Raw genomic sequence first — 115343 nt, forward strand, 5'->3', positions numbered from 1 at the left:
GCGCAACGCGATGGCGCGCTCCAACTACCGCACGGATATCAACGAGAACCGGTTGATCATCAGTTACACCTGGACGCTGTTCTAAGCGTTTGTCACGAACTGTGGGGGCGAATCGCTTCGCCCCCACACGTCACCTTTCACCGTTATCGATCTTCAACGGACTTCAACGGTTATCTCTATTTCGACACAAGCCCCCAATGGAATCTGAGCCACACCGAATGCCGAGCGTGCGTGTTTTCCCTGATCGCCGAACACCTCGGCAAACAGCTCCGAGGCGCCGTTCGTGACCAGGTGCTGCTCGGTGAAACGGGACGTTGAATTCACCAGGCTCAGCACTTTGACAATCCGCGTGACCCGATTCAGATCACCAAGATGAGCCTGCAGCGTCGCCAGCAAGTCGATGGCCGTCGAACGCGCGGCCGCATAGCCCTCCTCTGTCGTCAGCGATTCGCCCAGTTTGCCTGCCCAGACTTTGCCGTCCTTTTTCGCAATATGGCCGGACAGGTAAACGACGTTGCCAGTCTGCGCACTCATCACATAGGCAGCGGCGGGAGCGCCGGTGGCGGGTAACTCGATACCGAGGTCTTTCAGACGGGTATAAACGTCACGTTCATTCATGGGATTTCCTCGAACAGGATGTGCCAACGCCCGGAACTTCCGGGCGTTGGTCAAGTTGAAAAGTCTGAATCCGATGGTTTAGCCGGGCATCGATTCACGGCTGAAGGCGTCGAGTTCCTGCACCAGGCTCTGTGCTGCCATCATCACCAGGTCGCGGCCTTTATCCGGGCTGGCCAAGGACGGATCCGACCCCATGCGGCCATCCGGATGACGTGCGCGGAAATCGAGCGCTTCGCGGATAGGCCCCCACGGCGCGATCTGCGGCGAATACTGGGCGGACTTGATCGCGTCCGGGTAAGCCCATTGGGTGACGGCAATCTCGGACGGCGTGGCATGAATGCCGTGCCCCGTTGGGAACTGCTCTCGCGCCAGCTCACCTACCCCTTCCAGGTCCCACCAGTTGCACAACTTCAGCGCGAACCCCGCGGGGCGTCGAGCGAAGCTTGCTTCGGCATAGAGCTCCGAGAACGCCGCTTCAATGGAGGCGACGTTGCCGCCGTGGCCGTTGAGGAAGAGGATTTTCTCGAACCCGTGAGCGGCCAACGAACGTACCCAGTCGCCAATCGCGGCTATGAACGTCGACGGGCGAAGTGAGATGGTCCCGGGGAATCCAAGGTGGTGTTGGGCCATGCCGATGTTGAAGGTCGGAGCGATCAGGATGTCTGCCGATTTCTGCGCTTCGCGTGCAATGATTTCGGGACACATCCAGTCGGTCCCCAAAAGACCGGTCGGGCCGTGTTGTTCGTTGGAGCCGATCGGGATCACGATGGTGCGGCTGCGTTCAAGGAATTGCCCGATCTCGGCCCAGGTCGATAGGTGTAAAAGCATTTGGGTTCTCTCTTTAAAAGGGTTCCTTTCGGAACTCGATTGATCAAGTGGGAGGCGGTTGATCAACCCGCACTGAATTCAGAAACCGGGCTGTCACCGGTGCGCGGTTTGGTGGAAAGGATCACGAAGGCTGCGCACAGGAACACGCAGCCCACAATGACGATGCCGAGATTGACGCTGCCGGTTGCCGTTTTTGCCCAGCCAATAACAGCGGGCCCCCAGAAGCCGCCGGAAAGACCGATGGTGTTGATCAAGGCGATCCCGCCCGCCGCCGCGTCACCCTTGATGTGTTCGGAGGGCATCGCCCAGAGCACGGTGTAGGCCATGAACATCATGGCGGTTGCCACGGTCAGCAGAACCAGCGACGCCATCAGGTGACCGTCGGCAAAGGGGTACATGAGCAGCAATGTTGCGCCAATGCCCGCAGGGACTGCGCAGTGATAGCGCCTTTCACCGACCCGGTCGGACCGGCGCCCTATCCAGTACATGCCGCATGCCGCTGCGACGTAGGGAATCGCGGCATACCAACCCAGTTGCATGGTGTCGTTGACGCCCTGGGCCTTGAGGATGGCCGGCAGCCAGAAACTCATGGCGTAGATCGAGAAGATGATGCAGAAATAGGCTGAGGCCAGGACGTAGATTTTCGGGTCGCGCAACACCGCCCGGAACGAATGGACGCGCCCCGTCGATGCACCGAGTTCACTCTCCAGCAGTTTCCTTTCCTCACCATTCAGCCAGCAGGCCTCAGAGGGCCGATTGGAAAGAACGAAATAGGTCAGAATGCCAAGGAACACGCAAGGCAGGCCTTCAATCAAGAACATCCATTGCCACCCCGCCAGACCACCAACGCCTTCAAACGTGGTGATCAGCCAGGCCGACAGTGGGCCGCCAACAATGCCACCGATGGGGCCGGCGATAAACACGATCGCAATGGCCCGCGCCATACGTTTCGGGCCATACCAGCAGGACAGGTAATAGATCATGCCCGGCGCAAAACCGGCTTCGAATACACCCAGCAGAAAACGCATCGCGTAAAACATCGGCACGTTACGCACGAACAGCATGCAGGCCGAGGTGATGCCCCAACACACCAGAATGCGGCTGAAGGTTTTCCGCGCCCCCACCTTCGGCAACATCAGGTTGCTCGGCAACTCGAACAACACATACCCCAGAAAGAAAATCCCCGCGCCCGCGCCGTAGGCCGCATCGGAAAGTCCGAGATCATTTTGCATCTGCAGCTTGGCAAAGCCGACGTTGATCCGGTCCAGATACGCAAACACGTAGCAAATGAACAGGAGCGGCAGCAGCCGCCAATTGAGCTTGCGGTAAAGGGCGGAAATGGCATCACTTCCTGCCGACGCTGAAAAGGTTGACATGCGACTCTCCAATTATTCTTGTTGGGCTGCGTTCGTGCCCAGGAATGTTGCACCGGCACCTCAGGCCCAGCAAGAGCAACTAAGTTCGTGTATCGTTGCTCTGCAGGCAACACAGACTTTTTGAGGGAGACCCGGCATGCGCGAGATCAACCAACAACGGCTGCGATATTTTCATGAAGTGCTGGTCCACGGGTCGATTCGCGGTGCGGCGGACAGCATCAATACGTCGCCCTCGGTGATCACGCGCCAGATCAAGCTGCTGGAAGAGGAATTGGGAGCGAAGCTGTTCGAGCGTCAGGCCCGTGGCGTCCAACCCACCGAAGCCGCAGCGCACTTGCTGGAGTTCTGGCGAGGTTATCGCTCACATCAGGAGAAACTCGAAGACCAGCTCCAGGCGATCAAGGGCCTGCAGCAAGGCCATGTTCGAGTGGTGATCAGCGAGGGCTATGTCGATGCATTGGTCGACAACGTGCTCGCACCGTTTTGCAAACAGTACCCCAAGCTCGACGTCAGGCTGGACATCCTGCCCGTGGACGACGTGCTGAATGAAGTCGCCGAAAACCGTGCGCATATCGGCCTTGCCTATAACCCCCCTCCCCATTCGCACATCGATTATCGCGCGACGTCATCGCAGCCTGTGATGCTGCTGGTTCGACCCGATCATCCGTTGGCATTGAGAGGGGGAACCGCAACTGTCGCAGACATACTCGCTTGCCAACTGGTGTTGACGCCCACCACATTCGGCATCGGTCATGCGATAAAAATGCTGGAGTACGCCGAGAAGATCGAAATTCGCCCGGCGCTGGTCAGCAACTCCCTCGCAGCGCTCAAGCGCCTGGTGGCCTCCGGGGATTTCGCCTCGTTGCTCGGCGAATTCGCGGCCTATCGGGAAATCGCCAAGGGCAGCCTGGCAGCGGTATCGATCGACCATCCGTTGTTCCTGGGGGTCGAGGCCAAACTGCTGGTGAAGTCCGGCCGACCACTGGCCGCCCCGGCTCAGGAGTTGCTGAACTGGATGTTGCAGCGCTTGCCAATGTTTGCGTCAGGCGACGAAATGGCATTGGCTTCACGGTGACCTCAGCGTTGCTTGCTGATCGGCTCAATGAACAAAGCCCGGGTCATTCAACAGTGTGCCCAGCCCGGCGCTTCGACTACCAGCATCGCGCTCAGCCATAGCCTCAACGCAAACCTGGTGTCACTCGTATGAACGTTCGAAACGCCGGTCAGCGCTGGATGGACTGACTCGGCTGCCGACGCAGCGGACGATTGAGATTGGCCAATTGCTTCCGCATCGGTGGGTCACTGCATAACTTAGACAGGGAGACTTCGGCAGACGCTGACCCTGATTCTACTCACGCGCCATTTCAAAAAAATCAGGCCATGAGCCAAACGAAGATCGATTAGCTTCATGGCATTACGTAAATACGACGAATCCGTCATGCAGGGCGATCGGGATATTTCGTCTGATTATCGGGTAGAGCATCGTGCTCCGCTTGGCTATTGCGAGCGCTGGTGTGCTGATGGCCACAGCAATTGCCATGTTCACCACTTTTACCGTGTTCATGTCCGCCATGCCCACGGTGCATGAAAAAGTGCATCAGTGGACAGGCCAATAGCAGCAGGAATGGCAGATAGGGAAGGACGTGAGCCCTGTGCTCGGTGAACAGGAAGTAACCGGCGATGGCCAGGAAGCCTAAAAAATACCAGTTGGTGCCCCTTGCGCGGTGTTGGGGCAAGTTATGTTGATTCATGATGGCACTCCTTGGAGGGAACGGGAGGGAGGGTCATGACGCAAGGCCACTTCCCATTTTGCTGAAGCGCTATCGCAGGTGTGAGCATAGCGAGCCAGAGCATCGGTTTACGTGTCCAATGCGTCGAAAATCCAGGGTGGTGAGTCACATAAAGTATCAAGGCAGATTCTTCCTTTTCAGTTGCCGATTAGCCTCGGCCACGTCCTTGTCAAATTGGCGGACGCTGCGAAAAAGTTGCACGCCGACCAAGACCGGGCACAGCAGGAAAATCGCGGCTATGGCAAACGATTTCCCGGTCAGCCCCAACAGGTAGAGCACAGTGGCGATGCCCACAACACTCACCAGTAGACAGATAATTAAAACTTCGCGGTTCATGATTGAGGCCCCTGATTCAAGCCGATACGGGCACCTTTCAGCATCGCGGAATTGGCGATTACCGACAGGGAGCTGAGTGCCATCGCAGCGGCAGCGATGATGGGATTAAGCAGTCCGAAGGCCGCGATTGGAATGCCGATACTGTTGTAGATGAATGCCCAGAACAGGTTTTGTTTGATCTTGACCATCGTTGCGCGCGACAGCCTGATCGCGGTAACCACGTCGCGGACATCGTTCTTGAGCAAGATAATGCCGCCGGTTTCCTTGGCTACATCGGAGCCCGAGCCAATGGCGATGCCGATGTCAGCGGTGGCCAGGGCAGGCGCATCGTTGACGCCATCGCCAACCATCGCCACGACCTGCCCTTCGCTTTGCAATTGACGGATCATTGCGGCCTTGTCGTCCGGCAAGACCTCGGCAATCACTCGCTCGATGCCGCACTGCCGCGCGACCGCTTCGGCAGTGCGGTGGTTATCACCGCTCAGCAGCACGACCTTGATGCCGCTTGCCTGCAATGCAGCAACGGCTTCAGCCGCTTCAGGTTTTATGGTGTCGGCCACAGCAATGACCCCGAGCAAGCGGTCGTCGACCCCGACCAGCATCGCGGTTTTGCCATCGGCTTCCAGACCAATGAGGTACTCCTCGGCAGCCTCGGTCGAAATGCCTTGGCGGGCGAATAAACGCCGGTTGCCCAGCCAGATTTTGCGACTGTCTACACTGCCTTCGATGCCGTGACCGGCGATCCCATTGATACCGGTCGCTTTCGGCAGGCCGAGGCCGCGATGCCGGGCGGCGCGCACTATCGCTGCGCCGAGCGGATGTTCTGAACCGGACTCCACGGCGGCGGCGAGCGTCAAGACCTCGTTTTCCAATGCTGTGCCAATCGGGATCACATCGGTTACGTTGGGTTCGCCCCGGGTAATCGTGCCGGTTTTGTCGAACACCACCGTGCTCAGTTTTTCTGCCCGCTCCAGCACTTCGCCGCCCCGGATAAGGATGCCGTTATCGGCCCCCTTGCCAACACCGACCATTAACGCGGCGGGTGTCGCCACGCCCAGGGCGCAGGGGCAGGAAATAATCAAAACCGCGATAAAGGCCAATAGCCCCTGCGGGAAATTCCCCACAAGAGACCAGCCGACCAGGGCCAACAGCGCGACCGCCACCACCACCGGCACAAAGTAGCCGGTAACCTGATCGGCCAACCGCTGGATCTGTGCCGTGCTGTTCTGCGCTTCTTCGACCATCTTTATGATCTGCGCCAGTGCGGTATCGGCACCGATCCTGCTCGCCTTGAAAGTGAGCATTCCACTGCCATTGAGCGTACCTCCGATCACCGGACTGCCCGGGTGTTTGTCGACCGGCATCGACTCGCCCGTCAGCATCGACTCATCTACCGTTGACTGACCTTCACTGACTTCACCATCGGTGGGGATTTTTTCACCAGGTTTGACTATCAGGAACTCGCCGGCCATGACGTTTTCAGCAGGCAGGTCGACTTCTTGCCCATCACGAATCACATGCGCGATCGCCGGTTTGAGATCAAGCAAGCGCCGTACTGCCGCTGAAGATTTCTTCTTGATGATCTCCTCCATGTACCTGCCCAGCAGTACGAAGGCAATGATGACCGCCGACACCTCGAAATAGACGTCGCGCTCGGCCACCTTGACCGGCAGGACGTCTGGAAAAAACAACACCGCGACACTGTAGAAATAGGCGACCGACGTGCCGAGGGCGATCAGAAAATCCATGTTGATGTTACGGGTACGAACGGCGTTCCACGCCCCCTTATAGAAACTCCAGCCACCGATGAACTGCACCGGTGTTACCAGCAGGAATAGCCAGATACCCCACGTGAACCAAGGGAGTGCCGGAATCGGCACCCAAGTCAGCAATGTGGCACCAGCGGCCAGCGCGATGAAGGCGCCCGCACGCAGCAGCGCCAGGGCCAGTACACCGGTCAGGGCGATAGCCACTCGGGTTTTCATCGCCTTCAGTTCAACTTCTGGCGACTCGAAGGTGCGCAAGCAGGTATCGCTGCAAAAGTAATAGCTGCGCCCGCCACGTTCTCGTGACAACGCTGTGGTCTTATCCACCATCATCCCGCAGATCGGATCTTTCGCCATTTTTCCTGATGCAACTGCCTGCTGATGTTGGCTGTGCTGCATGTGTGATTCGTTCATCGCTGCCTCCTACTCGAAGCGGCTATCAAGACCTGCCATGGAGCTTCGCGGACAACCACGCAAACAAGGTGCCGACCATCGCCCCCAGACACTCAAGACCAGCAGCGGTCCGACGAAAGTCGCCACGCTGTAGTCTTGCGGAGCTTGCAGACGACCGAAGTCGAGCCCATGGAACAAGGCGCTGAGAAAGGCGATTCCCTGCGTCGGCCATAGCGCATAGAGCAGCGCACAGATGGTGTAGGAAACGGCCATGGTCAGGGCCAGAGAAATGCCAGTTTTCCAGGGAGCGTTCATGGCTGTTTTCCTGAGCCTGGAGGAGCGCCAGTAGGGGTATTGGGACTGCGGGAGGTTGACCAGGGCAGGAATGCAGGAGTCTGTTCACAGTAAGTGCGGTAGGCATCGCCGAATCGCGCGAGCATCTCCTGTTCTTCCCGCTTCGCCAGCTTGGCGTAGACCACCAGGAGGATTGGAAACATCACCAGGGTGATCAATGTCGGCCACTGCAACAGAAAGCCGAACATGATCAGCACGAAGCCAACATACTGCGGGTGACGGATCCGCGCATAGGGCCCGTCGAGCGCTAGTTGCCCAGTATTTTGGGCCTTGTAGAGCACACGCCAGGCGGCCGCTAACAACCAGAAGCCGCCAGCGATCAGCAGGTTGCTGAGAATGTGGAATGGCCCCCAGTGCGGATTGACCTTCCAGCCCATCACTGTTTCGAGCAAATGCCCAGCGTCGTGCGAGAGGAAGTCGATGCCAGGGAAGTTACGAGTGAGCCAAGGCGTCAACAGGTAGATGGTCAACGGAAAACCGTACATTTCGGTAAACAGAGCGACCAGGAACGCCGAGAACATGCCAAAGGAGCGCCAGTCTCGGCTCGTCTTTGGCCGGGTGAAGCTGAAGGCGAACAAGATAAACACTATTGAGTTGATAATGACCAGCGACCAGAGGCCGTAGGCCGTAGGCCGATTCTGTATGGCTCATGGTTGGTGCTCCTCAACAAAACACATCAGACGGGTGCTGGCTGCATTGCCCATCCAGAGCCATGTCATTTGCAGCCGCTCTACCGCACATTTACTGTTTCATTGGCATGTCCATCATGGATGACTGCTGCCCCATCATCTGCATCATCATGTCCATCATCCCTTTGCCTGCGCCGTCCTTGGCACCAGACTTGCCCATGCAACCCATCGCACTCTGCTCCTTGCTCATCATGGCCATGCTCTCCTTCATCACTTTCATGCCCTCTTGCAAGGCGGACTGGCGCTCAGCCAGCGTTTCTGCCGCTGCCGCTTTGTCATGCGCAGCCTGCATTTTCTGCATTTGCTCGGTCATGGCTTTGGTCATGGCCGTCGATGCCGGCGCAGCGCTCACCGTTGAGTCGGCCGGCGCGTCGGCCGGGTGATGCGCATCCTCGGCAGAGACCGTGAATGCACTGCTAGCCAAGACGGCAGCCAGAACCCATTTAGAATGCATTTGCATGATGAACTCCTGAGATTGTGAGGGGATAAGCAGGAATGACCTCATCGCGAAAACGCGACGCAGCAGGACAGAGCAGCCAATGCTCTGCCGCTCTGAGGCAGGGGGGTTAATCGTTGAAACGGACGAAAGTCAGCCGTACCGGGCATTCCGGTGGCGCGGGACGTTTCAATACAAGAGTGGCGAGAGAGGATTTGTGCTGAGGATCAAGCACCATGATCAGGACTGCCGCCGTTAGCAGTAACAGGACGGCCCAATGGACAGGATCCGCTGCTGGCGTCTGCAATGCAGGTTTTATCGCCGTGGCGGCGTCTTCACAGCTCTGAAGGCAACCATTGGCGTGGAGCGCATGACCATCCACCACATACTGCTCGACATTGTGTGGTGCGGCCAAATTGTGAATCGGCTGTACCAGACACCCCTGGATTGCCGTCACGGCCACGGCTAACACCCATACCATGAGGGTAAGGTGCAATAGACTTCGGCGGTGACGGTGGAACCAGTACATGAAGTACAACCTCGACTTTTTACGTCGTGTTAATTTTCAGTCTAGCCAGCAAAGCAATGCAGAGTTTGATCAAAATCAAACAAATTGATGACTTGAGGAGCGCAAGGCTCGCCTTGAATCGTCCCTGGCTATGGGCTGAGTTCGGCATGGGCATCGAGTCGTCTGACTCGTCAGCCGATTGGATCGAGTTGAGTTTTTGCGACAGGCAGCAATCGGCGAGAAACAGACCTCCATCACCCCACTGTCTCTTGGGAGTCTTCAAAATGATGCTGTAACAGTGGCACGCCTCGCTTACAGCCAACATAGACAAGTACTCCCCCCTAAAATCTCACTTGAAACGCGCAATAGATAGCCAGCTATTTGTTGATGAAAGTCTGAAGTATTCATTTGAAGTTTCAGATTCTTTCGCCGCCCGGCCTGTGCCTAACATCGGCTCCACAGCGAACCCGCCTCGGTATCGTTCAGTGGGTCAGATGACGCAGAGATCCGGATCCAAAGTCCTCTGCCGCACCCGACCATTGATCGCTTAGTGGCTTGGCGCCGTCGACGTGCTTTTGCAGTAGACCTTGGGTTTTTTGAGGATCACCGATGAAGCTGGAAATCTTTCGCACGCTGTGGGGTTACACCGCCAGCAAGGCTCAAGCGCTCGAGGAGTTGCTGCAAGCGGGCTTCGATGGCATGGAAGCACGCCTGCCACTGGACGCCCGTGAACGGGCTGAATTTGGCGCGTTTCTCCAGGCCAATCGCCTGGGCTATATCAGCACCGTCTTCACCGCGTACGACGTGCTGCCCGACCAGTCGGCAACGCCTGCCGTTCACCTCAATGACCTCGATCAGAAACTCGCCTGGGCCGCCGAGCTCGGCCCACGCTTCGTCAACGTGCTGGCGGGCAATGATCGTTGGTCCTTGCCACAGCAAGTGGAGTTCTTCGGTCAGGCACTGGAACTGGCGCGCAAGCATGGTCAGGTCTGCAGTTTCGAAACTCACCGCTCGCGTTCGCTGTTCAATCCCTGGGTGACCCTGGAATTGATCCGGCAACTGCCCGATCTGCTGTTCACCAGTGACATCAGCCATTGGGTCGTGACTTGCGAACGTCTGTTGAATGACCCGGCCGATGACCTGAGCGCTTTCATTGAGCGGGTTCACCATATTCAGGCACGTGTCGGTTACGACCAGGGCCCGCAGGTTCCGCACCCGGCAGCTCCCGAATATGCAAAAGAACTGGCTTTCCATCAGCAGCACTGGGAAAGCATCTGGCGATCGCAGCAAGCCCGCGGTTACCAGGTCAGCACCCTGACCCCGGAATTCGGCGCCGACGGCTACCTGCATCATTTGCCCTTCACCAATGTCCCCGTCGCCGACCTGTGGTCGTTGAACGTGTGGATGGGCCAGACCGAGCGCAAACACTTCGAGCGTTTTCACCACTAAAGCCATCCTTAGGGAGCCTTTGCGTCATGCCTGACAATAAAGACAACAGCGCCAGCAATGACCCACAGAAAGCCAATTTCAATAGCATCCCGGTGGTGAACATCGCCGGGCTGTTCAGCTTTGAACTGGAACACCGCCTGGCCGTGGCCGAACAATTGGGGCGCGCCGCCAGCGAAGTCGGGTTCCTCTATATCACCGACCACGGTATCGACCCGCAACTGATCGCCAACCTGCGCCAGGCGGCCAAGGACTATTTCGACCAGCCCCTGGACACCAAGATGCAGCACTACATCGGCGCCTCGCAAACCCACAAGGGCTTTGTACCCGAAGGCGAAGAGGTCTATTCCAAAGGCAAGCCAGACCACAAGGAAGCCTTCGACGTCGGCTTCGAAGTCCCGGCCGATGACCCGCTGGTGCTGGCCAACACCCCGTTGCTGGGGCCCAACGACTGGCCGCAGTTGCCGGGTTTCAAGGCGGCGGTGCAGGCCTACTATGAAGCGATCTTCGCCTTGGGCCGGCGCCTGTTCAACGGCTTTGCCCTGACCCTGGGCCTGGAAGAAAACTACTTCGACAGCCTGGTTAGCCGACCGCCGTCCAAGCTGCGCCTGATCCACTACCCCTTCGACGGTGCAGCCCATGACGCACCAGGACTTGGCGCCCATACTGATTACGAGTGCTTCACCATTCTCATGGCCGACAAACCCGGCCTGGAGGTGATGAACAACCTTGGACAATGGATCGATGCCCCACCGATTGCCGATGCCTTTGTGGTCAACATCGGCGACATGCTGGAAGTGATGACGGCAGGCGCATTCGTTGCCACCGCGCACCGGGTACGCAGCGTGAAGGAGGAGCGCTACTCCTTCCCGCTGTTTTATGCCTGCGACTATCACACCCAGATCAAACCACTGCCCGGGTTCGCCCAGGCAGGCAACGACTATGAAGAAATCACGATCGGCGAACACATGTATGGCCAGGCGCTGCAGACCTATCAGTATCTGCGCCAAAGGGTGGCCAACGGGGAAGTTCAACTACCAGGCAAGGCACGCAAGCCCGCCAGTTTCGGACATTTGAAAAATCAGGCTCAACCGTCCTGATTGAAGTTTTCAGCTACATCCCTTACCTACGCCGGAGTCAGTGAAAGATGAAAAACAACAAAAAAACCCTGTTGAGCTTGGCTGTATTGGCAGCCGGTATGCTCGGTGCCTCCGTGAGCATGGCGGCGGCAGACACATTCAAGGTCGGCATGGAAATCACTTACCCGCCTTTCGAATCCTATGACAAGGACAAGAACGTGGTGGGTTCGGACCCTGAGCTGGCAGCGGCATTGGCCAAGCACATGAATGCCAAGGTGGAGTTCGTCGATACCAAGTTCCCGAGCCTGATCCTGGGCTTGAACTCCGGCAAGTACGACGCGGTCATTTCCGGCATGTACATCACCCCAGAGCGCCAGACGCAGGCCCAGACCATCGCCTATGCCAATACCGGCGCATCCGTCATGGTGCCCAAGGGCAGCGAGATCAATGCGAAAAAACCTGAAGACCTGTGCGGCTTGAAACTGGGCCTGGAACAAGGCACTACCTGGGTCAAGCAATTCAGGAAGCTGTCCGATGAATACTGCGTGCCAAACAACAAAGGCGCCATCACCGTCAGCGAATACCCCTCGGCGCCCGAAGTGACCCAGGCCCTGTTGTCCAAGAACATTCAGGCCCAGGTTGAAATCGCCGGTGCGGCAAAAATGATCGCGGAAAAGACCAATGGCCGCGTGGTGATTACCACCGAGCACCCGATTTATCAGCAAACCCTGGGCATCTTCGTCAAGAAAGGTAACGACGAAGCTTTCAAGGCCATGCAAAAGGCCTTCGAGGAGACCAAAAAGAGCGGTGAATACGCCGCCATTCTTAAAAAATATGGCTTGGAAGAACCGACTGCCAACTAAGTATCTGTCCTTTTAGATTGGTCATCTGCCGCCCCGGCACCGGGGCGGCAGATCGAGGTGCCCCATGCAATTCGATTGGTCGTATTTTCTCTCCCTGTTCTCCCTGCCGGACTTCTGGAATGCCTGCATTACGGTAATCCAACTCAGTGCCTTGGCATGGTTCATCGGCATGCTGCTGGGTTTTGTCCTGGCCACGGCCAAGCTGTCCCAATCGCCGTTGCTGCGCATTCCCGCAGCGGTCTACATCTGGTTCTTTCGCAGCATCCCGTTGCTGGTGCTAGTGGTGTTCGTCTACAACTTGCCGCAATTGTTACCCGGCAGCGGACCGATTCTGTCCAACCCCTTCTACTCCGGCTTGCTGGCCCTGGTGGTCACGGAAGCGGCGTACATGGCGGAAATCCATCGTGGCGGTCTGATTTCCGTGGCCAGGGGCCAGAAAGAAGCCGGGCGCGCACTGGGTGTCGGCCTGCTCGGCATGCAACGCTTGATCGTGATTCCACAGGCATTCCGTATTTCGCTGCCCACCTTGATCAATGAATACATCACGGTGGTCAAGCTGACATCGCTGGTCTCGGTCATTTCCCTGACCGAAATCCTCACCGTCGGGCAACGCCTCTATGCCACTAACTTCCTGGTCATGGAAACCCTGGCGGCGGTCGGCGTCTACTACGTGTTGATCGTCACTGTGTTCGGCTTCTTCCTGCAGCGTCTGGAGCGCTACCTGGACCTGAATTTCCGCAAGCCGCACACACTCGACGCGGCCGCCATCGCCAGGTTCAAGGCCTGCGCCGAAGCATTGCCCGACAATGCGCGCAAAGCCGCCGGCAAAAACACGACGCCTATCCTGCAACTCAAGAACATCCAGAAGAGCTATGGCACGCACAAAGTGCTGCTGGGTATCGACCTCAATGTCCAATACGGCGAGGTGGTCTCGATCATCGGGCCATCCGGCTCAGGCAAAACGTCGCTGATCCGTACGGTCAACGGTCTGGAGAGCATCGATACGGGCGACATTTTGTTGTTTGGCGAAAAATTCATCGAGGCCTCGGACAAACCCAACAGCTCTCGCCTGCGCAAAGGCGTGCGACAGATCGGCATGGTGTTCCAGAACTTCAACCTGTTCCCGCACCGTACCATTCTCGACAACGTCACGCTGGCCCCGCGTTACCACGGCCAGCCGGGCGAGCTGAGTGAACATCGTGCTTATGCGCTACTGGACAAGGTCGGCCTGCTGGCCCATGCCCACAAATACCCGCATCAACTCTCCGGTGGGCAGCAACAGCGCGTGGCGATCGCTCGGGCCCTGGCCATGGAGCCACAGATCATGCTGTTCGACGAGCCGACCTCGGCCCTCGATCCGGAACTGGTCAATGACGTGCTCAACGTGATCCGCGATCTGGCCAAAGAAGGCATGACCATGCTGATCGTGACCCACGAAATGGACTTTGCCATGTCGATTTCCGATCGGGTGATTTTCATGGAGAACGGCAATATTCAACTCGATGCTGCACCTGAAACCATACGACGCGATGCCGAAGGAGAAAGAGTGCGGCGCTTTATGGGCATCGGTGTTCGAGCGCCAAACACGCCTGTAACTGCGGATCATGCGTGAACAGGAACCCCCTTTCTTTGAGCTTTGTTCTTTCAGGTAAACACGCATGAATCTTGGCATCGCAGGACGCTGGGCGCTGGTGTGCGCCGCCAGCAAAGGTCTGGGTAAAGCTTGCGCACAGGCACTCGTCCACGAAGGTGTGAACGTGGTGATCACGGCACGGGGCGAACAGACGCTGAATGAAACAGCCCGTCAGCTCAGAGCGATGAATCCTGAGGTGACCGTCATCGCCGTCGCCGGAGACATTTCGACGCCTGAAGGTCGGGCGGCAGCGCTCAACGCCCATGCGCATTTCGATATCTTGATCAACAACGCCGGAGGCCCTCCTCCCGGGGATTTTCGCGAATGGAACCGCGATGCCTGGCTCAAGGCGCTGGATGCCAACATGCTCACCCCGATCGAGTTGATCAAGGCAACCGTCGACGCAATGGCAACTCGCGGATTTGGCCGAATCATCAACATCACGTCGAGTGCCGTGAAGTCCCCTATCGAAAGCCTGGGCCTGTCCAATGGCGCGCGCAGTGGTTTAACAGGGTTTATCGCAGGGCTGGCCCGGCAAGACAACATTGCCAGTCGCAATGTAACGATCAACAACCTGCAACCGGGTTCCTTCGACACCGATCGACTGCGTGACAACCTGGTCGCCGCGGCTCATGAGATGGGGCTGGACAGTGAGGCATTCCTTGACGAATGCCGTAGCGAAATTCCTGCCAGACGCTTCGGCTCACCCGAGGAATTCGGAGCGCTTTGCGCCTTCGTTTGCAGCAGTCATGCGAGCTACCTGACCGGGCAGAACCTGCTGATTGATGGAGGGGCCATTCGCTCCAGCCAATAATGAAGGCGCACGAAATTTCACTCAGGGGAACATTGCCGTAGCTGGGCCTCGCGCCAGTCCCTGGGGGCATGACCGTAGCACTCTCGGAAAACCCGGCTGAAATGTGAGAGATCGTTGAAGCCCCAACGAAAAGCGATTTCGGATATCCGCAACGTGGCGTTGGCCGGGTTCAACAGATCGGCACTGCAACGTTCCAGGCGACGACGCAAGATGTACCGCATCAGCGAAGAACCCTCATGCTCAAACAGCTTGTTGATGTAACGCGCTGAGAGCCCTGTCCGCTGGGAGACGTGTTGTGCGTTGAGGGTTGGATCGCGGAGGTTGTCGTTCACAAAGACTTTCACCCGCATCAAGGTCAGCGCCTGGCTGCGAGAATGCTCGAGGTCGAGGGTTTGCTGATTGCCGAGCGTCAGCGCAATCAGATTGGTGGCCGACTCGGACAACCTGAGCATTTCGGCCGCAGAAAACTGACTGATTTGTGACGTCACGCTTTCCAGAAACATACGCATGACGCGTCCGACCGGATTGTCCATGGAGATTCGCGTCGCCATACGGCTTTCCATACCCACGACCAGTTGATTCAAGCAAGGCCTTGGCAGGCTGACGATGATCTGTCGCCAATCATTGGCAAAGTTCAGTTGGTGCGGCCGTGTCGCATCATAAATGGCGAAATCCCCCGGCCCGATAACAGCTCGGTTGCCGTCCTGTTCCAACTGCTCGGTGCCCTCGAGCATCAACACCGCAAAGTATTTGTCTTCGTCCCGGGATCTGGGTTGCAGGTGACGACGATTGACTGCCTGAGCCGCTGCGCTGACGTCACTGATTCGCAGCAGTTCGCACTTCTGCGATCTGACTTTTCCGAAGAACTCCGGGTTTGGCACAGCGCCGATTTCAACATCGGCAAACATCCGCAGAATCATTTCTCGCCAATAATCCACCCGCTCGGAAGTGGAACTGCCTTCAGTGGCAACGTCGATGTTTTCGCAGGACCAATTGGTCACCGGCATTCGCCTGCTGCCACCGAGGTCTGCGGCAGCGGCCCTCCATTCGCGCAAACCTCCATCTAATCGATTGCCCATGTGCGAAGCCCCCTTCCTGCGGAAGTGATTTTTATAATGACCTAGCAAGCCCCATACCAGGCACATCCGTGGGCCTAACGAAGCAACCTCTGCATGCAACGCCTGCCAAACATCGCATGGCAGTTCCAGAAGAAACACCCGCAGGCACAGCAACGTCGCCCGCCCGGTTTTCTCCAACCGTAGACCCCTTCTTACATCACTCCCCGATAGCTTTGCCACCGCCAGCGACCAAAGGGCCGCCTGAGAAAACTTTTTGTTCCGTGACAGCCAAGAACCCAATTGAGGACCGCCGCATCCTTGAGCCAGCGCCGAACGGCAGTGGGCTCCAGACACGGTCATCAGTCGTCGCGACCTCACCGGCTTCGGCTGGCGAAAAACACGAAGGGCAGGTTCCGTAAATGTCCCCCCTACGAAGGGGCAATTCACAATAGGCGACAGACAATGAGCAAAGTTAAAGCGTGGCTAGTGCAACAGAGAAAGTCCGTTTTGCTTGGACTGATCCTGATAGGTACGTCGTTTGCCACCATGGCGGTAGAAGTGGCACCGGGTGACTACGAGCAATACCCGATAGGGGCAACTATCGGAGCCGTCTATTATCAGCATGCGACCACTGACTCGTTGCGATCCAATGGCCGCCAGGCCAGTGCGGATTTCAACCTGACATCCGACATCGGCATTCTGCGGTTGCTGCACGTCTATCAACTGAGCGATTCAGTCACCATCGACCCGCAATTCCTGCTGCCGTTCGGCCAGGTTTCCGGCCATGGCAGCGCCTCGGTGCTCGGTGACGCCAGCGGCACTGGCGACCTCATCCTGACGGCACCGATCAAGGTGCTTCTCAACAGTGCGCGAGACACCCTCAGCGCCAACGCCTACCTCTACGTGCCGAGCGGGACCTACGACAAAAACGATCCGATCAACCTGGGGGAAAACCGCTGGAAGGTCGACTTTCAGGCTGCCTACATCAAGCACTTTCTCGACAAGTGGGCGGTAGACCTGGTGGGCGACGCCATCTGGTACGGCGACAACGATGCATTTGGTCCCGGCTCGGCGGTGCTCAAGCAGAAAACCTCCTACAGCGCGCAGATCATGACGCGCTACATGCCGGACCCCGCCACGTCTTTCGCCGTGGGCCTGGGCCATATCCGGGGTGGGGAAACAGAGGTCGATCAGCTCGACCGCGATGACGCCATGCGCACCACCAACATTCGCCTGACCGCCACCCGGTTCGTCACCGCCAAGGATCAGTTCCAGCTCCAGCTGGGCCGTGATCTTTCAGTCGAAAACGGTCCCAAAGAGGACTTTCGCATGAACCTGCGCTATGCGCGGGTGTTTTGATCCCTGCCCTCCTCCAAACACGCACCCACTTGCACCTGTTGCGTGCAGTCGGGATGCCAATGGTCTGTATAAAAAAGAGAGAAACGTATGGAATCCGCGATTGATAAACACCTGATGTGCCCTCGCTCTCGTGACCGCAGAATTGAAAATGACTACACCCCGCCTTACCCGGGTTGGGTCGGTCGCGCAGATGCCTCGGTCGAGCAAGTGGTCATGGCCTATTTCGGCGTTCAGTCCAAGGGCGAGATTTACCTGGGTGCCGCCTGCGCGGCACTGCGCAAAATCGTGCAGCGTTTCGAACTGGCCGACGGACCGGGCCATCACGATATCACTCACTACGTCGATGCCGCCGGCTACGACAACATGATCGCCATCGCCTATTGGGATAGCCCTCAATCCTTCCTGCGCTGGCAATCCAGTGACCCCGTGGCCCAGTGGTGGAACGCCGACGATCTGGGCAACGACGGCCTGGGCTACTTCCGGGAAATCCTGACCCCGGGTGTCGAACGCTTTGAAACCTTCTACGCCATGCCCAATGACCTGGAAGGGATCGGGGTGGTGATGGGGTCACGCAGTGACGACATCCAGGAACACGGCTACTGGGGCTCGATGCGCGACCGAATCCCGTTGTCCCAGACCGACCCCATGTCCCCTGCCGGGCAGCTTGAGGTGACACCGGACTCACGCCGAATAGTGATCAAGGGCCATGAGAATCTGGTGGTCATCCGTTCGGGCCAGGACTGGAGCGAAACCGAAGGCACGGAGCGTGACCTGTACCTGAACCAGATGGAACCGGCGCTGCGAGCCGGCATGGAGTTCCTGCGCGACGACGGTTTGCCGGTGGGTTGTTACAGCAACCGTTACATGCAGCATCTGAACACCAACGGACAAAGGCTGGAGAAGACTTTTTCAGTCAGTCACTGGCGCTCACTCGCGCACCTGGAGCGCTGGTCCGAATCCCATCCGACTCACATCGAGATTTTTGGCACTTTCATGAAGATCGTTCAGAAACTGGGGGGCGAGCTCAAGTGGAAGGGCTATCACGAAGTCAGCGTGCTACGTGCCGAGGATCAACTGTACGAGTACATCAATTGCCATGCTGCGACCGGCTTGATGCATCGCAGCTGACATTCCGTATCGTCTGGAGGATAGCGATCATGAACGACCATTCCAATACTGCGCGTGCGACGGCGTCCAACCGCGCCGTTGCGCTGAAAAACGCCCTGAAGGAACGCGAGTTGGTTCCAGAGGGGTACATCGAGAAATTTACCGAGATCATGGAAAACGATTTCGACCCGGCCAATGGCGCACGCGTCGTCGCCAGGGCCTGGGTCGATCCGCAATATCGGCAGCTGCTACTGAGCGATGGCACCGCCGCCTGCGCGCAGTTCGGTTACACCGGCGTACAAGGCGAATACATCATTGCATTGGAAAATACGCCGACCCTGCAAAACGTCATCGTCTGCACGTTGTGCTCCTGCACTGCCTGGCCGGTCCTCGGCCTGCCACCTGACTGGTACAAAAGCTTCGAGTACCGCGCTCGCGTCGTGAGGGAATCCCGCACGGTACTGCGCGAGATGGGCCTTGACCTGCCGGACGAAGTCGAAATACGCGTGTGGGATACCAGTGCGGAAACCCGCTACATGGTTCTGCCCATGCGCCCCTCCGGCACCGAGGACTGGACCGAAGCACAACTCGCCACACTCGTCACCAAGGATGTGCTGATCGGCATCGCGCGCCCGCAATCTCCCACCCTTTCGCCGCGAGGGAATCAATGATGGATGGCATACATGATTTGGGAGGTGTTCAGGGGTTTGGACGCGTGCAGCACAGCGCCAATTCACAATCTTACAAACCGGTGTTCCATGAAGACTGGGAACACCTTGGCTACAGCCTCCTGTTCCTCGGTGCGGGGGAGCTGGGACTGTTCAATGTGGATGAGCTGCGGCACGCGATCGAGCGGATGGAACCCAGGCAATACCTTACGTCCAGCTACTACGATCGAATCATCGTGGGGGTCGCGTCACTGTTCGTGGAAAAAGGTGCAATCACCCGCCAGCGTCTTGAGGAACTTGCCGCGGGAGCGTATCCGTTGGCACTGCCTCTGGGGACCGGGCGCGCCGCCCGTCCACCAGCAACGCCGTTCCAGATCGGCGAACGGGTACGTGTGTGCGACGAACACGTCGACGGTCATGTCCGTATGCCCGGTTATGTAAGGGGCAAGTACGGGACTGTCGTGCATCGCACGACTCATGAATGGCCGTTTCCCGACACGGTCGGTCATGGCCTGCCGAGCGGCAGCGAGCCGACGTATCACGTTCTCTTCACCACCCAGGAACTCTGGGGCGATGCCGCAGACGCAGGCACGGTGGTTGTGGACCTGTTCGGCAGTTACCTGCTCAAGGCCTGAGGCCTCCCCCTTTCAGAGGATTGCTGCACGCAATGAATGGGGGAAGCCCCATTCATTTGCTTCCAGCAGCTCGCCTCCCTTTTTTCCAGCGAGGATACAAAATGTCCATTATTCGACCCGACACCGACGAACTCGAGGCAGTCGCCAACAGCCTGGGCATCCACCTGACGGCCAGACAACTCGAAGATTATCAGTCCGTGCTGCAAGCCAATTTTGACGCCTATGACGTGCTTGATCAGCAGGCCGACTTCCTCCCGCAAGTCTCTTACCCACGATCGGTCGGTCACGTCCCGAGCGCCGCGCAGAACCTTCTCGGCGCGTGGCAATGCCAGGCGCATATCCAGGGCAATAGCGAGGGCCCACTGTCCGGAAGAACGGTGGTCATCAAAGACAACATCGCCGTCGCCGGCCTGCCAATGCTCAACGGGTCGTTTACCCTGGATGGCTATCGGCCCGAAGTCGATGCAACTGTTGTGACACGCTTGCTGGATGCCGGTGCAAGCGTCGCGGGCAAGGCTGTCTGTGAGGCCCTCTGTTTTTCCGGAGGGTCGCACACTTCAGCCAGCGGTCCGGTGCACAATCCGCTGCGCCCGGGCTACTCCGCCGGCGGCTCCTCCTCAGGCTGCGCTGCGTTGGTCGCCGCAGGTGAGGTCGACCTGGCAGTGGGAAGCGATCAGGGCGGATCAGTACGCATCCCCGCCTCTTTCTGCGGCGTGTACGGGATGAAGCCGACCCACGGCCTGGTGCCTTACACGGGCGCCATGCCGATCGAAAGTACCCTCGATCATCTGGGGCCTATCACCCGCTCGGTGCAAGACAATGCGCTGATGCTCGAAGTCTTGGCCGGCGTCGACGGGCTGGATCCGCGTCAATTGGCCGGGACCACGACTGCGCGCTACACCGAGGGCCTGTCCCGGGGCATTGCAGGGCTCAAGATAGCCGTGCTCAGGGAAGGATTCGGCCATGCCAACTCCGAGACCGACGTCGACCAGGCGGTACGTCAGGCAGGCGAGGTGTTCCGCGCTCAGGGGGCGGTGGTCGAAGAAGTGTCCATCCCCATGCACCTGCTGGGTCCAGCCATCTGGCTGGCGATCGCAGCCGAAGGCGCCACACAGCAACTGATGCACGGCAACAGTCATGGCTTCAACTGGCGGGGGCTCTACCTGACTGACATGATGGAGCACCATGCCAGCTGGCGAAATCGCGCGGATGATTTACCCGATACGGTCAAGACCACGATGATCCTTGGCGAGTATTTAACTCGCAAATACCATGGAAGCTATTACGGCAAAGCCCAGAACCTGGGGCGCAAGTTGCGCCTGGCCTATGACGAGATATTGACCCGCCACGATCTGCTGCTCATGCCTACACTCCCTCTCAAAGCCACCCCGCTACCGCCAGCCGATGCATCGTTGGCGGATTACCTGGGACGCAGTTTCGAAATGCTGGCAAACACCTGCGGTTTCGATGTCACCGGGCACCCGGCCATGTCACTCCCCTGTGCCATGAGCGATGGCTTACCCATCGGCTTGCAACTGGTGGGCAAACATTTTGCCGAAGCCGACCTTTATCGTGCGGCCTATGCCTTCGAGCAGAACTCTGACTGGAAGGTTTGCTAAACCGATGACACCCCCGACGTGAGGCACCTCACGCCGGGCTTGCCCAGACGATGCAGTGATGTGCGGAACGGAATTGCCCGCGCAGGTGTCGTTAGTAGTAGACACCGGTGTGTCGAAATCCCGTTCAGATGAAGAGGTAGTTTTCATGAACAACATCATTTACATCGTTGGGGCAGTGGTCATCGTCCTGGTTATCCTGTCGTTTGTCGGCCTCGTATAGCCTGCAAGCGCAAACCCGATCCGGGGCGACGGTAGCGGTTCAGTACGAGCCAAGCCTCGGTATTCGGAGGCCTGTCAGACATGTATCCGACGACTTCTGACGGTCGTTACTTTTTGGCCTGTTGGTACAGTGATCGCACACCAGAACATGGACGTCTGCCACGGCTATCGCCGTTTACCTGCGCATTTATCCTTCGAGTTTTATGGTTGTGCGGCTACTCACGCAAAATCGAATCCGCCCGCACTGCCAGGGTGCCAACCATAAAAAACGCGCAAAAAAAACGCCACTCATTGAGTGGCGCTTTTCCGTATTTGGAGTGGGAAACGAGACTGGAATCCGCGCTCTTTCTCCTTGAAAGTATTGATTTTTTTCCGTGATCAATGCTTTCGATGTACGGGATGATGTACGCATTGTGCGAGCTTGCAAGGTGGTCAATTTTTACAAACAGCTTCTACACCTGATTCACGAGTCACGTAGCTCGCAGTTGAGCGGCTACGGCTTTGGTGGCGCCTAACTCACCGCCCGATTGGATCGGTTGGTCTTCTTTCGACAGGCAGCAATCGGCCCAGAGTATGTAAAAAACGCTCTTCTTCATCTATTTCGTTTGGGGCGATAGAGACCTGAACGCCATCGATGACGCTCGAAAACCCGCACCGTTTCTGGCCGTTGGAAAACTGGGTCGATGCCGCAAGTGCCGTGGTGATCAATACAACCTACAAGCATCGGTGGCGAATGCACGGCGATCAATTCGATCATCCAGGAATTCACCCCGACACGCTATCGCAGCTGGGTCGACCTGATCATCAACGGCACATCCTGATATCTTTCAACCCGCTTTTGATGATTATCTTGCGGCAGCCCGTTTCGCTTGAGTTGAGGGGGCGATGTGTGAAGCACTGATACGGTCCACCAGGTATCGCGCATCTTTTGCCACACCGGAAAAACGCCCCGACCCCCATGTGTACAACCATGGTAATCCGAGGAAATACAGACCTGGCTGCGCCGTGACTCCACGTTGGTGGCCCGGGTGGCCACGGCCATTGAAGACGGGAGCCTCTACCCAGGTAAAATCCGGGCTGAAACCGATGCACCAGATTATGCTGGTGATGCCCGCCGCCTCAAGGTCCAGTTCGCCGCGCTCTTGTTCGGGTAACCAGCTCGGCTGATAGCGTTCGCCGGTGGGCGCATCGATCGAGTTCTCCTCGATGTACTTGTCGATTGAGCCGTTGATGCGGTTGTACACCGCATCAGCGTTGTCCAGGCTCTCTCCCAGGTTCTCGGCAAATTGCATGCGCGTGCCCTGCAACCCTTCGAGACGACCGAACAATTCCATGCCTTCCAGGGCGAATTTACGCAGGTCGATATCGCGCCCGCCATCGCGTCCCGTGACGTAATGGTTGGTGTTGTCGCGCACACCTTCACGCAGCGGATGGGTGTCGACGCCGATCTCGTAGTAGCCCATTTCCGCCAGCCAGTCGACCACGTCCTTGCCCCGATAGAAGCGCGCACAACGCGGTGCATCGCCGACCGCAAGATAGACTTTGCGCCCGGCCAGATGCAGGTCCTCCGCAATCTGTGCCCCCGATTGCCCGGAGCCAACCACCAGTACGTTGCCAAGAGGCAATGCATCGGGGTTACGGTATTGCTCCGAATGCAGTTGATGAATACCCGCTGGCAAACGTTCCGCCAGGCGCGGAATGATCGGCGTGTGATATCCGCCCGAAGCGACAATCACCTGGTCAGCGGTGAATTCGCCTTGGGACGTATGCACCTCGAAACCTCCAAGTGCGCGAGGGACCACGCGCTGCACGGTAACGCCCTCGCGAACCGGCGCGTTCACCGATCTGACGAAGCCGGCCAGGTATTCGATAATCTCGTCCTTTTTCATGAAGCCGTGAGGATCGGTCCCCTTGAAATCATCGACGTAGGTATAACCCGGCAAGGCGCATTGCCAGTTAGGCGTAACGAGACTGAAGGCGTCCCAACGCTGATTGCGCCAGGTATGGGTCAAGCTGTGCTTTTCCAGCACCAGATGGTCAATCCTTTCCTGTTGCAGGTAATAACTGGCAGACAACCCGGCTTGGCCGCCGCCAACGACGATCACACCGTAGTGCGGGATTTTGATTGAAGTAAGATGGCTGGTCATAACGTTGCTCCTGTCATTGGTGACGATAAGAATCCAGGGGGGAATCAATGAATCAGAATGAGCTCCAGCCCGCACCGATCACTTGTCCTGCGCCTTCGGTACGCATGCTCAGAATATCCACCTGGCCATCGGCGAGGGCTGGATCGACCAGGTAACTGGCCTGGCCCTTGAGGGAACTCAAGGTGTCCATGGCCGAACTGCAATAGAACCCTTTGACCTGCTTGACCCGCTCCGAGGCGTTGTTCAAGGCGTTTTCGATGCGCTGTAGAAAATCCGGCAACGAGTAGCTGGCGCCTTCTTCCAGGTATTGGAAAATCACGGTCGAGGGTGAATAACCGTTAGTTTCGCGGCCATTGGGCCAGCGGATTTTGAAATTGACGGCGGGCATGTCAGCGCTCCTGTTGCTTGAGATTCAAAGGGGTCAGGTCCAGATGGGAATAACTGAAGCCGGTAAATGCCTGTTCACGCAGGTTCCAGAATTCGCCGTGCCGATCGTCGAGCCGGACAGTCAACGCGCCACTGGCATTGACCTGGCCGATGCGTTCACAGCGCACGCCTTCGACGGCAAACTCGGCTTGCACCTGCGGCCAGTCACGTTCATCGAGGGTCATCAAGAAGCCGTAGCTGGGGAACACCTGCAGCCAACGCGAGAGGTCGGCATCCGGCGGACATGGCAGTGCCATCAGGTCGATCGTCGCTCCGCAACCGGTGGTTTCCAGCAGCATCAACAGACTGCCGAGCACCCCGGCATTGCTGATGTCTTTGGCCGCATTCAGCAGTTTGGCGTCCGCCAGGCGCGGCAGCACATCAAGCTTGCTGCGCAGGCGTTCGGCCGGCACGCCTTCGAAAGCTTTCCAGTAGGCGCTGTCGGCGTGCCAGGCGCCGTCAAGGTCCACCGCCATGGCGATGACTTGACCGGGCGCGACGTGCAAGGTCGACAACAAGGTTTTCGCGACTCCGGTAATCGCCACGGCCAACGCGGTCGGATTACCGGCGGTGAGGCTGGTGTGCCCGCCGGCCAGCAGCACACCGTAGGCCTCGCAGGCGCCGCAAATGCCCGCAAGCATTTGCTGTGAGGCGTCGTTGTCGTGATGCCAAAACGCATTGACCACCGCGGTCGCGCGACCGCCCATGGCGGTGATGTCGCTGACATTGGCCATGACTGCCGACCACCCGGCAAACCACGGTGCCGACTCGACGAACACCGGCAACATGCCTTCGATGGCCAGCAATTGAAAGTGATCGCCACAGGCAATCGCCGCCGTGTCATCGCCGGGCAAGGCGTAAAGCTGTTCGCGAGTCAGTGATTGTTGGCTGCTGCCGATCACGGCGGCGGGTTGCTGGATCGCCTGTTTCGAGCGCATCGCCGGGGTATTGCGCAAGTTGTCGAGCAGCGCGGGTAAATCGATGATGTCAGCCATGGCGAACCACCTTCAGTGCACGCAACGACACCTGACGCGGCATCAACGGGTAGCTCGGCAAGTCTGCCTGCATCAGGCAATGCGGCTGGCCGAGTAATTCCAGCTGTTCAAGGGTGTGCCAGCCAAGGCCATGAAAGTAGTTTTCGTTTTGCGTCTGCACCGTGGCGCGAAACACCTCGCAGCCCAGTTCCTTGGCTCGGGACACGGCTTCGTTGACCAACGCCTTACCAATCATGCTGTGACGCCGATATGCCGGCGCAACGCACAAGCGCCCGCCGAACCACAGGCCTGGCTCGGGCTGATAGATACGCACCGCGCCGACAACCTGATCGGAGATCCCGCAATTGCCGGCCAGGGCAACGATGGCAATTGCCTGAAAATCATGGCGGTCCTTGTCCTGCACCAGCAGTTGTTGCTCATCGGAAAACACCGAGCGCCGCAGGGCGAAATAGGCCTGTTTCTCCCACTGTTCGCTGGCGGGTTTGACCAACAACTCACCGGCACGGAACGGTTCAAACGTGCTGTCGACCAAAGCAAAGGCGAGATTCGGCATGGGAGTTCTCCGGCTTATTCATAGCTTTTGAGGGCCGAGCACGCGCCACATTTGGCGCAACCGGCGTTGATCTGATCGGAGTGAAGACCGTGGCGACGCAGGCTCGCACCGATCTGCGGATACAAACGGGCCATCATCGCGCTGTCGGGTTTCGGGTGATGGGCCAACGGCGTGCCGTCGATGGGCACGAACGGCACCACGAACGGGTAAACCCCCAGCGCGCATAAACGCTCGCTCATTTCACTGATCGCGGCTTCGCTGTCGCCCAGCCCGGCGAGAATGTAAGTGCTGACTTGGCCGCGACCGAACACTTCGACTGCGGCGCTAAAAGCGTCGAAATACCGGCTCAGCGGCACTTCGGCCTTGCCCGGCATGATCCGTTGGCGCACTTCATCGGTGACCGCTTCCAGGTGCATGCCCAGCGACACCACGCCGCTATTGGCCAGACGCTGGAACCAGCGATCATCGTCCGGCGGCTCGCATTGCGCCTGAATCGGCAGCTCCACCGCTGCAGTCACCGCCGCGGCGGATTCACATAAGATGGCCGCGCCTCGGTCCAGGGTTTGCGGCGTGCCGGTGGTCATCACCATGTGCTTAACGCCATCGAGTTCCACCGCCGCTTTTGCCACTTCAGCCAGTTGCTGCGGACGTTTGCGGGCGATGGTTTTACCCGCTGCCAGCGACTGGCCGATCGCACAGAACTGGCATGAACTGCCGCGATCGTTGAAACGAATGCAGTGCTGCAACACCGTGGTCGCGAGGACATCGCTGCTGTGCAGTGTGGCGATTTTCCAATAGGGAATGCCGTCGGCAGTGCTCAAACCATAGAACTTCGGCACACCCGGCATCTGCACCTGTCCGACCTGCAGGCCTTCGCGAAAGATCAGCGCCTGGCTGCCATCGGCGCTGGGTTGCGCTTGATAGGGTGAATCCTGCGAGGCCTGATTGAGGATCGGCACCATCATGGTCCGGCTGCCAAAACTCAGCGCCTTGTGATCCGACGGTCCTGCGCCACCTTGCCGGGACAGGCCGTTCTGCGCAGCCGGCCAACGCACGCCATGGCATTGCAGTTCAGCGAGCAATTCATTGGTTTGCATGATCGGACTCCTCGTCGGCAACCGATGCAAAGTGGCCGCTGCGCTCATGGACATGCGCCGTGGGCGTGCGGTCGATCAACAGGCTGAGCAACTCCGGACGGCTGTAGTGCCCGACCGAATCCATCATGCGTTTGCGCTTGTCGATCAGTGCCAGATCGAGGTCGGCAATCACCACGCCTTCGCCGGAACGCAGCGGTTCTCCGAGCAATTTGCCTTCGGGAGAGACGATGGCGGTGAAGCAGCCACCCGAGATCGGGCCGGGGCCGCAACCGGTGTCCTGCATGATCTGGCCCTGCTGATCGGCATCCAGCCATGCGGTGGCGTTGACCACGAAACAACCGGATTCCAGGGCGTGATGGCGGATGGTGACTTCGATTTGCTCGGCAAAAATATCGCCCACCAAGGAGCCGGGAAACATCGCAGCGTGGATCTGCTCGCCGTCCGCCATCAAGGCGTAACGGGCCAGCGGGTTGTAATGCTCCCAGCAGGCCAGCGAGCCGATGCGCCCCACGGCACTGTCGATCGCGCGCAGTCCCGAACCATCGCCCTGACCCCAGACCATGCGTTCATGGTAGGTCGGGGTGATCTTGCGTCGATGCTGAATCAGGCTGCCATCGGCATCGAAGAGTAATTGCGAGTTGTAGATCGTTCCGCCATCGCGTTCATTGACCCCGATGGACACGACCATTCCCGCTTGTTTACACGCCTCGCCAACTGCGAGTGTCGCGGCGGACGGCACGGTCACCGATTGATCGAGCAATTTGAGGTGTTGTGCACCCATGGCAAAGGCCGGCTGCACAAAGGAAAAATAAGGGTAGTAAGGCACCACCGTTTCCGGAAACACGGCGAACTGCACGCCTTGTCGGCCGAGGGCGATGATCTGTTGGCAGATCTTGTCCACGGTGCCTTCGCGGCTGTAAAGCACCGGGCTGATCTGTACGGCAGCTGCGCGAATGATGGCCATGAGGGGTCCTGGTCTTGAGGTGATTGAAGATGCAAGCCTGTAGGCGCCGGCTTGCGGGCGATAGCGGCAGATCATCAACACGGATCTCACCTGACAAATCGCCATCGCCAGCAAGCCGGCTCCTACACGGTGTAATCAGGCCGTCCAGGTATCGATGATCATCGCGCCTTCACGACGCATCAGCAGGCGCAGGTCCATCACGTCCAGCGGGTTGATCGGGCGGATGCCTTCGATCAGGGCCTTTTCGGTCTGGCCGTACAGCGCTTGCAGGGCGAAGCGGCAGGCGTAGACCTCACCGCCCTCCTCCATGAACTGCATCAGCTGCTTGTTTACCGCCAAATGACCGGGAAACGCCTCAGCCCCCAGGGTCGGGAAACCACGCTGTACACCCAGTTGCACACCTGGCCCGTACAGCAGAATTTTGGTTTCGAAACCTTTCCGCAACAGGCGCTTGGCCTGAAGCATGTTGACCAGGCCAATGGAGCCTTCGAAGGCGATGGTGTGGAAGGTGATCAGGACTTTCTCGCCAGGCTCGGCTTTGACGTCCTCGAAAACTTTCTCTTCGTAATTGACCAGGAAGTCGCCGTCTTTGTAATGGGGGATGTCCACGGTTGGCATAGTGTCGCTCTCCAGTTTCTTCGTGCTTGAACGACAGCCTGTGGTTGGCTGCCGGGTTGCAGGAGATAGAGCGAACGCCGTGCCAGGAAATAAAATTAATTTTCCGGGCAAGGTAAGTGGCTGATTCGCTTAGAGATGCTTATCTGATACGGTTTTTATGGGCCAATCTGATGCTATCGATGAATCACGGATTCCCGTAGAAATACGAATATTCGTAGCGGCCTATCACGAGATTTCGTAGTCATGACTGAAACAGACGCTCTCAGCGGTTGGGCCGACCTGGCCTATTCGTCGCGGCACATGGTGTTCGAGCACTGCGCCGAAGCCATTGCGCTGCTCAACCCGTTCAGCGATCGGTTGGGTGATCTGAACATCGCCGCCTGCGAACTCCTCGGCTATCCGCGCCAGGAGTTGCTGGAGCTGCCGGTGAGCAAGCTGTTCGGCCACCAACTGGCCGACCTGATCGTGTTCACCCAGGCCGTGATGGACAAGGGCCGCGGCTGGACCGACGAGTTGAGTTGCAACTGCAAGAGCGGCGAACGCATCGAGCTGGAAATCTCCGCCACCATTCTGCAGATCAAGGGTGAGCAACAACTGATCCTGGTATTGCGTGAGCTAAGCCATGAGAAGTACCAGCGCGACCAAGCCCACACCGAACGCACCATGCGCGGCGGGCTGATTGAGTGGCGGAACATCCTTAATCTTTTCCAGGAAAGCGAACGCGATAACCAGCTGCTGCTCAGTTCGGTGGGCGACGGTATCTACAGCATCAACAGCGAAGGCCTGGCGACCTTCGTCAACCCGGCAGGCGCGCGCATGCTGGGCTGGGAACCGCAGGACATGATCGGCAAGAACATCCATCGCATCCATCACCATACCCACGCCGATGGCAGCCACTACCCGGTCGATGAATGCCCGATCTATAAAGCCGTGCGCGACGGCGTGGTCCATGAGGGACGTCAGGAGGTGTTCTGGCGTCGTGACGGCAGTTCGTTTCCGGTGGAATTCACTAGTACTCCGGTGATTTCCGAGGGACGCATCGTAGGCGCGGTAGTGGTGTTCCGCGACATCACCGAGCGACGCAGCACGGAGAACCAGCTGCAAAATGCCCTGGATGAACTCAAGGTACTGAAGGAGCGCCTCGAGGAACAAAATGCTTACTTGCAGGAAGAAATCCACATCGAGCACAACTTCCGGGAAATCGTCGGCCAGAGCGAGCCGATCAAGAAAATCATCCGGCAGATCGACGTTGTTGCCCCTACCGATGCCAGTGTGTTGATCAACGGTGAGTCGGGAACGGGCAAGGAGCTGATTGCCCGCGCCATCCACCAGGCCAGTCGCCGCAATGCCCATCCGCTAATTCGGGTCAATTGCGCGGCGATCCCTGCGGAGTTGTTCGAGAGCGAGTTTTTCGGGCACATCCGGGGCGCCTTTACCGGGGCGGTGCGTGATCGCGTCGGGCGCTTTGAGCTGGCTGACGGTGGCACGTTGTTTCTCGATGAAATCGGCGAAATCCCCTTGGAGCTGCAAAGCAAATTGCTGCGGGTGTTGCAGGAAGGTCAGTTCGAGCGGGTCGGCGAAGAACGCACGCGCAAGGTCGATGTGCGGATCATTGCCGCGACCAACCGCGACCTGCGCCAGGAAGTCGCGGCTAAACACTTTCGTGAAGACCTGTATTTTCGTCTGAACGTATTCCCGATCCAGTCCCCGCCATTGCGCGATCGATTGATGGACATCGGGGCCCTGGCCGCACACTTCCTAAAGCAGACCGGTAAGCGCCTGAACATGCCCGGGAGGCGATTGCGCAACAGCGACATCGAACGCCTGCAACGCTACTCGTGGCCGGGTAATATTCGCGAATTGCAAAACGTCATTGAGCGAGCGTTGATCACCTCGATTGGCGCGGATCTGAACCTGGATTTGCCCGACGAACCAAAACCGAATCTTCCCCCCTCTCAGCAGCCTTCTCTTGCCACCACGATTATGACTGACGCGCAGATTCGCGAACTCGAGCGCATCAACATGGAAGCCGCGCTGAAGGCCGCAGATGGAAAGCTGTTCGGTAAAGGCGGTGCAGCCGAATTACTTGGGCTCAAACCCACGACACTGGCTTCCAGGTTCAAACGGTTGGAAATCAAGCTGGAGGACTGATCAGACCTGGCTGATCACGCAATCTCGTGATAGCCACTACGAAGATTCGTATTTCTACGTAAATGCGTAGCTTGCGAGGATCAACAATTCCTGCACGAAAGCCCACAACCCACAAAGATAACTTTTAAAATCAAACAGTTAGGACCGCATAAAAAACCGCGACAACTTGGTATGTCATTCGCTAACAGGGATGGATAAGCCCCGTCATGTCCCGTGACGGCATCGACGCCCTGCCAGGCAAAATGATGGATATCTACCATGCCGACAACCACTGCATTCATCGCCTCCCGCTCAGAAACCTACCTGGCCTCGATGCCCAACTTGGCATACACAGGATTGTCGGAAAACTGGTTGTTGAAAGAGTGCGGTCATCAACATTGGCTCGCATTGGCCCAATTACATAATCGACCTCTGCCTGATTTCGTCGATGAGCAAGGGCGCATCGCTTATGCTGCGTTCACGGCAGTAAAGCTGTGGAATTTGAAGCTGGAAACCATCATCGAAAATCGCTCGTTCCAGATCAACACCCGGATCGGACGCGGTGGACATGCTCGGCACTACAGCGAGCATGAAGTCAGACTTGGCGATCGCATCGTCGGGCACGTGGGGCTACTGTCCACCTTCGTGAGCCGACATGTACCGGGTGACAATCGTAGTGTTAGCAAAGCATGCCTCAGTGGCACACCAGCCCCCGTGTCCGAGCCGCCGACGGTTCTCAATGAGCTGCACGCCGACAACCGAAGAATACGGAGCGGCGACTGGCACAGCCATCACGGGATTGACCGTCATTCAATTGAAGGGGCGCGTGTATTTGATTTCACGCCCTGCCCCGACATCGACTTCAACGGTGCTGACCTTCTTTACTTCGCCAACTTCCAGGCCGTGGTCGAGCGCGCGGAATGGGCCCTGCTGGGATTGCGCCGCCCCGGTCACATTCGCCAGCGCGAGCTGCACTTCTACGGCAATCTCAATATCAGTGACAGCTTGCAAATCAAACTGCACACGGGGCAGCCAGGTTATAGAGATCTGCACTGGTGTGAAGTGTATCGACGCAGCGACCTTTTCAAGCTCGCGGACATCTTTACCCGAAAAATCCATCTTTCGGACTGCAGCCGACCATGAGCCATTCTCCTCTCTGGCGGCCCGAAGGCCTGCGACTCAAGCCGGTGTACCACTGCAGCGACCTCCAAGGTCTTGAGCATCTGCATAGCCTGCCTGGCAAGCCCCCCTTTGTGCGTGGCCCTTACTCGAGCATGTACCCGGAAAAGCCCTGGACAGTGCGTCAGTACACCGGATTTGCAGGTGCCGACGCCAGCAACCAGCGCCTGCGACACCGATTAGCTGAAGGTGCGACAGGTTTATCACTGGCCTTTGATTTGCCGACACATCGTGGCTACGACTCCAGCGACCCATTGTGGCAGGCCGATGTCGGCAAGGCAGGAGTCGCCATCGACAGCGTCGAGGACATGTTGGAATTGCTCGACGGCATTGCCCTGGACCAGGTGTCGGTGTCACTGACCATGAACGGCGCAGTACTGCCCGTGCTGGCTGCGTTCATCGTTGCTGCGCAAGAATCAGGTTTCACTCCAGAGCAGCTCAGCGGCACGATTCAGAACGACATTCTCAAAGAGTTCACGGTACGCAATACGTACATTTTTGCGCCAGAACCCTCAATGCGCGTAACCATGGACGTGATCGGTTATTTGAACGAAAACGTACCGAGGTTCAACCCAATTTCGGTATCCGGTTATCATTTCCAGGAGGCCGGTGCCGATGCGGTACTGGAGCTGGCGCTGACCTTGGTCAACGCCAGGACCTATGCCGAACAGGTGCAAAAAAGCGGCCTGGATTTACACAGATTCTGTGAACGAATCAGTTTCTTTTTCGGTATCGGTAGCGACTTTTTCAGCGAAGTTGCCAAATGCCGTGCGGCTCGCATGCTTTGGTCTGAGATCACTCGAGACCTGGGCGTGAAGAGTGAAAAAGGTCAGGCCTTGCGCATGCACTGCCAGACATCAGGCTGGTCGCTCTGTGCGCAGGATCCGCTGAACAATGTCACGCGTACCACCGTCCAGGCCATGGCCGCTGTTTTTGGCGGTACCCAGTCTCTGCACACCAATGCCTGGGACGAGGCCTTGGCGCTGCCCAGTGAGGCCTCGTCAAGGCTGGCCAGCAATACCCAGCATATCCTGCAACAGGAAACCGGACTTTGCGATGTGGTCGATCCCTGGGCGGGTTCCTATATGATGGAATCCCTGACGGCACAAATGGCTGCGCAGGTTCGCCAACGGATGGCGCAGATTGATGCTCAGGGCGGGGTGTTCCAGTCAATCGAGTCCGGCTGGATAAGCCAGACCATTCACCTCCAGGCCATGGAAACTCAAGCCCGTCTCGATTGCGGGATGCAGCGTCAAATAATCTCCAGCGCCTACGAGAACACCGAGAAGCAGCCGGCCCTACCCGAGAACAGTCAGGCTCTGCTCGCACGACAGTGCCGGCGTCTGATTCGTCTGCGCTTGATGCGCGATAACGCTCACGTTCAAACCCTGCTGGATTCGATCACGCAATGCGCACGCTCGGGCCGAGGCAACCTGCTGGAGAAGACCGTAGCCGCGATTAGAGCGCGAGCTACGGTCGGCGAATGCACCAAGGCACTGGAAATAGTATGGCCCCGCTTCAGACCAGATCTGAAGTTCAGCACAGGGCACTATGGCCCCTCTGTGAGTACTCACCCGAATTGGGCTACAGCGGCAGCGCGGGTCTCGACCTTTATCAAGAATCACGGCCGTCGGCCGTCGATTATGCTGGCCAAGCTGGGTCAGGACGGGCACGACCGTGGAATTCGTTTATTGGCAGCGGCGCTGTCCGATGCCGGCTTCAGGGTGCGGCTTCTTCAGATGTTTCAAACACCCCTTCAGTTACTGCAATCGCTAGAAGTAGATCAGGTAGATTTGATTGGGGTTTCAAGTTTGGCGGGAGCGCACAACGAATTAATCACTGAACTATTGAGTCTGCTGAACGAGCGTGAACTTGAACTATCGGTTGTTGTGGGCGGCATCATTCCAGAAGTCGATGCACGACAATTGCAGAAACTTGGAGCCAAGGCATGCTTCGGCCCGGGGCAGGAAGTGCCTGACATTATCGGGCATCTGATTGATCTGCTCATCTGCAAATAAAACCGCCCCCATCAGGAGGCGGTTTGAACAAACGGGGCCCCAACCTCTGCTGGAGGCCGCTCAGACTGTTACGCGTTTTGCCGCCACTTTCGCCACCTGCACACCCTGATGGCGCGCAATGCCCAACTCGCGGGCATCGGGCTGACGTGAACCCATCGACAACACCGACCTCTTTTACCCCGCGTCACCTTCCCTCGAACAAACCAAACAGACCAGGGGGATCTTTGAGTACCAGTGCCTCTCACTTCATTTGGTGTTATGTTATTACGTCACTAATGGAGAGATCGTTTTGAAACACTATGCGCCGCTGCTGGCAGGACTCACGCTCGGACTATTTGAACAACCGTTATCAGCGAGAGAAAGCTTGGTACTGGACGAACTCTCGATCACCGACGTCTTCGTCGAGGAGCGTGCCGATGGCGCCGTGCGCGGCTATCGCGCCACTCGCTCGAGTACAGCCACCCGCACCGACACAGACATCCGTGACACGCCGCAGAGCATCGAAGTCGTACCCGCCCAGGTGATCCAGGACCTCAACACCTCCCGTATCGACCGCGCTCTGGATTTCGCCGGTGGTGTATCACGACAGAACAACTTCGGCGGGCTGACTTTTCTTAACTACAGTGTGCGCGGCTTCACCACGGGAGAGCTCTACAAGAACGGCTTCGCCATCAACCGTGGCAGCTACAGTTCGCCGGATACCTCGAACATCGAACGCATCGAAGTACTGAAAGGGCCCGCTGCCAGCCTATACGGTCGCGGCGACCCTGGCGGCCTGGTCAACATCGTCACCAAGCGCCCCCAACGAGAAGCCTCCAGTACTCTGGGTTTCAGCGCGGGCACCTGGGATCGCTATCGAAGCAACCTAGACGTCAATACTCCACTCGACAGCGAAGGCAACTTGTTGGCCCGGGTCAACCTCGCAATCGAGGACAACGGCAGCTTCCGCGACTACGTCGGCAACGAACGAAGCATCGTGAGCCCGTCGCTGATCTGGCAGATTTCGCCAGATACCCGGCTAATGCTGGACACCGAGTTTTCCCGTACCGAAACGGTGTTCGATCGAGGCATTCCTGCCGTCAAGGGCGAGTTGGGATCGGTCAAGCGCTCGACCTTTATGGGCGAGCCCAACGATGGCGAAATCCGCAACGATAACCAGACTATCGACTTGGCTCTGGAGCACTATCTGAGTGACGATTGGAAACTGCGCCTGGCCAATCACTACACCCAGGGCACACTCAAAGGCGCGAGCTCGGAACCCCAAGCGCTGGTCGGTACAACCCTGACCCGATTCTACCGAGAACGGAATTTCGAGTGGAACGACAACATCACCCAGGCCGAACTCCACGGAGACTTGGAGCTTGCCGGTTGGCGGCACCAGACATTGATAGGACTGGAGTACGAGAACTACCGCAACAGTCAGAAGTATCCCCAGAGCGCTACTCTGCGCAGCTATGGCTTGGATATCTATAACCCGGTTTACGGCCAGTCCAAACCGGCTCTCACCCGCGCCAACGATTTCTACGAGCATACCGAGAGCTACGCCCTCAACCTCCAGGACCAGATCGCCTTTACCGACCGCTTGCGTGGTTTGATCGGCGTACGTCTGGAACATATCGAACAGACTTCGCTGAACCGAACCACAAGCGTTAATAGCAGCCAGGAAAAGGACGTCGCCACCCCGCGCATCGGCCTGCTCTATCAACTGACGCCGCAGGTCGGCGTGTTCGCCAATGCATCCACCTCGTTCAAGCCCAACACCATTGGTACTAAGGGACAGGTATACAAGCCTGAAAAAGGCCTGGGGTATGAAAGCGGACTGAAACTTGATCTCTTTGACAGCCGCATTGGCGCGACTATCGCCCTGTTCCAAATCGACAAAGAAAACGTCATCACCACCGACGCCCTTGGAGACAGTGTTGCGGCAGGAAAAGCCCGCAGCAAGGGCCTGGATCTGCAGTTCAGTGGCCAAGTCACCGATGCCCTGCGCGTCATTGGTGCTTATGCCTACATTGACGCAGAGGTCACCAAAGGCGACGCGGCCATCCCCAAAGGCAGTGATCTGCTCGGTATCGCCCGAAACAGCGGCAGCCTGATGGCCGTCCACGAGTTCCAAAACGGGGCTCTTCGGGGCTCAGACGTCGGCGCTGCCGTGAGCTACGTCGGCGAGCGCTCGGGCCAGGCTGGCAGCACTTTCACCCTCCCCTCATACAGCACCCTCGACCTTCTCGCCCATTACAAAGCCAGCGAAGAAGTCACTGTCGGGCTGAACCTCAACAACCTGTTCAACCGCAAGTACTACGAACGCTCCTATAACAGCGTCTGGGTCATGCCAGGCGAACCACGCAACCTAAGCGTCAGCCTGACGCTCAACCTCTGATCGAAAGGAATCACCATGCAATCTTCACTAAAAATCGCCGCCGTACTGGCGCTCGTTGCGTCCACACAGGCTAACGCCCACGGCCTGTGGACCGAGGAACGCCGTGGCAATATCGAGGTGGTGTACGGCCATGGCGCCGAAGACGATGCTTTCAAAGCCGAGAAGATAAAAGGCGGATGGGCCTATGATGTGACCGGCAAAATGATCCCCGTGACCGTCCAGCGCCTGGCAGACCACGCCCGCCTGCAGCCGCTTAGGCCACCAGCGGTCATGGCTGTGGAGCTGGACAACGGTCCCTGGTCGCAGACTCCGGACAAGCGATGGGTCAATCAAAACCGTAATCAGGTGAAAGACGCCATCGCCTCGACCCATAGTTTCAAATACAGTCTGGCGATCTATCAGGAAGGCGCGCACCTACCAAGGCTAGGCATGCTGCGTTTGGCGATTATCCCTCAAAGCGATCCTGTGAAGATCGGCGTTGGCAAGGAACTGGAAGTGCAGGTGTTGGTTGACGGCAAGCCAACTGCCGATATCGAACTTGTCGGCGACTACCGCAGTGCACCCTCTGAAATCAGTGGCAAGACTGACAAGGAAGGACGTGCACGCATAAAGGTGCGCAACGAAGGCCTGAACATCATCGCCGCGCAATTCACACTCCCGCTGCCCAAAGGCGCGCCGGTAGACAAGCAGAGTTTGTTCAGCTCGCTGACTTTCCTTGGGGAGCCACACCACGAATAAACTTCTGTATTGCATCTACAATTGAGATCGAAAATCCGATATGGGCCGATTGCTGCTCGTCACGACAAGCAGCAATCTGCCAAAAGCGACCCATCGCATAACGCAGAGAACGAACTCAACCGCGCACCAGGTAGGCCCCTGAGGGAACCCGATATCGCAGCTTCTTGCATTTGCCAGGTGCTGGCTGATGCCCCGGCGGACGATCAGGAAACCAAATTCGGCATTTGCCCGGAGGTGGCATATGGCCACGGGGAATCTCAACCTCAGCGTACGCCAGCTCAGGCTCGACATTAGCCATTTGCAATTGTCCTTCGGCCCCGGCTCTGCCCGCCGTCGGTACATCCGAAACCCGATCTGCCTTTGCGCTAGCGAAGTGGTCAGCGTCACGTCCAGTGTCCGGAGTGGATTGCTCAACAACCGCCATTTCCGCTTCGCGGCGCCTTTGGGTCTCCTCTTCCAGCCCCTTCTGTACTGCGACCAGGTTCTCGTTGGCATTGGACGGGGAACCCGAAGATTGGGCCTGCTGCGCCGCCTGGATCAATTGGAAGTTGCGGTTACGCAACTCGACGTTGCGACCAACCCGCATGTTCGAGCGCGCCGCCAAGGTTTCAGCCTGCTGGAACTGCCCTTGCTGAAGACGCAATACACCGAGGTAATGCAGCGTCGCGGGATTGTTCGGCTGGATATGCAGGGCTCGCTCCAGCGTAGCGGCGGCCTGATCCAGTTGGCCATTTTCATACTGTCGCGAGGCTGTTTCGATCAGGGTGGTCGATGCACTGTTGCTTTGCGCGGGCGCTCTCCGCTCGGCAGCGACAGAACAAAACGACGCAACAGCGCAGAACACAAAGATGAGGCCCGGCAGAAAACTCTTGGTTGGCATCAGGGGGCGGACTCGACTGAACTCGGACGGCACTGCCGTAAAGCAGCGCCACAGCGCTGCCCGGCATTTCCAATACAGGGCCGCTATTGACCTGGCCAACACCCTGAAGTTCCGGCTGTAACGTCCGCCGCAACCCGTATCATTTTTTACCCCCCCAACAACTAATCACGACCTATTGCTGCACTTCACGCAGAGCAGAAAATGGTCAGAAGCGGGCATCGAGAAAGCAAACTTCAAAATTGGTCGAACACTGAGACTGTTGTGGATTTAAGCAACGGCCCCCTCGAACTTTTCCCTATTTATCGGTCTATGTGGATAGGCACATCCGTTCGGTAAGCACGCCCTTCGCAGGCTTGCGCCGCCAGATGGCCACAAGCCTAATAGTCAATCAGAGGTTGTCTTCGCTCATGAAACTCCATGTTCCACGGATGGTGTTCTTCGGCCTGTTCGCGTTCGCGGTAGTGGGCTCGGCATCAGCCACACAGATGAAGACCTCAACCCCTGCTTCCCCAACTGAAGTCCCAGCCGTTCAGACTCCTGCCCAAGCCGCCGGCAACCCTTGGCCGACCTTGGCCAGTATGGCCGGCAAGCAGCAAGGGCCGTTGCTTGCCCATGACGACCGATACTGGCATGACGACCGTTGGCACGATCGTAGAGACGATTGGCGCCGAGACGACTGGCGCAGAGATCAGTGGCGTAGAGAGCAAGCTCGCCGAGAAGCTGAGCGCCATCGTGATTGGGAGCGCCACCAGAATCGGGCCATGCGGCACCGTTACGAGAACGATCACCGTTACTATCGTCGCTAGCGCGAAGCCCCGGAACAATCCGCCTGCAACACGGGCAATACTGCGCCAACCTGCAAACCACGACTCAAACCGGTCCGAAATACAAAACGCCCGATGCGATGCATCGGGCGTTGGGATGAAACAGGTGTAAACCCTCAGAACTAGACAATGCCAACCATAAAAAACGCGCAAAAAAAAGCGCCACTCAATGAGTGGCGCTTTTTCGTATTTGGAGCGGGAAACGAGACTCGCATCTGGCGTCCGACCCATTGAAATCTAAAGGTTTTTAAACATCCCTCAGTGGGAATGGACTTATTTTTGGACTTGTTCGGAGGGGATGTCAAGAACGGGAAGAACATAACTCCAAACCGTGCTACCGAGTGCTTTCTACATCCAGCCGCAGAAGCAACCATCAGGCTGCCGGCATCAACTCCCGCGTAAGTCACATCGCCAGCCGCGAAATCATCAGCGTCCCGTGAGGTCGGCAAGCTGGTCAAGCATTGTGTCGGTCAGGGCTTGATGTTCTTCAGCTTACTGAGCAGCTCCAGCAACTGTTGAAGCTGCTCCTCACCGAACTGCTCCTGAATCTTCAGGTAATTGCTTTCCATCCCCGCACTCATGTCGACAAAACACTGCTGCCCCTGCTCGGTGAGAGCGACGAACACCCGGCGCTGATCTTCCGACGACTTCCTGCGACGGACGATACCGTCGCGCTCCAGTCGGGACAGAACACCGGTCATGCTCGGCTTGAGGATGCATGCCAGATGAGCCAGCTGATGGCTTTCCAGTTCGCCGTGCTGACGCAGGATACGAATCACCCGCCACTGCTGCTCAGTCAGACCATGTTCATTGAGCAACGGCCGGAAAAATGCCATGGCCGCTTCGCGGGCCTGCAACAAGGTGAGCGTAAGGGACGGTCTGGGGGTCGGCATGGTTCACGCGGAATAAAGAGGTCGAAGCGTCAAAGCTTAGAGTCGGCACAGAGTGCATGCAACATCCCCTCTACACCAGGTCATTAATTTATAAAAAAATTACCGATCTCAGATAAAAAAATAATCGTTTTTACCCCAGTGCGTTACTGAAAAAACTGGAAAACACGCTACACAAATAATCGATAAGATGTTAACAATATATCACCCCTTACCGAATAGGGGGTGATACCTACAAAAACAACAAAAGGAAACCCCCTCATGCATTCGTGCCTCCTTCACACGGCGGCAAGCGCTGCCCTGTGCGCTTCGTTTAGCCCGTTTAGCGCTCACGCCGACTTTGTCCAGGACAGTAAAGCCAGCCTGGACCTGCGCAATTTCTACATGAACCGGGACTTTCGTCAGAGCAACGCACCACAGAACAAAGCCGAAGAGTGGGCCCAGGGTTTTGTATTACGCATGGAGTCGGGCTACACCGAAGGCATGGTCGGTTTCGGTGTCGATGCCTTGGGCGAACTCGGAGTGAAACTTGACTCCAGTCGCGATCGTCGCGGCACCGGGTTGCTGCCCTTTGGCGTCAGTCAGCAACCAGAGGACAGCTACAGCGAACTGGGCTTGACCGCGAAACTGCGAACATCGAAGACTGTGCTCAAGCTCGGCACCCTGCAGCCGCAACTGCCCGTGGCCGCCTATAACGACACCCGACTGCTGCCCTCAACCTACAGCGGTGAGCTGGTCACCTCCCAGGAAGTCGACGGCCTGAGCCTGAATCTGGGCCGTCTGGAAAAGCAGAACCTGCGAGACTCCTCCAGCAATGACGAGATGAGTTACGCCGGTGTTGAAAGCAGCCATCTCGATCTGGCCGGTGGCACCTACGCGATCAATCCACACCTGGCAGCGAGCTATTATTACGCCCAGATGCAGAACATCTACAGCCAGCACTTCATCGGTCTGGTGCATGAACTGCCCTTGGCAGAAGGTGTGAACCTGCGCAGCGATCTGCGCTATTTCGATACTCGTGAACAAGGCAGCCATGAATTGCGCAGTCCATCCAGGGTCGATGGCGGCAAGATCGACAACCGTTTTTTCAACGGCATGGTGAGCCTGTCGATGGGTGCCCATAAATTTGGTCTGGGGTACCAGAACCTCTCCGGTGACGGCGACTTCGCCTTTCCGGGCCTGGACCCTTATTCAGTCAACCTGGTGACCATCAACGTCTTCACCAAGGCCGAGACCGACGCCTGGCAGGCGCGTTACGACTACAACTTCGCGGCCCTGGGCCTGCCTGGGCTGACCTTCATGACTCGCTATGTCGACGGCTCCCATGTGCAGACCTCCACCGTGCGTAACGGTCGGGAATGGGAGCGTGACACCGACCTGGTTTACACGGTGCAGAGTGGTCCGCTGAAGAACGTCAATGTGCGGCTACGCAACGCCACTCTGCGTTCAAGCAACGGCCTGATCAGCGATATAGACGAAAACCGGATCATCATCGGCTACAGCCTGGCCTTGTGGTGAGCCGCTCATGAAAAGTGCAAGCGGTTCCCTGTAAAAGCCATTTTTCAGGGCACTGGCTGCGACCATGATTGCTCAACAGACACTCGACGCCCATCGAGAAGCAAACATGGCTACCTCACCGCAAACCCGATTGTCGCTGGCGATACTCGCCTGGTGTCATCTGCGCATAACGCTGGAAGAATCGACTGAAATAGGCCGGGTCCTTGAAGCCCAGCTGGTAGCAAATCTCATTGGCAGAACCGCCGGTGAACAGCAACAGGCGCTTGGCTTCCTGCATCAGTCGTTCGAGGATCAGCCGTTTCGACGGCAAGTCGGCAATGCGTCGGCAGACGTCATTGAGCCGTGCCTCGGTAACACCAATGCCGTCGGCATAGCGCGACAGTGGCCAGTGCTGCAGGTAATGGTCTTCGATCAACTCGTTGAAGCGATGGAAAATCCGCAAGTCTTCCTGGCGTGCCGGGCGGGCTTCCAGGGAGTTGGCGCAGAGTCTGAGCAGGCTGATCATGATCAGGCGCGTCAGGCTGTCCAGCGCCGAACTCCGTCCCGCCCCAGTGGCATTGATCTCGCTGCACAGTTCCTCGAACAGAAACTCCAGTCTTCTGACCTCGGGCTGGAATTGTGGCTCCAGCCGCGCCAGCGCGACGCAAGCTGCCGGCAACTGCGAGCCGGGCACCAGACTCGGGTCGGCATCGATCAACTGCCAGACCAGTTGCTGGCGCACCGTCAGCACGTGCCCGTCGGCGTCCGCTTCGGTGACGAAGGAATGGGCCACCGTCGGTGGCGTGAGGAAAAACATCGGTCCCGACTCGAGGTATTGCTGGTCATCCAGATAGACCCGCACCGCGCCGCTCTTCACGTAATGCACCTGGAAGAACCGGTCGTGTCGATGCACCGGCATGTTGCGACCGAAAAACTCCGCCAGGTTGCCGAGTTTGTCGTAGTGCACTTCGGCATCGCTGTAGCGCTGGTCGTAGACCTGACCGATGTTGATATTGGGGATCGGCTGACGATCGATCATCGCTGGATACTCTTTCTTATTGGGGTGTTGGCCGAGCAAGTGTTTTCATCCTGCGCCGGTTTTCGGCGGCTAACCACTGCTGGAGGATTTTGCCACGCTTGACGATAGTTAACATATTAATTATAACGTTAACAGGTTAACGAATACTTCACGGAGCAGTCACTGCCCCGCCACTGCCAGGAGAAAAGCATGAGCCGTGCCCTGCATGATGTTGCGAACGGCACCCTGTTCGGCGTTGCGCTGAACTATCAGGGGTTGCTGAACCAACGTATCGCTGAATTCGAACAAGCGCCTTACCAGAAACCACCGGTCAAACCGGTGCTGTTCATCAAGACGCCCAATACCCGCAATGGCCATGACCGCGCCGTGGTTCATCCGCAAGGTGAACGCCTGCAACCGGGTCCTGCACTCGGCGTGGTAATTGGTAAAAACGCCAGCCGGGTCAGCGTTGAAAATGCGCTGGAGCATGTGGCCGGCTACACCATCGTCAATGAGTTCAGCCTGCCGGAGGACAGTTATTACCGTCCAGCGGTTAAAGCCAAGTGCCGCGACGGCTTCTGCTCGCTGGGCCCGGAACTGGTGGCCCGTGATCAGGTCGCTAACCCGCATCAGCTCAGCCTGAAACTGTTCGTCAACGGCGAATTGCGCCAGCAAAACTCCACCGCCAACTTCGTGCGCAATATCCCTCGGCTGATTGCCGAGATCAGCGAATTCATGACCCTCCACGAAGGCGATGTGTTGATTACTGGCACACCTGAAGGCCGTATCGATGTCCTGCCCGGCGACACCGTCGAAGTCGAAATAAGCGGCCTTGGCCGCCTCGTCAACCACATCGTGGCCGAGTAACAGGAGCTTCCATGAAACACGCCCGTATCCGCTTTGAAGGCGAAGTCCACCTCGTCCATGTCGAAGAGCAAAATGCCGTGCGCCTGGCCGACGGCCGCTTGCTGGCCGAAGACCAGGTGCAATGGTTGCCACCGGCCACCGGCAGCATGTTCGCCCTGGGCCTGAACTATGCCGACCATGCCGCCGAACTGGCTTTCAAGCCACCGACCGAACCGCTGGCATTCATCAAATCCCCCGGCACCTACACCGGCCACAAACAAACCACCTGGCGTCCGGATAACGTCGCCTATATGCACTATGAGTGTGAACTGGTGGCCGTCATCGGCAAGCCGGCACGCAACGTCAAACGTGAAAATGCCCTGGAATACCTGGCCGGCTACACGGTGTGCAACGACTACGCGATCCGTGACTACCTGGAAAATTATTACCGGCCCAACCTGCGGGTGAAGAACCGTGATGCCACGACGCCCGTCGGCCCGTGGGTCGTCGACGTCGCCGACGTTCCTGACCCGAGCAACCTGAAGCTGCGCACTTGGATCAATGGTGAACTGCGCCAGGAAGGCAGCACCAAGGACATGATTTTCGACATCCCTTACCTGATCGAATACCTGTCCAGCTTCATGACCTTGCAACCCGGCGACATGATCGCAACGGGCACGCCGGAAGGTCTGGCCGATGTGGTGCCAGGTGATGAAGTGATTGTGGAAGTGGAAGGCGTGGGTCGCCTGGTCAATCGAATTGTCAGCGAAGCGGAATTCTTCTCCGCCCGTAACGAGGCTTGAGCAACATGATCAAACACTGGATCAACGGCCGCGAGGTCGAAAGCAAAGACACCTTCGTCAATTACAACCCGGCTATCGGCGAACCCATTGGTGAAGTCGCCAGCGGCGGCGCCGAGGAAGTGTCTCAGGCAGTGGCCGCCGCCAAGGAAGCCTTCCCGAAATGGGCAGCGACCCCGGCCAAGGAGCGCGCAAAGCTGATGCGCAAGCTCGGCGAACTGATCGAGCAGAACGTACCGCATCTGGCCGAACTGGAAACCCTCGACACTGGCCTGCCGATCCATCAGACCAAGAACGTTTTGATTCCACGCGCTTCGCACAACTTCGATTTTTTCGCCGAAGTCTGCACTCGCATGGACGGTCACAGTTACCCGGTGGACGACCAGATGCTCAACTACACCCTGTACCAGCCGGTGGGTGTCTGCGCTCTGGTATCACCGTGGAACGTGCCGTTCATGACGGCGACCTGGAAGACCGCTCCGTGCCTGGCATTGGGTAACACCGCAGTATTGAAGATGTCCGAGCTGTCACCGCTGACGGCCAATGAACTCGGTCGTCTGGCCGTCGAAGCCGGCATTCCCAAGGGCGTGCTCAACGTCATCCAGGGCTACGGCGCCACCGCCGGTGACGCGCTGGTTCGCCACCCGGATGTACGTGCGATTTCCTTCACTGGCGGTACCGCCACCGGCAAGAAAATCATGCAGACCGCCGGCCTGAAAAAGTACTCCATGGAACTGGGCGGCAAGTCGCCGGTGCTGATCTTCGAAGACGCGGATCTTGAGCGCGCCCTCGATGCTGCGTTGTTCACCATCTTCTCGCTTAACGGTGAACGCTGCACCGCCGGCAGCCGGATTTTCATCCAGGAAAGCGTCTATCCGCAGTTTGTCGCCGAGTTTGCCGCTCGCGCCAAACGTCTGATCGTCGGTGACCCGCAGGACCCGAAAACCCAGGTCGGCTCGATGATCACCCAGGCCCATTACGACAAGGTCACCGGCTACATCAAGATCGGGATCGAAGAAGGCGCCACCCTCCTCGCCGGTGGTCTGGAGCGTCCGGCCAACCTGCCGGAACACTTGAGTCGCGGGCAGTTCATTCAGCCGACGGTGTTCGCTGATGTGAACAACAAAATGCGCATCGCCCAGGAAGAAATCTTCGGCCCGGTGGTATGCCTGATCCCGTTCAAGGACGAAGCCGAAGCCCTGCAACTGGCCAACGATACCGAGTACGGCCTGGCGTCTTACATCTGGACCCAGGACATCGGCAAAGCGCATCGTCTGGCCTATGGTATCGAAGCCGGCATGGTCTTCATCAACAGCCAGAACGTGCGCGATTTGCGTCAGCCGTTCGGCGGTGTGAAAGGCTCCGGCACCGGTCGTGAAGGCGGCCAGTACAGCTTCGAAGTGTTCGCCGAAATCAAGAACGTTTGTATCTCTATGGGCAGTCATCACATTCCGCGTTGGGGCATCTAGACCGCCGGTAAGGGTTGTCGAAGGCTGTGATGGGTCGCGCATCGGCCCATCGCAGAAGTCGACCTCCACCTGACTGAGTCAAACAACAACAACTTCAGGAGAATTATCATGGGCGAAGTCGTCCTGGCCGCGAAGATCTGCCACGTACCTTCAATGTACCTGTCGGAACTGCCCGGCAAGCATCACGGGTGTCGCGAAGCGGCGATTGCCGGGCACAAGGAAATCGGACGTCGAGCCCGCGAGCTGGGTGCCGATACCGCCGTGGTGTTTGACGTGCACTGGCTGGTCAACAGCGGCTATCACGTCAACTCCGGCGAGCATTTCAAGGGCATCTACACCAGCAACGAACTGCCGCACTTCATCAAGAACATGGAATACGAGTACCCAGGCTGCCCGGAACTGGGCGAGCTGATCGCGGCCGAAGCCAATCTGGCCGGCGTGCGCACTATGGCTCACAACATCCCGAGCCTGGAACTGGAATACGGCACGCTGGTGCCGATGCGCTACATGCACATGGGCGTCCCCGACGAGCAGAAGTTCAACGTGATTTCCATAGCAGCCTGGTGTGCCTGGCACCGTCTGGAAGACAGCTTTGCCTTTGGCGCAGCAGTGCGTCGAGCCATCGAAAAGAGCGACCGCAAGGTGCTGGTACTGGCCTCGGGTTCGCTGTCCCACCGTTTCTCCGACGACCGCGAAGCCGAAGCCAACATCCATAACTGGACCCGCGAATTCGACAAGCAGATGGACCTGCACGTGGTCGAGATGTGGAAGCAAGGCCGCTTCAAGGAGTTTTGCGCGATGCTCCCGGACTACGCCGAGCATTGCTTCGGCGAAGGCAAGATGCACGACACCGCGATGCTCCTCGGACTGCTGGGCGGGCCTGAATACAACAAACCTGCCGAGATCATCACTTCGCCGTTCGGCAGTTCCGGCACCGGCCAGATCAACGCCATTTTCCCCCTCTGACACTCGCTCGCGGGCAGCCTGCAGGTTGCTCGCGGCCAGGGAGACGCACATGCCGCATTTCATCGCCGAATACACCGACAACATCGAGCAGCAGGCGGACTTGCCCGCGCTGTTCGAAAAGGTTCACGCCATCCTGGGAGACAGCGGCGTATTTCCCCTGGGCGGCATCCGCAGTCGTGGTGTACGCCTGGACACCTGGCGCATGGCCGACGGCAAGCACGATTACGCCTTCGTCCATATGACCCTCAAGGTCGGTCACGGACGGGATCTGCCGACCCGGCAGACAGTCGCCGAAACGCTGTTCAAGGTGATCACCGAGCACTTCGCAGAGCTGCAGTCGCAACGCTTGCTGGCGCTGTCGTTCGAAATGATCGAACTGCACCCCGAACTCAATTTCAAGCAGAACAACGTACATGCCTTCTTGAAGAACCAGGCGGGCTGATTCACGCCCTCCTTCCGCCAACGGCCACTCAAACAAAAAGTACAACATCATGAGCACAGCCAATACCGCTGACAGCATCACCCTTGCCGAGCACGATCGAACCCACAGCACCGTTACCTGGCGCCTGATGCCATTGCTGTTGATCTGTTACCTGTTCGCCCATCTGGACCGGATCAACATCGGCTTCGCCAAGATGCAGATGAGTACCGATCTGCACTTCAGCGATACGGTCTACGGTTTCGGAGCCGGACTGTTCTTCATTGCCTACGCGCTGTTCGGCGTACCAAGCAACATGGCCCTGGACCAGGTCGGGCCACGGCGCTGGATCGCCAGTCTGATGGTGGTCTGGGGCATGCTTTCCACCAGCATGTTGTGGGTCGAAAGCTCCAGCGGTTTCTATGTCCTGCGCTTTCTGCTGGGGGTGGCCGAAGCCGGTTTCTTTCCCGGGATCCTGGTGTTTCTCAACCGCTGGTACCCGGCCCGGCGCCGGGCTCAAGTCACCGCGCTGTTCGCCATCGCCGTGCCGATGGCCGGGGTGATCGGCGGACCGCTGTCCGGTGCGATTCTCGAAAACCTCCATGACTTCGGTGGGCTGCGCGGCTGGCAGTGGATGTTCCTGATCGAAGGTGCGCCAGTGGTCCTGCTGGGTCTGGTGGTTCTCAAGTGCCTTCCGGATAACTTCGAAGTCGTGAAGTGGCTCAACCCCGCGCAGAGACAACAACTGCGCGCGCAATTGAACAGCGAAGAACAACGTAAATCCATCACCTCCTTCGGCGGCATTGTGCGCGACCCGCAGGTCTGGCTGCTGGTGGCGATTTATTTCGCAGTGATGCTAGCGGTCAATACCCTGGCGTTCTGGATGCCGACCCTGATTCACGGCGCCGGCATCGGCCGCGACAGCCAGGTCGGCCTGCTCAGTGCTGTGCCCTATCTGGCCGGCTGCTTCTTCATGATCGGTTGTGGACGCTCATCGGACCGTAACCGTGAACGCCGTTGGCACTTGTGTGTGCCGCTGCTGATGGCCGCCGCCGGTATTGCCTTGGCGGGACTAGCACCGGGTAACCCGTTGTTGGTGATGGGCGGCTTGACCATTGCAGGCATGGGCGCCAGCGCCGCGTTGCCGATGTTCTGGCAACTGCCGCCAGCCTTTCTCTCCAACGGCACCCAGGCCGCTGGCATCGCGATGATCAGTTCATTTGGCAGCATCGCATCGTTTCTCGCCCCTTACCTGATCGGCTGGATGCGCGACACAACTCAGAGTGCCAGCCTGGCCCTGTATGTCCTTGCACTGTTTATCGCCCTTGGCGGCTTTCTGGTCCTTCGTACCCACGCGGCCATCGTCAACCCACAGTAAGAGATCTTTGTCATGCTCGATCAACAGCAAATCCTGCAAGCCGCCGCACAACTGGACCGGGCCGAACGCTCCAGGGAGCAGATCCGGCAATTTTCCCTCGACCACCCGGCTATCACGATCGAGGACGCCTATGCCATCCAGCGCGCCTGGGTTGCACAAAAAATCAAGGACGGGCGCAAGCTGGTCGGGCACAAGATCGGTCTGACCTCACGGGCCATGCAAGTGTCCTCGAACATCACCGAGCCGGATTTTGGTGCCCTGCTCGATGACATGCTCTTCGAGGAAGGCACGGACATTCCTTTCGAACGCTTTATCGTGCCGCGCGTAGAAGTGGAGCTGGCGTTCATTCTTGGCAAGCCGCTCAAAGGTCCGAACTGCACGATCTTCGACGTGCTCGACGCCACTGAGTGGGTGATCCCGGCACTTGAGATCATCGACGCCCGCATTCAGCAAATCGACCCGCAGACCAAAGCGACGCGCAAGGTCTTCGACACCATTTCCGACAACGCTGCCAACGCTGGTGTGGTCATGGGAGGTCGTGCGGTGCGGCCAACCGAGATCGACCTGCGCAAGGTGCCGGCGGTGTTGTACCGCAACGGCGTGATCGAGGAGTCTGGGGTTTCCGCAGCGGTGCTTAACCACCCTGCGAAGGGCGTGGCCTGGCTTGCGAACAAGCTGGCCGCATACGACGTCACCCTGGAAGCGGGGCAGATCATTCTCGGAGGCTCCTTCACCCGTCCTGTGACGGCCAACCCCGGCGATACCTTCCATGTCGATTACGACATGCTGGGTTCCATCTCCTGCCGCTTCGTCTGATCCCTGGAGAACCGTTCTATGGAAATGCCCATCAACCGCTTCAAGCAACGCCTGAAAAGCGGCGAAGCACAGATCGGTCTCTGGCTCGGTCTGGCCGATGCCTATTGCGCCGAGCTGGCGGCGAATGCCGGTTTCGATTGGCTACTGATCGACGGCGAACATGCGCCCAATGACCTGCGCGGCATGCTCAGCCAGTTGCAAGCCGTCGCGCCCTACCCAAGCCAGGCGATCATCCGCCCGGTGATCGGCGATACCACGCTGATCAAACAGGTGCTGGATATCGGCGCCCAGACCCTGCTGGTCCCGATGGTCGAAAGTGCTGAGCAGGCACGAGAACTGGTGCGCGCGATTCACTACCCGCCCCAGGGTATACGCGGTGTTGGCAGTGCGCTGGCCCGTGCTTCGCGCTGGAACAGCATTCCCGGCTACCTCGATCAGGCCGATGCGCAGATGTGCCTGCTGGTGCAGATCGAGAACCGCGAAGGCCTGGCCAACCTGGATGCCATCGCATCTACAGAAGGTGTCGACGGGGTCTTTATCGGGCCGGCAGATTTGAGCGCATCCATGGGCCATCGCGGCAATCCGGGCCATCCTGAGGTGCAGGCGGCCATCGAGGACGCCATTGTGCGAATTCAGAAAGCTGGCAAGGCCGCAGGCATTCTCAGTGCTGACGAGACACTTGCCCGGCGCTATATCGAGCTGGGCGCAGCGTTTGTTGCAGTCGGTGTCGACACCACGGTGCTGATGCGCGGCCTGCAATCCCTCGCTGGCAAATTCAAAGATGCCCCGGTGCCCACCAGCTCCGGCGGCGTGTACTGATTTTTTCGAGAAGTCCGATGAAACTTGATGATTTGCAACTGCTGCGCGAACAGGCTTATGTCAATGGCCAATGGATCGAAGCCGATGACGGCACACGTTTCGCGGTGACCAACCCGGCGGATGGCGAAACCATCGCCCAAGTCAGCTCCCTCGGCCAGGCCGAAACCACCCGCGCCATCGCTGCGGCCCAGGCGGCCCTGCCCACCTGGCGTGGTAAGACCGCCAAGGAGCGCAGCAACGTATTGCGCACATGGTTCGAGCTGATCATGGCCAATCAGGAAGACCTGGCCCGCCTGCTCAGTTGGGAACAAGGCAAGCCACTGGCCGAGAGTCGCGGCGAAGTGGCTTATGGCGCGAGCTTTATCGAGTGGTTCGCCGAAGAGGCCAAACGGGTCTACGGCGATGTAATTCCTCACGACAAACAAGGCCGGCGGCTGGTGGTGATCAAACAGGCCATCGGGGTGGTGGCGGCCATCACGCCATGGAATTTCCCCAATGCAATGATCACCCGCAAGGTCGGTCCGGCGCTGGCCGCTGGCTGTACCGTGGTGCTCAAACCAGCGTCGGAAACCCCACTGTCGGCCCTGGCCCTGGCTGAACTCGGCGAACGCGCCGGCATTCCGGCCGGGGTGCTGAATGTGGTCACCGGCACCCGCTCACGGGAAATCGGTGGCGAGCTGACGGGGAACCCGGCGGTGCAGAAACTCTCGTTCACAGGCTCCACCGGTATCGGCAAATTGCTGATGGCCCAATGTGCGCAAACCATCAAGAAAGTCAGCCTGGAACTGGGCGGCAACGCGCCCTTTATCGTCTTCGAAGACGCCGACCTGGATGCCGCGGTGGAAGGTGCTATCGGCTCGAAATTCCGCAACAGCGGCCAGACCTGTGTCTGCACCAACCGCTTGCTGGTGCAGAACAGTGTCTATGACGAGTTTGCCCGCCGCCTGGTACTGGCGGTCAACGCCCTCAAGGTCGCCCGGACCGAGACCGAAGGCGCGCAACAAGGGCCGCTGATCAACGCCAAGGCCGTGGCCAAGGTCGAGGAACATATCAGCGACGCGCTGGCCAAGGGCGCCACGCTGCTGGCCGGCGGCAAACCCCATGCGCTGGGCGGCAACTTCTTCGAACCCACGGTGCTCGGCGACGTCACCCCGGCCATGCTGGTGGCCCGGGATGAGACCTTCGGCCCGCTGGCACCGCTGTTCCGTTTCGACACCGAATCCGAGGCAATCGCCATGGCCAACGACACCGAGTTCGGTCTGGCGTCCTATGTCTACACTCGCGACCTGGGCCGCGCCTGGCGCGTCAGCGAAGCGCTGGAGTACGGAATGGTCGGAGTCAACGAAGGGCTGATCTCCACCGAAGTGGCGCCGTTTGGCGGGATCAAGCAGTCAGGATTGGGCCGTGAAGGTTCGAAATACGGGATCGATGATTACATCGAGCAGAAGTACATGTGCCTGAGTATCAAATAAGTCGGTTGGCCTGCGTCAGGTATGTAAAACACAGCGGATCTCGTGTGTGGGCTTGTTCGCGATAGCGGTGGATCCGTCGACAGTGATGTTGAATGTACCGACGTCATCGCGAGCAAGCTCCCACATTAGATCCCGGCTATTTCTGACACCGTGTTTTGTCTCTAGCGCTTGATGGTCTTCAGCTCATTGAGCAGCCCGAGCAACGTCTGCAACTTCTCCTCTCCCAACTGAGCCTGCAACCGCTGGTAGTTCTCTTCCATGCACTGGCTCATGGACGCAAAGCACGCCTCGCCCTTTTCGGCCAGAGTCACCAGCACCCGCCGCTGATCTTGCTCGGCCTTGCGCCGATGGACCATCCCGGCCGCCTCCATTCGCACCAGCACACCGGTCATGCTTGGTTTGAGGATGCAAGCCAGTTCCGCCAGTTGGTAGATTTCCAGTTCGTCGTGCTGACTGAGGATGCGGATAACCCGCCACTGTTGTTCAGTCAAACCGTGCTGGTTGAGCGAGGGACGAAAAAAGCTCATGGCCGCTTCACGGGCCTGCAATAGGGTCAAGGTCAGGGATTGCCGGGGTTTATGCATGGAAGTCAGAATCACGGTTGATTTAGTTAATAGTTTAACGAAACTCTACCACTGTCCAACTCACAAAACGCTATAACTTGTTTGGCTCCCGAAGGCTCTGGCGCGCTGAATCAAAAATCCCGGCACAGAGAATCAAGACATCCGCCCCGCCAGAGCTCTTAATAGAAGTCGTCCGGTACAGAGCTTCCTAAAGGCCCTGCGTTGAGTTTTTCTTCACTTTTTCAGGCTGCGCCATGATCAATATCGAAACGCCCACCTATTACACGGCCACCAAAAAATACAACCTCAGCTTCCCGACGCTGGAACAGGATGTGGAAGCTGACGTTGTGATCATTGGCGGTGGTTTCTCCGGCATCAATACCGCACTGGAGCTCGCCGAAAAAGGCATCACCAATATCGTCGTGCTGGAGGCGCGTTACCTGGGTTTTGGCGGCACCGGGCGTAATGGTGGACAGATCATGGCCGGCATCGGTCACGACCTGGAGAAGATCAAGAAAGACGTGGGTGAGGACGGTCTGCGTCAGGTCTTTGAGATCAGCGACCTGGGTGCGGACATCATCAAAGATCGCATCGCCAAGTACGACATCGATGCCGACTTCTGTCACGGCTACGGCTACATGGGTTTCACCGCTCGCCAGGAAAAGACCCTGCGCGCTTGGGAAAAAGACTTCAAATCGATCAACACCAAACACGAGATCCGCTTTCTCGGCGGTTCGGACGTCAAGCAAATCATTGGCTCCGACGCCTACAGCAGTGCTCTGTTGCACATGGGCGGCGGTCACGTCCATTCGCTGAACCTGCTGCTCGGTGAAGCCAAGGCAGTGGTCAGTCACGGCGTGCGAATTTTCGAGAACAGCCCGGCCCTGGAAGTCAGCTATGGCGAGCGCATTACCGTGCGCACGGGGCGCGGCTCGGTCAAGGCCAGCAAACTGCTGTGGGCCTGCGACAGCTTCCTCAACAAACTGGAACCCGAACTGCACCGCTCGACCATCAACACGTACGCCTTCCAGATGATGACCGAGCCACTGTCGGACGAGCTGATCAACCGCATCAGCCCGATTCGCGGCGCCTACAGCGACATTCGCCCGGTGATCGACTACTACCGTGTCACCAACGAAAACCGCCTGCTGTTCGGTGCCGCCACCCCTTTGGTCGAACATATTCCCCTGGACCTGAAGGCCTGGAATCGCCGCCTGATGCTGAAGATTTTCCCCTATCTCAAGGACGTGAAAATCGACCTGGCCTGGGGTGGTCCGATGGCCTGCAGCCCGAACCTGTTCCCGCAGATCGGCACCCTGCCCGGTCGCAGTAACGCCTTCTTCGTTCAAGGCTATTCGGGCTTCGGCGTCACACCCAGCCACATCATCTGCAAGGTGCTGGCTGAGGGCATGAGTGAAGGTTCGGCGCGCTATGACCTGGTCAGCTCGATCCACCGCCCGACCATCCTTGGCAAAGATGCGTTCCGCCCCTTGTTGCTGACCGCCGGCAAATCCTGGCACCAGCTTTCGGGTTACTGGAACGGGCGCCGCTGACGGCCGAGGCGTTCTTCCCTTTCATTTTTTTTACTCATCAGGAGCAACTGCCATGAGCCTTACTACCCTCAAGCAAGACATCCAGCTATCCGAACTGGATGCCTGGGGCACCGTCGCCGACCTTGGCTCGGAAATCCTCGAAGGCGAAGTCCGGGCCTTCGGCAAAATGACCTTCGGAGCGCCGACCGACCCGGTCAGCAGTGCTTACTTCGGCACCACCCAGGGCAAGTTCCGGATGGTCTATCCGTTCGCCGAACAAGCCACCGTAGTCACCGGTGAAGTGGTCCTGACCGACGAATCCACCGGCCAGAGTTCTCGCTACAAGGCCGGTGACAGCTGGTTCGTGACCAAGGGCACGCCTGTGCTCTGGGAAGTTGTCAGTGAAAGCTTTGTGAAGCATTATTTCGCTGTTGCCTGATCGATCCCGGCTGCCGACTCCCACCGGCAGCCTTTTTGGCGAAGGTTACTTACCATGAACGCCATCCCTACTCAGGAAGTCGCTGGCCATTGCCTGCAGGCTTTCACTCAACTCGTTCCTGCCAGTCAGGCGGCGTTCTACTGTGTCGACCGGCACCTGCAAGCCCGTGATTTCCAGCTGCATTGCATGAGCGGCGAGATGCATCGCGACTATCTCGACAACTACCGTCAATTCGACCCGCTGCAACCGCGCAATTGCCTGTCCAGCGGGCTGGTCGTAGTGCCGCTAGGACTGGCCATGGCCCGACAGCCGACGCGGGACAGCCGGCGCTATCGGGATTTCCTGCAACGCTATGGCGTCGTCGATGTGGTGGAAATCCTTGCCCATAGCGCCGGCCAGCCTCAGGCCGCCATCTCATTGTTACGCACCGCCGAACAAGGCGCCTTCACCACCGACCAGTTGGTCCAGCTCAATGCCTTGCAGTCTCTGCTGCAACTGGCCGTGGCGAACATGCAGCTCTGCGAAGATCCGCTGATCGGCCTGACGCCCAAGGAGCGGCAGATCGCGTTGCTGTTGCGCCAAGGCGCCAGCAACAAGCAATTGGCCCGGGAACTGAACGTCGGTCTGCCGACCATCAAGACTCACCTGATCAACCTGTTTCGCAAAACTGGCGTGGCCAGTCGTACCGAGTTGGTGGGGACGCTGTTTCTCTAAACCGGTTCAACCATCCGGTTGATAGGCGAGCCAGAATCCGAGCGGCATGATTCAGGTCGCTACTTCACTTAACCGGAGCATTGCAATGACCAAACCCTCTGACTGGATCACCGTTGGCGCCCTGGCCGACGGCTTCGCCCCAGAAGCTTTTATCCTGCCGAACCTGGCCGACCTGAATGGCAAGACCTTCATGCTGAACTTCGCCAATGGCTGGCAGATCGAACATCGTTTCGACACCGAAACGGTGTCCTGGACCGCTGCAAACGGTCACTCCAACGGCACCGCAGCGTATCGGGCAACTTCGGTGCGCCCCGGTCTGTATCTGGTGGATTTCATCAAGCGAGAAGGCGCTCAAGCCTGGTCGGTGAGCCTGGTGCTCGACACCGCCAGCGCTGCGTTCACCGCCGTGATCGGCCGCATGCCGAGCCAGGAGCAAACCCGCGAAGGCCTCTACAGCCGCGCACTGGCCGGCAAGAACCTGACCTCGGTCGAGGTGGATTTCCTGCATGGCAGCCTCGATCGTCCATGGCAGGAAGGCCAGTGCCCACACGCACCGACCAGCGAACTGACCGGCCTGCGCAATATGTATCGCTACAGCCCGAGCGAAGTCTACGAGCACATCTACCTCAACGATCAATTCTATTCCTGGCAGTGCCTCAAGGGCGTCGAGCAAGGCCTGTGCGACACCGACCGCTGCCACTACTACAAGATCGCTGATCAGCTGTACCTGTTCGTCTGGCGCGAGAAGATCATCCCGACCCTCGGTGTGGTGCTGATCGACATGCAACAGCACCGCAGCGACGGCAAGATCTTCGGTTATGCCGGGTCGTCCTTCGATGAACTGTCGAACTTTCCGGTCGCCTCTTACTGCCAGGTTCTCAACCAGACGGAGTATCCCGATGCCTGAGCCACGTATCGTTGCAATCACCGGCGCCGGGACTGGCATCGGTGCCGCCTGCGCTCGGCTGTACGCAGCCGAAGGCGCCAATCTGGTGCTGATCGGCCGCCGTCGCGAGCCTCTGGAGCAGATTGCCGGGGAAACTGGCGGCCAGGTTTTGGTCGGTGATGCAGCCTGCCCGGACACCTGGGAAGGTTTCGTCGCGCAGATTCGCCAGCGTTATGGTCGGCTTGATGTGCTGCTGGCCTGTGCCGGTGGTCATGGTCTGGGCAGCGCCACTCAGACCAGTCCGCAAACCTGGGAAGCGGCGTTGCGCAGCAATCTCGACAGCGCCTTCTACAGTGCTCGGGCCTGCCTGCCGCTGCTGCTGGAAAGTGCCGGTAACATCGTGCTGATCGGTTCCATTGCCTCATTGGCGGCAGGCCCCGAAGTCTGCGGCTACACCACGGCCAAGCACGCCCTGCTCGGCCTCAACCGCTCGCTGGCCAGGGATTACGGTCCACGCGGCGTGCGGGTGAATGCCGTCTGCCCGGGCTGGGTCCGCACGCCCATGGCCGATCAAGAGATGCAGCCGCTGATGGATTTTTACGGTGAGACGCTGCAGCAAGCCTATGGCCGGGTCTGCGCTGACGTGCCGTTGCGCCGGCCGGCCAGTGCCGAGGAAATCGCCAGGGTCTGTCGCTTCCTGGCGTCCAGCGAGGCCTCGATCATCACCGGCGCGACCCTTGTGGCCGACGGCGGTTCGAGCATCGTCGATGTGCCGACCCTGGCCTATACCCATATGGAGCAACCTCATGTCTGAAGGCTGCACTTTCAAAGATCTGGACTTCAGCGGTAAAACCGTACTGGTGACCGGCGGTGCCCAGGGTATTGGCCGTGCGATTGTCGAAGCCTTCGCCTTGCGCGGTGCACGCGTGGTGATCGCCGACTTGCAACTGCCCCAGGCTCAGGCGCTGGCCATCGAGTTGTCTGGGCGGGCGTGTCAGGTCGAAGCCGTGTTCGTCGACCTGGCCGAGTCCACAGCGGTGTTCGAACTGGTTCAGGGCCTGGAGCAGCGTTTGGGTCGGCTGGATATCCTGGTGCACAACGCTGGGTATTTTCCACTGACTCCCTTCGCCGAGATCACTCCGTCCATTCTCGACCGCACCTTGGCCGTCAATCTCTCGGCACTATTCTGGCTGACTCAGGCGGCCTTGCCGATGTTCCGTCGTCAGGGTCAGGGCTGCGTGCTGGTGACTTCATCGGTCACCGGTCCGCGGGTGGCCTATCCAGGACTGAGCCACTATGCGGCATCCAAGGCCGGGGTTAACGGTTTCATTCGCAATGCCGCACTGGAGCTGGCCGGATACAACGTGCGGGTCAATGGCGCTGAGCCCGGCATGATCGCGACGCCTGCCATGGGTAATCTGGGGGGCGACCAGGTCAACGACGATATCGCCAGCCGTGTGCCTTTGGGACGATTGGGCACTGCGGCCGATATCGCCGGAGCCATGCTGTTTTTGGCGTCGGATCTGGCGAGCTACATTACCGGGCAGACGCTGGTGGTCGATGGGGGATCGACCTTGCCAGAGGTTTGATACAGCTTTTTTCAATACTAAAAAGGGGGCTTTGGAAAGCCCCCTTTTTACATCCAGTCAAAGACTCACGCCGCCCCCGCCGCCTGCTGCAAATGGCTGGAACGAAAATCCTTGGGCGATAGCTCGAACTGCTTCTTGAACGAGCGGCTGAAATGCGCCGAATCGGTGAAGCCCCACTTGTAGGCAATCGAGGTAATCGATTCAGTCCTCAGGAAAGGGTTGGTCAGGTCATCGGCGCTGCGTTTGAGCCGAGCCCGTTGAATGTAGCGACAAACGCTATCGTCCTGTTCCTCAAACAACCGGTACAAATGCCGCACTGAAATGTTCAGTCGATTGGCCAGGCCCACCGGGCTCAGACCGGGCTGGGTCAGGGATTCATCAATGACTTTCTGCACATAGCTGCGCAGGTTATTGCCCTGCAACGAGGCGCTGTCGCCCCGTGAATCATGATCCTGCTCGAATGCCGAGCCGAGTAGCGAAGCAAAAGCACACTGCAAGGCCTCACCCTCGCCCACGGCACACTCGCCCTCCAGGTTGTCCTTGCATAGCTGATCCATCAACACGTGCAGCATCCGCCCGCAGGCCTTGCTCGAGGAAATCTTGCCGAAGGTCCCGAGCTGGCTGCCGAGTTGCTTGCACACTTCATTGCGAGACAAGGACAGGGAGGCATGCTCGATCAGGCCAAAGGGGGTGATTTCGATGGACCCTGTCGAATCCATCAATAGCATATCCCCGGGGGCCAGCTGGATGCTCCGGCCATTCTGGGTGATCTGGGCGTAGCCGCTGCGCTGGCTGACCAGGAAACAATGCTGGTCGTTATCGTGGTCGGGGTTGGTCTTGGGGCGCTTGATGAGGCCCGCATTGGTGCGCAGGTTGGCCAGCGGCAGACCGCCTCGGGAGAACTTGGAAACCTCACCGATGAACAGCGCGCGGTTGAAGGCCAGTTCTGTGTCGAAGTGACCGCAAACAGCTCGCAGATCCCGGGTCCAGTTTTCCAGCCCGTCTTGCACAACCTGTTGGATGCTCATGGGTATCTCCACAATGGCTTTTTGTTTTTGTAGCGCAATAGTTAACATGTTATCTATATGTGCGCAACAAGTACTGATAGCCGTATGTGAAAGCATTTATGATGCCAAACTCAAAGCGTGCGCAGCACTCGCTGCAAACCACTCAAGGACTCGAGCAGCCAGTCGCGCTGCTCACGGCTCAAGGCGATGTAGCGACGAAAGGCCGGCATCCGGTTGACCACTTCGCTACCGCCCATATGCTCCAGCCGCACGCACCATTGACGCGCTTGTAGATCGATGCGCAAGCGTTTGAAATCCAGCGGCATCAGCGCTTGCTGCAGCATACTGTCCGCCAGTAATCCGGCTTCCAAACCGACCAACAGTGCCGCGTCTCCAGCACGTTGCCGACAGCGGATTCCGGTCCGTCGAACCGACCCGGTATGGTGCAGTTCAAAGCTCGCCATGCCCTCTCTTGTAGCAGGCACCCGCAGCACGAATTCGGTCATAACCAGGTGCATCAACAGCTGCGACTCGGTGCGCTCGACGATCTCCAATTGCAAGCTGCCATCGTCCAGCGAAGCCCGGGCCACTGTCAGCTCTGTCTGCTCGAAACTGGCCAGGCCGAGGTTGCGCCGCAGGTGCTCAAGCGTCACACCCGGCCGATAACCGGCCGGGGCGCGACTGGCACTGAACAGCTCAGACAGTTTTTGCAGCATGGTCGAGATAATCGTTGTGATGCTTGCCAGGCTCATAGGAAAACTCCTTGGCCAGCACGTCTTCCACCAACGCCGGCTTGAATGGATTGACCTTCTGCACGACTAACGTCCAAAACAGCGCATACACCGCCGTGCAACCGAGCATCACGCCAAAAGGGATATAGATGTCCGCCGGATTCATACCGGGCGGCGTAATAAACCACATGCCCAGCAGAATACCGATGCTGGAGACAATCTGCGGCAGTGGAAAGAACGGCGAGCGATAAGCCCGTGGCAGATCGGGGCGACGAATCCGCAGGATCACCACTGACAGCGTCACCAGCAGATAAGCAAAACTCCAGGCGCATACGGCAGCCAGCACCAGGGGCATGATGTTGTCGGCGTTGCCGCCCAGATACAGCGCATGCAGGCAAGGAATCAGCATCACCACCACAATGCACAGTAGGGGCGTCTTGAAGCGTGGGTGCAGGTAAGTGAAGACCTTGGGCAATGCCCCATCGACCGCCATACCGTAAAGAATCCGCGGCACTCCCGCCATCAACGTATTGATGGTCGCCGCGCCGGCAAACAGGAAGCCAATACCCAGCCATATCGGACCGATATCACCCATTACCTGCTCGGCGAACTTTGGAATCGCCATGGGCGTGTCAAGCAGATGCACACCGCTGGCCGCATCCAATAACACGTTTTCCACCTGACGTTTCATCGCTGCACCGTAGATGAACATGCATGTCGCCACGCTGAGCAAACCCAGAATCATCGCCTTGGGCATGACCCTGGCCGATTGGCGCAGATCCGGCGCCAAGGGTGTGACGAACTCGCAACCAACGAACATGAACATGGCCATGCCCACAAGCGACAAAATGGTGATCAAGTCTGTGCCCACCAGCGACTCACCGAACCAGCCATCCAGTTGCACAGCCGGTGCCGCGATCAGCCCCAACACGCCGAACACCATCAGGGTCGTCCACATGCCGAAGGTCAGGATGATTTCGGCCCGACCGAACGCGCTGACGCCGAAGATATTGAGGATCCCGAACACAACGACGAACCCCACCCCAAGCAACCACGAACCACCGACCGATTCGGCCAGCGTGTTGAGATGCTCGAAGTTCACCAGTGCCATGACGCCCGAAAGTATGGTTTCCGCAGTTCCGGCAAACACATGGACAATCAGGTAGGCCGACAATGTACCGGTGATTGCAAAGAAACGGCCCATGCCGCAGTTGATGTAATCGTAGACCGAACCGGTGGTCGGCAGAATCGACGCAGCTTCAGCGAAGGTCGTCGCCTGGGCCAGCATCATTACCACGGCGATCAACATGGCCACCGCAAAAGCGCTGCCGCCAATGCCAAACCCCATGGTCGCGGTGAGTATCACCGGACTGGCCATGATCAGGCCGATGGTGCTGGCAAGTGCGGTGGGAAAACCGACCGTACCCCGGTTCAAATGCTCTGTGAGCCTGTCATTGATCGACATAGTGCAGATCCTCGAAAGCGGATTTTTCTATTGTATGAATCGAGCCGTTCAAGGAGCCGGCGATAACGCCTTCCCCAGCCAGTCCCTGATCGAAACGGCGCCCTGTGCAGAACCACTTTGCGCCCCTCCCGCCCTGATCGTCTTGCCCATGCCTGCCGCCGGTTTTGTTGCTCCCTGCCAAGGTCCGGTGCTTGGCTGACAGGATCAATTATCTGGCACGCAGGTGAAAGACTTCCCCCGCCTCCAGTCGCCCTAATGCGCACTCGACCTATCGAGCTGTCCAACAAAAGCTGGGGAAAACAACAATGGAGCAAACACTGAAAGCACGATCGCTGTCCAAGGCCGTTGGTCTGGGTATCGCGCTCTTGATCGCCGACTCGTCGGCCCAGGCCTACGAGCTGTATGCCGATAACGACACCAAGGTCACCGGCAACTTCCTCGCCGTCTATGGGATGTTCAACAGTCGCAAGAACTATGACGGCACCACAGGCGGGTCTAGCTGGCGCGAAGGATTTATCAAGTATGGCTTGAGTGTCGAGCAAACGCTCGGCGACCTGGGCAGCGCCTATGGCACGGCCAATCTGGTCAGTTCCGGCACCTGGGGCGATGGCGATGCGGCGGGCATCACCGACGGCACCGAACGAACTACAAAGTTTGATGAAGCCTTCGCCGGTTGGCGTTCCGGCGACCTGTTCCCGGTACTTGGCAAGGATGGTGTGGATGTGTCGTTTGGGCGCCAGGTCATTACTCTCGGTGACGGTTTTATCATCAACGACGACGGCCTGAACCTGGGTAAAGGTGTGGCGGACGGTGAGTTCAACCGAGGTGGTGCCTATTATCTCGCGGCACGCCACGCCTTCGACGAAACCGCCGTTCTGCGCTTGGGCGGCAAGGAAGGCGTTCATGGCAGCCTGATGTGGATCAAGTCGGATAACCGCGCTCAGGCCAAGACCGAGATGGCCGCCAGCACCCTGGAATACACCGCCGCGCCAGGTACCCTCGGGCTGACCTATATTCACGGCATCGACGTCGATGATCGTTATGCCAGCGACTTCCAGAAGCAACGTGAAGGCATGAACATCTATAGCCTGCGGGGCGCTGGCAATGCCGGAATAGAGAACGCTCACTTTTCCTTCGAATATGCCTGGCAGGACAAGGACGCCGGCCCGGAAAAAGCCTGGTACACCGAAGCCGGCTACACCTTTGCCGACCTGCCATGGTCGCCGGACCTGACGTACCGTTACAGCCGCTATTCCAAAGATTGGGATTCGATGTTCAACGGTGTCAACCGTGGCTACGGTACCTGGTTCCAGGGCGAAGTGGCCGGTAATTATTCGGGCCCGTTCAACAGCAACACCGCGATCCAGCATGTGGCGCTCAAAGTCAAACCGCTGGAGCCAGTGACCGTTGGTGTGCTGTTTTTCGACTACAAGACCCTGCACAAGAACAATGCGCTGGACCTCGATGGTCGTGAACTTGACCTGTATGCCGAATGGGCGGTGAACGAGCACCTGATCGTCACCCCGCTGGTGGGCCTGTATAAGCCGGAAAAGGATGAAAGCAACGGCGGTAATCAGGTCGGTGGCAATGGCACCAACGTCTACAGTCAGCTGACCGTGGCCATCCCCTTCTGATGTTCTTCAGGAGCTGCCGGGGGGCAGCTCCTGAGCAGGCTTACTGTTTGTGCTGATGCAACATCGTCTGAATCTGATGTGTGGCCTGGCGGGTATTTTCCGCGAGTTTGCGCACTTCATCGGCCACCACTGAAAAACCGCGCCCGACCTCTCCCGCCCTCGCCGCTTCAATGGCGGCATTCAGGGCCAGCAGGTTGGTCTGGTCGGCAATGCCTTTGATAACCCCCACCACCGTTGCGATCTGGTCATAGGTCGCCTGATTCTGCTCGAGCATTTGATGATGGGTCGCCTTGGCCGAACGCTCATCGCTGATGTCGCGTACCGCGCCGATCACGCGACAAAGCTTTGCGTGCTCATCACGTACCGCACGACCACGCTCGCGGCACCAGATGTAGTCGCGGGTCTTATGGCGCATCCGGTATTCAAAGACGTATTCGCCACTGCCGTGGGGTCCGAGAATTTCCCGGTCGAAGATCGCCATGATTTTCGGCAGATCATCCGGGTGGGTGATGCCGACCTGAGCATCCCAGCCGTCGGGCAACTCATGGGAGGCATAACCCATCAGGAGGCGAAACTGATTGGAGAAACGCATGCAGCTGGCAGGGTCTTGAACATTGCCGTTGACCACGGTGATGTCCCAGCAGCCCTCGGTCAGCGTCGACTGCAACAGTTCCCAGATCTGCTCCTCCTGCCGATGCTGGCGGGACAGCTGCACATGCTGGCTTAACTCGACTTCAAGCGCCTGCTCGCGGCTCAGAGCCTGTTTCAGCTGTTGGCGAAGCGTTTCAAGCGCTTGCTCGCTGCGCTCCAATTGGCAGGCCTGGCCCTTGGACAGCTCCTCGGCGACCCGCAGACGTTGCACGATTTGGCTTTTTTCTTGTGTGAACCGTTCCAGTTGCAAGGTCTCAGTGAGCGCCTGCTGCTGTTTGTGTTTCTTGAAGAACATCAGCCTGTCCTTTGTTCATCGATCGAGACACTGGATCTGATAGCAAACGGGAGGTGATTGCTTGTACGTGGCTGCTGAGGCGTTTGCTCCTGTCTGCCACACACAAAAGGCCTTCCTATAGCAGGCATCGTGCATCTGTAGGATAGCGATACTCTCTCAACCCGCCGATACTCGTCCTCAGGCCCTGCCCACGTCCAAATGACGTTCCGGTCCTTAATGACTTCGTGACGAAAACAATAAAAATGTCGCACAGAGGTACATACGAATGAGCCGTCATGATCATGGTCACGCCAGCCTCCTGGAGGCGTTCAGTGCGATGACACTGGAGCTTCAGCGCCTGGCACAGGACAAAGACATCGAGCACTTCCACCATGCCGCGCTGGGCGGCATCAACCAGTTGTTACCCTTCGACAGTGCCTGGTGGGGGCGTGCGGCGCTGATTGAGGGGTTGCCTGAAGAACACAACTCCTATCTCTACAAATTGCCCCGCAGCTACCTGCCGGACTGGCAATCGATTCGCCATATCGACGTGACCGTCGGCAGGGTCCATGACATCCCCGGGCAAGCGGTCATCGTCGACATGCGCGACCCTTCCAACGGTCCCGGACTCAACTGGCTCGGCGAATCCTATGGTATTGGCGAATTGCTGTGCATTGTGTACGTCGACCCACAAACCCACCTCAGCGATCACCTCACGATGTATCGCGCTCCCGAAGCACCGCGCTTTTCCGATCAGGATTGTCGGTTGCTGAACAACCTCATGCTTCATCTGGTTGCCGCGGTATCGGCCAACCAGATCCGCACCCTTGTGGCCATGCGCGAAACCCTCACCCGTCCGCGCAATCTGGCGCTCGCCGTATGCGACCAGCGCGGCACACTGCACTGCGCGGAACGTGGTTTCGTCGACTTGCTGCTGAGCGAGTGGACGGACTGGACTGGCCCTTGCCTGCCGGTGGCAATGGACGCTAATGGGTATGAAGGCAAGCATCTGCAGATCGAGGCCTCGACGGTCGGTGATCTGTTCCTGCTGGCAGCCCGCAGCCGCACTGTGCTGATGCAATTGAGTCCACGAGAAAACGATGTGGCTCAGGGCTTCGGCGAAGGCAAGACCTACAAGGAAGTCGCCCGCGATCTGGGCATGTCACCCAATACCGTGCGCCACCACATCCGCGCCATCTACAGCAAACTCGGGGTCAAGGACAAAGCCCGAATTGCCCATCTGCTGCACGCCCCGCCTGACTGATCTACCCCGCTGACTCGCGCTGACTTTTTCGCTGTCTTTTTGACAGCCACGGGACACTTTTACCCTTTTTTCCCTATGTCACGTAGGGGCGATCCGTTCGCCGCACAACAACTCAAAGAAGAGACGCAATGCCCATGACCAGTACCTTCACCCGCAACACTGCACTGGCTCTTATCAGTGGTCTGTCGAGCCTGCATGCTGGCGCCGCCGACCTCAACGCCCGGGATTTTTTCGGCGCCCCTTCGGGCACCACCCTGGGCGTGCTGTATTTGCCGGCAAGCCGCGCCAATGATTTCCACGGCCCCGCCGACAGCACGGGCAAGGCCGACCTGAAGGTCAGCGCTGTGGCTTATCGCCAGGTATTTTTCACCGACATCTGCGGCACCCTCTGCACCCCACAATTCATCGTGCCCTTCGCCGACATCAGCGCCCGCCTGCCAGGTGCCAGTCAGCACACCGGAGAAAGCGGTTTTGGTGATCCTCAGGTCGGCGGCACCCTGTTCTTCATCAACGACCCCGCCTCGCGCACCTACAGCGGGTTGCTGACCCTGCTTACCCTGCCGGTGGGCGAGTACCACAGCACAAATCCCGATGTGTCACCCGGCGCCAATCGCTGGGGGGCAACCTTCGTTTACAACTACACCCAGGGCATCGGTGAAAAATGGGTGCTGGAAGCCAACTTCGAAGCCCAGCTCTATGGCAAGAACGACGACTACTTCAGCAATGACCTCAAACAGGACCCTCTGTATCGCCTGCAAGCTTTTGCCTCTTATGACTTCACTTCGAGCACCTATGGCGCGTTGCGACTGATCCACGCCGATGGCGGCGAGTTGCGGATCAATGAACAACGCATCGATGACACCCACAAGCGCTACACCCAGGTGGGTTTCGAAGTCGGTCACTGGCTCGATAAACAGAATCAGTTGATGTTCAGCCTCTCGCAGAACGTCGCCACCGACAACGGCTATCACGGTACCGACGCGTTGCTGCGTCTGGTCCATGTGTTCTGAATTCATTCATCGGAGCTTGAACATGAACACCCAGACCAAACCGCTGACCAATCACCGCTCGCTCGCATCATCCCAACTGGCATTGCTGGCAGCCATTGTGCTGTTCGCCGCCATCACCCCGACCATCCTCATGACCGCACCGGCAGTGGCGGCGCAACTGGCAACTCAATGGCAACTGAGCCCGTCACAGATAGGCGATCTGTTCTCCACCGAACTCGGTGCCATGAGCCTGGCCACCCTGCCCGCTCTCTGGTGGCTCAAACGTATCGACTGGCGCCGCGCCGCATTGCTGGCCGGGATACTGTTCATTGCAGCCAACCTGCTCTCGATACTTGCCCACGATTATTCGCTACTCCTGGCATTGCGCTTTTGCAGCGCCCTGGCCGGCGGTTCACTGATGATCATCTGTCTGTCCAGTGCCGCCTCGACGTCCAACCCCGGTCGCGTCTATGGCTTATGGGTGATGGGGCAACTTGTGGTCGGGGCGATTGGCTTGAGCATCCTGCCACGCCTGTTCGAACACTACGGGCTGTCAGCCTGCTACTTGATCCTTGCAGGGCTGATGACGGTCTTTTTGCCACTGGCCCGTTACTTTCCCCAAGGCAGCCCGCCGACCGAGAAAACCGCCGAGCGAGTAGCCCTCGCCTCGAAGTGGAAGGCGGCACTGGGCATTCTTGCCATCCTGAGTTTTTACATCAGCCTGAGCGGCGTCTGGACCTTTATCGGTTCCATCAGCACCCACGCCGGCCTCTCTGCCGAGTCCAGCGGCGAGATTCTTGCCGTCGCTACGGTGACAGGCATTGTCGGTGCGGGTTGTGCCTCGCTGATCGGCAATCGTCTGCCACGCCTGCTGTTGTTGCTACTGGGTTACGGGCTGATGGCAGGCTCGGTGCTGCTGTTGCTGGGCCAACCTGAAATGCTGCGCTTTGCTTTGGCTGCGCTGCTTTTCAAGTTCACCTGGACATTCATTCTGCCGTTGATTCTGGCCTGCCTGGCCGACCTCGACCGTTCCGGAAAACTGATGAATGCCTCCAACCTTGTGATCGGTGGTGGCCTCGCCATCGGCCCGACAGTGTCTGGCCGGCTGATCGAAGCCAGCGGCGGTTTCCAATCGCTACTTATCGGAGGGGTCTGCATCACTTTGCTGTCCCTGGTGTTGATTCTGAGCTGCCGCCCTAGCGCGTGAGTGGTCCTTTTACCCTAAAGAAAATGGAAAGAACGATGAGCCGAAAAAGTGCGTTTTTCTTCGACGAACTCAGCCTCTGGCACAGCGCCGGACTGCACGCCTTGACCTTGCCGGTGGGAGGTTGGGTGCAACCGCCTGCCGCTGCCGGCCACGCCGAATCGCCGGAAACCAAGCGCCGTCTGAAGAGCCTGCTGGACGTTTCCGGCCTGACCCGACACTTACAGGTACGAAGCGCCAATGCGGCAGCGGATGAGGATCTGCTACGGGTTCATACGCCTGACTACCTGCAACGCTTCAAGGCCATGAGTGATGCCGGCGGCGGCGAATTGGGGCCAAACGCTCCCATTGGGCCCGGCAGTTATGAAATAGCCAGGCTGTCCGCCGGACTGGCCATGGCAGCGGTCGATGCCGTACTGTCCGGCGAGGTCGACAATGCCTACTCTCTGTCACGCCCACCGGGCCACCACTGCCTGGCCGACAGCGCCATGGGTTTCTGCTTCCTGGCCAATATCGCCATCGCCATTGAAGCCGCAAAAGCACACCGTGGCCTGGGCAAAGTCGCGGTGATCGACTGGGATGTGCACCACGGCAACGGTACGCAATCAATCTTTGAGGAACGCGGTGATGTGCTGACCATTTCGCTGCATCAAGACAGCTGTTTCCCCGCCGGTTACAGCGGTGAAGCCGATCGCGGCCGCGGCGCGGGATTGGGGGCGAATATCAATATTCCGTTGCCCCCTGGCTGCGGTCATGAGGCTTATCTCTATGCGATGGAGCGTATCGTGATTCCGGCGCTGGAGCGCTTCGAGCCCGAGTTGATCATCGTTGCCTGCGGTTACGACGCCAACGCCGTCGATCCCCTCGCCCGGATGCTGTTACACAGCGACTCGTACCGGCAGATGACTCGCTGCGTGCGCGAAGCCGCCGAACGTTTGTGTCAAGGCCGTCTCGTTCTGGTGCATGAAGGCGGGTACTCCGAAGCGTATGTGCCGTTTTGCGGGTTAGCGACCATTGAGGAATTGGCTGGCATCAGGACTGAAGTCACCGACCCTATGTTGGAGTTTGTGCAGCTGCAGCAACCGAAGGAAGCGTTTGCGGCATTTCAACGGCACTGGATCGATGAGTTGGCCGTAGCACGCTGAGCCTTGGCGCTGGCAATGTTGCAGCGCAGTTCAACGGCCCGAGCGTGACGCAAAAAAAAAATCCGATGCCATTACCGGCATCGGATTTTTTTACCCCAAGATCAAACGGTCAGCAGTTGCTGATCAGTCGTTTCAACACGGTTTTGAACGTTTCTATCTGCGTCTCGCTGAATTCGGCAAAGACTTTCTCTTGTTGCGCCTGAGCGATCGCCCAAAGGTCTTCGGTCTGCTCGATACCGGCAGCCGTCAGACGTACACCGTTGTCATCGTCGTTCACCAACCCCTTGCGTTTGAGGTTGGCGACGGCCTCATCGATTTCCCGAACAGGCATCGCCACCTCACGCAACAGTTCGTTGGGGCTCAGCCTTGCGTCACTTTCCAGCACCATCAGCATGCGCGCCTCGCTGGTGCGCAGGCCGGTGGACAGTTGCCGTGGCTGGTAGCTGGACTGGTAGGCCCGCACCGCCTGTGTCATCAGGTAATACAGATTGTGGCTGAGGCGCCCCTGAAAATGGCTGCTCGGCGGCTGGCTTTCATCGCGTTTAGTCATGCGGGTATGGGGCAAGACCATGGAGTAGGCGCCCTGGTGATAGAGCAATGGCGAGCGGCCGAAATCATCGAACGCTACCACCTTACCGATCATAATCCAGTGATCGCCGCCATCCACCTGCTGGTACTTCTCGCAGTGAAAACGCGCCGAGCAATCGGCGAACACCGGTGCCCCGCCCTCGCCCGGTTCGAACTCGATCTCGGCGAAGCGATCTTCCTTGGGCCGGGCGAAATTATTGGAGAGGTCAATCTGGTCAGCCGCCAACACGTTAACCGCAAAATGGCTGGCCTCTTCGAACACCTCGTGGCTGTTAGAACGCTTGTCGATGCTCCACAGCACCAAAGGCGGATCGAGGGATACCGAGTTGAAGCTATTGGCGGTCACTCCGACTTTACGCCCGGATGCGGTGGCGGCTGTCACCACGGTCACCCCGGTGGCGAAATTGCCCAGTGCCCGGCGGAAGGCACGTGGGTCGAAGGTCGTTTCAGTGGCGGCACAAACGCTGTTATCAGACATGCAAGACTCCCGGACTGCTTTCAGGAGCAGTCCTGATTGTTGTTATGGACGGTCCGGCTCAGATCATGCTCGGATCGGGTTCCAGGCCCATCAGTTCGCGGCCAAGGATCTGAGCGCAGACGTCGTAGTCGGTGTAGGCATGGGCCCCGGTCATGTGCGAGTCGCGGAACAGGCGCTGCATCTCGTTGTGCTCGAACCAGGCGTTGCCACCAGCAGCCTCGAACAGACGGTCCACCGCCTGGATGCACATCTTGGTGGCGTAGGCTTGATTGGTGCGCCAGAACGCCAGGGTTTCGCGGCTTGGGTAACGCTGCTGTTCACTGTGTTCGGCATGTTCCTCCCAGGTTTTCTCGAGAAAGGCTCGGGCTGCAGCCACCTGATGAGTCGACTCGGCCAGGCGCATCAAGGCCGGCGTCGCGGCACCGACCGCTGCACCGGTATAGGCTCGCACGCGGGTTTTGGTTTTTTCGCGGAATACCTCCAGCATCCGCTCGGCAACCCCTAGGCTCACGGTAGAAAAACCGCTGGCGAAGTAAGGACGATACGGCGAGTAAAAGATCTTGCTGTCCGGGTACAGACCGAAGCCTGCGGACTTGCCTTCCATCATGTCTTTGGCTTTCTGAATCCGGTGTTCCGGCACCAGCACGTTATCGATGATCAAGGTCTTGGTGCCGCTGCCTTTCATGCCGGCGGCGAACCAGTCGTCACGGATCTGGTAGTCGCTGCGAGGCAGTACCGCAAAACAGTAGTCCTGGGTGCCCTCAGCATTCTTGCGGCGGAAACCGACAATCGCCCACTCGGCGTGATCGCAGCCGCTGCTCCAGCCCATTTCACCGCTGAACAGCACGCCACCTTCGGTCTCTTCGGTGCGGCCGAACGGCGCGATGCTGCTGCTGGCAGTGGCGTCCGAATCAGTACCCCAGACTTCCTGCTGCAATTTGGCCGAGAACATCGCAAGTTGATGGCTATGAGTGCAGAGCAAGCTCATCGCCCATGCCGTGCTGGCACAAGAGCCAGCGAGCAAGGCAATACAGTCGGCAAATTGAGGCAGCGATATTTCCATGCCGCCGAACTTCTTCGGCTGAAAGGCTCTGTGCATGCCGATGCCTTTGAGCAGCGCAATGTTCTCGTCGGGAACCTTGCGACCCTGCTCGGCCTGAAAGGCATTGGCAGCGATGGTCGGCAGAATGGACTTGAGGTCTTCGAGGAGCGGGTTTGGCTTTTTCATGGACGGCCCTGCTTATTATTGGATTCCCGGTCACCCCCTCCAAATCGAAGGAGCGGCGCCGGATACAGGGCCATTATGGAACGAGCCATCAAGGTAACAAATGCACCTTCCAGAGCCAATATTGTACTTTTCAAAGGCAATGACCGTGTCTAGTGCTCAGGCCTCCAGCTGCTCTGGCAGCCACAGACATGAGGCCCGGCAGGCACAGTCAAGCCACGCCTGGCCCCACGGATTAACCTCGGGCTTTTCTCTTGTTCGCGACTAGGAAAACCCCCATGAGCGATATTCCACTGCTGCCTCAAGTTGAAGCCTTCCTCCGTCGAAGCCATGCGCTGTTTATCGACGGTGGCTACGTTCAGAGCCATTCCAATCAGACGCTGGAGGTGATCAATCCCGCCACCGGCCAGGTCATCGCCCACGTCGCCGATGCTGATCCTGTCGATATCGATGCGGCGGTGGAGTCGGCCAATCGCGGCTTCAAGCATTGGTCCCAGGTCGCACCGGCGACGCGGGGCAACGTGCTACTGAAACTGGCCGACCTGCTGGAGCAAAACCGCGAAGAACTGGCGCAAATCGAAACCTGCCAGTCGGGCAAGATCATCCAGATTTCCCGGGCCTTCGAAGTCGACCAGGCCGCTCACTTCCTGCGTTATTACGCCGGCTGGGCAACCAAGATCAGCGGCCAGACCATCACCCCGTCACTGCCCTCCTTCGCCGGTGAACGCTATACCGCTTTCACCCTGCGCGAACCGGTCGGCGTGGTGGTGGGCATTGTGCCGTGGAATTTTTCGACCATGATCGCCATCTGGAAACTCGCCTCGGCGCTGGTAACCGGGTGCAGCATCATCATCAAGCCCAGCGAATTCACCCCGCTGACCATCCTGCGGATCGCCGAACTGGCCATTGAAGCCGGCCTCCCTGCGGGCGCACTGAACGTATTGACCGGTGGCGGTCTGGTGGGCAAAGGGCTGATCGAGCACCCCGGCACCGACAAGGTTTCGTTCACCGGATCAGTGCCCACCGGCATCGCTGTCGGCCGTAGCGCCATGGGCACCGGGTTGACCCGCGCAACCCTGGAACTGGGCGGTAAAAACTCGGCGGGGTTCCTGCGCGATATCGATCTGGACAAAGCGGTCAATGGCATCATTGAGGCCGGCTTCCTGCATTCAGGACAAATCTGCGCCGCGGCCGAACGGTTCTTCGCCCATCGCTCGCAAATCGAGCCGATCATGGAAAAGCTGGCTCAACGTTTGAGCCAGCTGAACATCGGTTCGCCACTGGATGAGCGCACCGAATTCGGCCCGGTCACCAACCGCCAACACCAACTCAAGCTTGGTGAGTTTTTCGACAAGGCCCGCGCCGAAAACAACACGATCATTCACGGTGGCAACCTGCTCGACCGTCCCGGCTGTTATGTCGAACCGACGGTAATCCTCGCCAACACGGTGAACGACACTTTGCTCAACGAAGAAACCTTTGGCCCTATCGCAACGTTCTTCCCCTATGACACCGAAGAAGAACTGCTGGAACTGATGAACAACACCCCCTATGGCCTGAGCGCCAGCCTGTGGACCAACGATCTGAGCAAGGCTTTGCGCATGGTGCCCGCCATCAACGCCGGCACAGTGTGGGTGAACATGCACACGATGCTCGACCCAGCAGTACCCTTTGGTGGCGTCAAATCATCGGGAATCGGTCGTGAGTTCGGATCCGCGTTTATCGACGATTACACTGAACTCAAATCTGTGATGATTCGCTATTAACCAACCGCCGGCATGGACAACGTCCATGCCGGCGTACAGCTTAGATGCGAAAGCTCTCGAAAGATGGACTTCTAATCAGTAGAAGTACGCTAGGCGAAATTGCAGCGAATTATCATCCTCAAGGGTTGGGTAGCCAATGCTCAGCGGGCTTTGTGTGGAAGCGGCACTTCCTGACAGACCGCTATCGCCAAAAGTGGTCATTCGATTTTGCCACCAGACGGCACCAAACCGGCGGCAAGTGCCTCCAGCAACGCACTGACCTTGGGAAGCGCTTGCCGACTTTTGGCCCAAACCAGATTGATCGCCAGACCATCGGTTGCCAAGTGGGGAAGCACTTCAACCAATGTCCCCTCTTCAAGCTGACGCTTGACCAACCACGAAGGTAGCTGCGCGATTCCGCATCCCGCCGATACAGCGATCACCAGACCTTCGCCATCTCCCACGACGAACCTTGCGGCTATCGCCCTGCGTTCAATTTCGCCGGCCTGGGTTCCTGCAAAACTCCAAGGGCTAATCGCTCCATCCGCCCAGCCGTAAGCGATGCACTGGTGATGCTCCAGATCGTGAACGGTCACAGGCGTGCCATGCTTGCTCAAATACGCGGGCGACGCACAGAAGATATGCCACTCACGGCCCACGTAACGATGCCCCAGTGTGTCGGGCCAAACGTCCGAGCCACCGATGCGTACGACGATATCGACACCATCTTCGATAGGGTCGATGAAACGGTCGGAAAACGAAATGTGCGGTAACAGCAGAGCGTGCTCCTGGGCAAACCGCAGAATGACTGGAAGTGCCTGCAAACGGCCAAAGGCACCCGGAAGGCCAATGTGAACCCTGCCACGAGGCTCGGTGGTTTCGGCATGTAGAGACAGCTCAGCCTCTTCGAGGTCCGCCAGCACGCCTGTGCACGTGCGATAGAACGCAATCCCCGCATCCGTCAGTGACAAGCTTCGAGTTGTTCGATGGAACAACCGAGTCCCCAGCCTGCTCTCCAATCGAGCAATACTTTTGCTAATGGCAGAAGCTGTCAGACTCATCCGCTCGGCGGCGGCTTTGAAACTGCCGCAGTCCGCAACGCTGACAAATACATCAATGCCCTTTAATCGTTCGGAGGAAAACATAGACGCTCCGTATTCATGAATTCAGTTCCGCCAATTCAATAAAAACCATCACAGGTCAGAACAATTTTCTCCAGTAAGCTTGATTCGAACGCATCAATCAACACTATGCGACTGACGAACACCATAAAAACAACCTGCTGAACGATGAGGCAAGGATGCTGACCACGCTAAAAAGCTATCCGACAACAATAAATTTGCTGCTGTCGGCGTCCCTGATATTGACCTTGGCGCGAGCAATCACCCTGCCCTATTTGGTCATTTACCTTTCCGGCAGTTTCAGCTTGAGCGTCGCCGATATCGGCCTGGTTATTGGCAGCACACTGATCATCGGGTCGTTATTGAGTCTTTACGGTGGCTTTCTGGTCGACAAGATGTCCAGTTACCGGCTGATCCTGGGCTTCAGTGGTGTGTTCACGCTGGGGTTTCTCGGGACGTTTCTGGCTCGCGATCTTTGGCTGTTCTACAGCTGCCTGGTACTGATCAACCTGGCTTATGCGGTCATTGATATCGCGGTCAAATCAGGATTTGGCAGCCTGCTTCCCGTCACTGATCGCAGCGAAGTTTTCTCGATCAAATACACACTGACCAATATCGGATATGCCGTCGGCCCATTTCTTGGGGCCGGAATGGCCAAGCTGGATATCAGCTTGCCATTCCTGCTGTCTGCCGGGCTTGGGGCAGGATTCTTCTTCATCTATTTCGTTTGGGGCGATAGAGACCTGAACGCCATCGATGACGCTCGAAAACCTGTACCGTTTCTGGCCGCGGGGAAATTGCTGCTCCAGGATTATCGGTTGGTGTGTTTCACCCTTGGCGGGCTGCTCAGCGCGGTGGTTTTTGGCCAATTCACCGCTTATCTCTCGCAGTATCTGGTGATCACGACTACGCCAGAATCTACCTACCAGATCATCAGTACCATTGTGGCGACCAATGCGCTGATGGTGATCAGCTTGCAATACTCCATAGGGAGGAAGATCTCTCACGGGCATCTGAGTCTGTGGCTGGCCGCGGGACTGAGTATGTTCATGATGGGGTTGGCGGGTTTTGCCCTGTCGACCTCTATTCTGCTCTGGGTCATTTCCATGGCCATTTTCACGGTCGGCGAAATAATCGTATTCCCCGCCGAATACATGTTCATCGACAAAATCGCTCCGGACAACCTGCGCGGTATGTATTACGGAGTGCAAAACCTGTCCAGCCTCGGGGCGGCACTGGGACCGGTGCTTTGCGGAGTCGTATTGGCGACCCAACCTCCCCACTACATCTTCTACATGCTCGCGCTCTTCATCGTTGTGGGTGGATTGTTTTACTTCTTGGGAGCTTCCAATTTGGGCGCTACAGCGGGTAAGGATCCTGATTGAGGGGCAGCAATGAGGAAGCCGGGCCTTCGCAGCTATCACCTCATCTATTCACGCCAGCAGGCCAAACACCCCACATGGGACGATCAAAAGCCCACGCCATATCGTGTTCTATCGTGTGGCAAACGACGAGGTGATCGAGGTCGTCCGACTCTTTCATGACGCCACGGAAGTGCAATTGCACTTGCCTAATGATTGATCACCGACCTGGCCCAACGGCTTAACTGGCCATGAACAGCGATTGTAGTCAGGGAGGGTGTAGTCCTTGGCTCCGGGTTTGGCGTGTCGGACCGCGTTATTGGTGAGAGCCATCACATACGTCACGAGAAAACCGATCTGCCGAGCACCGGATTGATGTACTGGAAAATGTGCCCATTGGGGCTGGATCTGAGTGTTTTCAGAGGGGGCGCGCGGCAAAAGTCCAAGAAAGACTTTTCTTTGGACGAAAAAAAATGGACCTCTTTTCAGAGATCCATTTTTTAATGCTTGGAGCGGGAAACGAGACTCGAACTCGCGACCCCGACCTTGGCAAGGTCGTGCTCTACCAACTGAGCTATTCCCGCGTCTTGGTGAGGCGCATTCTATAGAATCCAGATGCCCCGTCAACCCCTTGATTCAAAAAAGTTTATTTCTTTTCCACGTCGGTCTTCAGATGCGGCCAGGCAGCCCGCAAATATTGAACCATGGACCACAGCGTCAGGCCCGCCGAGATCATCAGCAAGGCATAACCCACCAGAACCCAGAACGTGAAGTCCGACGGATTGGCCAGCAGGATCACCAACGCCAGCATTTGCGCAGCGGTTTTCCATTTGCCCAGGTTCGACACGGCAACGTGAGCACGAGCACCGAGCTCGGCCATCCACTCCCGCAGCGCCGAGACGACAATTTCGCGACCGATGATCACTGCTGCCGGCAGCGTGAGCCACAGGTTACCGTGTTCCTGCACCAGCAACACCAGCGCCACGGCGACCATCAGTTTGTCGGCCACCGGATCGAGAAAAGCCCCGAACGGCGTGCTTTGCTCCAGTCGGCGAGCCAGATAACCATCCAGCCAGTCCGTGGCGGCGGCAAACGCAAAGACCGAAGCAGACGCCAGGTAGCTCCATTGGTAAGGCAGGTAGAACAGCAAAATGAAGATCGGGATAAGCAGGACGCGTAGAACGGTAATCAGATTAGGGATATTCATCGGCACAACTGGCTACGAGGTGAGGTGGCATTCTACTCGCTGTGCAGATTTGCATAAATCAACTCTGCGAGCTTTTTACTGATCCCGGGTGCTTTGGCGATCTCTTCGATGCTGGCACGAGACAGCTCCTGCAATCCACCAAAATGTTTCAACAAATCGCGCCGGCGTGTCGGTCCAACGCCTGCAACGCCTTCCAGTGTAGACGTGCGGCGCGTTTTACCACGACGGGCGCGGTGCCCGGTAATCGCAAAACGGTGAGCTTCGTCACGGATCTGCTGGATCAAATGCAACGCCGGGGAATCTCCACGCAAGGTGAATTCGTGGGCGGCGTCGTTGAGGTACAAGGTTTCGAAACCGGCCTTGCGTGTCGCGCCCTTGGCCACGCCCAGCAGAATCAGGTCGGGCACCGCCAGCTCATTGAGCACATCACGCGCCATGGACAACTGCCCCTTGCCGCCATCGACCAACAGGATGTCCGGCAGCTTGCCCTCCCCGTCCTTCAGTTTGCTGAAGCGTCGGGTCAGGGCCTGGTGCATCGCGGCATAGTCATCGCCCGGTGTGACGCCTTCGATATTGTAGCGACGGTAGTCGGACTTGATCGGGCCTTCGGGACCGAACACCACACAGGACGCCACGGTCGCTTCGCCGCTGGAGTGACTGATGTCGTAACACTCCAGGCGCTGCGGCGGCTCATCCAGTTTCAGCACGTCGGCCAGGGCATCGAAACGCGCGGCGACGTGTTGGCGGTTGGCCAGACGCGCGCCCAGCGCCTGCTCGGCATTGGTCACGGCCAATTGCTGCCAGCGCGCCCGCGTCCCGCGAACCCTGTGGCTGATGGTCAGTTCGCGACCACGCAACTCTTCAATGGCTGCAATCAGCGTCGGAAAATCTTCGTGTACCACGTTGACGATCAATTCGCTCGGCAAGTCGCGCTCAGGGCTGCTGATGAAATACTGACCGAGAAACGCGGCCATGACCTCGGACACGTCTTCTTCAATACCCACCTGCGGGAAAAAGTTCTTGCTCCCCAGCACCCGGCCACCGCGCACGCTGATCAGATGAACACAGGCACCGCCCGGGTTGACGAACGCGGCGATCACGTCGACATCTCCGGTACCGCCTTCCATGCTCTGCTGATCCTGAACCCGGCGCAGCAAGGAGATCTGGTCACGCAATTCGGCGGCTCGCTCGAACTCGAGGTTGATCGCCGCCTCTTCCATGCCGGCCGATAACTCGTCGGTCAGCGCGTTGCTGCGCCCCTCCAGGAACATCACCGAGTGCCGTACGTCTTCGGCGTACACCTCGGGCTCCACCAGGCCGACACAAGGCGCCTTGCAGCGTTTGATCTGATATTGCAGGCACGGCCGCGTGCGGTTCTTGTAATAGCTGTCTTCGCACTGGCGCACGAAAAAGGTCTTTTGCAGCAGGCTCAGGCTTTCGCGAATCGCACCGGCACTGGGATAGGGACCGAAATACTTGCCTTTGGCCTTCTTCGCACCACGATGAATGCTCAGGCGCGGGAACTGGCCATCGGAGAGAAACACGTACGGGTAGGATTTGTCGTCGCGCAACAGAATGTTGTAGGGCGGCCGCCATTCCTTGATCAGCGTCTGCTCAAGCAGCAAGGCTTCGGTTTCGTTGGCGGTGATCGTCGTTTCGACTTGGGCAATCCGCGCCACCAGCGCAGCGGTTTTCGGCGCGAGCCCGGACTTGCGGAAGTAACTCGACAGGCGATTCTTGAGGTTCTTGGCCTTGCCGACGTAGAGCAGACGCGCTTCGCTGTCAAACATGCGATAGACGCCGGGGCGTCCACTGACCGTCGACAGGAAAGCACTTGGATCAAAGGTGTCAGTCATTTTCAGAGGCTGGCATCAACCATGCCGTGACGAACCGCCAACAGCGTCAACTCGACATCGCTGCTGATCGAAAGTTTTTCGAAAATTCGGTAACGGTAGGTGTTCACGGTTTTGGGCGACAGGCACAACTTGTCGGAAATGATCTGCACCTTCTGGCAGCCGACAATCATCAGTGCGATCTGGATTTCCCGTTCCGACAGTGCGTCGAATGGCGAATCGTTGGTCGGCTGAAAGGATTTGATCGCCAGTTGCTGGGCAATTTGCGGGCTGATGTAGCGCTGGCCGGCAAACACCAGGCGGATGGCCTGGACCATTTCCGGCAACCCGGCGCCTTTGGTCAGGTAACCGGCGGCTCCGGCCTGCAACAACCGTGTAGGAAACGGATCTTCCTCACACACGGTGACCGCAACGACCTTGATATCCGGATGACTGCGCAACAATTTGCGGGTGGCCTCAAGACCGCCGATACCGGGCATCTTGACGTCCATCAGCACCACATCGGGTTTCAACTCACGCGCCTTGAGCAGGGATTCTTCACCTGACTCGGCCTGGCCGACCACTTGCAGGCCATCGATGTCAGCCAGCATTCGTGTAATGCCTGTACGAACGAGATCATGGTCATCGACTACTAGCACCCTAATCAAGCAGACACCTCGCGATATGGTCTTATTGAGTTGTCGACACCTTAGCAAAAAGCGACTGGCAGACCTAGCGGCAAGCGTCATATAAAAAGTTTCAATACATCTTGAAAGGCTTGTGCGATGCGTGTTTCAGCGATCCGCGACCTCGACATCGCGCTGCATTCTCAGGAAACACTCGTCTGCGCCGACCACCTGCAGGCCCTTTCTTTCATATAAGGCTTTTGCCGGATTATTTACAAACACCGTCAACCGCAGGGCCGGGCGGCGTTCCTTGCGCGCCATCGACAATACCTGATCGATCGCCCAGGAACCGGCACCCTGCCCCTGGAACGTGTCGAGCACATGCAACTCACGGATGTACAAGGCCCTTGCGTCCCGGCTGAGGCTCACATATCCCAGTACCACCTCATCGCGCACGATCAGCCAGTTTTCCCGCCCCGCCCACGCAACATCGAAGGCCTCGTCCTGCCACAGCAGATCGTGCTGAATGTAGTAGCGGAGCATGGTTTGACAGGTCAATTCCCGTGCAAAGTCTAGGTCCTGCGATGTCGCCGGACGTAATTCGAACCCCATCAGACCTCCGCGACGGCAACGACGCGCCCCGTCCAGCCATCAGCTGTGCGGCGAGCAACGACCAGCAGACTGCCAGTACCGGGTGCAGCGGTAATCAGCGAACCGTCCGACGCCCAGATCGCGCTGCGTCCTGCCGACTCCCAGCCCCCCGTCGCACCGCCGTGGTTGGCCATCAGCACCGCCATCGAATGCGTGACGGCATAGCCCTGCAGCAACGCGGTGTCCGGGGCGTAGCCTTTTTCAGTGATCAGCACGCCTGCTGCATACAGATCGGCGCCCTGTTGCGCCGCTGCGGCCGCATGGCTGGCGTGGGAAAAATCGGCGCACACCGCCAGGGCGACCGTGTCACCGCCAATTGCCAGGGTAGAACCGCCAAAGCCCGGTGCAAACGCTACTTCCTCGCCGGGATGCAGATGCTGTTTGCTGTAGACCCCCAGCGAGCCATCGGCGCCCAGGACCAGCGCTCCGATCAACACTGGCGAATTCTCCGACAGACGAATAGGCATCCCGACCACAGTCGTTACACCGATTTCCTGCGCGAAATGCCTTAACGGTTGCAGTAGCGCATCCTCCGGTGCAATCGCCAGCTCAACCGCCAGCCCACCCTCGTACCCGGTCAGCGACAGTTCCGGAAACACCAGCAACTGCACGCCCTGCTCCGCCGCCGCCTGCATGAAGCGTTGATGCCCGGCGATATTGGCGGCCAGGTCTCCCGCGATAGAGATCGATTGAGCGGCGGCGATGGTCAGCGGCGTCATGGTTCGTCCTTGTAACGTTGTGTTTTTGTTTAAGCGATGAGTGTGTCACAACCTTCGACGCACTCAAGCGATAGAAAACGCCGTCGGTGATCGATAGCAATTTCTGATTGAATCCGCGTACCGGCCTCTAGTAAGCTCGGCGCATCCATCGGAGACAGACCATGTTGAACGCCCTCTCACAGCTTCGTACCGCCAGCGCCCTGCGCTCGGTTGCGGCTGCCCGGGTGAACGTCGTTTGCGCTCCGGTCAGCTTTTATTTTGGGTATTGGTTTAGCCACTGGCGCGCCTGATACCCACACGGCGCCCACTTTAAACGGGTCGCCACCAGAGAATTCTCAACCCCCGGTCGGCCTCCCGACCGGGGGTTTTGTTTTTTCAGCCCTACGTATTTTTAGCAACACACCAGACAACCTGAGGATTCACGACATGAACTACGCCACTTATTACCGTTACGACAGTTTTACCGCCTGGCGATTTAGCAGCCTCCGCTCGGGACAGCCTGCCGCCTCCGATCGGTCACCCACAGGTGGCAAGCACACACACGCAGCCAATCCGGCCAATTGTCGAACACCCCAGTAGGGCCGAGCGCGCGGGAACGAACCCGCCACTCGCCCAGGAAGCCTGAATATGAACTCGTCCGTCTCTGCTCTGCCGCTGTCCACCCTGAGCCCTGCCAATGAAGCACTGACCCTGCGTCTGCCAAGCTCATTGCAACTCAAACAGCAATTGCCCCTCAGCAACGCCCTGACCCGCCAGGTCGCGGCCCACCGCGACGCAGTCCGCGCGATCCTCAACGGTGAAGACTCCCGTTTGCTGGTCATCGTCGGCCCTTGCTCGATTCACGATCCCCAGTCCGCCCTCGAATACGCGAGCAACCTCGCCCGCCTCGCCGCCGAAGTCACCGATGAAATGCTGCTGGTGATGCGCGCCTACGTTGAAAAACCCCGAACCACGGTCGGCTGGAAAGGCCTGGCCTACGATCCGCACCTGGACGGCAGCGATGACATGGCCGGCGGCCTGACCCTGTCCCGCGAGCTGATGCGCGAAATGCTCCGACTGGGTTTGCCCATCGCCACCGAATTGCTGCAACCGATGGCTGCCGGTTACTTCGACGACCTGCTCAGTTGGGTAGCCATTGGCGCCCGCACCACCGAGTCGCAGATCCACCGGGAAATGGCCAGTGGCCTGAACATGCCGGTCGGTTTCAAGAACGGCACCGATGGCGGCGTCGGCGTTGCCAGCGACGCCATGCGCTCGGCCGCCCATCCGCATCGGCACTTCGGTGTCGACAGTCAGGGGCATCCGGCGATCATTCAGACCCCGGGCAATGCAGACACTCACCTGGTATTGCGCGGTGGCCATCGCGGCCCGAACTACGATCGCGACAGCGTCGCCAAAGTGAACAGCGATTTGACCAAGCTGAAGATCCCGGCACGGATCATGGTCGACTGCAGCCACGCCAACAGCGGCAAAGACCCGCTGCGTCAACCGGCGGTGTTCAACGATGTGCTTGATCAGCGCCTGCAAGGTGATCGCTCGCTGATCGGGATGATGATCGAGAGCCATCTGTTCGAGGGTTGCCAGCCGTTGAATCCGTCGCTTCAGTACGGCGTATCGGTAACGGATGGTTGCCTGGGATGGGACGGCACGGAGGCGCTGTTGCGTTCGGCGGCGGAACGGTTGCGAGCGACACGCGGTTGACAGGCAAATAGCATTCCGGAGGTAGGTCATTGCAGAACTCTGCGCTACCTCCGGTTAAAGGACGTCCGGACATTCCGAAAATAGCCTCCTGCGGATTCGAATATTCGTACCTTACCTATTCCGTTTTCCCCCATGTACAGCGGCTTTTTCAGACATCGCGCGAACACCCGAGTGCTTTAGAGTGAGGCCCGAGCACATCCTCGAACTCCCGCGAAAAGGTACGAACATGCAACGGAATGCAAGCACTCTCTATCCCATCCTGCTGGTTCACGGCTTGTTCGGTTTCGACCGGATCGGCCCGTTTGAACTCTTCCAGGACATCAGGCAAGCACTGCGCAGCGACGGCGCCAGGGTGTTCATACCTCACCTGTCGGCTACCCATACCAACGAAGCACGCGGCGAACAGCTTCTGGCACAGATCGAACGAGTGCTGGAAGGTACCGGTGCAGAGAAGGTCAACCTGATCGGACACAGCCAGGGCGCACTGGCCGCACGTTATGCCGCAGCGATAGCGCCGCAATTCGTAGCGTCGGTGACGTCGGTCAGCGGACCGAATCACGGCTCGGAACTGGCGGATTTCCTGCGAAAGGCACTGACGCCCGGTCGCCTCCCGGAACGGGCCGCCGAAGCGGTCGTCACCTTGTTCGCCGATTTCCTGTCTTTGCTGAGTGGCAACCCGCACCTGCCGCAGAACGCTATCGCCGCGTTGAATGCGCTGACCACCGAGGGTGTCTACGCGTTTAATGAGAAATACCCCCAAGGTTTGCCAAAAACCTGGGGGGGCAAGGGTCGCGAGCTGGTCAACGGGGTTCGCTACTATTCCTGGAGCGGCACGTTGCAGGGGACCGTTATCGATGAAGGGCTCAATGCACTTGATCCGCTGAACGGGTTCTCACGGGCCTTTTCTCGGTATTTCACCACCGAAGCCGATCAGAACGACGGCATGGTCGGACGCTTCAGTTCTCATTTGGGCAAAGTGATCCGCTCCGACTACCCGCTCGATCATCTGGATAGCATCAACCAGACAGCCGGTCGGGTACGCACAGGCATCGACCCGATTGATTTGTATGTGCAGCACGCCGAACGTCTGCGAAAGGCTGGCCTGTAAGCATTCGAAGGAACTTTGAGAAGAAATGGCCCACTGAATCCGGTAGGCTCCGCATTTTATTGAACATTGAAAGGAGTATTTCCCATGGCTAAAGCCACTGCCCGTCACATCCTGGTTGCCAGCGAAGACAAGTGCAACGAACTCAAAGCCCAAATCGAAGCGGGTGCCGATTTCGCCGAAGTTGCCAAAGCCAACTCCACCTGCCCGTCCAGCCGTCAGGGCGGCGACCTGGGTTCGTTCGGTCCAGGCCAGATGGTCAAGGAATTCGACACCGTGGTCTTCAGCGCACCGATCAACGTGGTGCAAGGTCCGGTCAAGACTCAGTTTGGTTACCACTTGCTGGAAGTGACCAGCCGTCAGGACTGATCCAATCGCGTGGCTTTTCCGCACAACGGCCCGCCTTTTTGGTGGGCCGTCGTGTTTCGGATGCGTGATACGGCTGGCGAGGGACGCGCCGCTAGCGTACAAATTGCGGTTATCGACCACCCGGCTCTAAGGCTGACAATGCGACTGGCTTTCCCTACTTTGCTGTTCACTGCCGTGGCCCTGCTGTTGGGCGCCGCCGGTGTGAACGCCGCCCCCCAACATGCGCTGACCGTCTACGGCGAACCGGCGAAGTACCCTGCCGGCTTCAGTCATTTTGCCTACACCAATCCGCAAGCCCCGAAGGGCGGGACGATGCGCCGCTCGGCGATCGAAATCGGGCATTTCGATCATGTCCTGCCTTATATAGACAAAGGCATCGGCGTGACGCAGATCGACGGTTTGATCTATTCGCCCCTGGCCCAGCGCTCGCTGGACGAGCCTTACACCGTTTATGGCCTGGTGGCGCAGAAGATGGAGCGCTCGGAAGACGGTTTGTCCCTGCGTTTCTACCTCAACCCCAAGGCCCGCTTCGCCGATGGCAAGCCGATTACTCCTGAAGACGTGCGCTACACCTTCGATCTGCTGATGACCCAGGGCAGCCTGCGCTATCGCACGCAATTCGCCGACGTCAAAGGCGTCGAAGTGGAATCGCCGAGCACCGTTCGTTTCGATTTCAAGAGCAACGAAAACCGCACCCTGCCCCTCGACATCGCGACTTTGCCGGTGTTTCCCGAGCATTGGTGGAAAACCCGTGACTTCGCCAGCGGCGGTGGTTACGAGCCACCGCTGGGCAGCGGCCCGTACAAGGTGAGCAAGATCGATTCCGGGCGCAGCATCACCTTCGAACGCAACCCCGACTGGTGGGGCAAGGACCTGCCGGTCAGCCGCGGCCTCTACAATTTCGATCATTTCAGCATCGAGTACTTCGGCGACACCGACGTGGCGCGCCAGGTGTTGCGCGGTGGTGCGTACGACTACAACCGTGAGTTCTCCGCCACCGGCTACTCCATCGGCTACGACGGCCCGGCGCTCAGCGACGGTCGCCTGCAGAAGGCGCATCTGGCGCAAAACGCGCCGCAATCAGCGCAAGGTTTCGTGTTCAATCTGCAAAATCCGTTGTTTCAGGATCGCCGCGTACGTCAGGCCTTGGCGATGCTCTGGGATTTCGAATGGAGCAACCGGCAGATGATGCGCGACCTCTATATTCGCCAGCAGAGTTTCTTTTCCAACACCGACCTTGCCGCCCGCAGCCTTCCCGATGCCGCCGAGCTGGCGATTCTTGAACCCTTGCGCGGACAGATCCCCGACGAAGTGTTCACCAAAGTCTTCGAAGCACCGAAAACCGATGGCAGCGGCGTGATCCGCGACAAACAACTGCAAGCGCTGGACTTGCTCGGGCAGGCCGGGTGGAAACCCGATGGCGATCAACTGGTGAACGCCGAAGGCCAACCGCTGAGCTTTACGTTCCTGGTCAGCCAGAACGGCATGGACCGTTTGCTGCTGCCGTACAAGCGCACGCTGAAGCAGATTGGCATCGACCTGAACATCCGTCGCATCGATTCGTCCCAATACGTCAATCGCCTGATGTCCCGGGATTACGACATGATCGTCACCGGCTATCCGGTCACCACCTCGCCGGGCAACGAACTGAACAACTATTTTGGCTCCGCGGCGGCCAACGATCCGGGCTCCAACAATTACATGGTATTGAAAAACCCGGCGGTCGATACGCTGGTCAGCGGCCTGGTTCGCGCCACCACCCAGGCCGACATGTTGCGCTACGCCCATGCACTCGACCGGGTGCTGCAATGGAACTACTACTGGATTCCCAACTACTATCCGCCGGGCAGTTCGACTGTATGGTGGAACCGCTTCGGGATTCCCAGCGTGCAAGCCGCCAATGACGAAGCCATCGAGAGTTGGTGGGAAGTGAGCACCACGCCGCTGACCAACCAACAGATGACCGCCGAGCTGATCAAGCGCGGCAAACCCGGAGGGCCGCACTGATGTGGGCTTACATTCTGCGGCGTCTGCTGCTGATCATTCCGACGCTGGTGATCATTCTGCTGGTCAACTTCGTCATCGTTCAGGCCGCGCCAGGCGGCCCGGTGGAACAGGCAATCGCGCACCTGCAAGGGATCGGCGGCGCCAGTGTCGGCGGTGGCTCCAGCGAAGTCATGAGCGGCAGTTCTCGGGCCAGTCGCGGCCTCGATCCGCAACTGATCAAGGAAATCGAAAAACAGTACGGCTTCGACAAGCCGGCGCCGGAGCGTCTGTGGCTGATGCTCAAAAGCTATGCGCAACTGGATTTCGGCAAAAGCTTTTTCCGCGGCGCCACCGTCACCGACCTGATCCTGGAAAAAATGCCGGTGACCATTTCTCTCGGGCTCTGGGCCACGCTGATCACCTATCTGGTGTCGATCCCGCTGGGCATCCGCAAAGCCGTGCATCACGGCAGCCACTTCGATATCTGGAGCAGCACCGCGATCATCATCGGCTATGCGATGCCGGCATTCCTGTTCGCGATGTTCCTGATCGTGGTGTTCGCCGGCGGCACGTCGCTGAACTGGTTCCCAGTGCGCGGCCTGGTCTCGGACAACTTTGAATCGCTGTCCACGGTGGGCAAGATCGCCGACTACTTCTGGCACCTGGTGTTGCCGGTGACGGCGTTGGTGATCGGCGGATTTGCCACCCTGACGATCCTGACCAAAAACTCCTTCCTCAACGAAATCACCCGCCAATACGTGGTCACCGCCCGCGCCAAAGGCATGAGCGAACGGCGCGTGCTGTACGGCCACGTGTTCCGCAACGCGATGTTGTTGGTGGTGTCGGGGATTCCCCAGGCGTTCATCAGCGTGTTCTTTGCCGGCTCGCTGCTGATCGAGGTGATCTTTTCCCTCGATGGCCTGGGTCGCATGAGCTACGAGGCGGCGGTGTCCCGGGATTATCCGGTGGTGTTCGGTTCGTTGTTCATCTTCACGCTGTTCGGCCTCCTGATAAAACTGGTCGGCGACCTCTGCTACACCCTGGTCGACCCGCGTATCGACTTCGCCGCGAGGAACGCCTGATGTTCAAGCTCTCGCCGTTGGCGCGCCGCCGTTTCGAACGTTTCAAGAAAAACCGTCGTGGCTGGTGGTCGCTGTGGCTGTTTATCGGTCTGTTCCTGTTGAGCTTGGGCGGCGAGCTGATCGCCAATGACAAACCGCTGGTGGTCCGTTACCAGGACTCGTTGTACTTCCCGGTTTTCAAGCGCTACACCGAGCAGGAGTTCGGCGGACAACTGCCGTTCCAGGCCGACTACCGCAGCGACTATGTGCAGAAGCTGATCAAAAAGGACGGCGGCTGGTTGTTGTTTCCGCCGATCCCGTTCAGCGACGACACGCCTAACTACGACCTGAACAAACCGGCGCCGAGCCCGCCCTCGAACGTCAATTGGCTAGGCACCGACGACCAGGCGCGTGACGTGTTGGCCCGGGTGATTTTCGGTGCGCGGGTGTCGATCCTGTTTGCGTTGATGCTGACGTTGGTCAGTGCGCTGATCGGCATCGCCGCCGGCGCGCTGCAAGGTTATTACGGCGGCTGGGTCGACCTGATCGGTCAGCGTTTGCTGGAAGTCTGGTCGGGGTTGCCGGTGCTGTATCTGCTGATCATCCTGTCGGGGTTCGTCGAGCCGAATTTCTGGTGGCTGCTGGGGATCATGGCGCTGTTTTCCTGGCTGGCGCTGGTGGACGTGGTGCGCGCCGAGTTCCTGCGCGGCCGCAACCTGGAATACGTCAAAGCCGCCCGTGCACTGGGCCTGACCGACCGCAAGGTCATCGTGCGGCACATTCTGCCCAACGCGATGAACGCAACGCTGAGTTACCTGCCGTTCATTCTGACCGGGGCGATTTCGACGCTCACCGCGCTGGATTTCCTCGGTTTCGGCATGCCTGCTGGCAGCGCTTCACTGGGTGAACTGATCGGTCAGGGCAAACAGAACCTGCAAGCGCCGTGGCTGGGGCTGACGGCGTTTTTCACCCTGGCGTTGATTCTTTCTTTACTGGTGTTTATCGGTGAGGCGTTGCGAGATGCCTTTGATCCTCGGTCTTGAATAAGCGGATGTTGATATGAGTAACCTGATCGAAATCCGCAACCTCAACGTGGCCTTCAGCGGCCAGACCGTGGTGCGCAATCTGAGCCTGGACATCCGGCCCGGTGAATGCCTGGCGCTGGTCGGTGAGTCGGGATCCGGCAAATCGGTGACTGCGCACTCGATCCTGCAATTGCTGCCCGAGACCGGCACCGAATCCACCGGCAGCATCCGCTATCGCAACAAGGAACTGCTCGGCGCCTCCTCCAAAGTGCTGCGGGAATTGCGCGGCAACCGCATCGCGATGATTTTCCAGGAGCCGATGACCTCGCTCAACCCGCTGCACAGTATCGAAAAGCAGATCGGCGAAACCTTGCTGTTGCACAAAGGCTTGACCGGCAAACCCGCGCAGGCACGGATTCTTGAATTGCTGCACCTGGTGGGCATCCAGAAACCCAAGGAACGGCTCAAGGCGTACCCGCATCAACTGTCCGGCGGTCAGCGGCAACGGGTGATGATCGCCATGGCCCTGGCTTGCGAGCCAGAGTTGCTGATCGCCGACGAACCCACCACGGCGCTGGACGTGACGGTGCAGCGCAAGATCCTGCTGCTGCTCAAATCTCTGCAACAGCGACTCGGCATGTCGCTGCTGCTGATCAGCCATGACCTCAACCTGGTGCGCAGCATCGCCCAGCGCGTGTGCGTGATGAAGGCTGGGGAAATCGTCGAACAGGCACCGTGCGAGACGCTGTTCACCGAGCCAAAGCATCCGTACAGCTGCGTGTTGCTGAACGCCGAACCGGAAGGTGAAGCCCTGGCACGGGACTCGCGCGAGAACGTATTGGAAGTGGAAAACCTTTCTGTTCGCTTCGCACTCAGTGGTGGGCTGTTCCAGCGTAAAACGTATTTGCACGCGGTGGATGGCATCAGCCTGAATGTTCAGCGTGGCAAGACGCTGGGCATTGTCGGTGAATCCGGTTCCGGCAAGTCCACGCTGGGCCAGGCGATCCTGCGTCTGCTCGACTCCGAAGGCAGTATTCGCTTTCAGGGTGAGGCGCTGGATGGTCTGACGCAAAAGCAGCTGCGGCCGTGGCGCAAGAAAATGCAGGTGGTGTTCCAGGACCCATTCGGCAGCCTCAGCCCACGGATGTCCGTGGCGCAGATCATCAGCGAAGGCCTTGAGGTTCACAGTCAATTGACGGCGGATGAGTGCAAGGCCGAGGTGATTCGGGCGCTGCAGGAAGTCGGCCTCGACCCGCAAAGTCGCCATCGCTACCCTCATGAGTTTTCCGGCGGCCAGCGCCAGCGCATCGCCATTGCCCGGGCCCTGGTGCTGAAACCGGCGCTGATCCTGCTCGACGAACCGACCTCGGCGCTGGACCGCACGGTGCAAAAACAGGTGGTTGCCCTGCTTCGCCAGCTTCAGGAAAAACATGGGTTGACGTACCTGTTCATCAGCCATGACCTGGCGGTAGTCCGCGCCCTCGCCCATGACATGATTGTGATCAAGGACGGCAAGGTAGTGGAAAGCGGCGCCAGCCACGACGTGTTCGATTCACCACAGCATCCGTACACCAAAGAGCTGTTGGCGGCGGCGCATCCGCGGTAGGCACAATCCGTGCAATACCTTTGGACCGAGTTGTGGCCTTCGCGAGCAAGCCCGCTCCCACATTCGATCACGCTCGACCAGACAACTCGGTCAAATGTGGGAGCGGGCTTGCTCGCGAAGAGGCCGGCACAGGCAATAAATAATCAGGATCAGCCCACATGAACACCACCGAAAGCCTGAAGGACTACCAGCGCGTTCGCCTGTTGGCGATCCGTTCGCTGTTCGAGATCATCGAGCAGTCGAGTGAAGGCACGGTGATCGTCGATCGCGACGCCAACATCGTCTGGATGAACGAACGCTACGCCAGGCGCTTCGGCCTGGCGTCGGCGGAAGTGGCCATCGGCAAGGCCTGCGAAAGCGTGATCCCCGGCAGCCTGCTGCGTGAGGTGGTGCGCACTGGCCGGCCGATTCTGCTCGACATGCAAGACACCCCCAAGGAACCGCTGGTGGTCATGCGCCTGCCGATTCACGACGATGCCGGCGTGGTGATCGGTGCGATCGGTTTCGCGCTGTTCGATGAGTTGCGCAGCCTGTCGCCGATGCTCAAGCGCTACATGAGCATGCAGGAAGAACTGGCCTCCACCCGCTCGCTGCTGCGGGCACGACAGACCAAGTACAACTTTGCCCATTTCATTGGCACCAGCGCGGCCAGCCTCGAAGTCAAACGCCGCGCCCGGCGCAGTGCCAGCGCCGATTCGCCGGTGTTGCTGCTCGGCGAAACCGGCACCGGCAAAGAGCTGTTGGCGCAGGCTATTCACGGGGCTTCACCGCGTGCCCATAAAGCCTTTGTCAGTATCAACAGCGCAGCGATTCCCGAGTCTCTGCTGGAAGCCGAATTCTTCGGCACCGCCCCCGGCGCATTCACCGGTGCCGACCGCAAGGGCCGTGCCGGCAAGTTGCAGATTGCCCAGGGCGGCACGCTGTTCCTCGACGAGATCGGTGACATGCCGCTGCCCCTGCAAAGCAAACTGCTGCGGGTGTTGCAGGAAAAGGAATTTGAACCAGTGGGTTCAAATGAAGTGATCCAGAGCGATGTACGGGTGATCGCAGCCACCTCGACCGACCTGGAAGCGGCGATCAAACGCGGCGAGTTTCGTGCCGATCTGTATTACCGCCTCAACGTGCTGCCAATCCAGGTGCCGCCGCTGCGGGGTCGTCTCGATGATTTGCCGGCCCTGAGTGAAGCGATTCTCGAGGAGCTGCGCAGTCAGCATGAACTGAACCGCGAAGCGCTGGAGCTGTTGGCGCAACACGCCTGGCCGGGGAACATTCGCGAACTGCGCAACGTGCTGGAACGGGCGGCATTGCTCAGTGACGACCTGATGCTGAATGCGCAGGATATCCGCGCGGCGATTGGTACGTTTACGCCGGTGGAACGCGCGGCGCCGTTAAAGATTGAGTCGGTTGAGCACGAGACGTTTAGTGAGGCACGCGAACGGTTTGACCGGCAATTGATTGAATCTGCCCTCGCGCAATGTGGGGGGAAGGTGATTGAAGCGGCGGCACGCCTGGGGCTTGGACGGTCGACGCTTTACAAGAAGATGGTGGCGCTGGGGATTGCCGAGTCTCCATAAAGAGACACGAATCTCTATTGGTAGATGTGTTTTGGAGCGCTGCGCGCTCATCGCCAGCCAGCCGGCTCCTACAGGAGATCGCATTCACAACACACACCCTTGTAGGAGCCGGCTGGCTGGCGATAAGGCCCTCAACATCACAAAAAATCTCAAAATAGAGACAAACACGTTCATCCGCCGCTAAAAAACCCATAAATATCCTTATATTTCAACATGTTGCACCTATGGCACGAAACTCGCTATAGCCCTCCTCCACACAGCTTCACCCCACAAAAATAACAATCCAGGAGACACACCATGAGTGTGATCATTGCCTTGGCAGCCCTCGCGCTGCTGATGCTCGCAGCCTACCGTGGCTACAGCGTTATCCTCTTTGCTCCGATTGCCGCCCTCGGCGCCGTTCTGCTCACCGACCCTTCCGCCGTCGCCCCCGCTTTCACCGGGGTGTTCATGGAAAAAATGGTCGGCTTCATCAAACTGTATTTCCCGGTGTTCCTGCTCGGCGCGGTGTTCGGCAAGCTGATCGAGTTGTCGGGTTTCTCGCGTTCCATTGTCGCGGCGGCGATTCGTCTGCTCGGCACCCGTCAGGCGATGCTGGTGATCGTGCTGGTCTGCGCCCTGCTGACGTACGGCGGCGTGTCGCTGTTTGTGGTGGTGTTTGCGGTCTACCCGTTCGCTGCCGAAATGTTCCGCCAGAGCAATATCCCTAAACGCCTGATCCCGGCGACCATCGCCCTCGGCGCGTTCTCGTTCACCATGGACGCCCTGCCCGGCACCCCGCAGATCCAGAACATCATCCCCAGCACCTTCTTCAACACCACCGCCTGGGCGGCGCCGTGGCTGGGTTTGATCGGCTCGATCTTCGTGGTCTGCGCCGGCATGCTGTTTCTGCAGCGCCAGCGCAACAAGGCTCAGGCCACCGGTGAAGGCTATGGCACCGACCTGCGCAACGAGCCGGAAACCGCGGCCGATATCAAGCTGCCAAATCCATGGATCGCGCTGTCGCCACTGCTGGCGGTGGGCATCATGAACCTGCTCTTCACCCAGTGGATTCCCCAGTGGTACGGCAAGACCCACAGCCTCGCACTGCCAGGCATGGCCGCGCCGGTGACCACTGAAATCGCCAAGCTCACGGCGATCTGGGCGGTTCAGGCTGCGTTGCTGGTCGGCATCATCATGGTGCTGGTGTTCGGCTTCAAGGCGATTCGCGGCAAGTTGGCCGAAGGCAGTCGTACCGCGGTCGGCGGTTCGTTGCTGGCGGCGATGAACACCGCCTCGGAATACGGCTTCGGTGCGGTAATCGCTTCCTTGCCGGGCTTCCTGGTACTGGCCGACTGGCTCAAGAGCATTCCAAACCCGCTGGTCAACGAAGCGGTTACCGTCACCCTGCTGGCCGGCATTACCGGTTCGGCGTCCGGCGGCATGAGCATTGCGCTGGCGGCCATGGCCAATGACTTCATCGCCGCGGCCCATGCCGCCAACATTCCACTGGAAGTGATGCACCGGGTCGCGGCGATGGCGAGCGGCGGCATGGACACCCTGCCGCACAACGGCGCGGTGATCACCTTGCTGGCCGTCACCGGCCTGACCCACCGCGAAGCCTACAAAGACATTTTCTGTATTACGCTGATCAAGACCCTGGCGGTCTTTGTGGTGATCGGTACTTTCTACGCCACTGGCATTGTGTGAGGTATTCATGACGACTCTTTCGGGCAAGACTGCACTGGTCACCGGTTCCACCAGCGGCATCGGCCTGGGCATCGCCCTCAGCCTGGCCAAGGCCGGCGCCAACCTTATCCTCAACGGTTTCGGCGATGCCTCCAAGGTGATTGCCGAGGTCGAACAGTTCGGTGGCAAGGTCGGCCATCACCCCGCCGATGTCAGCGACCCGGCGCAGATTGCCGACATGATCGCCTACGCCGAGCGCGAGTTCGGCGGCGTGGACATTCTGGTCAACAATGCCGGCATCCAGCATGTGGCTCCAGTGGAAGACTTCCCCGTGGAGCGCTGGGACTCGATCATTGCGATCAACCTGTCCTCGGTGTTTCACAGCACCCGTTTGACCCTGCCGGGCATGCGCCACAAAGGCTGGGGACGGGTCATCAACATCGCCTCGGTGCACGGTCAGGTCGGGTCGGTGGGCAAGGCGGCTTACGTCGCGGCCAAGCACGGGGTGATCGGTTTGACCAAGGTGGTCGGCCTGGAAACTGCCACGACCAATGTCACCTGCAACGCAATCTGTCCGGGCTGGGTGTTGACGCCGCTGGTGCAGAAGCAGATTGATGACCGCATCGCGACCGGGATTGATCCGCAGCAGGCGCAGCATGATTTGCTGGCCGAGAAACAGCCTTCGCTGGAGTTCGTCACGCCGCCGCAATTGGGTGAGCTGGTGTTGTTCCTGTGCAGCGAGGCCGGCAGCCAGGTGCGGGGCGCGGCATGGAATATTGATGGTGGGTGGTTGGCGCAGTGATCCGCTGCTAACCCCTGTGGTGAGGGGGCAAGCCCCCTCACCACAAAAAGCCGGCTGAATGCATTAATAAAAAGAGGCAAATCATGTCCGACATCCTCTGGCAACCCGACGCCAAGCGCATCGCCAAGACTCGCATGGAGGCCTTTCGGCGTTTCATCAATCAGCGACATCACCTTGACGTCACCGATTACGCCGATCTGCATCAATGGTCGATCGATCAGCGGGTCGACTTCTGGCAAGCCATCGTCGATTTCTTTGATATCCGCTTCCACGATCAACCCGACGCGGTGCTGATCGAAGGCGACCAGATGCCCAGCGCCCAATGGTTCCCTGGCGCTACCCTGAACTTCGCCGAACACCTGCTGCGCCGTCGCGACGATGCCGTCGCCGTGATCGCGATCGGCGAAAACGGCCAGCGCGAACAGCTGACCTGGGCCGAACTGGCCGAGCATGTCGCCGGTTTTCAGAACAGCCTGATCGCCGCCGGTGTCGGCCTCGGCGACCGCGTCGCCGCGTGCATGCCCAATACCTGGCAAACCCTGGTCGCCATGCTCGCGACCACCAGCCTCGGGGCGATCTGGTCGTGTTCGTCGCCGGACTTCGGCACCCAAGGCGTGATCGACCGCTTCGGCCAGATCGAACCGAAAGTGTTGATCACCTGCGCCGGTTACCGCTACGCCGGCAAAGACATCGACCAGCGCGCCAAGGTCAACGAAATCCTCGAACGCCTGCCGTCCCTGCAACAATTGATCGTCGTGCCTTACGCTCGACCACAGGCGCGTATCGCAGACTTCCGCACCCACGCCGACGTGACGCTCTGGGATGAATTCTACGAACCCGGTGGCGAACCGGATTTTGTCGCCGTGCCCTTCGCGCACCCGCTGTACATCCTCTATTCCAGCGGCACCACCGGCGTGCCCAAATGCATCATTCACAGCACCGGCGGCGTGCTGCTGCAACACGTCAAGGAACACGGCCTGCATTGCGATCTCGGTCCCGCCGACCGTTTGTTCTACTACACCACATGCGGCTGGATGATGTGGAACTGGCTGGTCTCGGCCCTGGCCGTGGACAGCGCCGTGGTGCTGTACGACGGCTCGCCGTTTCACCCTGGCCCCGAGCGTTTGATCGACCTGATCGACGACGAGCGCATCAGCGTGTTCGGCACCAGTCCCAAATACCTCGCGACGCTGGAAAGCACCGGCGTGAAACCTCGGCAAAGCCACGATCTGGGCAGCCTGAAAACCCTGCTGTGCACCGGGTCTGCGCTGTCACCGCAAAGTTACGAGTACGTTTACCGCGACTTCAAGGCCGACCTGTGCCTGGCGTCGATGTCCGGCGGCACCGACATCGTTTCGTGCTTCGTGAACGGTAATCCGTGGCTGCCGGTGCGTCGCGGCGAAATCCAGGGCAAGAGCCTGGGCATGGCCGTCGAGGTCTGGAATGACGCCGGCACGCAGGTAGTGGGTGAAAAAGGCGAGCTGGTCTGCACCCGGCACTTCCCGGCAATGCCCATCGGCCTGTGGAACGACCCGACTGGCGAAAAGCTGCGCGCGTCCTACTTCAGCCAGTTTCCGGGCGTCTGGGCCCAGGGCGATTACGCCGAAGAGTTGGCTCATGGCGCAATGATGATTCACGGCCGCTCGGACGCCGTACTCAACCCTGGCGGCGTGCGCATTGGCACCGCGGAAATCTACCGTCAGGTGGAGAAAGTCCCGCAGGTGATCGACAGCGTGGCCATCGGTCAGCAGTGGCAGGATGACGTGCGGGTGGTGCTGTTCGTGCGCCTGCGCGATGGCGTCGAACTCGACGAAGCCCTGCAACAGCAGATTCGCCAGGTCATTCGCGCCAACACCACGCCACGGCATGTGCCGGCGAAGATCGTCGCGGTGACGGACATTCCACGGACCATCAGCGGTAAAGTGGTCGAGCTGGCGGTGCGGAACGTGGTGCATGGCCAGCCGGTGAAGAACACCGATGCGCTGGCCAATCCTGAAGCGCTGGAGCAATTCCGCGACCGCCCCGAGCTCAACACCTGAAACACACCCCTCTGTAGGAGCCGGCTTGCTGGCGATGGCGGCCCTGACGGTTGATGTTAAACGCCAGGCGGCCATCGCCAGCAAGCCGGCTCCTACAGAGGGGGATTTGTGTCAGTCCATCAGCCCCCATTCGCCGGGTGGTGCATTGGGGCCCGGTGATGCGTCGGCATGCAGCTTCAGCCGCAGGCGCAAATTGTTTACCGAGTCGGCGTACTTCAGCGCTTCCTCCTCATCGATCGCGCCTTCTTCAACCAACGCAAACAACGCGCCATCGAACGTCTGCATGCCCTGCTCGGCGGACTTCTCCATGATCCCTTTGAGCTCATCGAATTCGTTGCGCCGGATCAAGTCACCAATGGTCGGCGTACCGAGCATCACTTCCACCGCGGCTCTGCGTTGCCCATCCCGGGTACGTACAAGCCGCTGGGAAACGAACGCTTTCAGATTGCTGCCCAGGTCATGCAGCAATTGCGTGCGCCGCTCTTCCGGGAAGAAGTTGATAATGCGATCCAGCGCCTGATGGGCGTTGTGGGCATGCAAGGTGGAAATCACCAGGTGCCCGGTATCGGCAAACGCCAGCGCATGCTCCATGGTTTCGCGGTCGCGGATCTCGCCGATCAGCACCACGTCCGGCGCCTGGCGCAGGGTGTTCTTCAACGCCGCATGGAAACTGCGGGTATCCACGCCGACCTCGCGCTGATTGATGATCGATTTCTTGTGCCGGTGGATGTATTCGACCGGGTCTTCGATGGTGATGATGTGGCCGCTGCTGTGGCGGTTCCGATAATCGATCAGCGCCGCCAGCGAGGTAGACTTGCCCGAATCGGTAGCGCCAACGAACAGTATCAGCCCTTGTTTGAGCATGACCGTTTCCAGCAGCACCGCGGGCAACTGGAGGTCTTCGAAACGCGGAATGTCGAGTTTGACATTACGCATCACGATCGACACGTCATTGCGTTGTTTGAAAATGTTGACCCGAAAACGCCCGACACCCGTCAAAGAGATCGCCAGGTTCATCTCCAGTTCACGATCGAACTCCAGCCGCTGTTCGGCGTCCATGATGGACATGGCAATCGCCGTGATTTCCCCCGGTTTGAACGGCTGGTCGGACAAGGGTTTGAGCACACCATCAAACCGTGCGCTGGGCGGCGCGCCGGTAGACAGGTACAGATCGGAACCTTCCTGGCTGGCCAGGATCTTTAAAAGCCCATCTATTTCCATGGCAAAAAGCACCCGCGAAGCATTGAATGAACAGAAAATGACCCCGAAAACGGGTCATACAGCGCCTATCGCTCTAGGATAGTAGACCCCGCCACACAGACTGACGTGCAGGACACCTTGATGAACGCAACACCCACCGGCAGCGATGCCCAAGCCTTGATTGCCAGACTGGACTGGACGAGCACCCCGCTCGGCAGCGCCAGTGCCTGGCCGCAGAGCCTGCGTACGGCGGTGGACATCGTGATTCATTCACCGATGCCGATGCTGTTGCTGTGGGGGCCGGAGCTCACGCAGATCTACAACGACGGCTTCGCCCTGCTGGCCGGCAGCAAGCATCCGTACGCTTTCGGACAACCGACACACCAGATCTGGCCAGAACTCAAAGACTTTACCGACCCGATTTACAGCGCCGTCCTACAGGGCCAGGTGCGAACCTACAGTGAACAGCGCTTCACCCTGCAACGCGATAATGACGAATCCGACTTCTGGCTGGATTTAACCTACAGTCCGATCCGCGATGAAAGCGCCGAGGTCGCCGGGATTCTGGTCACCGCCATCGAAACCAACGAACGCCGACGCATCGCCCTCGAACTTGAACAACGCTCGGCCGCCAGCCTGAAGGCTCAGCGCGAAACCGAGGAACGCCTGCAATTGGCGCTGGCCGCCACCGACGCTGTCGGCACCTGGGACTGGGACATCAACGAAGACCGCTTCATCGCCGACGCGCACTTTGCCCAATTGCACGGCATCGATCCGCTGCTCGCCAGCCAGTTGCCCATCAGTGCTTATCTCGAAGCCGTGCATCCGCAAGACCGCGCGATGGTCACCCGCGGCATCAAGCACTGCATCACCCACGGCACCGAATACGCCGAGGAATATCGCCTGCTGCAACCCGACGGTCAGCTGCGCTGGGTGTTTGCCCGGGGCCGTTGCTACAAGGATCACCATGGCCGGCCCATCCGCTTCCTCGGCGCCGCCCTGGACCTGACCGAACGTAAACACACTGAACAGGCCTTGCGCCAGAGCCAGACCGAGCTGCAACTGATCATCAACGCCATGCCGATTCTGATCAGTTACGTCGACAGCGAGGAACGCTTTCGCCTGAACAACGCCGCGTACCTGGATTGGTATGGCCTGACACCCCAGGAACTTTACGGCCGGACCATTCGTGAGGTGCTGGGCGAAGAAGCCTATGCCTTGCGCGCCGAATACATCGCCGAAGCGCTGGCGGGCAGAACCTGCTGTTTCAGCATCAGCACGCCGCATCATGATGGCAGCACCCGTCAGGCCTTGATGAACTACCTGCCCCGCCACGGCCCGGATGGCGCAGTGAACGGTTTCTACATTTTCGTGATCGACGAAACCGAGCGCAAAGAGACCGAAGAAGCCTTGCGCAACCTCAACGAAACCCTTGAAGAGCGCGTTGCCGCCCGCACCCAGCAATTGGCCGAAGCGAACCAGCGCCTGCAAAACGAGATGTTCGAGCGCGAGCGCGCTGAAGACGCGTTGCGCCATGCACAGAAAATGGAAGCGGTCGGTCAGCTCACCGGCGGTATCGCCCATGACTTCAACAACATGCTCACCGGGATCATCGGCAGCCTCGACCTGATGCAGCGCTACATCGCTGACGGGCGCACTGCCGAGATCGGCCGTTTCGCCGAAGCGGCCGTGTCGTCGGCCAACCGCGCGGCCGCCCTGACCCATCGTCTGCTGGCGTTCTCCCGGCGCCAGTCGCTGGATCGCAAGACGCTGAATGCCAACGCGCTGATTCATTCCCTGGAAGACCTGCTCAGTCGCACCAAGGGCGATCACATCGCGCTGAAGCTGCAACTGGCCGATGAAGTCTGGCCGGTCAGCACCGACGTCAGCCAACTGGAAAACGCGTTGCTCAACCTGGTGATCAACGCCCGCGACGCCATGCCCGATGGCGGCGAGTTGCTGATTGAAACGGCCAACGTTTACCTCGACAGCAGCGATATCAACACTCTGGAAACGGTCAAGCCCGGTGACTACGTGATGATTGCCGTCAGCGACAACGGCACCGGCATGACCCCGTCGGTGCTCGCCAAGGCCTTCGACCCGTTCTTCACCACCAAACCCATCGGCCAGGGCACAGGGCTTGGTTTGTCGATGATTTATGGTTTTGCCCAGCAGTCAGGCGGTCACGTCAAACTCGACAGCCTTCCAGGCCAAGGCACCTGCGTTCGCCTTTACCTGCCGCGGCTGCATTTCCCTGAACCGGAAAATACGCTGCTGCCCTTCAGCGGCGAGGCGCCTGCGGCGATTGACGGTGAAACCGTGATGTTGGTGGAGGACGATCCGGCCGTGCGCATGCTGGTCCTCGACTTGCTGAACGAGCTGGGGTATCACGCCCATGAAGCCGAAAATGCGAAGACCGCCCTGCCCTTGCTGGAGTCCGACGTTCGCGTTGATCTGCTCGTGACCGATGTCGGGCTACCGGGCATGAACGGTCGGCAACTGGCGGAAATCGCGCGTCAGCACCGGCCGGAACTCAAGGTGCTGTTCATGACCGGGTACGCGGAGAACGCGGCCGAACGCCAGGGTTTCCTCGAGGAAGGCATGGACATGGTGACCAAGCCGTTCTCGATGGATCTGCTGGCCAACAAGATTCGTACGATGATCGGCCAACCGTAGGAGCTGCCGCAGGCTGCGATCTTTTCAGCGAGTTAAGGCATAATCGCGCCCCCCGCTGGCACCAACATAGCCATCACCGTTGCAAGGTACTGCCCATGAAAGCTCAAGCCCGCCATATTCTGGTGAAAACCTCGGAAGAAGCCGAGCAGCTCAAACAACGCATCGCCAAGGGCGAAGCTTTCGATGTGCTGGCCAAGAAATACTCCACCTGCCCTTCCGGCAAACGCGGCGGTGATCTGGGTGAAGTGCGGCCGGGGCAAATGGTGGGAGTGATTGATGCGGTGATCTTCAAAAAGCCATTGCGCGTGGTGCATGGGCCGATCAAGAGCAAGTTCGGGTATCACCTGGTGCAGGTGTTCTACCGGGATTAATCACAAATTCCTGTAGGAGCTGCCGTAGGCGGCGATCTTTTGATCTTGATTTCCAAGGGTAAGATCAAAAGATCGCCGCCTACGGCAGCTCCTACATTGGGATGCATTTCAAGTTTTGGGGATCAGTGCCCCCGGCATCTGAATCACCCGACTCGCCAACCGATGCCCGGCCTCGGCCGCTTCCAACGGGCTGCCGCCCTTGAGCCGACTGGCCAGGTACGCCGCACTGAACGAATCTCCCGCCGCCGTGGTATCTACCACGCGCTCAACCTTCTGTGCCGGCACCTCGAACGACTCACCATCACAACGAATCAGACACGCCTCGGCGCCGCGCTTGAGCACCACTTCCGGCGTGCCCATTTGCGCGTAAGCGGCAAACACCGCCTCGCAATCAGAAAAATCGAACAGCGCCTGCTCGTCATCCACCGTCAGCAACGCCAGGTCGATATACGGCAGCACGCTGCGATACGCCGCCCGAGCCTCCTCGATCGATGCCCACAACCGGGGCCGGTAGTTGTTGTCGAAGACGATCCGCGCATCCCGCTGCCGTGCTTCGATCAGGGTTTCCAGCAGTTTTGCCCGACCTTGGGTGCCAAGCACCGCCAGGGTTATGCCGCTGAAGTACAGCACATCGTAGTCCGGCAACGCTGCCAGAATGGGGGCCGCCGCCGGGGTGGTGAAGCAATCCCGGACCGCAGCTTCGTTGCGCCAATAAAGAAAACGTCGCTCGCCGGCGGCGTCGGTCTGGATGCAATACAAGCCGGGCAAACGGCCGGGCAAGCGCTGGACCATGCCCAGACCGATGTTTTCTTCGGCCCAGCTCTGGCACATGGCGTCGCTGAAACTGTCATCGCCCAGGGCGGTGACGTAATCCACCGCGCCGCCTTTGCCAAGCTCGCGGGACAGGTAGACCGCGGTGTTCAAGGTATCGCCGCCGAAGCTCTGCTGCAGACTGCCGTCGGCGCGCTGCTGCAGCTCGATCATGCATTCGCCGATCAGGGCGATGCGCGGGGTGTTGGGGCCGAGGGTGTTGATGGTGTTCATTGTTGTTTCTCAGGTAGTTCGATGGTGTCCGGGAGGCCGTCATCGCCAGCAAGCCGGCTCCTACAATGGAATGCGTTCCCTCTGCTTGCTGACGATGACCGCTATGGAATGCGTTCCCTCTGCTTGCTGGCGATAGCCGCTATGGAATGCGTTCCCTCTGTTTGCTGGCGATGGCCGCTATGGAATGCGTTCCCTCTGCTTGCTGGCGATGGCCGCTATGGAATGCGTTCCCTCTTGTAGGAGCCGGCTTGCTGGCGATGGCCGCACCTCGGTCTGAACCTTAGAAACAGGTTTCCATGGTCTCGATGACATTCAGCTGCTCATCCACCAGACACCCGGTCCGCCACTTGTCGAACGTCAGGCACGGGTGCGAAGTCCCGAACGAAATGATATCGCCCACCCGCAACTCAACACCCGGCGCCACCGTCATGAACGCATGCTGGTCCATCACCGCCGTCACCTTGCAGGCGCTGACATCGTCGCCCATCGCCGGCACCACACCCGCCTTGTAACGCAGCAGCGGCACCGGCAGACCGGCGTCATAAGCCACATCGCGCTTGCCCAGGGCGATCACTGCGAACCCCGGCTCCGGCAACGACTGAACGTGAGCCCAGACTTCCAGCGCCGGACGCAGCCCTTCGTGCAAGTCGCTGCGGCGCTCGAGCACGCAGCATTGCGCGTCTTTATAGATGCCATGGTCGTGCGCCACGTAGCTGCCGGGGCGCAATACACTGAGGAAACGCCCGCCGGCATTCTGCGCTTCGAAGGATTCGGCGATCAGGTCATACCAGGCCGAACCGGACGCGGTGATGATCGGCTTGGCAATCGCGAACGCGCCGCTGTCCTGCAACTGCACCGCCAGACGCACCAACGACGCCGCAAATTCACGGATGCCGGTGACGGCATGATCACCATGGATCACGCCTTCGTAGCCTTCAATGCCCGTCAGCGCCAAAGCCGGTTGAGCATTGATGGCCTTGGCCAGCGCGAGCACTTCCTGTTCCGTGCGGCAACCGCAACGACCGCCGACCACACCGTACTCGATCATCACGTTCAGGCGCACACCGCGCGAAGCGAAGTAAGCACCGAGGTCTGCGACGTTGTCCGGATGATCGACCATGCAGTGGAAGTCGAACGTCGGGTCCGCCAGCAAATCCGCGATCAGCGCCATGTTCGGCGTGCCGACCAGTTGGTTGGCCATCAGCACCCGGCGCACGCCGTGGGCATACGCCGCACGGGTTTGCGTGGCGCTGGCCAGGGTGATGCCCCAGGCGCCAGCGTCCAGCTGACGACGAAACAGTGCCGGGGTCATGCTGGTTTTGCCGTGCGGCGCGAGTTCGGCGCCGCTGTTGCTGACGAACGTCTGCATCCAGCGAATGTTGTGCTCCAGCGCTTCGCGGTGCAGCACCAGCGCCGGCAGGCTTACGTCGCGTACCAGGTTGGCACCGGTCTGGGCAAAGCCCTTTTCCACGGCGGCAGTATTTTGGGCAGTAGACATGGTCGAACTCCTCACATTCGCGGCCGCAGGCAGCCGCTGTTATTCGTTGATACGCCGGGCGAGGCTGTTGGCGCTGTCGATCAGCACCCGGCGATAGTCGTTGTAATTGTTCTTGGCGTCGGCCCGTGGCGCGACGATGCACAGGGTCGCAATGGCGATGCCGTTCGGGTCTTTGACCGGGGCGGCAAAGCAATGGGTGAAGGTGTCGGCGACGCTATCGAAGGAGAAAAACCCATCGATGCCGGCCTGACGGATTTCACCGAGAAACTGCTCCAGCGGCAGGCGTTCGCCGTTGGGCAGGATGAAGTCATCGTGGTCGATCAGGTCGATGATTGCCTGGTCGCTCAGGTGCGCCAGCAGCAGGCGTCCGGAGGCGGTCCAGGGAATCGGTGCGTTCTCGCCGATGTCCGAGGAAATGCGGAAATGCCGCTCGCCCTCTCTCATCAGGGCCACGGTGTATTTACGCCCGTTGAGCAGGCACATCTGCGCGGTTTCGTGGGTCTGGCTGACGATCTCCTGCAAGGCATGATCGGCCTCGCGAGTGAGGTCGAAATGGCGCAAGTGCGCCTGGCCGAGGAAGTACAGCTGACGGCCGAGGTAGACATGTCCTTCCTTGCCCACAGGTTCGAGGATCCGCCGCTCCAGCAGCGAGGCCACCAGTTCGTATACCGTGGATTTGGGGCTGCCGATGCCGCTGGCGATTTCATTCGGACGCAGGGGCTGGCCGATCTCCTTGAGGAAATCGAGGATATCGAACGCCCGGTCCAGACCGCGAGCCCGGCGCTTGATGGTGTCTTCGGTCATTTCAGTGGTTCCCATACAAATTCGACCTGTAGGAGCTGCCGCAGGCTGCGATCTTTTGATCTTGCCCTTGCAGCATGTCCAAAAAACGGCAAAAGATCGCAGCCTTCGGCAGCTCCTACAAGAGCCATCGAGAATCAGGCCTTTTTCTTGTACGCGATGCAGTCGATCTCGACCTTGCAATCAACCATCATGTTCGCCTGCACGCAGGCCCGGGCCGGGGCGTGCTCGGGTTTGAAGTACTCGGAGAAGACCTTGTTGAAACTGGTGAAATCCCGCGGATCCTCCAGCCACACGCCAGCCCGCACCACGTCTTCCAGGCCATAACCGGCCTCTTCGAGAATCGCGATCAGGTTCTTCATGGTCTGGTGAGTCTGCTCGACGATGCCGCCAGCAATGATCTCGCCGTCCACCGCCGGCACCTGCCCGGAAACGTGCAGCCAGCCATCGGCTTCAACGGCGCGGGCGAAAGGGCGAGGCTGACCGCCAGCGGCGGTGCTGCCGGTGCCGTAACGAGTAATGCTCATGAGTGTTTCTCCTGATTTGAAAGTGAAGTGCTTTTAAAAAAAATCAGAACCGCGTGTTCTTGAGGAATTCCGCCAGACGCGGTGACTGCGGGCGTTCGAACAGCTCCTTGGGTGGCCCCTGCTCTTCGATCCGCCCCTGATTCATGAAAACGATCTTGTCCGAGACCTCGAAGGCGAAGCGCATTTCGTGGGTCACCAACAGCATGGTCATGCCATCCTCGGCCAGGCCCTTGATCACGCTCAGCACTTCGCCCACCAGTTCCGGGTCGAGGGCCGAGGTGACTTCGTCGAACAGCATCAGGCTCGGGTTCATCGCGATCGCCCGGGCAATTGCCACACGCTGTTGCTGACCGCCGGACAACTGACCCGGATAGTGATCGCGTCGCTCCAGCAGGCCGACCCGCTCCAGCCATTTTTCCGCCAGGGCCACGGCCTCGTCCTTGTGCAGCTTCTTGACCTTGAGCAGACCGAGGGTGACGTTCTGCAACGCGGTCAGGTGCGGGAACAGATTGAACTGCTGGAACGCCATGCCGGTCATCGCACGATGCCGGGCAATAACCTTTTCCGGGTGCCGCACGCGTTTGCCGTTGACCTCGTCATAGCCGATGGATTCGCCATCGAGCATGATCTGCCCGCCCTGGAACTCTTCGAGCATGTTCACGCAGCGCAGCAGCGTGGTCTTGCCTGAACCGCTGGAACCGATCAGCGTGACCACGTTGCCGCGCTGCATTGTCAGGTCAACGCCCTTGAGCACTTCGAGCTGGCCATACTTTTTGTGCAGCCCGCGGATGTCCAGCAGAGGCTGAGCGTTTTGAGCGTTCGAAACTTGAGGTTGAGTCATGGCAAGGCCACCCGCTTTTCAATGTGCCGGCCGAGTAATTCGATGGCGTAGTTGATGACGAAAAACAGAAATCCGGCGAACAGGTAAAACTCGAGGGTCATGAACGTCCGGGCGATGATCTGCTGGGTGCTGAGCAGCAACTCGGCCACACCGATCACCGACAACAGCGTCGAGGCCTTGACGATCTCGGTGGATGAGTTGACCCAGGTCGGCAGAATCTGCCGCAATGCCTGGGGCAACAGCACGTAGCCGAGGGACTGGAAAAACGTCAGGCCAATCGCCTTGCTCGCTTCCATCTGCCCGCTCGGCAACGCTTGCAGCGCACCGCGCACAATCTCGGCGACATGGGAACCGCAAAACAGCGTCAGCCCCAGCGCACCGGCCTGGAACGCGCTGATCTGCCAGCCAAGCGCCGGCGCCATGTAGAAGCAGGCCAGCACCAGCACAAACACCGGCGTGCCGCGAATAATGTCCACGTAAAAACGGAACGGCGCGCGCATCCAGAACTTGCCGTAGGTCAGCACCAGACCGGCAACGATGCCGAGCATCGTGCCCAGCAAAATCGCCAGGGCCGACACCTGCACACTGGTCAGAAAGCCTTGCCACAACACTTCGCGGGCAACCCACAACTCATGCAACCAACTGGGTGATTCGTACATGGGGCCTCCTATCGGCGGATCGCCAGACGCTGCTCGAGGTAACGCAGCATCATGGCAATGAGGTAACAGGCCGCAACATAGAGCGCTGTGGTCACCAGCCAGGTTTCAATCACCCGGTAGCTCTCGACATTGATCTTGCGCGCGTAATAGGTCAGCTCCGGCACGGCAATCGCCGCCGCCAGCGAGGTGTCCTTGAACAGCGAAATGAAGTTGTTCGACAGCGCCGGCAACACATTGCGCAGCATCACCGGAACAGTGACGTAGGCCTTGACCTGCCACTCGCCCAGGCCGATCGCCAACCCGGCTTCGCGCTGCCCCTTGGGAATGCTCAGCAAGCCGCCACGGAACACTTCCGTCAGGTAGGCCCCGGCGTACAGCGACAGGGTGATGATGAACGACGGGATCTTGTCCAGACGAATGCCGAGACTCGGCAAGGCGAAGTAAATCAACAGAATCAACACCAGAATCGGCGTGTTACGGATCACCGTCACATACACCGAGGCCAGCACCCGCAACGCGCGATGCTTCGACAGCAAGGCAAACGCCATCAGCAGGCCGATCACGCAGCCGATGGCGATCGACACCAGCGCCAGCTCAAGGCCCAGACCGAGCCCCGCCAGCAAAGTGTCGAAATCGCGCCACACGGCGGCAAAGTTCAACTGATAGTTCATGGTCAGCAGTACCTTGAGCGGGGCGATTCATCACCGCCCCGCTCTCACGGGATCATTTGAATTCGACGGGGAAACCGATGGCTGGAGTCGGCAGATCGACACCGAACCACTGTTTGAAGGACGCCGCGTAAGTCGGGAACTCAACGCCGGTCATGGCTTCATGCAGGGTGGTGTTGACGAAGTTCAGCCAGTCCTGATCGCCGCGCTTGACCGCACAGGCGTAGGTTTGCGGGCTCCAGGCGTAGGCCGGGCTGCGATAGCGGCCGGGGTTCTGCACCATCAGGTATTTCACCGACGACTGATCGGTGGCGGCGGCGTCGGCACGGCCGGAGTTCACGGCCTGGTACATCAGGTCCACGCTGTCGTACTGATCGACCTTGGCTTTGGGCAACGCCTGATGCACCAACTCTTCGGCGTATACGTTCTGCAGCACCGCCACGGTCACGCTGTCATTGGCGGCCTTCAGGTCTTCGATTTCCTTGTACTTGCTGTTCGCCGGCAACAGCAGGCCGACACCTTCGCGGTAGTACGGCAGCGTGAACGCCACTTGCTGGGCACGGCTGGCGGTCACGGTGATGAACTGGCAGCTCATGTCGACCTTGTCGGTCAGCAGGTTGGGAATCCGCGCATCGGACGACTGCACCACAAACTCGACCTTGCTCGGGTCGTTGAACAGCCCTTTGGCGACCATCCGCCCGATATCGATATCAAAACCCTGCAACTTGCCATCCGCTCCCTGGAAATGCCACGGCGCGTTGGTACTGCCCGTACCCACGATCAGTTTCCCGCGGGCCAACACGCTATCGAGCTTGCTGTCCGCCGCCTGGGCCACACCCACGGCAGCAGCCGAAGCCGCAAAGAGAAAAACACACGCTTTAAACAAGGAAGGTCGGCGATGCATGGCAAGCACTCCAGGATGATGTTTATTCCGCTATACCGGAACTAGGTATGTAACAACGGAATAGACAGCAGAAAGTGTGCCACAGGTTGTGGGGCGAATGCTGGAGAAATTGAAAAGTGTTTTGAATCAGAGGGATGCGTAAAAAACTGCGCGGAGGGTGTAACGGAGGGTGCTGATGGGAAAACGCTACCGTTGGCTACGGGGGCGGGTATCAGGTTCACAGTTGGTGCATGGGTGCTCCTGAACGCGGCAAGGATTTGAGACACGCGGAGTGTAGGAAATTGCCTTCGCGAGCAAGCCCGCTCTCACAGGGAAATGCATTCCAAATGTGGGAGCGGGCTTGCTCGCGAAGGGGCCATCAGCCACGCAGCAAATTACCCGTCGAGCCGCCTCAACCTGACCCGCGTCACCCGGCGCTCTTCAACCGCCACCACCGTCAAATGCCAGCCTTCCCACTCATGGCTGTCACCGATCATCGGCAATCGGTCCATCAAGCTCATCACCAAGCCGGCCAAGGTCTGGTAATCGTCGGTAGGTTCCGCCGCAAACCCGGTGCGCTGGCGCACCCGCATCAGATTCAATGCGCCGCCGACCAGGAAGCCGCCATTGTCCTCGACCACATCCGGGCCTTCGATTTCGCTGGCGTCGGGTAATTCGCCAGCAATCGACTCCAGAATGTCAGTCATGGTCAGCACCCCAACGAAGTCGCCGAATTCATTGACCACGAAAGCAATGTGCGTCGAGGCTTGCCGCATTTGCTCCAGGGCGTTGAGGATCGAATAACTGTCCAGCAAGTTGATAGCCTTGCGCGCCAGTTGTTCCAGGTCAGGTTCGTTGCCGGCCAGGTATTCTTTGAGCAGTTCCTTCTTATGCACGAAGCCCAGAGGCTCATCCACCGCACCGTCGCGGATCAGCGGCAAGCGCGAGCAGGAAGAATGCATCAGCCGTGTACGAATGGTTTCGGCATCGTCGGACAGGTCGATGTGATCGACATCAGCGCGCACGGTCATCAACGTGCGAATCGGCCGCTCGGCCAGTTGCAGCACGCCGCTGATCATCACCCGCTCACGTCGGTCGAACAGCACTTCAGTTGGCGCCTCACCGTTTTCCAGCAAGTCCGCAATGTCCTCGTCGACTTCTTCCGCCGCCAGTTTGCGCCCGCCGAGCAAACGCAGCACCGCGTGGGCCGTGCGTTCGCGCATCGGCCGCAGGCCTTGCATGGACTTCTTGCGTCGGGCCCGGGCGATCTGGTTGAAGACCTCGATCAGGATCGAGAAACCGATGGCGGCGTACAGGTAACCCTTCGGAATGTGGAAGCCCAGGCCTTCGGCGGTCAGCGCGAAGCCGATCATCATCAGGAAGCCCAGGCACAGCATGATTACCGTCGGGTGTGCATTGACGAAACGGGTCAACGGCTTGCTGGCGACGATCATCAGGCCAATGGAAATGATCACCGCGATCATCATGACTGCCAGTTCATCGACCATGCCCACGGCTGTGATCACCGCGTCGAGGGAGAACACTGCATCGAGTACGACGATCTGCGCAACGATCGGCCAGAACAGTGCGTAAGTCGTACCGGTAGAACGCTCGCCGACATGCCCTTCCAGTCGTTCGTGTAACTCCATGGTCGCTTTGAACAACAGGAACACACCACCAAACAACATGATCAGGTCGCGGCCGGAGAAACTATGGTCGAACACCTCGAACAGCGGCTGGGTCAGGGTCACCAGCCAGGAAATGCTCGCCAGCAGCCCCAGGCGCATCAGCAAAGCCAGGGACAAACCGATGAGGCGCGCACGGTCGCGCTGTTCGGGCGGCAGTTTGTCCGCAAGGATCGCGATAAACACCAGGTTGTCGATGCCGAGCACCAGCTCCAGCACGATCAGCGTCAACAGGCCCAGCCACGCAGTGGGGTCAACTATCCATTCCATAAAAACGTCTCGATCTGTTCAGTGAATTCAGAATGCCGGGCACGGCAAGTCGCGGCGCAGAGGCCGTGGGGCTGCAATGTCAAAGGTATTCAGAAGTTGGAAGACCGGATGCTTCGCGTGCATCAACACCGCGCGGTAGCACGGGAAGGAAGGGTAACTGGGGGGCTCCGAGAGGGTGTTCATGCAAATCCTGAAAGGAAAAAGGCCTTGGAGCGTACAGGTGCAAGGGACTTTTCCTACAGTCAGAAATCATTACAAAATCTGTAGAACATCCGGATTTACATTGTTTTTCCGCCGTCGTCGCCGGCAGCCGGTCTCGCTCCCGCATTGGATCGTCGGCGCTCACAAAATCCTGTGCGAGTGCTACGAAAGGTGCCGATGGAGAAGCGCTGTCGTTGGCTACGGGCGCGGGTATCAGGTTCACAATCGGTGCGTTTTTGCCGAGAAACGAAACATCATCCAAGGAAGCGACTTCCTTGCGAGCAGGTGCGATCCAATAGCCACTATCCACCGTGCATTCGTTACAATGATCGACATCAATCAAGCGTAAAACCGTATTGGACAACCCTCGATGCGGCTGTTTTGATTCATGTTCCAGTCACAGAAGTAGCGCTGCCGGCCTGGAGCCAGCGCCTTGTCGCATCCCTGGAGGGTCAATGTCTTTCAAGATCATGATGGTTTTCGGCACTCGCCCGGAGGCCATCAAGATGGCGCCGCTCGCCAGAGTGCTGCGTCAATGGCCCGGGGTCGAATTGAACATCTGCTCCACCGGTCAGCACCGGGAGATGCTCAAGCAAGTACTGGATTCCTTTGAACTGACGGTCGACGATGATCTGCAGGTCATGACTCAGGGTCAGACACTCAACGGCCTTTCCCAGCAACTGCTGGCTCATCTCGATCAGGCTTACGAGCGGGTGAAACCTGACATCGTGCTGGTCCACGGTGATACCACCACCAGTTTCATCGCTGCCCTCGCCGCTTTCAATCGGCAGTTGCCCATCGGCCACGTCGAGGCAGGCCTGCGTACCGGTAACCTGCGTGCGCCCTGGCCGGAAGAAGCCAACCGACGCCTGACCTGCGTCCTCGCCGACCTGCATTTCACCCCGACCACCAAGGGTGAAAACAACCTGCTGCGTGAGGGCGTGTCCAAAGCCACTGTTGAAGTCACCGGCAATACGGTGATCGATGCGCTGCTGTGGATGCGTACGCATCAACAGGAGATCAACTGGCATCCGGCCGCCGACTCGCCCCTGGCGGTGCTCGACGATAATCGACGCATGGTGTTGATCACCGGCCACCGCCGGGAGAATTTCGGCGACGGTTTCCGCAATATCTGCCTCGCCCTTGCCGACCTCGCGCTGCGCTATCCCGATGTGCAATTCGTCTACCCGGTGCACCTCAATCCGCAGGTGCAGAAAGCAGTGTATGGCGTGCTGTCGGACAAGCCGAACATTTACCTGGTGGCGCCACAGGACTACCAGCATTTCGTCTGGCTGATGGGCCGTGCGCATTTCATCCTCACCGACTCCGGTGGTGTCCAGGAAGAAGCCCCGGCCATCGGAAAGCCGGTGCTGGTGCTGCGCGATGTCACCGAGCGGCCTTCCGTGCTTGAAGGCGGGACCGTGTTGCTGGTGGGCACGGACACCGACCGCATCGTCAAGCAAAGCTGCCTGCTGCTGGATGACGAAGCTCACTTCGAACGCATGAGTCGTGTCCACAGCCCCTATGGCGACGGCCATGCCAGCGAACGCATCGCCACCCGACTGTGCCAGTGGTTGAGCGAGCGCTCGGCAGCGGTCAAAGCACGATGAGTTTCGATTTAGTCGATTTTTTTGCCTACGTCCTGTTCGGTCTCAAATACCTCGCGATCGTCCTCGCGTTGTTGATGTTCCTCCTCGGTCTCGATGACCTGTTCATCGATCTCGTGTACTGGGGACGCAAGCTGGTCCGGCGCTGGCGAATCTATGAAAAATTCAAGCGCGCGGACGAAGAGCGCCTGTACGCCATTGCCGAAAAACCGCTGGCAATCATGGTTCCGGCATGGAACGAAGTGGGCGTGGTGGGCGAGATGGCGCGTCTCGCGGCGTCGACCCTCGATTACGAGAACTATCAGATTTTCGTCGGTACATACCCCAACGATGCCGAGACGCAGGCCGACGTCGATGCGGTCTGCCAGCACTATCCCAACGTGCACAAAGTGGTCTGCGCCCGTCCCGGCCCGACCAGTAAGGCCGACTGTCTGAACAATGTCATCGACGCGATCCTGCGCTTTGAAAGCGAGGCGAAAATCCAGTTTGCAGGGTTCATTCTGCACGATGCCGAAGACGTGATTTCGCCAATGGAATTGCGCCTCTTCAACTATCTGCTGCCGGCCAAGGACCTGATCCAGATTCCGGTCTATCCCTATGCACCGGAGTGGCGAGGCTTCACCGCCGGGCACTATGTCGACGAGTTCGCCGAGAACCACGGCAAGGACGTGATCGTCCGCGAAGCCTTGACCGGCCAAGTGCCCAGCGCCGGGGTCGGCACCTGCTTCAGCCGTAAAGCCATCAGCGCCCTGCTCGAAGACGGCGACGGCATTGCCTTCGACGTGCAGAGCCTGACCGAAGACTACGACATCGGTTTCCGCCTCAAGCAAAAAGGCATGAAGTGCATCTTTGCGCGCTACTCGGTGACTGACCCGAAACTGGCGCTCGAACAGCCATGGGCGTTCGGCATGGACCGTGTGTTTTCCCAGGTGATCTGCGTTCGCGAGCATTTCCCCCGGGATTTTCAGCAGGCCATCCGCCAGAAATCCCGCTGGATCGTCGGCATCGTTTTTCAAGGCACCAAGAACCTCGGCTGGAGCCCCAGGGGCCTGCTCAACTATTTCCTCTGGCGTGACCGTCGCGGCATGATCACTTACCTGCTGACTTTCCTGGTCAGCCTGCTGTGCCTCGTGCTGCTGGCGATGTGGCTGTTGACGGTAATTGCACCGACCGCCTGGCACTATCCGTCGATCCTGTCCACCAGCCCGGTACTCGCGGCGCTCTTGTGGCTCAACGGGTTGATGTTGATCAATCGGCTGTTTCAGCGTGGCTGGTTCGTCACCCGTTACTACGGACTGGTCGAAGGCCTGCTGTCGACACCGCGCACGATATGGAGCAACTTCATCAACTTCTTCGCCAACGTGCGGGCGCTGCGCCAGGTCATGGAAATGGGTGATTCGCGCCGCGTGGCGTGGGACAAGACAACCCACGAATTCCCGGCCCTGACCAAGACCCACCGCACGCCGCTAGGTCATCGTCTGGTGGAAAAAGGCCTGCTCACCGAAGAACAACTGGAAGCGGCGATCACCAGCCCGATACGCCGGCGTCTGGGCCACGAGCTGCTGCTTCGCGAACACATCAACAGCACGCAACTGGTAGAAACCCTTGCCGAACAACTGGGCCTTGAATGGGCACCGTTGAATCCGTTCAAACTCGACAAACGTCTGATCGACGCCGTGCCGCGCAAGATCGCCTCCCACTACGGCGTGCTGCCGGTGGCTGAGGACGGCAATACACTGGTGCTCGCCTCCGAAGGCCCGGTGAGCCAGGTCTCCCTCGGCGCCATCAGTCGTCAATTGAAACGCCCGGTGCGCTGCCGCCTCGCGCCTCAGGGCCGGGTCACGCTGGGCATCCGCTACTGGTACGCCAGCCCCCGTCAGAATAAGGAAGTTCACCACATGCTCGAAGTGCTTGAGCGTCATCAGGACGATGAAGCCTTGCTCGAACGCGTCAGTCATCACCAAGTGCTGTTGGGCAACCTGCTGCAAGTGCGCGGCATGGTCCCGCCGAGCCTGTTCAATCAGGCGTTGATCGACTTCGATGCCGAGCACATGTCCCTGGGCGAACACCTGATCTCGCGCGGCATGATCACTCAGGACATTCTCGAACAGGCCCTGGCCGATCAGGCCAGCGAACAGCAGGCCGCCTACCGCATTGTCCGGGAGGTCGCATGAAGCCTGATCGTCATGCCCTTCTGATCGCCAGCCTGTTACTGAGCCTGAGTACCTTTTCCGTACACGCTGAACCACTGACCGAGTTCGAACAGTTCCGCAGTTTCCCCTACATGGATCGCAGTTACCGCGAGGCGAAAAAAGGTAACTGGGCCGAAGTCGAGCGGCTGATGCGCCACCTGCTGACCAAAGTGCCGAACAACGATGAAGCCCGGGCAATGCTGGTGGAAGCGCTGGCCAGGCAGCGGCGTTACAAGGATGCGGTGCAAGCGCTGCCGGACAATCCGGATAACAACGACGCCCTGCTCAACCTGCGCCTGACCTGGATCGAACAGGATCCGCCGAGCAGCGAGCAGGTGGAACAATGGCTGACGACCAGCAACCTCAATCAGCGTGTACGCCTGTGGCAGGCCTACAGCCTGAGCCTGGCCAGGTTTGGTGGCGCAGGCCGGGCCCACGACTGGCTTGCGCAACTGGCGCCCAAGGGGGACGACAATATCCTGCGCGAGGCTCGCGCCAATTGGTCCGAACAATTGCGCGACTGGGACGGCACCATCGAGCAACTGGCGCCACTGGCCGCCAGCAAGCAACTGGACGCCGAGGGTTGGAAGCGACTGGCCAATGCCTACGTGCAACGTCTCGACGAACAGCCGTTGCAGCAATTGCTGCAACAGGCACCGACACCCGAAGCGGCGCGCACGGTGCGCCTTGCCATGGTCGACCGTGCGATCGCCATGGGCGACGTCAAGCAGGCCCAGCGCTGGATTCAAACGTTGCCGGCCAGCGATCTGGCTGATCCGGCGCAACGCCAGCGTCTGTGGGAACTGGCGCGACAGACCGGCGATGTGCCGACCGTGCAACGCTTGAGTGGCGAATTGCAGCGTCCGTGCCTGGAAACGGCCGAATGGCTGTCCGGTCGCGATCCGGAAGCCGCACGCACGCAATTGCACAACTGCCCACCGAGCGACGACCCGCAAACCTGGCTGATCCTGGCCCAGCGCCTGCAAGCCACCGAGCTGCTGCAAAGCACGCGGCTGCCGGAACCCTGGGATAGCCGCCGACAGGCCCAACTGCTGGATATCTGGCAAGACCAGGGCCAGAGCGACAAAGTGCTCGCCTGGCTCGCCGACCAACCACAGACCGCTGACGTGGTGAAGCGTCGAGCCGAACTGGTTCAGGCGTTGGGGCGCAACACCGAAGCGGCAACGCTTTGGGAGCGGCATTACCAGCAGACCGGCAACCTCGGTTCACTCAATCAGGCAACGTATCTGGCGCTCAACGCCGGCCAGCGCGAACACGCGCAACAGTTGCTTGAAAGCGCATACGATCGTCACGGCGGCAAGTTGCCCGTGGCCATGCTGCAACGGCTGGCGGGGCTCTATGCTTCATCGACGACTACCCCGGCGCAACAGCAACGCATGGTGTCGCTGCTCAAGCGCGTCGACCCCGCGACTCGCGGCCAACTGTTGGCGCAACTGGCGGAAAAGGGTCAGTGCAAAGCGGTGCAACAAGCCATCGGCGACCACCCGCAGGTCGCAGGCGACTATCGCGCCCTGGGCCGCTGCGCCATGCCGGATCGACCGGGTGAAGCCGTCGTCTACTATCAGAGCGCCGAAAAACTCGGCGACCGTGGCAGCCGTCTGCCGCTGGCTTATGCATTGGAGGCGGCCGGAGATTCCTCAGGTGCCCTGGTCATCTGGCGCAGCTTCGCGGATGCAGAACTGAGTGACAACGCCAAACTGACGGCCAGTCGCAGCGCCCTCACCGCTGGTGACCCTCAAGCCGCAGAACGTTACTGGCAACGCAGCCAAGCCCGAGGCGCCAATGAATGGTCGCTCGGTGCAGCGGTTGCCGACGCCCGCGGCGATCATGCAGAGGCATTGCAGCGTCAACGCTCAGCCTTGCAACAGGCGCCGGATGCCGGTCATTTTTATGCGGCGTCGGTCACCGCGCAGAAGGCCGGCGAGCTGGAGCAAAGCACCACGTGGCTGGCCGAAGCCGTGCGCCGCGAACCGAACAACCCGCGGTACCGTGCCGATTACGGCATGCGTCTCGCCGGGGCTGACACGAAAGAACAGCGCGCCCACGCCCCCCCGTACCTGCAAAGCGCTACCCGGGATTTCCCGGAAGACTATCGCCTCGGCGAAACCCTCGCCCTGCGTTATGACGAAGCCGGAGACAGCGCGGCGGCGCGCAAGGAATTGCGTCGGGTCATTGACCTGGAACAGCACCCGATCGCCGCCGACGATGAGGACGGCAGCATGGAAGCCCGCCGCTATCGCCAGCGCCGCGCTCACGAAACCCTGTCCCGCCGCGACAGCCGCACGCTCGCCAGCACCTGGTCGCCGGCCGGGGTCTCGACCAACGACAGTTTCCGCCCCAATGGCACCCTTCGCGACTCGTCACGTCGCGCCACCTCGCAGAATGTGCAAGTGGCCATCTGGGACCATGCGCTCGGAGAAGAACCGAGTCGCGCCGGTAGCGCGTTGTCACTCTACGGCCGCGTGTTGCTCGGTGGGCAGGGCCGATCGAGCTATGGCGAATCCCTCGGCACCGGCGTGGGTCTGCGCTACAAACCGTGGGGCACCGCGAACATCAACTTCTACGGCGAGATCTACAAGCAAAGCACGTTCAATGACAACGACAATCAGCATCTGAGCCTGGGTCAACTGCTCATCCCCGAAAAGCTGGCCGACCAGTTCAACGACCACCGCCAGGACGGTCACACCAGCACCGATTACCTGCTGCGCGCCACCGCGTCATTCCTCGATCAGGGGCGATTCCGCAACGATTGGCGCGTCGATGAAAACGACTGGGAAGAACGCTTCCTCTACCTCGACGCGGCGTGGTGGACCAAGGCCGGTGATCACCAATGGCTGTCGCGATTCCAGCAAGGTCACACCTGGAAGCTGCCGTTCAACGGCGCGCAAACCATCATGCCTTACGGCTTTCTCGAGTTCGCCACACAGGACCCGAGCAACGACTGGCGCCAGGACCTGCGCACCGGTATCGGCCTGCGTTGGCAATGGTGGTTCGACGACGACATCTACAACGCTTACCGCGCGCACCTGACGGTGCGTACCGAATACCAGCAATCCCTGAGCGGTAATCTGTATGACGGCGGCAACGGCGTGCTGCTGGGCGTGGAGTTGAATTTCTGATGACGCGATTTCTACTCGTTTTTTGCCTGCTACTGAGCAGCACCCTGGCCCGCGCCGATGAACAGATTTTCTATCAACCGCTGAACGTCGACGCCAGTGTCAGCCAGGCGCAATGGCGGCGGATCTGGCAAGACACCGCCAGACACGGCGTGCAAACCGTCGTCGTGCAATGGACTGCCTACGGAGATTCGGACTTCGGCGGCGCGAATGGCTGGCTCGCCAACAGTCTGGAGCTGGCCCATGAACAAGGCCTGAAGCTGGTACTCGGCTTGCGCATGGACCCGGCCTATTACCAGCGCATCGATGAACTGGACAGCGCCGGGCTTGCCGTTTACTGGCAGGCGCAGCTCGGCCAGTCACTGGCTCAGCAACAGCGGCTGCGCAAAGACTGGAAGCTCCCGGTCAGCGGCTGGTATCTGCCGCTTGAGCTCGACGATTTTCACTTCCTGGCCGTGGATCGTCGGCAAACGCTGGAACGCCAGCTCAAGGATTTCGCCGGCAAACTGGACGCACCGTTGCACGTCAGCGCCTTCAATGTGGGCAAGCTCGCGCCGCAGGTGAACGGCCACTGGCTGGGTGGACTGGCGAACGCGGGAGTTCACGTGTGGTGGCAGGACGGTGCCGGCACCGGTCGTTTGCCGCCGCTGGTGCGCAACGGCTACGCCAGTGCACTGCCCTGCCCGATCGGCATCGTGCGCGAAGCCTTCCGGCAGGTCAGCACCGAGGGCCAACCGTTTCGCGCGGAACCGGCCACGCCGGACGCCACATCGGCAGGCTGTCACCCTACGGCGGTGTTTTCCCTGCGCTATCGACCGTGGGGCAAGGTGATTCTCGACAACCAGCACAAGCATCAGGTCGGCGATGTTCATCAATAGAATCTGAGTCGTCTGACCGTCAGCCTGCTCGCGAAGACGGCCATTGGTGATCATTCCCACGCTGAAACAGTGCCATCAAGGTGCATGGTCACTGCGCATCCACGGATTGAGGTGTTCGTCTGATAAAAGCGGGTTCTGTACCCCAGCGGCGCACAGCTAGCGCTCACTTGCTTCCTTGTAAATAGCTCCACGCTCCCTCTTTCCCACCGCTATTACTGTTACGACCAGCACTTCATCCACTACGCGATAGACCAGACGATACCCGGCGCTACGCAGTTTGATTTTGTACGCATTCCCAAACCCGCCCAGCCGGTCTGCGGGAACGTGAGGGTTTACCAGCCTCTCTTGAAGCTTCTTTTTGAACTGTTCCTGCAGATTTGCACCGAGCTTCTTCCATTCCCTCCATGCCTTTTCAGAAAACTCCAACTCATAGGTCATCAATTGAAACCTTTATGGTCGGATCGTTTTCACGTTCCTTACAAAGGGCGATCAACTCAAGATCTTCGAGCCTAGTCATCATGGCTTCGTATTCTTTGGCGGGAACGCAATAGAAAGCCGGCTTATTGCGGTTGAGGATCGCAACAGACAGTCCTCCACCAGCAGCCACTGTACCCATCGGATTTTTTTTCAATTCTGAAATGCTCGCTACAACATTCGAAAGGAGGATGTGTGTCATGAAGGTGCTCCAGAGAGTGCT

105 protein-coding genes, 1 tRNA gene and 2 pseudogenes (1 of these 108 only partly in view) are annotated in these 115343 nt (G+C 58.9%); 60 read left to right on the top strand and 48 right to left on the bottom strand.

What is annotated here, in order from left to right; translation table 11 throughout:
- Positions 1–85: the 3' end of an OprD family porin gene (locus tag FBY04_RS03250; RefSeq protein WP_084320101.1), read on the top strand. 1172 nt of this gene lie to the left of the window's left edge; only the last 85 of its 1257 coding nucleotides appear in the window; its start codon lies beyond the left edge, outside the window; its stop codon occupies positions 83–85.
- A gap of 68 nt (positions 86–153) precedes the next feature.
- Here the strand turns inward: FBY04_RS03250 and FBY04_RS03255 are convergent, their stop codons facing one another.
- The 3 genes from FBY04_RS03255 to FBY04_RS03265 all read right to left on the bottom strand — a co-directional run bounded on the left by FBY04_RS03255 (position 154) and on the right by FBY04_RS03265 (position 2822).
- Complete coding sequence (locus tag FBY04_RS03255) at positions 154–618, bottom strand: RidA family protein (protein WP_084320103.1); 465 nt, start codon at positions 616–618, stop codon at positions 154–156.
- Positions 619–696: 78 nt separating this feature from the next.
- Positions 697–1446 (bottom strand): creatininase family protein, encoded by a 750-nt coding sequence (locus FBY04_RS03260; RefSeq protein ID WP_084320105.1) that lies wholly within the window; start codon positions 1444–1446, stop codon positions 697–699.
- Between the two features lie 62 nt (positions 1447–1508).
- A complete protein-coding gene (locus FBY04_RS03265; RefSeq protein ID WP_145314495.1) occupies positions 1509–2822 on the bottom strand; it encodes an MFS transporter in 1314 nt (437 codons plus the stop codon).
- Between the two features lie 136 nt (positions 2823–2958).
- Here FBY04_RS03265 and FBY04_RS03270 point away from each other — a divergent pair, with 136 nt between their 5' ends.
- Positions 2959–3897, top strand: a complete 939-nt coding sequence (locus tag FBY04_RS03270; RefSeq protein ID WP_084320109.1) for a LysR family transcriptional regulator — start codon at positions 2959–2961, stop codon at positions 3895–3897.
- A gap of 361 nt (positions 3898–4258) precedes the next feature.
- Here the strand turns inward: FBY04_RS03270 and FBY04_RS03280 are convergent, their stop codons facing one another.
- The 7 genes from FBY04_RS03280 to FBY04_RS03310 all read right to left on the bottom strand — a co-directional run bounded on the left by FBY04_RS03280 (position 4259) and on the right by FBY04_RS03310 (position 9115).
- Positions 4259–4573 (bottom strand): DUF2933 domain-containing protein, encoded by a 315-nt coding sequence (locus FBY04_RS03280; RefSeq protein ID WP_084320111.1) that lies wholly within the window; start codon positions 4571–4573, stop codon positions 4259–4261.
- A 156-nt stretch (positions 4574–4729) separates the two neighbouring features.
- Complete coding sequence (locus tag FBY04_RS03285) at positions 4730–4948, bottom strand: hypothetical protein (RefSeq protein ID WP_084320113.1); 219 nt, start codon at positions 4946–4948, stop codon at positions 4730–4732.
- Positions 4945–7128, bottom strand: coding sequence for a heavy metal translocating P-type ATPase (locus FBY04_RS03290; RefSeq protein WP_145314496.1), 2184 nt, complete (start codon positions 7126–7128; stop codon positions 4945–4947). Before FBY04_RS03290 ends, FBY04_RS03285 begins: the two co-directional genes overlap by 4 nt.
- Positions 7129–7137: 9 nt before the next feature.
- Positions 7138–7422 carry a DUF5676 family membrane protein gene (locus tag FBY04_RS03295; RefSeq protein ID WP_256666741.1) on the bottom strand — a complete coding sequence of 95 codons (285 nt, stop codon included), beginning with the start codon at positions 7420–7422 and terminating at the stop codon, positions 7138–7140.
- Entirely contained in the window at positions 7419–8105 is a 687-nt protein-coding gene (locus FBY04_RS03300) for an isoprenylcysteine carboxylmethyltransferase family protein (protein WP_145314497.1), read from the bottom strand. The genes FBY04_RS03295 and FBY04_RS03300 overlap by 4 nt, the downstream gene beginning before the upstream one ends.
- Positions 8106–8202: 97 nt before the next feature.
- Positions 8203–8610, bottom strand: coding sequence for a hypothetical protein (locus tag FBY04_RS03305; protein WP_145314498.1), 408 nt, complete (start codon positions 8608–8610; stop codon positions 8203–8205).
- 106 nt (positions 8611–8716) lie between these two features.
- A complete protein-coding gene (locus tag FBY04_RS03310) occupies positions 8717–9115 on the bottom strand; it encodes a hypothetical protein (protein ID WP_145314499.1) in 399 nt (132 codons plus the stop codon).
- Positions 9116–9703: 588 nt separating this feature from the next.
- Between FBY04_RS03310 and FBY04_RS03315 the strand changes: the two genes are divergently transcribed.
- From FBY04_RS03315 to FBY04_RS03335, 5 genes are all read left to right on the top strand, one after another.
- Complete coding sequence (locus tag FBY04_RS03315; protein WP_145314500.1) at positions 9704–10543, top strand: sugar phosphate isomerase/epimerase; 840 nt, start codon at positions 9704–9706, stop codon at positions 10541–10543.
- Between the two features lie 26 nt (positions 10544–10569).
- On the top strand, positions 10570–11640 hold the full coding sequence (locus FBY04_RS03320; RefSeq protein WP_145314501.1) for an isopenicillin N synthase family oxygenase: 1071 nt from the start codon (positions 10570–10572) through the stop codon (positions 11638–11640).
- Positions 11641–11687: 47 nt separating this feature from the next.
- Entirely contained in the window at positions 11688–12482 is a 795-nt protein-coding gene (locus FBY04_RS03325) for an ABC transporter substrate-binding protein (RefSeq protein WP_084320126.1), read from the top strand.
- 64 nt (positions 12483–12546) lie between these two features.
- A complete protein-coding gene (locus FBY04_RS03330; protein ID WP_145314502.1) occupies positions 12547–14094 on the top strand; it encodes an amino acid ABC transporter permease/ATP-binding protein in 1548 nt (515 codons plus the stop codon).
- Positions 14095–14140: 46 nt separating this feature from the next.
- The gene (locus FBY04_RS03335) at positions 14141–14929 is read left to right on the top strand and encodes an SDR family oxidoreductase (protein WP_145314503.1); all 789 of its coding nucleotides are present in this window, start codon (positions 14141–14143) and stop codon (positions 14927–14929) included.
- A 17-nt stretch (positions 14930–14946) separates the two neighbouring features.
- On the opposite strand, the gene FBY04_RS32590 is transcribed toward FBY04_RS03335, so the two are convergent.
- Positions 14947–16347 (bottom strand): helix-turn-helix domain-containing protein, encoded by a 1401-nt coding sequence (locus FBY04_RS32590; RefSeq protein ID WP_256666744.1) that lies wholly within the window; start codon positions 16345–16347, stop codon positions 14947–14949.
- Positions 16348–16449: 102 nt separating this feature from the next.
- Here FBY04_RS32590 and FBY04_RS03345 point away from each other — a divergent pair, with 102 nt between their 5' ends.
- From FBY04_RS03345 to FBY04_RS32595, 6 genes and pseudogenes are all read left to right on the top strand, one after another.
- Positions 16450–17346 carry a transporter gene (locus FBY04_RS03345; RefSeq protein WP_084320134.1) on the top strand — a complete coding sequence of 299 codons (897 nt, stop codon included), beginning with the start codon at positions 16450–16452 and terminating at the stop codon, positions 17344–17346.
- 87 nt (positions 17347–17433) lie between these two features.
- Positions 17434–18474 (top strand): phenylacetaldoxime dehydratase family protein, encoded by a 1041-nt coding sequence (locus FBY04_RS03350; protein WP_145314504.1) that lies wholly within the window; start codon positions 17434–17436, stop codon positions 18472–18474.
- 29 nt (positions 18475–18503) lie between these two features.
- Positions 18504–19124, top strand: coding sequence for a nitrile hydratase subunit alpha (nthA, locus tag FBY04_RS03355; RefSeq protein ID WP_084320137.1), 621 nt, complete (start codon positions 18504–18506; stop codon positions 19122–19124).
- Positions 19124–19756, top strand: coding sequence for a nitrile hydratase subunit beta (gene nthB, locus FBY04_RS03360; RefSeq protein ID WP_084320139.1), 633 nt, complete (start codon positions 19124–19126; stop codon positions 19754–19756). Before nthA ends, nthB begins: the two co-directional genes overlap by 1 nt.
- Positions 19757–19857: 101 nt before the next feature.
- Positions 19858–21375, top strand: coding sequence for an amidase (locus FBY04_RS03365; RefSeq protein WP_145314505.1), 1518 nt, complete (start codon positions 19858–19860; stop codon positions 21373–21375).
- Between the two features lie 366 nt (positions 21376–21741).
- A pseudogene (locus tag FBY04_RS32595) lies at positions 21742–21847 on the top strand (histidine phosphatase family protein); the annotation flags it as partial.
- Positions 21848–22439: 592 nt separating this feature from the next.
- Here the strand turns inward: FBY04_RS32595 and FBY04_RS03380 are convergent.
- The 7 genes from FBY04_RS03380 to FBY04_RS03410 all read right to left on the bottom strand — a co-directional run bounded on the left by FBY04_RS03380 (position 22440) and on the right by FBY04_RS03410 (position 28394).
- The gene (locus FBY04_RS03380) at positions 22440–23741 is read right to left on the bottom strand and encodes an MSMEG_0569 family flavin-dependent oxidoreductase (protein WP_145314506.1); all 1302 of its coding nucleotides are present in this window, start codon (positions 23739–23741) and stop codon (positions 22440–22442) included.
- A 52-nt stretch (positions 23742–23793) separates the two neighbouring features.
- Positions 23794–24129 carry an MSMEG_0570 family nitrogen starvation response protein gene (locus FBY04_RS03385; protein WP_084320145.1) on the bottom strand — a complete coding sequence of 112 codons (336 nt, stop codon included), beginning with the start codon at positions 24127–24129 and terminating at the stop codon, positions 23794–23796.
- A 1-nt stretch (position 24130) separates the two neighbouring features.
- Complete coding sequence (locus tag FBY04_RS03390; protein ID WP_145314507.1) at positions 24131–25162, bottom strand: sll0787 family AIR synthase-like protein; 1032 nt, start codon at positions 25160–25162, stop codon at positions 24131–24133.
- Positions 25155–25715, bottom strand: a complete 561-nt coding sequence (locus FBY04_RS03395) for an MSMEG_0567/Sll0786 family nitrogen starvation N-acetyltransferase (protein WP_084320149.1) — start codon at positions 25713–25715, stop codon at positions 25155–25157. The genes FBY04_RS03390 and FBY04_RS03395 overlap by 8 nt, the downstream gene beginning before the upstream one ends.
- A 14-nt stretch (positions 25716–25729) precedes the next feature.
- Positions 25730–26812 carry an MSMEG_0568 family radical SAM protein gene (locus FBY04_RS03400; RefSeq protein WP_084320151.1) on the bottom strand — a complete coding sequence of 361 codons (1083 nt, stop codon included), beginning with the start codon at positions 26810–26812 and terminating at the stop codon, positions 25730–25732.
- Complete coding sequence (locus FBY04_RS03405; RefSeq protein ID WP_145314508.1) at positions 26799–27776, bottom strand: Nit6803 family nitrilase; 978 nt, start codon at positions 27774–27776, stop codon at positions 26799–26801. Before FBY04_RS03405 ends, FBY04_RS03400 begins: the two co-directional genes overlap by 14 nt.
- Positions 27777–27911: 135 nt before the next feature.
- A complete protein-coding gene (locus FBY04_RS03410; RefSeq protein WP_020294052.1) occupies positions 27912–28394 on the bottom strand; it encodes an MSMEG_0572/Sll0783 family nitrogen starvation response protein in 483 nt (160 codons plus the stop codon).
- A 243-nt stretch (positions 28395–28637) separates the two neighbouring features.
- Between FBY04_RS03410 and FBY04_RS03415 the strand changes: the two genes are divergently transcribed.
- The 5 genes from FBY04_RS03415 to FBY04_RS03435 all read left to right on the top strand — a co-directional run bounded on the left by FBY04_RS03415 (position 28638) and on the right by FBY04_RS03435 (position 36839).
- Complete coding sequence (locus tag FBY04_RS03415; protein WP_084320155.1) at positions 28638–30545, top strand: sigma 54-interacting transcriptional regulator; 1908 nt, start codon at positions 28638–28640, stop codon at positions 30543–30545.
- A gap of 258 nt (positions 30546–30803) precedes the next feature.
- Positions 30804–31667 carry a Pnap_2097 family protein gene (locus FBY04_RS03420; RefSeq protein ID WP_145314509.1) on the top strand — a complete coding sequence of 288 codons (864 nt, stop codon included), beginning with the start codon at positions 30804–30806 and terminating at the stop codon, positions 31665–31667.
- Positions 31664–33721: a methylmalonyl-CoA mutase gene (scpA, locus tag FBY04_RS03425; protein WP_145314510.1), complete on the top strand. Its 2058-nt coding sequence runs from the start codon at positions 31664–31666 to the stop codon at positions 33719–33721. Before FBY04_RS03420 ends, scpA begins: the two co-directional genes overlap by 4 nt.
- Positions 33722–34010: 289 nt before the next feature.
- On the top strand, positions 34011–36101 hold the full coding sequence (locus FBY04_RS03430) for a TonB-dependent siderophore receptor (protein ID WP_145314511.1): 2091 nt from the start codon (positions 34011–34013) through the stop codon (positions 36099–36101).
- A 15-nt stretch (positions 36102–36116) separates the two neighbouring features.
- Positions 36117–36839 (top strand): DUF4198 domain-containing protein, encoded by a 723-nt coding sequence (locus tag FBY04_RS03435; RefSeq protein WP_145314512.1) that lies wholly within the window; start codon positions 36117–36119, stop codon positions 36837–36839.
- 115 nt (positions 36840–36954) lie between these two features.
- Here FBY04_RS03435 and FBY04_RS03440 read toward each other — a convergent pair whose 3' ends face one another.
- Complete coding sequence (locus FBY04_RS03440; RefSeq protein WP_145314513.1) at positions 36955–37719, bottom strand: tetratricopeptide repeat protein; 765 nt, start codon at positions 37717–37719, stop codon at positions 36955–36957.
- 407 nt (positions 37720–38126) lie between these two features.
- Between FBY04_RS03440 and FBY04_RS32600 the strand changes: the two genes are divergently transcribed.
- Positions 38127–38525 carry a hypothetical protein gene (locus FBY04_RS32600; RefSeq protein WP_145314514.1) on the top strand — a complete coding sequence of 133 codons (399 nt, stop codon included), beginning with the start codon at positions 38127–38129 and terminating at the stop codon, positions 38523–38525.
- A gap of 488 nt (positions 38526–39013) precedes the next feature.
- Here FBY04_RS32600 and hpaR (FBY04_RS03450) read toward each other — a convergent pair whose 3' ends face one another.
- Positions 39014–39436 carry a homoprotocatechuate degradation operon regulator HpaR gene (gene hpaR / locus FBY04_RS03450; protein WP_145314515.1) on the bottom strand — a complete coding sequence of 141 codons (423 nt, stop codon included), beginning with the start codon at positions 39434–39436 and terminating at the stop codon, positions 39014–39016.
- A gap of 258 nt (positions 39437–39694) precedes the next feature.
- On the opposite strand from hpaR (FBY04_RS03450), the gene FBY04_RS03455 reads away from it, so the two are divergent.
- On the top strand, positions 39695–40951 hold the full coding sequence (locus FBY04_RS03455) for an OprD family porin (RefSeq protein ID WP_145314516.1): 1257 nt from the start codon (positions 39695–39697) through the stop codon (positions 40949–40951).
- 115 nt (positions 40952–41066) lie between these two features.
- On the opposite strand, the gene hpaA is transcribed toward FBY04_RS03455, so the two are convergent.
- On the bottom strand, positions 41067–41969 hold the full coding sequence (gene hpaA, locus FBY04_RS03460; protein ID WP_105341074.1) for a 4-hydroxyphenylacetate catabolism regulatory protein HpaA: 903 nt from the start codon (positions 41967–41969) through the stop codon (positions 41067–41069).
- Between the two features lie 189 nt (positions 41970–42158).
- Between hpaA and FBY04_RS03465 the strand changes: the two genes are divergently transcribed.
- The 9 genes from FBY04_RS03465 (at position 42159) to FBY04_RS03505 (ending at position 50932) form a co-directional block, all read left to right on the top strand.
- Entirely contained in the window at positions 42159–42815 is a 657-nt protein-coding gene (locus FBY04_RS03465) for a fumarylacetoacetate hydrolase family protein (protein ID WP_145314517.1), read from the top strand.
- Between the two features lie 11 nt (positions 42816–42826).
- A complete protein-coding gene (locus tag FBY04_RS03470; RefSeq protein ID WP_105341076.1) occupies positions 42827–43597 on the top strand; it encodes a fumarylacetoacetate hydrolase family protein in 771 nt (256 codons plus the stop codon).
- A gap of 5 nt (positions 43598–43602) precedes the next feature.
- The gene (gene hpaE, locus FBY04_RS03475) at positions 43603–45063 is read left to right on the top strand and encodes a 5-carboxymethyl-2-hydroxymuconate semialdehyde dehydrogenase (protein ID WP_145314518.1); all 1461 of its coding nucleotides are present in this window, start codon (positions 43603–43605) and stop codon (positions 45061–45063) included.
- A 108-nt stretch (positions 45064–45171) separates the two neighbouring features.
- The gene (hpaD, locus tag FBY04_RS03480) at positions 45172–46029 is read left to right on the top strand and encodes a 3,4-dihydroxyphenylacetate 2,3-dioxygenase (protein ID WP_145314519.1); all 858 of its coding nucleotides are present in this window, start codon (positions 45172–45174) and stop codon (positions 46027–46029) included.
- A 49-nt stretch (positions 46030–46078) separates the two neighbouring features.
- Positions 46079–46471, top strand: a complete 393-nt coding sequence (locus tag FBY04_RS03485) for a 5-carboxymethyl-2-hydroxymuconate isomerase (protein ID WP_105341079.1) — start codon at positions 46079–46081, stop codon at positions 46469–46471.
- Between the two features lie 49 nt (positions 46472–46520).
- Complete coding sequence (locus FBY04_RS03490; protein WP_145314520.1) at positions 46521–47825, top strand: MFS transporter; 1305 nt, start codon at positions 46521–46523, stop codon at positions 47823–47825.
- Positions 47826–47837: 12 nt separating this feature from the next.
- Positions 47838–48641: a 2-oxo-hept-4-ene-1,7-dioate hydratase gene (gene hpaH, locus FBY04_RS03495; RefSeq protein ID WP_105341081.1), complete on the top strand. Its 804-nt coding sequence runs from the start codon at positions 47838–47840 to the stop codon at positions 48639–48641.
- A gap of 18 nt (positions 48642–48659) precedes the next feature.
- The gene (gene hpaI, locus FBY04_RS03500) at positions 48660–49460 is read left to right on the top strand and encodes a 4-hydroxy-2-oxoheptanedioate aldolase (RefSeq protein WP_145314521.1); all 801 of its coding nucleotides are present in this window, start codon (positions 48660–48662) and stop codon (positions 49458–49460) included.
- 17 nt (positions 49461–49477) lie between these two features.
- Positions 49478–50932, top strand: a complete 1455-nt coding sequence (locus tag FBY04_RS03505; RefSeq protein ID WP_145314522.1) for an NAD-dependent succinate-semialdehyde dehydrogenase — start codon at positions 49478–49480, stop codon at positions 50930–50932.
- 161 nt (positions 50933–51093) lie between these two features.
- On the opposite strand, the gene hpaR (FBY04_RS03510) is transcribed toward FBY04_RS03505, so the two are convergent.
- Positions 51094–51516 carry a homoprotocatechuate degradation operon regulator HpaR gene (gene hpaR, locus FBY04_RS03510; RefSeq protein ID WP_145314523.1) on the bottom strand — a complete coding sequence of 141 codons (423 nt, stop codon included), beginning with the start codon at positions 51514–51516 and terminating at the stop codon, positions 51094–51096.
- Between the two features lie 233 nt (positions 51517–51749).
- On the opposite strand from hpaR (FBY04_RS03510), the gene FBY04_RS03515 reads away from it, so the two are divergent.
- From FBY04_RS03515 to FBY04_RS03540, 6 genes are all read left to right on the top strand, one after another.
- Positions 51750–53048, top strand: coding sequence for an FAD-binding oxidoreductase (locus tag FBY04_RS03515; RefSeq protein WP_145314524.1), 1299 nt, complete (start codon positions 51750–51752; stop codon positions 53046–53048).
- A gap of 52 nt (positions 53049–53100) precedes the next feature.
- Entirely contained in the window at positions 53101–53466 is a 366-nt protein-coding gene (locus FBY04_RS03520; RefSeq protein WP_145314525.1) for a cupin domain-containing protein, read from the top strand.
- A gap of 54 nt (positions 53467–53520) precedes the next feature.
- On the top strand, positions 53521–54180 hold the full coding sequence (locus FBY04_RS03525) for a helix-turn-helix transcriptional regulator (RefSeq protein ID WP_145314526.1): 660 nt from the start codon (positions 53521–53523) through the stop codon (positions 54178–54180).
- A gap of 85 nt (positions 54181–54265) precedes the next feature.
- Complete coding sequence (locus FBY04_RS03530; protein ID WP_145314527.1) at positions 54266–55087, top strand: molybdenum cofactor biosynthesis F family protein; 822 nt, start codon at positions 54266–54268, stop codon at positions 55085–55087.
- Entirely contained in the window at positions 55080–55880 is an 801-nt protein-coding gene (locus tag FBY04_RS03535) for an SDR family NAD(P)-dependent oxidoreductase (RefSeq protein ID WP_145314528.1), read from the top strand. Before FBY04_RS03530 ends, FBY04_RS03535 begins: the two co-directional genes overlap by 8 nt.
- Positions 55873–56655: an SDR family oxidoreductase gene (locus FBY04_RS03540; protein ID WP_105341090.1), complete on the top strand. Its 783-nt coding sequence runs from the start codon at positions 55873–55875 to the stop codon at positions 56653–56655. Before FBY04_RS03535 ends, FBY04_RS03540 begins: the two co-directional genes overlap by 8 nt.
- Before the next feature lie 65 nt (positions 56656–56720).
- Here FBY04_RS03540 and feaR read toward each other — a convergent pair whose 3' ends face one another.
- The 3 genes from feaR to FBY04_RS03555 form a co-directional block, all read right to left on the bottom strand.
- Positions 56721–57683, bottom strand: coding sequence for a transcriptional regulator FeaR (gene feaR / locus FBY04_RS03545; protein WP_145314529.1), 963 nt, complete (start codon positions 57681–57683; stop codon positions 56721–56723).
- A gap of 110 nt (positions 57684–57793) precedes the next feature.
- Positions 57794–58378 carry a DUF3156 family protein gene (locus FBY04_RS03550; RefSeq protein WP_105341092.1) on the bottom strand — a complete coding sequence of 195 codons (585 nt, stop codon included), beginning with the start codon at positions 58376–58378 and terminating at the stop codon, positions 57794–57796.
- Positions 58359–59858: an APC family permease gene (locus FBY04_RS03555; protein ID WP_105341093.1), complete on the bottom strand. Its 1500-nt coding sequence runs from the start codon at positions 59856–59858 to the stop codon at positions 58359–58361. Before FBY04_RS03555 ends, FBY04_RS03550 begins: the two co-directional genes overlap by 20 nt.
- Before the next feature lie 305 nt (positions 59859–60163).
- Between FBY04_RS03555 and FBY04_RS03560 the strand changes: the two genes are divergently transcribed.
- Entirely contained in the window at positions 60164–61492 is a 1329-nt protein-coding gene (locus tag FBY04_RS03560) for a hypothetical protein (protein ID WP_145314530.1), read from the top strand.
- Positions 61493–61532: 40 nt separating this feature from the next.
- Here the strand turns inward: FBY04_RS03560 and FBY04_RS33010 are convergent, their stop codons facing one another.
- Positions 61533–62438, bottom strand: a complete 906-nt coding sequence (locus FBY04_RS33010) for a methyl-accepting chemotaxis protein (RefSeq protein ID WP_145314531.1) — start codon at positions 62436–62438, stop codon at positions 61533–61535.
- A 265-nt stretch (positions 62439–62703) separates the two neighbouring features.
- On the opposite strand from FBY04_RS33010, the gene FBY04_RS03570 reads away from it, so the two are divergent.
- The 4 genes from FBY04_RS03570 (at position 62704) to FBY04_RS03585 (ending at position 67019) form a co-directional block, all read left to right on the top strand.
- Entirely contained in the window at positions 62704–63681 is a 978-nt protein-coding gene (locus tag FBY04_RS03570) for a helix-turn-helix transcriptional regulator (protein WP_145314532.1), read from the top strand.
- Between the two features lie 128 nt (positions 63682–63809).
- Entirely contained in the window at positions 63810–64691 is an 882-nt protein-coding gene (locus FBY04_RS03575) for a transporter (RefSeq protein WP_178118250.1), read from the top strand.
- A gap of 22 nt (positions 64692–64713) precedes the next feature.
- The gene (locus tag FBY04_RS03580) at positions 64714–65877 is read left to right on the top strand and encodes an MFS transporter (RefSeq protein WP_145314533.1); all 1164 of its coding nucleotides are present in this window, start codon (positions 64714–64716) and stop codon (positions 65875–65877) included.
- A 35-nt stretch (positions 65878–65912) separates the two neighbouring features.
- Complete coding sequence (locus FBY04_RS03585; protein WP_145314534.1) at positions 65913–67019, top strand: class II histone deacetylase; 1107 nt, start codon at positions 65913–65915, stop codon at positions 67017–67019.
- 109 nt (positions 67020–67128) lie between these two features.
- Here FBY04_RS03585 and FBY04_RS03590 read toward each other — a convergent pair whose 3' ends face one another.
- Positions 67129–68085 (bottom strand): p-hydroxyphenylacetate 3-hydroxylase reductase component, encoded by a 957-nt coding sequence (locus FBY04_RS03590; protein ID WP_145314535.1) that lies wholly within the window; start codon positions 68083–68085, stop codon positions 67129–67131.
- Between the two features lie 58 nt (positions 68086–68143).
- A complete protein-coding gene (locus tag FBY04_RS03595; protein WP_145314536.1) occupies positions 68144–69313 on the bottom strand; it encodes a p-hydroxyphenylacetate 3-hydroxylase oxygenase component in 1170 nt (389 codons plus the stop codon).
- Positions 69314–69588: 275 nt separating this feature from the next.
- Here FBY04_RS03595 and FBY04_RS03600 point away from each other — a divergent pair, with 275 nt between their 5' ends.
- On the top strand, positions 69589–71076 hold the full coding sequence (locus tag FBY04_RS03600; protein WP_145314537.1) for an aldehyde dehydrogenase family protein: 1488 nt from the start codon (positions 69589–69591) through the stop codon (positions 71074–71076).
- Positions 71077–71273: 197 nt separating this feature from the next.
- Here the strand turns inward: FBY04_RS03600 and FBY04_RS03605 are convergent, their stop codons facing one another.
- Positions 71274–72200 carry a LysR family transcriptional regulator gene (locus FBY04_RS03605; protein WP_145314538.1) on the bottom strand — a complete coding sequence of 309 codons (927 nt, stop codon included), beginning with the start codon at positions 72198–72200 and terminating at the stop codon, positions 71274–71276.
- Positions 72201–72355: 155 nt separating this feature from the next.
- Between FBY04_RS03605 and FBY04_RS03610 the strand changes: the two genes are divergently transcribed.
- Positions 72356–73561: an MFS transporter gene (locus FBY04_RS03610; protein WP_145314539.1), complete on the top strand. Its 1206-nt coding sequence runs from the start codon at positions 72356–72358 to the stop codon at positions 73559–73561.
- Positions 73562–73579: 18 nt separating this feature from the next.
- Positions 73580–73757: pseudogene (locus tag FBY04_RS33015) on the top strand (type II toxin-antitoxin system RelE/ParE family toxin); the annotation flags it as partial.
- Positions 73758–74045: 288 nt separating this feature from the next.
- Here FBY04_RS33015 and FBY04_RS03615 read toward each other — a convergent pair.
- The 6 genes from FBY04_RS03615 to FBY04_RS03640 form a co-directional block, all read right to left on the bottom strand.
- Positions 74046–74121, bottom strand: a tRNA-Gly gene (locus FBY04_RS03615).
- 62 nt (positions 74122–74183) lie between these two features.
- A complete protein-coding gene (gene pgsA / locus FBY04_RS03620) occupies positions 74184–74744 on the bottom strand; it encodes a CDP-diacylglycerol--glycerol-3-phosphate 3-phosphatidyltransferase (protein ID WP_084320164.1) in 561 nt (186 codons plus the stop codon).
- 32 nt (positions 74745–74776) lie between these two features.
- Positions 74777–76600: an excinuclease ABC subunit UvrC gene (gene uvrC / locus FBY04_RS03625; protein ID WP_084320165.1), complete on the bottom strand. Its 1824-nt coding sequence runs from the start codon at positions 76598–76600 to the stop codon at positions 74777–74779.
- Between the two features lie 2 nt (positions 76601–76602).
- A complete protein-coding gene (uvrY, locus tag FBY04_RS03630; RefSeq protein WP_008015884.1) occupies positions 76603–77244 on the bottom strand; it encodes a UvrY/SirA/GacA family response regulator transcription factor in 642 nt (213 codons plus the stop codon).
- 126 nt (positions 77245–77370) lie between these two features.
- Entirely contained in the window at positions 77371–77814 is a 444-nt protein-coding gene (locus tag FBY04_RS03635; protein ID WP_084320167.1) for an N-acetyltransferase, read from the bottom strand.
- On the bottom strand, positions 77814–78572 hold the full coding sequence (locus FBY04_RS03640; RefSeq protein WP_145314540.1) for a carbon-nitrogen hydrolase family protein: 759 nt from the start codon (positions 78570–78572) through the stop codon (positions 77814–77816). Before FBY04_RS03640 ends, FBY04_RS03635 begins: the two co-directional genes overlap by 1 nt.
- 627 nt (positions 78573–79199) lie before the next feature.
- On the opposite strand from FBY04_RS03640, the gene FBY04_RS03645 reads away from it, so the two are divergent.
- The 11 genes from FBY04_RS03645 (at position 79200) to FBY04_RS03695 (ending at position 93508) form a co-directional block, all read left to right on the top strand.
- On the top strand, positions 79200–80273 hold the full coding sequence (locus FBY04_RS03645; protein ID WP_145314541.1) for a 3-deoxy-7-phosphoheptulonate synthase: 1074 nt from the start codon (positions 79200–79202) through the stop codon (positions 80271–80273).
- 226 nt (positions 80274–80499) lie between these two features.
- A complete protein-coding gene (locus FBY04_RS03650) occupies positions 80500–81381 on the top strand; it encodes a triacylglycerol lipase (protein ID WP_145314542.1) in 882 nt (293 codons plus the stop codon).
- A gap of 84 nt (positions 81382–81465) precedes the next feature.
- Positions 81466–81747 (top strand): peptidylprolyl isomerase, encoded by a 282-nt coding sequence (locus FBY04_RS03655; RefSeq protein WP_008029538.1) that lies wholly within the window; start codon positions 81466–81468, stop codon positions 81745–81747.
- 138 nt (positions 81748–81885) lie between these two features.
- On the top strand, positions 81886–83754 hold the full coding sequence (locus FBY04_RS03660; RefSeq protein WP_145314543.1) for an extracellular solute-binding protein: 1869 nt from the start codon (positions 81886–81888) through the stop codon (positions 83752–83754).
- Positions 83754–84815, top strand: coding sequence for a microcin C ABC transporter permease YejB (locus tag FBY04_RS03665; RefSeq protein ID WP_017339138.1), 1062 nt, complete (start codon positions 83754–83756; stop codon positions 84813–84815). The genes FBY04_RS03660 and FBY04_RS03665 overlap by 1 nt, the downstream gene beginning before the upstream one ends.
- Complete coding sequence (locus tag FBY04_RS03670) at positions 84815–85837, top strand: ABC transporter permease (protein WP_145314544.1); 1023 nt, start codon at positions 84815–84817, stop codon at positions 85835–85837. Before FBY04_RS03665 ends, FBY04_RS03670 begins: the two co-directional genes overlap by 1 nt.
- A 16-nt stretch (positions 85838–85853) precedes the next feature.
- Complete coding sequence (locus FBY04_RS03675) at positions 85854–87425, top strand: ABC transporter ATP-binding protein (protein ID WP_145314545.1); 1572 nt, start codon at positions 85854–85856, stop codon at positions 87423–87425.
- Between the two features lie 158 nt (positions 87426–87583).
- Entirely contained in the window at positions 87584–88999 is a 1416-nt protein-coding gene (locus FBY04_RS03680) for a sigma-54-dependent Fis family transcriptional regulator (protein ID WP_145314546.1), read from the top strand.
- Positions 89000–89296: 297 nt separating this feature from the next.
- A complete protein-coding gene (locus FBY04_RS03685; protein ID WP_145314547.1) occupies positions 89297–90688 on the top strand; it encodes a GntP family permease in 1392 nt (463 codons plus the stop codon).
- A 7-nt stretch (positions 90689–90695) separates the two neighbouring features.
- A complete protein-coding gene (gene hbdH / locus FBY04_RS03690; protein ID WP_084320182.1) occupies positions 90696–91469 on the top strand; it encodes a 3-hydroxybutyrate dehydrogenase in 774 nt (257 codons plus the stop codon).
- Positions 91470–91552: 83 nt separating this feature from the next.
- Entirely contained in the window at positions 91553–93508 is a 1956-nt protein-coding gene (locus FBY04_RS03695; protein WP_145314548.1) for an acetoacetate--CoA ligase, read from the top strand.
- A gap of 111 nt (positions 93509–93619) precedes the next feature.
- Here the strand turns inward: FBY04_RS03695 and FBY04_RS03700 are convergent, their stop codons facing one another.
- The gene (locus tag FBY04_RS03700; RefSeq protein WP_084320186.1) at positions 93620–94729 is read right to left on the bottom strand and encodes a PilT/PilU family type 4a pilus ATPase; all 1110 of its coding nucleotides are present in this window, start codon (positions 94727–94729) and stop codon (positions 93620–93622) included.
- Between the two features lie 120 nt (positions 94730–94849).
- Between FBY04_RS03700 and FBY04_RS03705 the strand changes: the two genes are divergently transcribed.
- Together FBY04_RS03705 and FBY04_RS03710 are read left to right on the top strand one after the other, a co-directional pair.
- On the top strand, positions 94850–97384 hold the full coding sequence (locus FBY04_RS03705; protein ID WP_145314549.1) for a PAS domain-containing protein: 2535 nt from the start codon (positions 94850–94852) through the stop codon (positions 97382–97384).
- 95 nt (positions 97385–97479) lie between these two features.
- Entirely contained in the window at positions 97480–97755 is a 276-nt protein-coding gene (locus FBY04_RS03710; RefSeq protein ID WP_007898282.1) for a peptidylprolyl isomerase, read from the top strand.
- 108 nt (positions 97756–97863) lie between these two features.
- On the opposite strand, the gene FBY04_RS03715 is transcribed toward FBY04_RS03710, so the two are convergent.
- The 10 genes from FBY04_RS03715 to FBY04_RS03760 all read right to left on the bottom strand — a co-directional run bounded on the left by FBY04_RS03715 (position 97864) and on the right by FBY04_RS03760 (position 107175).
- Positions 97864–98799: a sugar kinase gene (locus tag FBY04_RS03715; protein WP_145314550.1), complete on the bottom strand. Its 936-nt coding sequence runs from the start codon at positions 98797–98799 to the stop codon at positions 97864–97866.
- Positions 98800–99079: 280 nt separating this feature from the next.
- A complete protein-coding gene (locus FBY04_RS03720; RefSeq protein WP_084322832.1) occupies positions 99080–100297 on the bottom strand; it encodes an amino acid deaminase in 1218 nt (405 codons plus the stop codon).
- Between the two features lie 39 nt (positions 100298–100336).
- Positions 100337–101101, bottom strand: a complete 765-nt coding sequence (locus FBY04_RS03725) for an IclR family transcriptional regulator (protein WP_084322831.1) — start codon at positions 101099–101101, stop codon at positions 100337–100339.
- A 134-nt stretch (positions 101102–101235) separates the two neighbouring features.
- The gene (locus tag FBY04_RS03730; RefSeq protein ID WP_084322830.1) at positions 101236–101625 is read right to left on the bottom strand and encodes a RidA family protein; all 390 of its coding nucleotides are present in this window, start codon (positions 101623–101625) and stop codon (positions 101236–101238) included.
- Positions 101626–101668: 43 nt separating this feature from the next.
- Positions 101669–102466, bottom strand: a complete 798-nt coding sequence (locus tag FBY04_RS03735; RefSeq protein ID WP_084322829.1) for an amino acid ABC transporter ATP-binding protein — start codon at positions 102464–102466, stop codon at positions 101669–101671.
- Positions 102463–103125 carry an amino acid ABC transporter permease gene (locus FBY04_RS03740; RefSeq protein WP_084322828.1) on the bottom strand — a complete coding sequence of 221 codons (663 nt, stop codon included), beginning with the start codon at positions 103123–103125 and terminating at the stop codon, positions 102463–102465. The genes FBY04_RS03735 and FBY04_RS03740 overlap by 4 nt, the downstream gene beginning before the upstream one ends.
- A gap of 8 nt (positions 103126–103133) precedes the next feature.
- A complete protein-coding gene (locus FBY04_RS03745) occupies positions 103134–103796 on the bottom strand; it encodes an amino acid ABC transporter permease (RefSeq protein ID WP_007941741.1) in 663 nt (220 codons plus the stop codon).
- 52 nt (positions 103797–103848) lie between these two features.
- Entirely contained in the window at positions 103849–104697 is an 849-nt protein-coding gene (locus tag FBY04_RS03750) for a transporter substrate-binding domain-containing protein (protein WP_145314551.1), read from the bottom strand.
- 374 nt (positions 104698–105071) lie between these two features.
- Positions 105072–106631: a TerC family protein gene (locus FBY04_RS03755; RefSeq protein WP_084322826.1), complete on the bottom strand. Its 1560-nt coding sequence runs from the start codon at positions 106629–106631 to the stop codon at positions 105072–105074.
- A 79-nt stretch (positions 106632–106710) separates the two neighbouring features.
- Complete coding sequence (locus FBY04_RS03760; protein ID WP_145314552.1) at positions 106711–107175, bottom strand: hypothetical protein; 465 nt, start codon at positions 107173–107175, stop codon at positions 106711–106713.
- Positions 107176–107287: 112 nt separating this feature from the next.
- Here FBY04_RS03760 and wecB point away from each other — a divergent pair, with 112 nt between their 5' ends.
- The 4 genes from wecB to FBY04_RS03780 are packed head-to-tail and all read left to right on the top strand — an operon-like array spanning position 107288 to position 114646.
- Entirely contained in the window at positions 107288–108442 is a 1155-nt protein-coding gene (gene wecB / locus FBY04_RS03765; protein WP_084322825.1) for a non-hydrolyzing UDP-N-acetylglucosamine 2-epimerase, read from the top strand.
- Positions 108439–110613 (top strand): cyclic di-3',5'-guanylate-activated glycosyltransferase NrfB, encoded by a 2175-nt coding sequence (gene nrfB / locus FBY04_RS03770; protein ID WP_145314553.1) that lies wholly within the window; start codon positions 108439–108441, stop codon positions 110611–110613. Before wecB ends, nrfB begins: the two co-directional genes overlap by 4 nt.
- On the top strand, positions 110610–113771 hold the full coding sequence (locus FBY04_RS03775; protein WP_145314554.1) for a phage receptor: 3162 nt from the start codon (positions 110610–110612) through the stop codon (positions 113769–113771). Before nrfB ends, FBY04_RS03775 begins: the two co-directional genes overlap by 4 nt.
- On the top strand, positions 113771–114646 hold the full coding sequence (locus FBY04_RS03780) for a DUF4434 family protein (RefSeq protein WP_145314555.1): 876 nt from the start codon (positions 113771–113773) through the stop codon (positions 114644–114646). The genes FBY04_RS03775 and FBY04_RS03780 overlap by 1 nt, the downstream gene beginning before the upstream one ends.
- A 156-nt stretch (positions 114647–114802) precedes the next feature.
- Here the strand turns inward: FBY04_RS03780 and FBY04_RS03785 are convergent, their stop codons facing one another.
- On the bottom strand, positions 114803–115084 hold the full coding sequence (locus tag FBY04_RS03785; protein ID WP_145314556.1) for a type II toxin-antitoxin system RelE/ParE family toxin: 282 nt from the start codon (positions 115082–115084) through the stop codon (positions 114803–114805).
- On the bottom strand, positions 115074–115322 hold the full coding sequence (locus FBY04_RS03790; RefSeq protein WP_145314557.1) for a type II toxin-antitoxin system Phd/YefM family antitoxin: 249 nt from the start codon (positions 115320–115322) through the stop codon (positions 115074–115076). The genes FBY04_RS03785 and FBY04_RS03790 overlap by 11 nt, the downstream gene beginning before the upstream one ends.
- Between the last annotated feature and the right edge of the window lie 21 nt (positions 115323–115343).

It is taken from the genome of Pseudomonas sp. SJZ080 (genome assembly GCF_007828295.1).
Classification (GTDB): Bacteria; Pseudomonadota; Gammaproteobacteria; order Pseudomonadales; family Pseudomonadaceae; genus Aquipseudomonas; species Aquipseudomonas migulae_A.

Bases quoted from the DNA above. Each gene is read 5' to 3' on its own strand.
- FBY04_RS03255 (WP_084320103.1), bottom strand. From the start codon at position 618: ATGAATGAACGTGACGTTTATACCCGTCTGAAAGACCTCGGTATCGAG.
- FBY04_RS03260 (WP_084320105.1), bottom strand. From the start codon at position 1,446: ATGCTTTTACACCTATCGACCTGGGCCGAGATCGGGCAATTCCTTGAA.
- FBY04_RS03265 (WP_145314495.1), bottom strand. From the start codon at position 2,822: ATGTCAACCTTTTCAGCGTCGGCAGGAAGTGATGCCATTTCCGCCCTT.
- FBY04_RS03270 (WP_084320109.1), top strand. From the start codon at position 2,959: ATGCGCGAGATCAACCAACAACGGCTGCGATATTTTCATGAAGTGCTG.
- FBY04_RS03280 (WP_084320111.1), bottom strand. From the start codon at position 4,573: ATGAATCAACATAACTTGCCCCAACACCGCGCAAGGGGCACCAACTGG.
- FBY04_RS03285 (WP_084320113.1), bottom strand. From the start codon at position 4,948: ATGAACCGCGAAGTTTTAATTATCTGTCTACTGGTGAGTGTTGTGGGC.
- FBY04_RS03290 (WP_145314496.1), bottom strand. From the start codon at position 7,128: ATGAACGAATCACACATGCAGCACAGCCAACATCAGCAGGCAGTTGCA.
- FBY04_RS03295 (WP_256666741.1), bottom strand. From the start codon at position 7,422: ATGAACGCTCCCTGGAAAACTGGCATTTCTCTGGCCCTGACCATGGCC.
- FBY04_RS03305 (WP_145314498.1), bottom strand. From the start codon at position 8,610: ATGCAAATGCATTCTAAATGGGTTCTGGCTGCCGTCTTGGCTAGCAGT.
- FBY04_RS03310 (WP_145314499.1), bottom strand. From the start codon at position 9,115: ATGTACTGGTTCCACCGTCACCGCCGAAGTCTATTGCACCTTACCCTC.
- FBY04_RS03315 (WP_145314500.1), top strand. From the start codon at position 9,704: ATGAAGCTGGAAATCTTTCGCACGCTGTGGGGTTACACCGCCAGCAAG.
- FBY04_RS03320 (WP_145314501.1), top strand. From the start codon at position 10,570: ATGCCTGACAATAAAGACAACAGCGCCAGCAATGACCCACAGAAAGCC.
- FBY04_RS03325 (WP_084320126.1), top strand. From the start codon at position 11,688: ATGAAAAACAACAAAAAAACCCTGTTGAGCTTGGCTGTATTGGCAGCC.
- FBY04_RS03330 (WP_145314502.1), top strand. From the start codon at position 12,547: ATGCAATTCGATTGGTCGTATTTTCTCTCCCTGTTCTCCCTGCCGGAC.
- FBY04_RS03335 (WP_145314503.1), top strand. From the start codon at position 14,141: ATGAATCTTGGCATCGCAGGACGCTGGGCGCTGGTGTGCGCCGCCAGC.
- FBY04_RS32590 (WP_256666744.1), bottom strand. From the start codon at position 16,347: ATGACCGTGTCTGGAGCCCACTGCCGTTCGGCGCTGGCTCAAGGATGC.
- FBY04_RS03345 (WP_084320134.1), top strand. From the start codon at position 16,450: ATGAGCAAAGTTAAAGCGTGGCTAGTGCAACAGAGAAAGTCCGTTTTG.
- FBY04_RS03350 (WP_145314504.1), top strand. From the start codon at position 17,434: ATGGAATCCGCGATTGATAAACACCTGATGTGCCCTCGCTCTCGTGAC.
- nthA (WP_084320137.1), top strand. From the start codon at position 18,504: ATGAACGACCATTCCAATACTGCGCGTGCGACGGCGTCCAACCGCGCC.
- nthB (WP_084320139.1), top strand. From the start codon at position 19,124: ATGGATGGCATACATGATTTGGGAGGTGTTCAGGGGTTTGGACGCGTG.
- FBY04_RS03365 (WP_145314505.1), top strand. From the start codon at position 19,858: ATGTCCATTATTCGACCCGACACCGACGAACTCGAGGCAGTCGCCAAC.
- FBY04_RS03380 (WP_145314506.1), bottom strand. From the start codon at position 23,741: ATGACCAGCCATCTTACTTCAATCAAAATCCCGCACTACGGTGTGATC.
- FBY04_RS03385 (WP_084320145.1), bottom strand. From the start codon at position 24,129: ATGCCCGCCGTCAATTTCAAAATCCGCTGGCCCAATGGCCGCGAAACT.
- FBY04_RS03390 (WP_145314507.1), bottom strand. From the start codon at position 25,162: ATGGCTGACATCATCGATTTACCCGCGCTGCTCGACAACTTGCGCAAT.
- FBY04_RS03395 (WP_084320149.1), bottom strand. From the start codon at position 25,715: ATGCCGAATCTCGCCTTTGCTTTGGTCGACAGCACGTTTGAACCGTTC.
- FBY04_RS03400 (WP_084320151.1), bottom strand. From the start codon at position 26,812: ATGCAAACCAATGAATTGCTCGCTGAACTGCAATGCCATGGCGTGCGT.
- FBY04_RS03405 (WP_145314508.1), bottom strand. From the start codon at position 27,776: ATGGCCATCATTCGCGCAGCTGCCGTACAGATCAGCCCGGTGCTTTAC.
- FBY04_RS03410 (WP_020294052.1), bottom strand. From the start codon at position 28,394: ATGCCAACCGTGGACATCCCCCATTACAAAGACGGCGACTTCCTGGTC.
- FBY04_RS03415 (WP_084320155.1), top strand. From the start codon at position 28,638: ATGACTGAAACAGACGCTCTCAGCGGTTGGGCCGACCTGGCCTATTCG.
- FBY04_RS03420 (WP_145314509.1), top strand. From the start codon at position 30,804: ATGCCGACAACCACTGCATTCATCGCCTCCCGCTCAGAAACCTACCTG.
- scpA (WP_145314510.1), top strand. From the start codon at position 31,664: ATGAGCCATTCTCCTCTCTGGCGGCCCGAAGGCCTGCGACTCAAGCCG.
- FBY04_RS03435 (WP_145314512.1), top strand. From the start codon at position 36,117: ATGCAATCTTCACTAAAAATCGCCGCCGTACTGGCGCTCGTTGCGTCC.
- FBY04_RS03440 (WP_145314513.1), bottom strand. From the start codon at position 37,719: ATGCCAACCAAGAGTTTTCTGCCGGGCCTCATCTTTGTGTTCTGCGCT.
- FBY04_RS32600 (WP_145314514.1), top strand. From the start codon at position 38,127: ATGAAACTCCATGTTCCACGGATGGTGTTCTTCGGCCTGTTCGCGTTC.
- hpaR (WP_145314515.1), bottom strand. From the start codon at position 39,436: ATGCCGACCCCCAGACCGTCCCTTACGCTCACCTTGTTGCAGGCCCGC.
- FBY04_RS03455 (WP_145314516.1), top strand. From the start codon at position 39,695: ATGCATTCGTGCCTCCTTCACACGGCGGCAAGCGCTGCCCTGTGCGCT.
- hpaA (WP_105341074.1), bottom strand. From the start codon at position 41,969: ATGATCGATCGTCAGCCGATCCCCAATATCAACATCGGTCAGGTCTAC.
- FBY04_RS03465 (WP_145314517.1), top strand. From the start codon at position 42,159: ATGAGCCGTGCCCTGCATGATGTTGCGAACGGCACCCTGTTCGGCGTT.
- FBY04_RS03470 (WP_105341076.1), top strand. From the start codon at position 42,827: ATGAAACACGCCCGTATCCGCTTTGAAGGCGAAGTCCACCTCGTCCAT.
- hpaE (WP_145314518.1), top strand. From the start codon at position 43,603: ATGATCAAACACTGGATCAACGGCCGCGAGGTCGAAAGCAAAGACACC.
- hpaD (WP_145314519.1), top strand. From the start codon at position 45,172: ATGGGCGAAGTCGTCCTGGCCGCGAAGATCTGCCACGTACCTTCAATG.
- FBY04_RS03485 (WP_105341079.1), top strand. From the start codon at position 46,079: ATGCCGCATTTCATCGCCGAATACACCGACAACATCGAGCAGCAGGCG.
- FBY04_RS03490 (WP_145314520.1), top strand. From the start codon at position 46,521: ATGAGCACAGCCAATACCGCTGACAGCATCACCCTTGCCGAGCACGAT.
- hpaH (WP_105341081.1), top strand. From the start codon at position 47,838: ATGCTCGATCAACAGCAAATCCTGCAAGCCGCCGCACAACTGGACCGG.
- hpaI (WP_145314521.1), top strand. From the start codon at position 48,660: ATGGAAATGCCCATCAACCGCTTCAAGCAACGCCTGAAAAGCGGCGAA.
- FBY04_RS03505 (WP_145314522.1), top strand. From the start codon at position 49,478: ATGAAACTTGATGATTTGCAACTGCTGCGCGAACAGGCTTATGTCAAT.
- hpaR (WP_145314523.1), bottom strand. From the start codon at position 51,516: ATGCATAAACCCCGGCAATCCCTGACCTTGACCCTATTGCAGGCCCGT.
- FBY04_RS03515 (WP_145314524.1), top strand. From the start codon at position 51,750: ATGATCAATATCGAAACGCCCACCTATTACACGGCCACCAAAAAATAC.
- FBY04_RS03520 (WP_145314525.1), top strand. From the start codon at position 53,101: ATGAGCCTTACTACCCTCAAGCAAGACATCCAGCTATCCGAACTGGAT.
- FBY04_RS03525 (WP_145314526.1), top strand. From the start codon at position 53,521: ATGAACGCCATCCCTACTCAGGAAGTCGCTGGCCATTGCCTGCAGGCT.
- FBY04_RS03530 (WP_145314527.1), top strand. From the start codon at position 54,266: ATGACCAAACCCTCTGACTGGATCACCGTTGGCGCCCTGGCCGACGGC.
- FBY04_RS03535 (WP_145314528.1), top strand. From the start codon at position 55,080: ATGCCTGAGCCACGTATCGTTGCAATCACCGGCGCCGGGACTGGCATC.
- FBY04_RS03540 (WP_105341090.1), top strand. From the start codon at position 55,873: ATGTCTGAAGGCTGCACTTTCAAAGATCTGGACTTCAGCGGTAAAACC.
- feaR (WP_145314529.1), bottom strand. From the start codon at position 57,683: ATGAGCATCCAACAGGTTGTGCAAGACGGGCTGGAAAACTGGACCCGG.
- FBY04_RS03550 (WP_105341092.1), bottom strand. From the start codon at position 58,378: ATGCTGCAAAAACTGTCTGAGCTGTTCAGTGCCAGTCGCGCCCCGGCC.
- FBY04_RS03555 (WP_105341093.1), bottom strand. From the start codon at position 59,858: ATGTCGATCAATGACAGGCTCACAGAGCATTTGAACCGGGGTACGGTC.
- FBY04_RS03560 (WP_145314530.1), top strand. From the start codon at position 60,164: ATGGAGCAAACACTGAAAGCACGATCGCTGTCCAAGGCCGTTGGTCTG.
- FBY04_RS33010 (WP_145314531.1), bottom strand. From the start codon at position 62,438: ATGTTCTTCAAGAAACACAAACAGCAGCAGGCGCTCACTGAGACCTTG.
- FBY04_RS03570 (WP_145314532.1), top strand. From the start codon at position 62,704: ATGAGCCGTCATGATCATGGTCACGCCAGCCTCCTGGAGGCGTTCAGT.
- FBY04_RS03575 (WP_178118250.1), top strand. From the start codon at position 63,810: ATGCCCATGACCAGTACCTTCACCCGCAACACTGCACTGGCTCTTATC.
- FBY04_RS03580 (WP_145314533.1), top strand. From the start codon at position 64,714: ATGAACACCCAGACCAAACCGCTGACCAATCACCGCTCGCTCGCATCA.
- FBY04_RS03585 (WP_145314534.1), top strand. From the start codon at position 65,913: ATGAGCCGAAAAAGTGCGTTTTTCTTCGACGAACTCAGCCTCTGGCAC.
- FBY04_RS03590 (WP_145314535.1), bottom strand. From the start codon at position 68,085: ATGTCTGATAACAGCGTTTGTGCCGCCACTGAAACGACCTTCGACCCA.
- FBY04_RS03595 (WP_145314536.1), bottom strand. From the start codon at position 69,313: ATGAAAAAGCCAAACCCGCTCCTCGAAGACCTCAAGTCCATTCTGCCG.
- FBY04_RS03600 (WP_145314537.1), top strand. From the start codon at position 69,589: ATGAGCGATATTCCACTGCTGCCTCAAGTTGAAGCCTTCCTCCGTCGA.
- FBY04_RS03605 (WP_145314538.1), bottom strand. From the start codon at position 72,200: ATGTTTTCCTCCGAACGATTAAAGGGCATTGATGTATTTGTCAGCGTT.
- FBY04_RS03610 (WP_145314539.1), top strand. From the start codon at position 72,356: ATGCTGACCACGCTAAAAAGCTATCCGACAACAATAAATTTGCTGCTG.
- pgsA (WP_084320164.1), bottom strand. From the start codon at position 74,744: ATGAATATCCCTAATCTGATTACCGTTCTACGCGTCCTGCTTATCCCG.
- uvrC (WP_084320165.1), bottom strand. From the start codon at position 76,600: ATGACTGACACCTTTGATCCAAGTGCTTTCCTGTCGACGGTCAGTGGA.
- FBY04_RS03635 (WP_084320167.1), bottom strand. From the start codon at position 77,814: ATGGGGTTCGAATTACGTCCGGCGACATCGCAGGACCTAGACTTTGCA.
- FBY04_RS03640 (WP_145314540.1), bottom strand. From the start codon at position 78,572: ATGACGCCGCTGACCATCGCCGCCGCTCAATCGATCTCTATCGCGGGA.
- FBY04_RS03645 (WP_145314541.1), top strand. From the start codon at position 79,200: ATGAACTCGTCCGTCTCTGCTCTGCCGCTGTCCACCCTGAGCCCTGCC.
- FBY04_RS03650 (WP_145314542.1), top strand. From the start codon at position 80,500: ATGCAACGGAATGCAAGCACTCTCTATCCCATCCTGCTGGTTCACGGC.
- FBY04_RS03655 (WP_008029538.1), top strand. From the start codon at position 81,466: ATGGCTAAAGCCACTGCCCGTCACATCCTGGTTGCCAGCGAAGACAAG.
- FBY04_RS03660 (WP_145314543.1), top strand. From the start codon at position 81,886: ATGCGACTGGCTTTCCCTACTTTGCTGTTCACTGCCGTGGCCCTGCTG.
- FBY04_RS03665 (WP_017339138.1), top strand. From the start codon at position 83,754: ATGTGGGCTTACATTCTGCGGCGTCTGCTGCTGATCATTCCGACGCTG.
- FBY04_RS03670 (WP_145314544.1), top strand. From the start codon at position 84,815: ATGTTCAAGCTCTCGCCGTTGGCGCGCCGCCGTTTCGAACGTTTCAAG.
- FBY04_RS03675 (WP_145314545.1), top strand. From the start codon at position 85,854: ATGAGTAACCTGATCGAAATCCGCAACCTCAACGTGGCCTTCAGCGGC.
- FBY04_RS03680 (WP_145314546.1), top strand. From the start codon at position 87,584: ATGAACACCACCGAAAGCCTGAAGGACTACCAGCGCGTTCGCCTGTTG.
- FBY04_RS03685 (WP_145314547.1), top strand. From the start codon at position 89,297: ATGAGTGTGATCATTGCCTTGGCAGCCCTCGCGCTGCTGATGCTCGCA.
- hbdH (WP_084320182.1), top strand. From the start codon at position 90,696: ATGACGACTCTTTCGGGCAAGACTGCACTGGTCACCGGTTCCACCAGC.
- FBY04_RS03695 (WP_145314548.1), top strand. From the start codon at position 91,553: ATGTCCGACATCCTCTGGCAACCCGACGCCAAGCGCATCGCCAAGACT.
- FBY04_RS03700 (WP_084320186.1), bottom strand. From the start codon at position 94,729: ATGGAAATAGATGGGCTTTTAAAGATCCTGGCCAGCCAGGAAGGTTCC.
- FBY04_RS03705 (WP_145314549.1), top strand. From the start codon at position 94,850: ATGAACGCAACACCCACCGGCAGCGATGCCCAAGCCTTGATTGCCAGA.
- FBY04_RS03710 (WP_007898282.1), top strand. From the start codon at position 97,480: ATGAAAGCTCAAGCCCGCCATATTCTGGTGAAAACCTCGGAAGAAGCC.
- FBY04_RS03715 (WP_145314550.1), bottom strand. From the start codon at position 98,799: ATGAACACCATCAACACCCTCGGCCCCAACACCCCGCGCATCGCCCTG.
- FBY04_RS03720 (WP_084322832.1), bottom strand. From the start codon at position 100,297: ATGTCTACTGCCCAAAATACTGCCGCCGTGGAAAAGGGCTTTGCCCAG.
- FBY04_RS03725 (WP_084322831.1), bottom strand. From the start codon at position 101,101: ATGACCGAAGACACCATCAAGCGCCGGGCTCGCGGTCTGGACCGGGCG.
- FBY04_RS03730 (WP_084322830.1), bottom strand. From the start codon at position 101,625: ATGAGCATTACTCGTTACGGCACCGGCAGCACCGCCGCTGGCGGTCAG.
- FBY04_RS03735 (WP_084322829.1), bottom strand. From the start codon at position 102,466: ATGACTCAACCTCAAGTTTCGAACGCTCAAAACGCTCAGCCTCTGCTG.
- FBY04_RS03740 (WP_084322828.1), bottom strand. From the start codon at position 103,125: ATGTACGAATCACCCAGTTGGTTGCATGAGTTGTGGGTTGCCCGCGAA.
- FBY04_RS03745 (WP_007941741.1), bottom strand. From the start codon at position 103,796: ATGAACTATCAGTTGAACTTTGCCGCCGTGTGGCGCGATTTCGACACT.
- FBY04_RS03750 (WP_145314551.1), bottom strand. From the start codon at position 104,697: ATGCATCGCCGACCTTCCTTGTTTAAAGCGTGTGTTTTTCTCTTTGCG.
- FBY04_RS03755 (WP_084322826.1), bottom strand. From the start codon at position 106,631: ATGGAATGGATAGTTGACCCCACTGCGTGGCTGGGCCTGTTGACGCTG.
- wecB (WP_084322825.1), top strand. From the start codon at position 107,288: ATGTCTTTCAAGATCATGATGGTTTTCGGCACTCGCCCGGAGGCCATC.
- nrfB (WP_145314553.1), top strand. From the start codon at position 108,439: ATGAGTTTCGATTTAGTCGATTTTTTTGCCTACGTCCTGTTCGGTCTC.
- FBY04_RS03775 (WP_145314554.1), top strand. From the start codon at position 110,610: ATGAAGCCTGATCGTCATGCCCTTCTGATCGCCAGCCTGTTACTGAGC.
- FBY04_RS03780 (WP_145314555.1), top strand. From the start codon at position 113,771: ATGACGCGATTTCTACTCGTTTTTTGCCTGCTACTGAGCAGCACCCTG.
- FBY04_RS03785 (WP_145314556.1), bottom strand. From the start codon at position 115,084: ATGACCTATGAGTTGGAGTTTTCTGAAAAGGCATGGAGGGAATGGAAG.
- FBY04_RS03790 (WP_145314557.1), bottom strand. From the start codon at position 115,322: ATGACACACATCCTCCTTTCGAATGTTGTAGCGAGCATTTCAGAATTG.